The following is a 115,343-nucleotide window of genomic DNA, read 5'->3' as shown; positions in this document are numbered from 1 at the left end:
GGGGGGGGGGGGGGGGGGGGGGGGGGGGGGGGGGGGGGGGGGGGGGGGGGGTGTGTGTGCACAGGTATAATCCAAATGTGAATTTTTAGAAAAGGGCTCACTGCACACACTAAGGACTGCTTATTACACCCTTCTTCATGACCGGAGGGGGGGGGGGGGGGGGGGGGGGGGGGGGGGGCGATTGAGGTGTTCCTTTAATAAGGAAAATCCCAGCGATGCCGAGATTTTCCTCCTTTGACAACCACTACTAAACGCACTAGTAACAAACAAACCAATAGGTGCATTTATATTCAGCGATCCTGCGCATCCTTGGCATCCGCTGCCGCATTGCGCTCCGCAACACGCTTGCGCTGCTCATCGGTCAGTTCGACCTTGTTGGCCGTATCGCGCAGCATCATCAAACCGCCGACGATCGAGCCGATTGCAACGACCAGAATCAACCAGGCATACCAGGGCATGGGAATCTCCTTGAGTGCAGTTCGGTTGGCAGTTTTGCCAACCGATCCTGCTTACCACTTTGAGCGATTTATTTTCGCAGTGGTTCCATTCTATGCCTGATCTGCCGGTTGCACCTGCCGTCAGTCAAAGTCCGGTCAACATGGCGTCCGTGGGCGCATCCGCGCGCAGTTGCGCTGTCAGCATGAAGTACACGAATCCCACGGCCATGAAACCGAGGAAAATCAGCCCGATCAACGTGTTGAACCAGGCCATTGCCACCAGGCACACCACCGCCAGCACCAGGGCAATGATGGGCAGCAGGGGGTAGCAGGGAGCACGGAAGGTGCGCTCGAGGTTGGGTTCGGTTTTGCGCAGTTTGAACAGGCTGAGCATGCTCATGATGTACATGACGATGGCGCCGAACACGGCCATGGTGATCATCGCTGCCGTCAGTGTCATGCCACCGAGGTTGATCAGGCCGTCGCTGTAGATGGCGGCGATGCCGACCACGCCACCGGCGATGATTGCTCGGTGCGGCGTCTGGAAGCGCGACAGTTTGGCCAGGGATGCCGGCAGGTAACCGGCGCGGGCGAGGGCGAAGAACTGGCGCGAGTAGCCGAGGATGATCCCGTGGAAGCTCGCCACCAGGCCGAACAGGCCGATCCACACCAGCATGTGCAACCAGCCGGAGTTTTCGCCGACCACGGTTTTCATCGCCTGGGGCAGCGGGTCGTTGATGTTCGACAGGGTGCGCCAGTCGCCGACACCACCGGCGAAGAACATCACGCCCATTGCCAGTATCACCAGGGTCAGGATGCCGCTGATGTAGGCCTTGGGAATCGTGCGTTTCGGGTCCTTGGCTTCTTCGGCGGCCATGGCGGCGCCTTCGATGGCGAGGAAGAACCAGATCGCGAATGGAATCGCCGCGAACATGCCGGCTATCGCGGGGGCACCGAACACATCGGAACCGGCCCAGCCATTGAGGGCGAAGTTGCTGAAACTGAAGGCCGGTGCAACCACGCCCATGAACACCAGCAATTCAGCCACGGCGAGCACGCACACCACCAGTTCGAACGTGGCGGCGAGTTTGACCCCGAGAATGTTCAGGGTCATGAACACCAGGTAAGCGCCGACTGCGGCGTGTTTCGGATCGAGCGCCGGAAACTGCACGTTCAGGTAGGCGCCGATCGCCAACGCGATGGCCGGTGGCGCGAAGACAAATTCGATCAGCGTCGCCAGCCCGGCGATCAATCCACCTTTTTCACCAAAGGCGCGGCGGCTGTAGGCAAAGGTCCACCCGCGTGAGGAATTGCGGTGGTCAGCTCGGTGAAACTGAAGATGAAGCAGGTGTACATGGTGGCGACCATCAACGAGGTCACCAGGAAGCCGAGTGTGCCGGCCACGCCCCAGCCGTAACTCCAGCCGAAATACTCGCCGGAAATCACCAGCCCGACCGCGATGCCCCACAGGTGGAGCGTGCCCAGCGTGGGTTTGAGTTGTGTGTTCATGCGTTTCTCCCTGGACGGTTGGAAAGCTCTGGGGAGGGCGTGTGCAGTGGGCGTGCCATTTTGCGAAAGCGCGTCGTAAAGCGTGGAAAGCTGTCGTATCGGGGATGTTCGCTGCTGGATGTACTGTTTTTGTGCATCAGTTGGGGGCAGCGGTGACTGTGCCGGCCTCTTCGCGGGCAAGCCCGCTCCCACAGGGTTCTCTGATGATCACAAATCTTGAGTACACCTCGATACTTTGTGGGAGCGGCGGTGCGACGGTTCGACTTGCCCGCGAAGAGGCCCGTCCTGCCTCCACAGAGCCCACTCTTTACACTTTCTTTATGCCCCGCCACACCCCTCGATCTCGTTCCTTTACAGCCTCCCTCCTGACAATGACTGCACACGCGGCAATACGCCGTTACACGGAGAATTTCCATGAGCGTTCTGGACGGAGTGTCACTGCTGCTGGCAGTGGGGCTGTTCATTTATCTGTTGGTTGCGCTGTTGCGCGCGGACCGGAACTAGGAGCGGCTATGCACAGTTATGACTATTGGCTGATCCTGGCCTTCTTCGCCGTGGTGCTGATACCGGCACCGTTCCTGGGGCGTTTCTACTACAAGGTCATGGAAGGGCAGCGCACCTGGCTGACGCCGGTGCTGGGGCCGGTGGAACGCGGCTGTTATCGTGTGGCCGGGGTCGATCCGCATGCCGAACAGAGCTGGCAGAAGTACACCCTGGCCTTGCTCGCGTTCAATCTCGCGGGTTTTTTGCTGTTGTTCTTCATCCTGTTGTTTCAGGACCATTTGCCGTTGAACCCGCAGAATCTGCCGGGCCAGGAGTGGACGCTGGCGTTCAACACCGCCATCAGTTTCATGACCAACACCAACTGGCAGGCCTACAGCGGCGAGGCCTCGCTGAGCTACCTCAGCCAGATGGCCGGCCTCACCGTGCAGAACTTCGTCAGCGCCGCCACGGGCCTGGCGGTGCTGGTGGCGCTGTGTCGCGGGATTGGTCGCAAGTCCGCGCAGACCCTGGGCAACTTCTGGGTCGACATGACCCGCGCCACCCTCTACGGCCTGTTGCCGCTGTGCCTGCTGCTGGCGCTGTACCTAGTGTGGCAGGGCGTGCCGCAAACCTTCGCCCAGTACGTCAATGCCGTGACGATGCAAGGCGTGGATCAGGTCATCCCGCTTGGCCCGGCCGCCAGCCAGATTGCGATCAAGCAACTGGGCACCAACGGCGGGGGCTTCTTCGGTGTCAACTCGGCGCACCCGTTCGAGAATCCGACGGCGTGGAGCAACCTGTTCGAGGTTGCATCGATAATCCTGATCCCGGTGGCCCTGGTGTTCACCTTCGGCCACTACGTGAAGGACCTGCGCCAGAGTCGCGCGATCATTGCCTGCATGTTCGCGCTGTTCCTGATCGGTGGGGCGACGTCACTGTGGGCCGAGTACCAGCCTAACCCGACCCTGAACAACGTCGCCGTCGAACAGACCGCGCCGCTGGAGGGCAAGGAAGCGCGCTTCGGCACCACCGCCACCGTGCTCTGGTCGGTGACCACGACAGCCGCCTCCAACGGTTCCGTCAACGCCATGCATGACAGCCTCAACCCCCTGAGCGGCATGGTCGCGCTGGTCAACATGATGGTCGGCGAGGTGATCTTCGGCGGCGTCGGCGCCGGGCTCTACGGCATGTTGCTCAACGTGTTGATCGCGGTATTCCTCGCCGGCCTGATGATCGGCCGCACCCCCGAATACCTCGGTAAAAAGCTGCAAGCCAAGGAAGTGCAACTGCTGGTGGTGACGCTGCTGGTGATGCCGGTGGGCGTGCTGGTACTTGGCGCGATTGCCGCGACCCTGCCCGGGCCGGTGGCATCGGTGAGCAACCCCGGCGCGCATGGCTTCAGCCAGCTGCTTTACGCCTACACCTCGGCCAGCGCCAACAATGGCTCGGCGTTCGGCGGCTTTGGCGCCAACACCGCGTTCCACAACCTGATGCTGGGCCTGGGCATGTTGATCGGCCGCTTCGGTTACATCCTCCCGGTACTGGCCCTGGCTGGCAGCCTGGCGATGAAGAAAACCGCCCCGGTTGGGCAGAACAGCTTCCCGACCCACGGTGCGCTGTTCGTCACCCTGCTGACCGTGACCATTTTGCTGGTGGGCGGCCTGACCTTCCTGCCGACGCTGGCACTGGGTCCTATTGCTGAACATTTGAGTATGGGCTTCTAAGCCTCTCTATTTAGGAGCAGCATCATGAATATGCCTGCTGTAAAACCCGCCGCTGCCAAGGCGCCGGAACACGCAAAAACCGCGATCTCTGCGTTATGGCGCCCGGCGCTGATCCAGGCCTTCGTCAAGCTCGACCCTCGTCAGTTGCAGCGTGCACCGGTGATGTTGGTGGTCGAACTGACGGCGGTACTGGCCACCGTCCTGTGCTTCATCCCTGACAGCGCGGTGCCGACGTTCGTCGCCGCGCAGATCGCCCTGTGGCTGTGGTTCACCGTGCTTTTCGCCAACTTTGCCGAAGCGCTGGCCGAAGGTCGTGGCAAGGCTCGCGCCGACAGCCTCAAGGCCGGCAGCGAAGGCCTGAGTGCCCGGCGTAAAAACGCCACTGGCACGTTTGAAGTAGTCCCAGCCGCGCGATTGCGCAAAGGTGACGTGGTGCGGGTCGAGGCCGGGGAAATGATCCCCGGTGACGGCGAGGTCATCGAAGGCATTGCAGCGGTCAACGAAGCGGCGATTACCGGGGAGTCCGCGCCGGTCATCCGCGAGTCCGGCGGCGACCGTTCCGCTGTGACCGGCAACACGCGGCTGGTGTCCGACTGGCTGCTGGTGCGCATCACCGCCAACCCCGGCGAGTCGACACTGGACCGCATGATCGCGCTGGTCGAAGGCGCCAAGCGCCAGAAGACCCCGAACGAAGTGGCGCTCGACATCCTGCTGATCGGCTTGACCCTGATCTTCCTGCTAGTGGTCGTGACCCTGCAGCCGTTCGCCCACTTCGCCAACGGCAGCCTGCCGCTGGTGTTCCTGGTGGCGTTATTGGTCACGCTGATTCCGACCACCATCGGCGGCCTGCTGTCGGCCATCGGCATCGCCGGCATGGATCGCCTGGTGCGCCTGAATGTGATCGCCAAATCCGGTCGCGCCGTGGAAGCGGCGGGGGACGTGCATGTCCTGCTGCTGGACAAGACCGGCACCATCACTTTCGGCAACCGTCGTTGCGCGGCGATTTATGCAGCGCCTGGCGTGACCGCGAGGGATCTGGCTGAGGGCGCACTGTTTGCATCGCTGGCGGACGAGACGGCGGAAGGCAAATCCATCGTCGAATACCTACGCAATTTGCATCCACAGTCTGAACCGGCCCCCGAGGTACTGACCGTCGTGCCGTTCAGCGCCGAGACGCGCTTGTCCGGGGTCGATTATCAAGGGCACGTGTATCGCAAGGGCGCCGTGGATTCGCTGCTGACGTTCGTGGGTCAGAAACGCGCTGATCTGGCGCCAGCCCTGTCCCGTGAAATCGACAAGATCGCCCAAAGTGGCGGCACGCCTTTGCTCGTGTGTGTCGACGGCAAACTGCTCGGCGCCATCCACCTCAAGGACGTGGTCAAGCCCGGCATCCGTGAGCGTTTTGCCGAGCTGCGCAAATTGGGTATTCGCACCGTCATGGTGACTGGCGATAACCCATTGACCGCTGCGGCGATTGCGGCGGAAGCGGGTGTTGACGACGTGCTGGCCGAAGCCACGCCGGAGAAAAAACTGGCGCGCATTCGTCATGAGCAGAATGACGGTCGATTGGTGGCCATGTGCGGCGACGGCGCCAACGACGCACCGGCCCTGGCCCAGGCCGATGTCGGCATGGCGATGAATGACGGCACGCAAGCCGCGCGCGAGGCGGCGAACATGGTCGACCTCGACAGCGACCCGACCAAGTTGTTGGACGTGGTGCAGATCGGCAAGGAATTGCTGGTGACCCGTGGTGCGCTGACGACGTTTTCCATTGCCAACGACGTGGCCAAGTACTTCGCGATTCTGCCCGCGTTGTTCGCCTCGATCTACCCGCAACTGGGCGTGCTCAACATCATGCAGTTGAGCAGTCCGCAGAGCGCGATCCTGTCGGCCATCGTGTTCAACGCGTTGATCATCGTGGTGCTGATCCCACTGGCCCTGCGCGGCGTGCGGGTGCAGGCTGCAAACGCGGCGGCACTGCTGCGACGCAACCTGTTGATCTACGGCCTCGGCGGGATCCTGGTGCCGTTCGTGGGCATCAAGGCGATCGACATGTTGCTGACGGCGTTGCACCTGGTCTGACCAACTCCACCCCCCTGTAGGAGCGAGCTTGTCGAGGCGTCGAACCGTCGCGATGGTCGCCAACGATGACGCTGGCAGCCTGACACCCTGCGGTGTTTGAGACACCATCGCGAGCAAGCTCGCTCCTACAGGATACATTCGAGAGGGAATTAGAAATGTCCACAATGATACGTCCGGCCCTGAGCCTGCTGGTGTTGATGACACTGATCACCGGTGTCGCTTACCCCCTGGTCGTCACCGGTGTCGCCCAGATTGCATTCCCCATTCAGGCCAACGGCAGCCTGGTACACGACGCCGAAGGCAAGGTGCGCGGTTCGTCGCTGATTGCCCAGGATTTCGTCGGTGACGCCTGGTTCCATCCACGGCCTTCCGCCGGTGCCTTCGCCACGGTGTCGAGCAGCGCGAGCAACCTGTCGCCGAGCAACCCGGCACTGGCAACGCGGGTGATCGACGAGGCCGGTAAACAGTTGGTGCCAGGACAAGGTCCGGTGCCGCTGGCGCTGCTGACCACTTCGGGCAGCGGCCTCGATCCACACTTGCCACCGGCGGCGATTGCCTATCAACTGGCGCGTGTCGCGCAGGCGCGCAATCTGCCAGTGTCGACGTTGCAACAGTTGCTGGAGGCGCACATCGAGCAACCGTTGGTGGGGCCGCCGGTGGTGAATGTGTTGGCGCTGAATATGGCGTTGGAAAAACTTTAAATCTGTGTTGACGCCATCGCGGGCAAGCCCGCTCCCACAGGAGGCGGTGTCGTTCACAAATTTTGTGTTCAACACTCAACCTTGTGGGAGCGGGCTCGCTCGCGAAGGCGGCCTCAAAGACACCTCATCAACATCAGAAAAAACGAGACCCCAGCATGAGCAACTCCGGCCGCGCCGACGCCCTCTTAGCAGACCTGCCCCGCGACGGCCGTGGCCGGCTCAAGGTGTTCCTCGGCGCGGCACCCGGCGTGGGCAAGACCTACGCCATGCTGCAAGCGGCGCACACCCAATTGCGCCAGGGCGTGAAAGTCATTGCCGGCGTCGTCGAAACCCACGGTCGAGCCGAAACCGAAGCGCTGCTCGGCGGCCTGCCGCAGCAGCCGCTGGTGCGTTCGCAATACCGTGGCGTGATGCTCGAGGAAATGGACCTTGACGGCTTGCTCGCCGCCAGGCCGAAGTTAGTGCTGGTGGACGAACTCGCCCACAGCAACGCCCCGGGCAGTCGTCATGCCAAGCGCTGGCAAGACATCCAGGAACTGCTTGCCGCTGGCATCGACGTGTACACCACCGTCAACGTCCAGCACCTGGAAAGCCTCAACGACCAGGTGCGCGGTATCACCGGCGTGCAGGTTCGCGAGACCTTGCCCGACTGGGTGCTACAGGAGGCCTACGAGCTGCTGCTGATCGACTTGCCACCCCGGGAGTTGCTCGAGCGCCTGCGCGACGGCAAGGTCTATGTGCCGGAGCAGGCGAGGGCGGCTATCGACGCGTTCTTCACCCAGACCAACCTCACTGCCCTGCGTGAGATGGCGATGCAAACCGCAGCGGCCCAGGTCGATAATGACCTGACCCAGGGTTATCGCCAGCTCGGCCAGGCTGCGCCCACCGTGCGCGGTCGGCTGCTGGTGGGTGTCGACGGCGATGACCAGGCTGAGCGGCTGGTGCGCCATGCCAGCCGGGTGGCCCAGCGACGGCACCTGCCGTGGAGCCTGGTGCATGTGGACAATGGCCGGGTGGCCGACGAGCAATCGCGACTGCGCCTGCAAAGCGCCCAGCAACTGGCGGAGCGACTGGGCGGCGAAGTGGTGTTACTGCGCGCCGGTGAAGTGGCGAAAACCCTGATCCAGCATGCGGCCGAGCGGCGTGCCAGCCTGGTGCTGGTTGGCCAGTCCCGGCAGCGCTGGCGTCGGCGGGTGTTCGGTGGCGGCCTGGCATCGCGCTTGCTGCGCGATGCCCGTGGGCTGGAAATCAACGTCCTCGACAGCGACCACACACAGGATCAACCGCGCTTGCGGTCGCCGCGTTCGCTTGTCTGGTTCGACTATGCGCTGGCGGTGTTGGCGACGTTGCTGGCCAGTGCCCTGGCCTGGGCGGTGGCCAGTGTCCTGCCGTTGCCGAATATCTCGCTGGTGTTCCTCGCCGCGGTGCTGCTGGTGGCGGTGCGCAGCAGCCTGGGCCCGGCGCTGGTGTGTGCGGCGCTGTCGTTCCTGACCTATGATTTTTTGTTCATTCCGCCGAATTTCTCCTTGAGTATCCAGCGCGAAGAAGACGTGCTGACCTTGCTGTTTTTCCTGTTGATGGCAGCGCTCACCGGCAACCTCGCGGCGCGCCAGCGTCAACAATTGCAGGCGCTGCGCGACACCCAGGAAGAGACCAGCGAATTGCTCGACCTGTCGCGCAAGCTCACGGCCGCCACCGACCGCCAGGCCGTGGTCAGCGCCGCCGCGCAGCATCTCGACGGCTGGCGCGATGCGCAGGTGTGCCTGCTCAATCGCGATGGACCGGCTGCCTGGAAAGTCGAGACCGGCGGCCCGCTTGAATTCACCGAGGCCGAGCGTGCGGCTGCGGACTGGGCCTGGCAACACGACCAGCCCGCGGGCGCTGGCACCGGCACGTTGCCGTTCGGCCGTTGGTGGTGGTGGCCGTTGTCCGTGGACGATGGACCGCTGGCGCTGTTGGGTGTCTGCGCCAAGGAGGGCCAGACGCTGAGCGGGCAGCGCCGACGTCTGTTGACCGCCTTGAGCCAGCCACTGGCCCAGGCCTTGGCGCGTGCACAACTGGCACAAGACCTGGAGGCGGCGCGTCTTCACGGTGAAACCGAACAACTGCGCAGCGCCTTGCTCGCCTCGGTGTCCCACGATTTGCGGACGCCGCTGACCGCCATGCGCGGCAGTATCGACAGCTTGTTGGCGTTGGGCGAAGCAATCCCGCTCCAGGACCGTCGCGAACTGCTCGAAGGCACCCGCGATGAAGCCGAGCGCCTGGACCGTTACATCCAGAACCTGCTGGACATGACTCGTCTGGGCCACGGTGCGCTGAAGCTGGCACGGGACTGGGTGGCGCCGGCCGATATCGTCGGCAGTTCGCTGAGTCGCCTGCGGGCGGTACTGGCGCCACTTCAGGTGAGCGTCGATGTGCCGGCCCAGTTGCCGCTGCTGTACGTTCATGCGGCGCTGATCGAGCAGGCGCTGGTCAACGTGCTGGAAAACGCCGCACGTTTTCTCCCCTGCACGGTCGTCTGCAGGTGCAGGCGGGTGTGAAGGAAAACGAGCTGTTTTTCTCGGTCAGCGATGAAGGGCCGGGGATTCCCGAGGCTGAGCGGGCGAAGATTTTCGACATGTTCTACACCGCCGCGCGCGGGGATCGGGGCGGGCAGGGCACGGGCCTCGGGCTGGCGATCTGTCAGGGCATGGTCGGCGCCCATGGCGGGTACATCAGCGTTGGAGACGGCATCGAGGGGCGCGGTACTTGCATCGCCCTGCACCTGCCGTTGCAGGAGCAACCTGCCGACGAAGACGAGGGCTGAGCCTTGAATCCTCAAGCCAGAACCCGCAAGCCTGATACTCTTCGGATCTCCCCATGCCGCGACCGCCAACCATGAGCCAGACCACGACCATCCTGGTCATTGACGACGAACCGCAGATCCGTAAATTTCTTCGCATCAGCCTGGCTTCCCAGGGCTACAAGGTCCTGGAGGCCGGGACCGGCACCGAAGGCCTGGCGCAAGCGGCACTGAGTAAACCCGACTTGCTGGTGCTCGACCTCGGCCTGCCGGACATGGACGGCCAACAGGTACTGCGCGAGTTTCGTGAATGGTCGACGGTGCCAGTGCTGGTGTTGTCGGTGCGTGCCAGCGAAGGACAGAAGGTCGAGGCGCTGGATGGCGGCGCCAACGACTACGTGACCAAACCGTTCGGCATTCAGGAATTTCTAGCCCGGGTGCGTGCGTTGTTGCGTCAGGTGCCGGCGGGGGACGCTCAGCAGGCAGCACTGAGCTTCGGCCCGCTGACCGTGGACCTGGCCTATCGCCGGGTGTTGCTCGAGGGTGTGGAAGTGGCGTTAACCCGTAAGGAATACGCAGTGCTGGCGCAACTGGCGCGGCATCCCGGGCGAGTCATCACCCAGCAGCAGTTGCTCAAGGACATCTGGGGGCCGACCCATACCGAAGACAGTCATTACCTGCGGATCGTGGTCGGGCATCTACGCCAGAAACTGGCCGACGACCCGACCCGGCCGAGGTTTATCGTGACCGAGGCGGGCGTGGGTTATCGGTTGTTGGGGCAGGGGTAGTTTACAGTTTTGTATTGATTGCACTGGCGCTATCGCTCCCACATTGGTCCTGTGTACACAGTTCCCCTGTGGGAGCGGGCTTGCTCGCGAAGAGGCCGCGACAGCCACCCCAGAACCGTCAGGACTCGCGCTCACTCTCATACCGATCCAACGTGTCCCGTGCAATCTCCCGCCCCAGCGCGATCAACTCCGGTGCCTTGTAGAACTCGAAAAACCGGCACACCCGCTTCGGCACGTTGATCAGAATGTCGGGTGGATAACCGGCGATCTTGTACTGCGCCAGCGACGTCTGCATCACTTCGAAGCTCTGGTTGATAAGGTCCAGCAGGGACGCCGGCCCGACGTTATCGATGATGAACGAGCCGGTGGCCGATTTCGGTGCGCCATCGCGCTCCGGAGCGGCCGCCGGTTGCTGGGCTTCGGGTGCGGCGGATTCGATCCATGGATTGATCTCGGCGGCCTCGGCGATCAAGGCTTCTTTCTCGAGTTGCAGCAGCTTTTCCGCCTGCTTGCGCCGGAACGGCATTTTCGAACCCACCGAACTCATCAGGTTGTCGAAACGTGTGCGGAAGGCGGCGGGACGCTGGATCACCGGCAGTTTGTAGTGACCCTGGTTGGTCGAGTTGAGGTTCACCGCGATGATCAAGTCGCAATGGCTGGACACCACCGGCACGATCGGCAACGGGTTGAGAATGCCGCCATCCACCAGCATGCGGTTGCCCTGCATGACCGGGGTGAACAGGCTGGGAATGGCGGCCGAGGCGCGCATCGCCTGGTGCAGGCAACCTTCCTGGAACCAGATTTCCTGCTGGTTGGTCAGGTCGGCGGCCACTGCCGTGTAGGGAATGCGCAGGTCCTCGATATTGATCTCGCCGACGATCTTGCGGATCTGCCCGAAGACCTTTTCCCCGCGAATCGCGCCGAGGCGAAAACTGACATCCACCAGGCGCAACACATCCAGGTAGTCCAGGCTTTCGATCCAGTCGCGGTATTCATCCAGTTTGCCGGCGGAATAGATCCCGCCCACCACTGCCCCCATCGAGCATCCGGCGATACAGGCAATGTCATAGCCACGCCGTTCGATCTCCTCGATGACCCCGATGTGGGCGTAACCCCGCGCTCCCCCGGAGCCCAGTACCAGCGCGACGCGCTTTTTCATGAATCGCCCTCGTCTGTCCAGGCTCAACAATGCACCCATCAAGGGGGGCGCTTCAATCGCCGGAGTCGCTCCACCCCCTGAACGCGTCGTTTTTTCGACACTCGATGATGGCAGATGGTTATTCTTACCAACGCTAGAGTTTCAGCTGCAGGCCAAGGCACTTTTCACGTGTGGCAACGTCTTAGCAGCACGACTGTTTCCAATATCGAGGAGTAAATGATGAAAGCGTGGATCTGCGTGCCGATGATTGCCCTGGCACTCGCTGGTTGTGCCGGTAAAACCGCTTATCGTGAGAGCTGCGGGAGCCAGATCGATGCCGCGTGGCATGAGCTGGACCTGGCCAAGGCCGAAGGCTTTGCCGGTACGGTCAGTTACTCCAAGGCGCTGTCGCTGCTGACCGGGGCCAAGACCCAGCAGCAGTTCGAAGCCTACGAGGGCTGCACCAGCAAGGCGGAAAAGGCACGCTTCTACATTCGTGAGTCCCGCGCGGGCCGTTGAGGCATGATGCAGGATTGAGCCTGGGATGCAGGGAGTAAACGATGTCTGCTTTGGTTGATCGGTTGGTGGCCCATGTCCTGGGTATCGAGGTCCGCTTGTTGGCCTGTCAGGCGCGTTTACAGGCGCGCACTGACCCCGAGGCGCTTCACGATCTGCGCACCACGGTTCGCCGTTTGCGCAGTCTGCTGCGGCCGTTGCGCGGTTTGCCGGGGGTCGAGCAACTGGAAGAGGCGGCCTCCCGGGTCGGCCAACTGACCACACCACTGCGTGACCGCGAAGTGCTGGCGGCCTATCTGGTTGAGCACAACCAGCCCGAGGCGGCACGGCGGCGCATGGCGCAGATGGCCCAGGCGTATCCGGCGGTGGCGGCGAGCACCGAGCTCACGCAGTTACAGACTATCCTCGCTGCCTTCCCGCGTTTTCTGCGCGCAGCGCAACATCAGGGGTTACTCAAGGGGTTGCGCAGGCAGATCGAGAAACGCCTGGCCAAACAGTGGAAGATACTCGATGAGGCCCTGCACGATCCGGCGCATGATCGCCACCGCCTGCGCCTGCTGATCAAGCGCGTGCGCTACGGCATAGAAGCCTACCCGGAACTCGATCGCCTGCCGAAACCGGCCTTGCCCAGACTCAAGTCTGCACAGGGCGCCCTGGGTGACTGGCACGATGCCTGGCAATGGCTGGCCCGCGCCGAGGAAGAGGCCGATCTGCAACCGTGCGTGGCCGCGTGGAAAACCACCCTGGCCGAGGCCGAAGGCCGTGCCGACAAGGTGCTCGATAAACTCAGCAAGGCCTGCTTCAAATCCTGAGTCGAACACCGCCCCCACCTGTGGGAGCGGGCTTGCCCGCGATGAGGCCAGCACTTGCAACATCAATGTGACTGACCGATCGCTATCGTGGGCAAGTCGAATCGTCGCACCACCGCCCCCACAGGGGCGGGTTGCGCAGACAGATCGGCCCATCTGTCAGTGATTTTGTCCGGAATAAACCCTGTGCCAGCCCCCGGTGCTCGCTAATATCCCTCCATCCTTTTTCGGTTCCTGAGGTCCTCATGCGCTTTTCCGATCTGCTCGATGCCGTCCGCAGCCAGCCGTTGGAGCTATCTATCCCGGCCGAATGGGCGCAGGGCCGGGCCAGCTTCGGTGGGCTGGTGGCGGCGCTGCAATACGAAGCCATGCGTGCGAAGGTCCCCGCCGATCGTCCCGTGCGGTCGCTCGCGATCACCTTTGTCGGGCCCGTCGAGCCAGAAGTGCCGGTCCGTTTCGAAGTCGATGTGCTGCGCGAAGGCAAGGCCGTCAGCCAGGTACTGGGGAGGGTTGTGCAGAAGGACCAGGTCGTGACATTGATCCAGGGCAGCTTCGGCGCCTCGCGGCCGTCCGAGGTGGCGGTGGCCGCCACGTCTGCTCCATCGATGAAGCACTGGGACGAGTGCCAGGAGCTGCCTTACGTCAAGGGCGTGACCCCGGAGTTCATGCGCCATCTGGCGATGCGTTGGAGCGTGGGCGGTCTGCCGTTCAGTGGCAACAAATCCCGCGAGATGGGCGGCTGGGTGCGCTTGCGTGGGGACGTAAAGGAAGAGGCGGTGAGTGAGTCGCACATCCTGGCACTGGTCGATGCCTGGCCACCGTCGCTGTTGCCGCACCTGAACAAACCGGCGATGGGCAGCACGCTGACCTGGACCATCGAATTCGTCCAGCCGTTGCTCGAGCTGAGCACACTGGACTGGTGCAAATACCTGGTTGAAATCGAACATGCCGCTGACGGCTACGGTCACGCGGCGGCCAAACTCTGGAACGTGGACGGTCAGTTGATCGCCATGAGTCGGCAGACCGTGACGATTTTCGCCTGATCAGTTTCGACGGTGGCGTTCACGCCAGGCGCGCCACCAGCCACCGCTGAGTAAAAAACGCGGAAAGGTCAGGAACTGCTCGACCATTAAACGCGACACCGCGTCCTTACGATCACTGAATGGCTCGGAGGCTTGCGCCTCCAGACTGTGGCCGTGGCGTTGCAGGCCCAGGGCCGCCAGCAAGCCGATGACGCCAATCGCGAAATTCGCAAAGTTCAGGCTGAACACCCCGGACACCATCAGCAAAAATGCCACGATGAACAGCGGCACGGCAATCAGGTGCAGCACCAGGTTGGTCGGGTGCTGGTGGTTGCCCGGATACGCGCGCCATTGCCAGGCGGGGAGGTTGGGGTGACGTTTGCCCATGATGCCGATCCTTAATCCATGTTGAACATGATTGAAGAATAGGCGTGGGACGGGAGGGGAGCGAATCGAGGTTGGCTATTGGGGTGATAGGCGGTCATGTCTTGGATAGGTGTTGACCGGGTAGGCACCATCGCGAGCAAGCTCGCTCCTACAGGGAGGGCGGGTTCCACTGTAGGAGCGGGCTTGCCCGCGATGCGGTCTCAGAGCTTCAGCTGACCAATCGCCTTGCTCAACTCCCCAGCCAGCGCCGCCAGCTCATTACTGGTCGTCGCCGAATCCACCGTTTGCTGCACGGTATTCTCGGTCACATCACGAATACCCACCACCGCACGGTTCATCTCTTCGGCCACCTGGCTCTGCTGTTCCGCAGCCACGGCAATCTGCGTGTTGCTTTCACGCATTTGCGCGACGGCGCCGGTGATCTCCACAAGCGCGGCTCCGGCTTCCTGCGCCTGTTGCACGCAATCGTCGGCCTTGTACGAGCTTTCCTGCATGAAGTCCACGGCATCCCGAGTGCCGGCCTGTAGCGCCGAGACCATCAGCGTGATCTCGTCGGTGGAAATCTGCACGCGCTTGGCCAGGTTGCGCACTTCATCGGCCACCACGGCAAAGCCACGCCCCATTTCCCCGGCGCGGGCCGCTTCGATGGCCGCGTTCAATGCCAGCAGGTTGGTCTGCTCGGCGATGCTGTGGATCACGTTGACCACACCGTTGATCTTCTGGCTGTCCTCGGCCAGGCGCTGAATCATCTCGGCGGTCTGTTGCACGCCTGTGGACAACCCGGCAATCGACTTCTGCACACGAATCACCACTTCCTGGCCACTGCCGGCCAGGGTGTCGGCCGATTGCGAGAGGTCGCGGGTGGCGCCGGCGTGTTGGGCGATGTGGTGCACGGTGGCGGTCATTTCATTGATGGCCGTGGCCGCCTGGTCGGTTTCGCTTTGCTGGCCGAGCATGCCGTGTCGCACCTCGTTCATGCTCGAGGCCAGGCGCGCCGCGCCGACATCGAGCTGCCGAGCGGTGTTGGCCACGGTGTTGACCACCCGCTGATAACCGGCCTGCATCGCGTTGAATGCGCCGGCCATCTGGCCGACTTCGTCGGAGCACGCCAGCGGCACCCGTGCGGCTAGATCGCCGGTTTTCTCAACGTGCAGCATGACGTCTTTCAAGGTGTTGAGTTGGCTCAGCAGGAAGCGGATCAGCAACTGCGAGGCGCCAAGCATCGCCAGCATCAGGATGAACACCGCCACCGCGTAGTTGACGAAACGTTCGCCGAACACCTGGACCAGGCTCGGGCCGTGGGCGATCACGGCGACGCGCTGACCATCGGTGCGGGTCAACACCTCGGCACCCATCAACGGGTTCTCACCAAACAGCGGCATCGAATGGAATTCGACCCAGCCGTTGGCGTCCGTCAGTGCCTGGACGGGTTGCCCGTTCAACACAGGCGCCTGGCCACGGTTGAAGGTCAGCAGGTTGTCGTTCTTGGGCAACGCCTGCCCGGCCGGCCAGGCGGCGAGCAATCGCGCCTGGGCCTGGGCAGATGCCTGAGAAGCGTGGCTGCGGGCCTGCTGCTCGAGCTGTACGGCGTACAACACCAGCAACAATGTCGTGACGAAGGCGACCGCGTTGACCGCCCAAAATTTATATTTCAGCGAGATATTGCTAATCCAGGCACCCATGGAGGTTTTCTCTGATAGCGGAAACAGCATTGGCAAGGTGCCAGCATTGTGCCGCATACCGTGCCGTGGATGTTGATATGCGTCAACCTTCCCGTCGTCGCACCCGCCCAGCGATGAACGGCGTAATGCGCTATTCTTCGCGCCTTCAAAATTCCCTCGCTACAGGACATCGCCCCATGAAAGCCGCACTCGTCGAACTCATCAGCAAAATCAGCTCCGGGTGCATGGGCGAAGACGAAATTCTCAAGATCGCCGATGAGGCTGCGCAAGCCTACGCAGACCCCGGTGCTTTTCTGGCAGCCAATCCGGACATCAACTACGACGACACTTTCCCGATTCCATTGGGCGAGTGGGTCGCGGTCGGCAGCCTGCCGGAAACGGTGCTGTTCCAGGCTGACACTTACATGGACCTGTTTGCGCAGATCGTCGCTTCGTTCGGCCCGGACGTGGCGTTCAACATCAAGCCCAAGCAACTGGCGAAGACCGAGGCCTTGACCGCGCTCAATCGCATCCAGGTGCAGATGGGCAGCATGAACAAGGAAAATGGCGGTTACACACTGTTGAATTTCAGCCAGTTGCTCGACGACGAATTGCAGGTGGTGCTGGTCTACGGCAACGACGTCCCGCGTGTGCTTGAACTGTGCGCTCAAGTCGGCATCGCTGCTGCACCATCCCTCGAAGCATTAAAAGTGGCGATCCACGTTTAATCGAATAAAACGGAACCCTGGCAATGGCCGACTATTCTAAGAGGCACACCACTCTTAGTAGGGAGCGACACCATGGGTTCAACGTTCAATGGCGTGATTGGCCTGATCATTCTTGCCCTGGACATCTGGGCCATCATCAACGTGCTGAAAAGTGGCGCCAGCACCGGGATGAAAATCATCTGGGTGCTGCTGATCCTGCTCCTGCCGGTTCTGGGCCTGATCATCTGGGCCATCGCCGGACCGCGAGGTAATGTGCGGATCTGACACTATTCCCACGACACCACCGACCCTGTAGGAGCTGGCTTGCCAGCGATGGCAGCGGTGCGATCTGTCTGAATGACTTCAGTGAAGCCATCGCAGGCAAGCCAGCGCCTACAGAGGTTTGGTCCAGCCATCAACAGAGGTTCGACCTGTCATCTTGCGCAACGTAGAATGCGCGCCTTTCCATTACGGGCGGGTCACCGTCCGTTGCAACCCGCATTCCTCGGAGCACTTCCCATGACCACTATCCCGACAGGCGAGTACCTGGAAACCCTCTACGAAGGCTACGGCCAGCGTTTTCGCATGGAAAAACTGCTGCATGAAGTGCGCACCGAACACCAGCACCTGGTGATTTTCGAAAACCCGCGCATGGGCCGGGTCATGGCGCTGGACGGCGTCATCCAGACCACCGAAGCCGACGAGTTCATCTACCACGAAATGCTCACCCACGTGCCAATCCTGGCGCACGGTAACGCCAAGCGCGTGCTGATCATCGGCGGTGGCGACGGTGGCATGCTGCGTGAAGTGACCAAGCATCGCAGCGTCGAGCACATCACCATGGTCGAGATCGACGGCACCGTGGTGGACATGTGCAAGGAATTCCTGCCGAACCACTCCAAAGGTGCGTACGAGGACCCACGCCTGAACCTGGTAATCGACGACGGCATGCGTTTCGTCGCCACCACCACTGAAAAATTCGACGTGATCATCTCCGACTCCACCGACCCGATCGGCCCGGGCGAAGTGCTGTTCTCGGAAAACTTCTACCAGGCCTGCCATCGCTGCCTGAACGAAGGCGGCATCCTGGTAACCCAGAACGGCACGCCGTTCATGCAGATCGAAGAAGTCAAAACCACTGCCGGGCGCCTGCGCAGCCTGTTCCCGGACTGGCACTTCTACCAGGCCGCAGTGCCGACCTACATCGGCGGTTCGATGACCTTCGCCTGGGGCGCGACCAACACCGCGTACCGCAAACTGTCTCGCGAAACCCTGCAACAGCGCTTCGCCGGCAGCGGCATCGTCACCCGCTACTACAACCCGGAAATCCACCTGGGCGCTTTTGCCTTGCCACAGTACGTCCTGCAGGCCGTGAACAAGCCAAGCAACGACTAAAGGCTTAAACACCCCCTGTAGGAGCGAGCTTGAACTGGCCTAATGATTTTGGACACTTCAATCGGGCGCTATGATAGCGCCCAAATCTGAGGTGTTTGGATATGCGTAAATCCTATTCGAGTGAGTTCAAGCTCAAGGCTGCCAGCATGGTGTTGGATGAAGGTCAGCCGGTTACCGAAGTCTGTGCCAGCCTGGATATCGGCCCCACAGCCCTGCGCCGTTGGGTTGATCAAGTGCAAAAAGAGCGCTTGGGCTCGACTCCGGTGGGGGCCAAGGCGATTACCGCTGATCAACGAGAAATCCAGAGACTCAAAGCTCTACTCAGAGAGAAAGACCTGGATATCGAAATCCTAAAAAAGGCCAGTGCTCTCCTGCTTTTGGACGCCAAAGATCATTCACACTGATCGATGAGCTGGACGAGCAGTACGGCGTTAAAAAGTGTTGCCGGGCGTTTGGGGTCAACCGCAGTAGCTTTTACGCCTGGCGCAAGCGCCAAGGCAGAGCAAATCCTGAACGGGACAAGCTCAAAGCCGCGCTGGTCAGGCACCACAAGGCGTCCAGAGAGTCGGCCGGCGCACGTACTTTGTCCAAGGAGCTACAAGCCAAAGGGCATCGTATCGGGCGTTATATGGCTCGCAGTTTGATGCGCGAAGCTGGCATCGCTAGTCGTCAGCGCCGGCGCCATAAGTACAAGTCGCCGGGTGTGGAGGCCTTGGTGGCGCCGCACGTGCTCAAGCGAAAATTTGATGTGACGGCGGTTAATCAGGTGTGGTGTGGCGACGTGACATACATCAAGGTCGGCAAGCGGTGGATGTACTTCGCCGCCGTTTTGGATCTGTACGCTCGCAGGATCGTAGGGTGGTCGTTCTCGATGATTTCTGATGCCAACCTGACCTGCGAAGCGCTACGCATGGCGGTTGAGCTGCGCGGCCATCCCCAGGATGTGTTGTTTCATTCTGATCAAGGTTGCCAGTACACCAGCCATAAATTCCGAAATGCGCTTGTGAAACATCGGTTTAGGCAAAGTATGAGCCGTAAAGGCGAGTGCTGGGACAATGCCCCGATGGAGCGTTTCTTTGGTAGTTTGAAGTCCGAGTGGGTGCCTGAAACGGGCTACAAACTGGAGCATGAGGCCCGGGCAGATGTGCAGCGCTATGTCTCGCGCTACAACATCAGTAGGCCTCACAGCTATAACGACTACAGGTCGCCGGTCGTGAAGGAAAGGTTGGCGGCGTGAACCGTAATCAGTGTCCAAGATTACTTGACCAGTTCAGCTTGCTCGCGATAGCGGTAGACCAGTCGCCAGCTTTATATCTGGCACACCGCCATCGCGGGCAAGCCCGCTCCTACAGTGGAGTCCTGCTATTTATTTGTATCGGTGCATCGCAATCCATGTGAACGTTCCCCCAAGCCCAAAGTCCAGATAAATGTGAACCCACATACGGGTTTGTTCGAGGAGGCTTTGATGCAAAAGTGGAAAGTCACTTTCGTGGATGATCACGGCGAAACAGTCGATGAAGTCTTTGAGTGTGAGCAGTGCCCGGATAACGAGCAAGCCGCCAAACTCATCAAGGCTCGGCTCCTGCCAGTCGCCGCCGAACTGGATCTGAACGATCTGGAAGGGCGAACCAGCGACGCGAGTGTAAAAAGTCTCAAGATTCAGAACAGCATACAAATCCTCGGTATCTCCCCCGTCTGAAACACCTCACCGCACATCTGCTACAACCAGGCCTTGGCAGCTCGACTTGCAAGGGGCTAATCTGCAAGCGAGATCAGCGAATGGATCGCTAAGGTCTGGTCTTGTCAGCTACATGCTTGTTCCCATCGCAGTGCCCGCGTTGTTTGTGCGGGCGTAGGGAGTACGGAAAGTCTATCCATCGGTTTAAGGAGGACGTTTCATGAGCACAGAAGCCTATCAAGAAGACATCAGCAGCTCGGTGCTGCGCCGCATGAAAGAAGGCGGTTTCGATTTTTCACGGTTCCATCCCATCGAGTTCTACGCCATTTTCCCGGACGAGGAGCGGGCTCGCAGGGCGGCAGGGCATTACTGTGGTGAATCCTTGAATGCACAAGTCAGCGCGCGCGACGATGGCGCATGGTCTCTGGAACTGAGCAAAGTGATGTACGCCACCTACGACGGTATCGGCGACTTTGAGCAGGATTTCGAGGCCGTGGTCGAACCGCTCGGCGGCATCATCGAAGGATGGGGCGTCAAGCAGGAGGTGCGAGGGCGACTCGCCTGACAACCGCACTCAATAACGGCTGACCTTAGGGTTGGCCGTTTTCGTTTGAGCAGGGTGAAACCCGTCTTGGCAAAATCCTGAAACAAGAATGGATGACAAAAAAAAGCCGCCTGGAGAGGCGGCTAAAAGGGAAGTTCGGGGAGCAAATCCAGCGAATGGGTGGATTATCCGCATCGACAGCCGAGCAGTGAAATCAACTCTGGCTATGCTGCTGATAGACCGCAGCATTGCCTTGCAATGAAGCGGGGATGATCAGGTTGGAGCATTTGTCGCACAGGAATGGTGCGGCCAATGCAGTTTGAATATCCAACCGATTGATATTAAAGCGTTTATGCCGATGGCACGGGCCTTGCGAAGGCCTGTTAGTCCGGGTGACAAGGAGTACGGCATGATCCGCACCTATTACGATGAAATGTACGATGCCGGCGGCCAGGTTCGCCCGCATTACCGGGAATTTGCCCGTTGGCTGGCCGAAACGCCGGATGAGCTGCTGGCTCAGCGCCGTCGCGAAGCCGATCTGCTGTTCCATCGCGCCGGGATTACCTTCACGCTCTATGGGGACGAGCAGGGCACCGAGCGCCTGATTCCCTTCGACACCATCCCGCGCAGTATCCCCGCCAGTGAATGGCGGATTGTCGAGCGCGGTTGCATCCAGCGGGTCAAGGCGTTGAACATGTTCCTCGCCGACCTCTACCACGAGCAGCGCATCATCAAGGCCGGCATCATCCCGGCCGAGCAGGTGCTGGCCAACGAGCAATACCAGTTGGCGATGCAGGGGCTGGATCTGCACCGCGATATCTATTCGCACATCTCCGGCGTCGATCTTGTGCGCGATGGCGATGGCACGTACTACGTGCTCGAAGACAACTTGCGCACCCCCAGCGGTGTCAGCTACATGCTCGAAGATCGCAAGATGATGATGCGGCTGTTCCCCGAGTTGTTCTCGACCCAGCGCATCGCGCCGATCGACCACTACCCGAACCTGTTGCTCGACACCCTGAAAAGCTCCAGCCCGATCGACAACCCCAGCGTGGTGGTGCTGACGCCGGGGCGCTTCAACAGCGCGTTCTTCGAGCATGCATTCCTCGCCCGTGAAATGGGCGTCGAGCTGGTGGAAGGCGCCGACCTGTTCGTGCGCGATGACAAGGTGTTCATGCGCACCACGGACGGGCCGAAAGCCGTCGATGTGATCTACCGCCGGCTCGACGACGCATTCCTCGACCCGCTGGCGTTCAATCCGGATTCGATGCTCGGTGTTCCGGGGCTTTTGTCGTCCTACCGCTCAGGGAACGTGGTGCTGGCCAATGCCATCGGTACCGGCGTGGCAGACGACAAGTCGGTGTATCCGTTCGTCACCGACATGATCCGTTTTTACCTGGATGAAGAGCCGATCTTGAAGAACGTTCCTACATACCAGTGTCGTAATCCTTCCGAGCTTTCCCACGTCCTGGCCCATCTGCCGGACCTGGTGGTCAAGGAAACCCAGGGTTCCGGCGGTTACGGGATGCTGGTGGGGCCGGCCGCGACGACGGCGGAGATCGAGTCGTTCCGCGCGCGCATCAAGGCCAAGCCCCATGCTTATATCGCGCAACCGACGTTGTCTTTGTCGACCTGTCCGACCTTCGTCGAGAACGGCATAGCACCGCGGCATATCGACCTGCGCCCGTTTGTATTGTCAGGCCGCGAAACCCGGGTCGTGCCCGGTGGTTTGACCCGCGTTGCCCTGCGAGAAGGCTCCCTGGTGGTGAATTCCTCCCAGGGTGGCGGAACCAAGGACACCTGGGTGGTCGAGGATTGAAGGAAGCCTGCCATGTTAAGTAGAACTGCCTCGGATTTGTATTGGATGTCGCGTTACCTGGAGCGGGCGGAAAACCTCGCCCGGATGCTCGACATCAGTTATTCGCTGTCGCTGATGCCCCAGGACGGTCGTGGCGATGGTTTGCACGAACTGGCCATGCCGTTGCTGATCACCGGCACCCTGGACGATTACCTGGCGCGTCACGGCGAATTGCACGCCGAACGCCTGCTGCATTTCTTCGCACTGGACGCGGCCAACCCGGCGAGCATCTACAGCTGCCTCGGTGCCGCGCGGGCCAGCGCCCATGCGGTGCGTGGGCGGATTACTGCCGACATGTGGGAAAACATCAACGCCACCTGGCTGGAAATTCGCGGCATCGCCGAACAGGGTTTAAGTCGCTATGGCATGAGCCGTTTCTGCGAATGGATCAAGGAGCGTTCGCACCTGTTCCGTGGCGCGTCCTATGGCACGATCATGCGCAACGATGCATTCCGTTTCATTCGCCTGGGCACCTTTGTCGAACGGGCCGACAACACCTTGCGCCTGCTCGATGCCCGCTACGAAATGGCCGGCGACCAGGCCGAAGCGGTCAGCGACGGCACGGCTCACGCCTATTACCAGTGGAGTGCGTTGTTGCGCGCCTTGTCGTCGTTCGAGGCGTACACCGAAATCTACCGCGATGCGCCAGGTGCCCGGCAGGTCGCGGAACTGCTATTGCTGCGCGTCGACGTGCCGCGCTCCTTGCGGGCCTGCACCGAGGAAATCGACCAGATCCTTGCTCAGTTACCCGGTGCCAACGGCCGGCCTGCACAACGCCTCGCGGCGGAAATGGACGCCCGCCTGCGTTACACAGGCATCAATGAAATCCTCGAGGAAGGCCTGCACGCCTGGCTGACCGAATTCATCCCGCTGGTGCGCCAGTTGGGCAATGCCATACACAGTTCCTACCTGGAGGCGGCATGAGACTTTCCATTAGCCACGAGACCACCTATCACTATGAAGACCAGGTGCGCGCCAGCATCCAGTATCTGCGCCTGACGCCCCACGACAGCGAGCGCCAGCACGTGCTCAGCTGGCAACTGGACCTGCCGCGTCCGGTGCGTGCGCAGCTCGATCCGTTCGGCAACATCCTGCACGTGCTGACCATGGACGAGCCGCACGAAGCGATCATCATTGGCGCTCGGGGTCAGGTCGACATCGACGAACTGCGCGAAGCCGAGCACGAGAGCCAGTCGGCGCTGCCGTTCCTGCGGTTCACCCGATTGACCGAAGCCGACGAATCCTTGCGCGCATTTGCCGAAAAAACCTGCAAGACCCGCCGTGATCGCACGGCGCTGATCGACCTGATGCACGGCCTGAATGCGCACATGACGTACACGCCGGGCTCCACCGAGGTCGATACCAGCGCGTCCCAGGCGTTCGCCGGGCGTTCCGGTGTATGCCAGGACCACACCCACGCATTCCTGGCCTGCGCCCGCAGCCTGGGCGTTCCATCGCGTTATGTATCGGGCTATCTGTACAGCGAGAACTCAGAGCACCTGGCCAGCCATGCCTGGGCGGAAGCCTGGCTGGACGATGCCTGGTACAGCTTTGACGTGACCAATGAACTGGCCCGCCCCGAGCGTCATCTGAAGCTTGCGGTAGGCCTGGATTACCTGGACGCATGTCCGGTACGCGGAATGCGTCGGGGCGGGGGTTGCGAGCAGATGCACGCGAAAGTGCTGGTGTCGCCGACGCCGGTGATTTCGGCGGTGCAGCAATAAATTCAACGCCCCCCTACAGGGGGGCGGGTGCTGATCAGGGCTTAACCTTCCGCCCAGCCATGTGTTTCAAATACCCCACCAGCATCTCCAACTCCGCATCGGGCAACACCGCTGCCGCAAACCCGGGCATCTTCGCCTGCGGCCACTGCCGCAGGCTCTGCGGATCACGGATGTAGCGCTTGAGGAAGTCCGCCCCGAAATACTCGGTCGGGTTGAACGGGATATTCAGATCCGGGCCAAACTGTGCATCACCTTCGCCATTGAGGCGATGACACGCCAGGCAGTTTTTCTGGAACAGCGCAAAACCCTGGTTCACCGGATCGTCTGCCTTCAACTTTGGATCGGGTAACAGGGCCGGAAAACGCTCGGCCACCGGCGCCAGGCGCTTGATCGCCGCGACCTGGAACGGCCATTGTTCCGGGCTGATGTGCCCGGCCCTTGGATCGGTCCACACCAGATAAAACGGTCCCGCGCTCGGCTTGCCCGCTGACAGCGCCGGCCAGGGTTTGGCGGGGTCTTCAATCGCCAGCCAGGCCCGCGAGCCCTTGGTATCGAGCAACGGCGCAGCGGCCAGCTCGGCGGCGAACCCATCCAGCGCCACGGCTTGCAGGTGATCCTGTGGCGTGACGCCTGTGAGCAACGCGGCGAGAGGCACGGCGCGATAGTCCATGTCCTTTTTATAGGAAACGTCGTCCTTGATCGTGATGGTCTGGACCTGTGGATGCTTGAGCAAGTCTTCGGTTTGCCAGGTGCGGCTGGTTGCGCCCAGCTCCAGGTTCAGCTGTGCGGCATACAGGGGCGAACCCACCAACAGTGCCCCGATCAGAAAAAGCGTTTTCACATGTTCGCCGCCCATGTCGTGGAAGTGCCGCCAAGGGTGGCACAGCCATGCTGGCCCGGGTAGCGGGCCAGTCACATTTTTAACGAGGCGATAAAAACTGTGTCAGCCAATCACCTTGGTCAGGTTCGGCACGATCAACAACAGAGTAGTGGCGAAGAGAATGAGCCCGGCTTGACGAACTTTCGAATGTTTGAACATGGCTTGACCGCCTTTATTGTTATTTCCTGATGCCTGCCTGCATTTCTCCATGACGGCAGAGCGTTGCACTTCCTGTATGACGAGCGCTCGGCAAAACCCGACGACAACTTCGTACATGTTCACCTTAGGGCTCGTTGAGGCCCGCGTCAGCCGTGGCTTAGATCCATTTCATATGGTGCAGTCGAATAAAGCTTTAAAAACGGCATGAGGCCTATTGCCAGCTTCTTTGCCGGCCTTTTACTAGACGGCTCGGGATGCTGAGAGGCTTAATCCGGTAGCCGACTACCGTTCGTCTGAGCGTGTCCGTCAACCCGGCTGAGCATTGCGGTCATTGATTCGGCGCCGGCTCGGCCTATGGTGAAGGCTCGATGTTTTCACTGTCAGGTTCTGTCATGACCCAAGCTCTGATTTTCGACGCGTTACGCACGCCCCGTGGCAAAGGCAAGGCTGACGGAGCCTTGCACAGTGTCAAACCAGTGAATCTGGTGGCGGGATTGCTCACCGCCCTGCAACGACGCACTGAACTGGACACCCGTCAGGTGGATGACGTGGTCCTGGGCTGTGTGACGCCGGTGGGCGACCAGGGCGCCGACATCGCCAAGACGGCGGTGCAGGTGGCCGATTGGGACGTCAGCGTGGCGGGCGTGCAGATCAATCGCTTCTGCGCATCAGGGCTTGAGGCGGTCAACCTCGGGGCGATGAAAATACGCTCCGGTTTCGAGGATCTTGTGGTGGTCGGTGGCGTCGAGTCGATGTCCCGGGTACCTATGGGCAGCGACGGTGGCGCGTGGGCGCTGGACCCGGAAACCAACCTGCACAGCCATTTTACTCCGCAGGGCGTGGGCGCGGACCTGATCGCCACACTGGAAGGCTTCAGTCGCGAAGACGTCGATGCCTACGCGCTGCATTCCCAGCAGAAGGCCGCACGGGCCAGAGCCGACGGAGCGTTCAGCAAGTCACTGGTGCCGGTGCGCGACCAGAACGGCATCCTCCTGCTCGACGTTGATGAATTCATCCGCGCCGACTCCACCCTCGAAGGCCTGGGCAAACTCAAGCCGAGCTTCGAGATGATGGGCCAGATGGGTTTCGACGCCACCGCGCTGCGGGTCTACAGCCATGTGGAACGGATCAACCACGTGCACACGCCGGGCAACAGCTCCGGCATTGTCGACGGGGCAGCCTTGATGCTGATCGGCTCCGAAGCGAAGGGCCGCGAATTGGGCTTACAGCCACGGGCGCGGATTGTCGCCACGGCCGTCACCAGTACCGACCCGACCATCATGCTGACCGGCCCAGCGCCGGCGACGCGCAAGGCGTTGGCCAAGGCTGGGCTGCGGGTCGAGGACATCGACCTGTTCGAGGTCAACGAGGCCTTTGCCTCGGTGGTGCTGAAGTTCATCAAGGACATGGCCATCGATCCGGACAAGGTCAACGTCAACGGCGGCTCCATCGCCATGGGCCATCCGCTGGGTGCCACCGGTTGCGCGATCCTCGGCACCCTGCTCGACGAACTGGAAGCCCGAAGCCTGCGTTTTGGCCTCGCGACCCTGTGTGTCGGCGGCGGCATGGGCATTGCCACCATCATCGAACGCCTTTGAGCCTTCAAGGAAGCCTCTTCATGACGCAAGCCATTCGCTACGAACAAGGCCAGGACCGGATCGTCGTCCTGACCATCGACATGCCGGGCCAGACGGCCAACACCATGAACGCGGTGTATCGCGACGCCATGGCCGCCTGCGTCGCTCGCCTGGTGACGGAAAAAAACAACATTGCCGGCGTGATCATCACCTCGGCCAAGAAAACCTTCTTCGCCGGCGGCGACCTGAATGAGCTCATCAAGGTCGGCAAGCCCCAAGCCAAAGCCTTCTACGACATGGTGCTGACGCTCAAGAGCCAGTTGCGAACCCTGGAAACCCTGGGCAAACCGGTGGTCGCCGCGATCAACGGTGCGGCGCTTGGGGGCGGTTGGGAGATTTGCCTGGCCTGCCATCATCGAGTGGCGCTGGACAATTCGTCGGTACAACTCGGCTTGCCGGAAGTCACCCTGGGCTTGCTGCCGGGTGGCGGTGGGGTGGTGCGCATGGTGCGCATGCTCGGTCTGGAAAAAGCCTTGCCGTATCTGCTGGAAGGCAAGAAAGTCCGCCCCCAGCAAGCCTTGCAGGCGGGGTTGATCGATGAACTGGCGGCCGATGGTGATGAGTTGCTGGCCAAGGCGCGGGCCTGGATCCTGGCCAATCCGGTGGCAATACAGCGCTGGGATGTAAAGGGTTATCAGATTCCGGGCGGTACGCCATCGCACCCCAAAGTCGCGCAAATGCTGGCGATTGCGCCGTCGATCCTGCGCACCAAAACCCAGGGATGCCTCCCGGCGCCGGAGAAAATTCTGTGCGCTGCAGTGGAGGGTGCGCAGGTGGATTTCGACACCGCACACCTGATCGAAACCCGCTACTTCACCGAACTGACCACGGGCCAGATTTCGAAGAATCTGATTGGCACCTTCTGGTTCCAGCTCAACGAAATCAACGCCGGCGGCTCACGGCCCCAAGGGTTCGCACCGTACGTCACGCGTCGAGTCGGTGTGCTCGGGGCCGGCATGATGGGGGCGGGCATAGCCTTCGTCAGCGCCTCGGCGGGTATCGAAGTGGTGCTCAAGGACATCGATACGACGGCAGCCGAGAAGGGCAAGGCGCACTCTGCGGCATTGCTGGACAAGAAGGTCGCCCGTGGCCACATGACCTCCGAGCAGCGCGAAGCGATTCTGGCGCGTATCCATCCCACCGCAAGCGATGCAGACCTGGCCGGTTGCGACCTGATCATTGAAGCGGTGTTCGAAGATCGTGAGCTCAAAGCCAGGGTGTCATGCGCCGCCCAAAATATCGCCGGAGAGGATGCGGTGATCGCCTCCAACACGTCGACATTACCGATCACTGGCCTGGCTACGGCCGTGCCGCATCAGGGTAAATTCATCGGCCTGCATTTCTTCAGCCCTGTTGAGAAAATGCCGCTGGTGGAGATCATCAAGGGCGCAAACACCAGCGATGAAACCCTGGCTCGTGGTTTCGATTTCGTCCTGCAAATCAGGAAAACGCCGATTGTGGTCAACGACAGTCGCGGTTTCTTCACGTCGCGGGTGTTCGGTACCTTCACCAACGAAGGCATCGCCATGCTCGGCGAGGGTGTGAGCGCCGCGATGATCGAAACCGAGGCACGCAAGGCAGGCATGCCTATCGGGCCTCTGGCGATCTCTGACGAAGTTTCCCTCAGCCTGATGAGCCATATCCGTCAGCAAACTGCGAAAGACCTGAAAGCGGAAGGCAAGCAAATGGTCGAGCATCCAGCGTTTGCCGTCATCGATTTGTTGCTCAACGAGTACAAGCGGGCGGGCAAGGCCGCTGGCGGTGGTTTCTACGACTACCCGGCGGGTGGCCAGAAACACTTGTGGCCGGCGTTGAAAACCCGTTTCGAGAAAACCGACGGGCAGATTTCCCCGAAAGATATACGAGATCGCCTGCTGTTCGTGCAAGCCATCGAAACCGTACGTTGCGTGGAGGAGGGCGTATTGACCTCGACGGCGGACGCCAACATAGGTTCGATCTTCGGCATCGGTTTTGCGGCCTGGACCGGCGGAGCGTTGCAGTTCATCAATCAGTACGGCGTTAAGGACTTCGTCGCGCGCGCGCAGTATCTGGCCGAACAGTACGGCGAACGGTTTCTCCCGCCGGCCCTGTTGCTGGAAAAAGCGGCCAGGGAGGAAGTGTTTTAAGCGCGTTTTTGGGGACCAATGACGCAAGCCAGGGCTTGCCTGCCAACGTGTTTCGAGGCAGGCTCTGGTGTGTGCATTATTCCCATCACGTGTCAGGTATTTTTTATGTCGCTACGCATCTGCATTCTGGAAACCGACATCCTGCGTCCGGAACTGGTCGATCAATATCAGGGTTACGGGCAGATGTTCCAGCGTCTGTTTTCGCAGCAACCCATCGCGGCCGAATTCACCGTGTACAACGTGATGCAGGGCGATTATCCCCGTGATGACGAGACCTTCGATGCTTACCTCGTGACCGGCAGCAAAGCCGACTCCTTCGGCACCGATCCGTGGATTCAAACCCTCAAGGCCTATCTGCTGACCCGCTATGAACGTGGCGACAAGTTGCTCGGCGTGTGCTTCGGCCATCAATTGCTGGCGTTACTGCTGGGCGGCAAGAGCGAGCGCGCCACCCAGGGCTGGGGCGTTGGCACGCACAGCTACAAACTGGCAGCCAAGGCGCCGTGGATGAACCCGGTGCGCGAGGAGCTGACCTTGCTGATCAGCCACCAGGATCAGGTGACCACGCTACCGGAAAACGCCACGGTCATTGCTTCCAGCGATTTTTGCCCCTTTGCCGCCTACCACATCGATGACCAGGTGCTGTGCTTCCAGGGCCACCCGGAATTCATCCATGATTACTCGCGAGCCTTGCTGGATATTCGCCAGGAAGCGTTGGGCGAGCAAATTTACTCCAAGGGCATCAGCAGCCTTGAGCAGGAACATCACGGCACCACCGTGGCCGAATGGATGATGCGCTTCGTCGCGCACAAGCCACAGACTGTTTGAAACAGCATCGCGAGCAGGCTCGCTCCCACAGGGTCTGGCGTCTATCGCAGATCCAATGTGGGAGCGAGCGTTTTACAACCACCCCGACCTTTTGAAACTGCCCCAAAGCCCCGCACACCCCACCGCAATGAATCCCAACACCGTGAAATACCCGTAGTGCCACGTGAGCTCAGGCATGTTCTGGAAATTCATCCCGTAGATGCCGGCAATCGCGGTGGGGAACGCCAGGATCGCCGCCCATGCAGCAAACTTGCGCTGCACCACGCTCTGGCGTGACGCCTCCAGCAACACCCCGACCTCGATGGTCTGGCTGGCAATCTCCGCCAGTGTCGTCAGGTCTTCCATCTGGCGGGTCACATGGATTTGCACATCGCGAAAATACGGGCGCATGTTCTTGTCGATGAACGGGAAGCTGAGCTTCTGTAACTCCTCGCTGATTTCTACCATCGGCGCCGCATAACGGCGCAGGCGCACCACGTCCCGGCGCAGGCCATGCAGTCTCTGGATGTCGTGTTCATTCAAGGCGCTGCACAACACGTTGCGCTCCAGTTCGTCGATCTCGGCGTGAATGGCTTCGCCCACCGGCTGATAGTTTTCGATCACGAAGTCGAGGAGGGCATAGAGTACGAAGTCTTCTCCATGCTCGAGCAGCAGCGGACGCGCCTCACAACGCTGACGGACATGAGCGTAGGACGCCGAGTGACCATTGCGTGCAGTGATGATGTAGCCGTTGCCAGCGAAGATATGCGTCTCGATGAACTGCAATTTGCCGTCGTGACGGATCGGTGAGTAGGTGACGATGAACAGCGCATCACCGAACGTCTCCAGCTTCGGGCGGCTGTGTTTTTCCAGGGCATCTTCGATAGCCAGTTCGTGGAGGTTGAACTGGCGTTGCAGGTTGGCAAGCTCTTGCGCATCCGGCTCTTCGAGGCCGATCCAGACGAAGTGGTCAGGCTTGGCAGCCCAGGCGGCGCCTTCGTCGAGGGTGATATTGGTGACTTTTTTACCGGCGCTGTAAACCGCGGCAGCAACAACTCGACCCATGATTGAGTTTCACTTCTTCTTGGTGGGTGGTAACAGACAATCTTCAGCTTAGCCTTGTCTGTTGCTTGAGAGTCAGTGAAATCTGCGCAGTTCACCCGTCCTTCGCCGGCAAAAGAAAACCCGCACAAGGCGGGTTTGGTATTACGCGGCTTGCAGTTGCCGATCCATCGAGGCGATGCACTCACGCATCTGCTCGCGACACTGGGCGATCAGCTGCGGCATGTCGTCCAGGCTCAATCCTGCGGTCGGAATCGCTGGCAGCGAACGGATCAGAATTTTCCCACTGCGCCAGCGGTTCAATCGCATGTGCTTGACGTAAGTGCTGACACACACCGGCACGATCGGCACACCCGCGGCGATGGCCATCTGGAACGCGCCTTTCTTGAATGGCAGCAAATCCTCTCCAAGGTTGCGCGTGCCTTCCGGGAACACCCAGATCGACGTGTCCTCGTGCTGCAAGGTGTGTGTGGTGGTCAGCATCGAGCGGCGCGCCTTGTGCGCGTTGCCACGGTCGATCAGCACATTGCCTGCCAGCCAGAACAACTGGCCGAACAGCGGCACCCACTTCAGGCTTTTCTTGCCGATGCACACGGTACGGTGGGGCACCACGTTGCCGAATACGAACAAGTCATAGTTGGACTGGTGATTGGCGACGATCACGCAGCTCTGCGGTTTGTCCATCAAGGGACCGACGTCCGCCTTGACCCGCAAACGCAGAATGCACATCGCCGGCCAGGCATATAAACGTGCACAGAGTCGGCTGTTGTCCGGATTGAATGGCCGGCACAGCCCAAGAATCACGCCCAGTACACCGGCCAGAATAAAGTGCAGGCCCATCAACAACATACGAAACACGAACAGCATTTTGCAGGCCCCACCGGGACAAAAGGTGGCGCAGTGTACGGATGTGCACTGTTTTCGGCAATTACCCCGGTAGAGGTAGGAGATAGGCGATGTTTAAGTAAAAGTTTCCGACTACTTGGTCAGATGTGTTCTAGAGCGGTTGTAGGTCTTTTCCGATCACTGTTGTAAGAGCGAGCTTGCTCGCGATGAACGCGAGATCACCGCTGCGTTTCAGGCGTCTCGCGTTCGTAGGGGCATGGCCAGGGTATTTAAACCAAATGCTCCTGATCCATGATGATCGCGTTATCCAGCGTATCCAGCAGCGCCTTGCGCACTTTCAACTTGGTGTTTTTGTGCGCGCTCATGTTGATCTTCTTCAACTGGCGCGCCGCCGCCAACGCGGTTTCCTGCAGCGCTTCGGGCGCGACCACGACATCCAGGAATCCGGCATCCACCGCGCTTTGCGGGTTGAACATCTCACCATTGATCACCGAACGGTGAAACGCCGACTTGCGCAGGCGATCGCGGGCCAGCTCGATACCCGCGTGGTGCATGGTCATGCCGATCTGCACTTCGTTCAAACCGATGCTGAATGGACCGTCGACACCAATGCGGTAATCGGCCGACAACAACAGAAACGCCCCCTTGGCGACCGCGTGCCCAGGGCAGGCAACAATCACCGGGAACGGATGCGACAGCAGGCGCCGGGCCAGGGTCGAACCTGCGGTCACCAGCGACACGGCTTCTTTCGGCCCGGCGGTCATCACCTTCAAGTCGTACCCGCCCGACAGAATGCCCGGCGTGCCAGTAATGATCACCACCGCGCGATCAGTCACAGCCTGATCCAGCGCCGCATTGAATGCGGCAATCACGTCCGGGGAAATGGCATTGACCTTGCCGTTGCTCAAGGTCAGAGTCGCGATACCGTCTTCGAGGTGGTAGGAAATCAACTCACTCATGACGCTATTCCTTGTATGAAAGTTGAGGCAGACGTTACCCACCACCGTAAGCGAGGTAAAGCGCCGTGACTGACTCGCCAGTCACCGTTTTCAGCGGCCAGGCCCCGATGCAGCACGTCCACCGCGCATTGCCTTGCACAACGAAGCGGGAAGCCCAGCCGAAGATTGGCAGGTTTGCCATGCGCCAAAGCACGCGGAACGTCTAAATCGCTAACCGCATGAAAATTCTGCAAAAAAAAATTGCCATCGGAAATGCTTTCGACTACATTAGCGCGCCTCGACAGACAGAACATGTTTGAAGAGATACGGTGAAGTGTCCGAGTGGCTTAAGGAGCACGCCTGGAAAGTGTGTATACAAGAAATTGTATCGAGAGTTCGAATCTCTCCTTCACCGCCAAATTCGATGTAAACAGAACCCCTGATTTCGAAAGAAGTCAGGGGTTTTGTGTTTTCTTGGGGCTGATTTTTGAAGGGGCGTACCTGATCGTATTGATGTAGGACCTTCTGATAATGACGTAGGGCTTTTAACGTGTGTGTGGGACGTAAGGCTCCAACCCCTTGTTGTCAGAGGCTATTTCGGTAAACGGTGTAAAGTCAGCGGATTTGAGGAGGGCTGTTCATACAGGGCTTTTAGCGTCGAGAATGGTTCAGCGGATGGTGTTGATGACGCCGCCCTTCATAATCCCGGAATGGACGCAGGTACGTTATGCAGGAATTCACCCCCAAACAGGCAGAGCTGGAGAAGGTTCACGTGGAAATCGTCAAGCTGATTGCGGAGCAACGAAAGTTGAACGCTGAGGCCGGCAAGATGACCTGTGAAGTTTTCTGGTATCCGGTGACTGTCGCCATCGGTCTGATCGGCACGGTGGCCACCGTCACGACGTTGCTGCTCAAAGTCCTCTAGTTTTGCTGCCTGCCCTTCAACCAGGGCCATGAATAGGAAATTCCATGATCACCACCACGACCCACGCCATCGAAGGCCGACAAATCACGGCTTACCTGGACGTTGTCAGCGCCGAGTCGGTACAGGGGGTCAACGTTATCCGGGATATGTTCGCCGGGATGCGCGACTTCTTTGGGGGCGCTCCCAGACATTGGAACGTGCACTGAAGGAAGCTCGGATTCAAGCCACTGACGAGATCAAGGAGCGGGCCCGGGCACTTCAGGCCGATGCGGTGGTAGGGCTTGATTTCGAGATCAGCATGCCAGCCGGGAAGGGCGGGATGGTGGTGGTTTTTGTGACCGGGACAGCCGTCAAGCTGCGTTGACCGAATCAGGACAACACAGGCGCCAGAGCGCTCCATTCGTCGGGCATCGTGCCTCTGAATCACAAGTCCACTAATGACCGGCTAGTCTCAAATGCTTGGCGGTCGATAGGTTTCAGGCAATAGGGCTTGCCGATGTCGACCCCACTTTTGAAAGGGGTGCTGAAATGGCTGATCCGTATATCGAAGACGATGGTGCTGAGTTTCCAATCAACAACTGCGTGCAGTGCGGCCAGACCGAGTACATGGTGGGCTTCGGTGATGAAGAGGTCAGGCTCGACAAGATGAAGACCACGGTGCGCCTGGGCCCGAAAGCGAAATTCATGCCCAGGGTAGCGGCTCCGGCCAAGAGGGAGCAGGTCGTTCACGGACCCCGCCATTGAGCGATTTTTGCCGCGTTTAGAGGAGTGTTTATCGACGTATTTCTGCGTCCGATTTTTCACAAAGTTTTCACACTGCCTTTCGTAGGCTCAACTCATCCGTTAGAAAGCAACACCTGGCCCGTCTCCCCAGCGGGCTTTTTTTTGCCTGCCATAAAACCTTTTCCTTAAACGCTGTCCAACCGTCGCCAAAGGCGAGGTTGCGTTCGTGCGTCTGGACTTTCTCGCCGCTAAAGCATTCAATCTCGACCCTTTTTGATTTCCACCCTATTTTGAGGTTCTTGTCATGCGTTTAACTCTGCCAGCTCTGGTTCTGGGGCTTCTGGTCGCTCAAGGTGCGATGGCTGCTGGCGACGGCACTGCCGCGCTGGGTGGTGGTCTGGGCGGCGCGCTGGGTAACGTGGTCGGCCAAAGCATGGGCGGCAGCACCGGCGCAGCGATTGGTGCAGGTGTTGCGGGCGCCGCAGGCAGTGCCGTGGCCGCGCGCAAGGGCAGCCGCACCAAGGCTGCGATCGGCGGCGGCGTAGGTGCTGCCGGCGGCTCGGTGATCGGCAATAGCCTGGGCGGCAAGACCGGCTCCACCATCGGTGCGGGTCTGGGCGGCGCAATCGGCGGCGGCGTAGGCAGCAACCTGGGCAAGGGGCACAAGCGCCACTGATTCTGATCGCTCAAGAAAGCCCGGCTCGATGCCGGGCTTTTTCGTTCGTGCAGGTTGGAACGTTTGGCGCCAGGCTACCTCTCAACTGGTACACACCTGAATTGATGCGAGGTTGGTCATGACGCCCAAGACGCAAGGCAAGGAAGAGAAAGGTCCCAGCGGACTGCCTTTTATCAATGATCCGGGCAATGAAGATCCGGGGTCGTTGATGGATGATGCAACAGTCCCACTGATGGATGAGGATGACGACGAAGACACGCCGGAATATCCACTGCCTTCGCCCACCGATTCGCTGAAACGAGATCAGCGGCCGCCGGATGATGAGGATGAGCGCGGCGACAAACAATAAATCGCTTCACAGGCATTAATCGTTGGTGGCCTCTGTATCGAGCCAGCGTTCGAAAAATTGCTTCTGGAGATCGGGATTGTTCGTGAGATTTTTATCCTCGTAATCGAAAATATTCACGACATCACGTCTGGTTGCGTTTCGGCCCAGGGTCAGTTCGTAGGCTTTTACACCCTGTGTCATTTGTGACGACATGCTGGACGGATGGACATTGATTTTGGCGCCCTTGCATAAAAAGGTGACGTCTTGATGCTCTTTTCTTATCTGCCCCAGACACTGGTAAAAATCGTTACCTGCGTAAGACTGGCTATACCCATTGCCCATGACAAAGGTAATAGTCGTATTGTCCGAGTCACAGAGTAAGTCGGCTTGCTGGCGCTCGCCCTGTTTGATAATCGCTATCTCAACACGGTCCATTGCTATTTCCTGTTGGGGTTCAAGATAGTAGTGCCCGTGGCTTGGCCGTTCGCTTCAATGGAGGTTACTCCGAGAATATCCTCTTTCTTGACGCCCCCTTGGATGGCTACTTCTCGTTCACTGGAAAATTTATAACGCTTACCCAACTCTTTGACCAGATCTCGCCCCGGAATAGGCCGAAGGGTGTACAAGAAACCTTTTCGCATTCTGAATCTCGTTGCGAAATCAATCCCCACTTCTCGATCCGGGGTGGTACTTACGAAGTTACTTGGAGGATTGCTGCTGTCGTTCGAGTGAAGCAGCAAGTCATTGCTGGTACCTCTGGGCTTGAATCCTGTCTGAAAAATCTCATCCGGATCGCGCGGATCTCCACGGTATAGGTATTTTTCTTCGGGGTAGAGCAGGAGCATGACTTCCGCGTCTACGACGCTTACCCCTTCCGTTGGGTCCTCAGCCTCTGGTGTTGTTGAACATCTTCGCCTACCCGGACACCCATTCAACCCCAACGGATCCACCCACCCCGTCGGGCTCCGCGTATACCGATACTGATTCAGCCCGCCAGCCAACCTGCTCGGATCCGGTGTCAGGTACCGTCCGGTATCGGGCTGGTAATACCGGTGCCGGTTGTAATGCAGCCCGGTTTCAGCGTCGAAGTACTGGCCCTGGAAGCGCAGTGGCTGGTCGAGAACCTCATGGGTGTCGCGGGTGAGGCGGGTGAGGCGACCGTAGGCGGTGTAGCGGGCGGCCCAGATGATGTCGCCGCCGGAATCGGTAAGTTCCTGCGGGGTGCCCAGGTGGTCCAACTGGTAGTAAAACGGGCAAGTCTTGCCCGGTCCCTTGCCATTGAGCAGGGCCAGGGGGCGGAAACTGCCCGGTTCGTAAATATAACTGCGGTAGTGCTCGCGGCCGCTTTCGGCAACGAGGTGGTCGCCCTGCCAGAAAAACTCGGTCGTCTTGCCATCTACGGTTTTGCTGATACGTCGACCAAACGCATCGTAGCGGTATGTCGCCTGGCTGCCGTTGGCCAGGGTGGCGCCGATCAGCCGGTGCTGGCAGTCGTAGCGGTATTCGGTGACGAGCTTCTGACCTGCACCGCGACGTTCGCGAATGAGGTTGCCGAACGCGTCGTAGTCGTAATGCCGGTCTCCCTGCACCAGCAGGCGGTTGCCCTTTATCTTTGGTACGCCGGGACGGTCGTACATCATCAGGTTGCCAGCCGGGTCGTGGCCAAAGCGTTCCGGTTGCTGGTCACGAGCGTGACGTACCCCGATCAGACGATCGAGCGTGTCGTAGTCATAGCAGCGTTGGCCGTGGCGCGTGTCGCTGACCCGTTCGAGATTACCGGTGGCGGTGTAGGCATAATCTCGGCGATAAAGTAATTGCTGTTGCATTACAGCATGGGTTTTCAGGCGGCCCTGGTCGTCGAACTGGTACTCGCTGAGCAGCAAGCCCTGGCGGCGGGTCTGCTCATGACCGGCGAAAAATGTGTGCGTTGTCAGCCGCACGCCATTGAGGTCAATGGCTGTAAGCGTGCCGCCACGGGCGTGGTGATAGTCGAGCTTGCTGCCGTCCGGCAGGCGCAGTTGGTTGAGTTGTCCACAGGCATCGTAGCCATAACGTAACGTGCCCCAACCCTGGTGTTCGGTGACCAGCCGATCCTGTGGGTCATATTCGAATTCCAGCGGGTGGTCCTGACCATCATCGACGCTGACCAGCCGCCCGACGCTGTCGTAGCGGTATTGGACCTTGGCGCCATCTGGCAGCGTCTTGACCAGCAGGCGCCCGATCGAGTCGCGCTGGTAGGCGGTGATCAGCTTCGAGTCGTCGTCACCGAACTCGGTTTTCTCCATCAGATGCCCATTGAGGTCGTAGGCATACTTTGTACGCCGACCATCGAATGCGATTTCCTGACGGATCAGCCCGCCGGACGTGTGGTCCAGGCGATATTTTTCGCCGGATTCGTTTTCGATTTCCGTCAGCAGCAGGCGCGCGTTGTCGAAGCGATATCGCACCTGCGAGCCATCAGGATTGATCCGCAGGCTGACCAGGTGCAGGTCGTCGAGGTATTCGTAGCGAGTGACGCGGCCCAGCTCATTGCGTTCGGCGATGACCTTGCCATAGGCGTTGTAGCGGAAGGCGCGGCTAGTGCCTGTGGCCGACGTCTTTTGCAGCAGTCGCCCCACGGCGTCCCACGTGCAGTGGGTAATGACGCCGTGCTCATCCTGCCGGGTCGTGCACCGGCCTCGGACGTCGTAGGAAAAAATCCGTTGGCTACCATTTGGCAGCGTCTCTTCGGTCAGTTGTCCCAGGTCATTGCGGACGTAGACATGCCGGCTGTTATCCGGGTAGCAGGTCGAGAGCAGCCGGCCTTTGTCATCGAAGTAATGGCGAGTGACTTGCCCATCGGGGTCGGTCGCCTCGATAACGTCACCCTGGGCATTGCGCAGATACGTCCACTGCGCCTTGCCGCGGCATTTCGAGTGCAGGAAGCCGTTGCGATGCTCGTAGGATGTTGGCTCGCCTTCGGGCGGAATCAGGGCCTTCAATCGCCCGTTTTCGTCGTAGATATATCGAGTAGTCGCGTCCAGTGGATTCTTTTCGGCGACCAGGCGGCCTTTGTCGTCATACGCCTTAAGGTGCTCTGCGCCGTTCGGTTCGAGGCGACGGATCAGTCGAGCCTGTTCATCATGCTGGTAAAGCGTTTTGCTGCCATCGACGCGTTTGACCTGCACACCACCGTTGTCATCCCAGACATAGTTCGTGTCCATTTGCATGAACGACGCCCAGTGCCGTACGCAACGCACGGCCTTGCCGGACCTTTCCCACTCCCAGAAAAAACTCGCGCCACCGGCCAGTTGCCGCTGCAGGATGACGTGCTGATCGTCGTAGTCGTAGCGCTCGCTTTCACCGGCTGCATTGGTCGCCTCGATCAGCCGATGACAAGCGTCATAGCGGTAGAACACCAAGGTCTGCTCGGTGCGCCATGCATCCTCCGGCGTGGCGGCTGCCTGGTAGCTCTGGTACTCGACGGTGGCGAGGTGGCGTCGCTCATAACGCAAACACAGCGCCCGACCGGCACCGTTGTCGAGGCGCATGATCCTGTCGGATCGGTCGCGTTGGACCGTCAGACGATTGCCATAGGCATCGCTGATGGCGGTCAGGTGTCCCGCCCGGAAGTGGTAGAAACGGGTGGTCTCGCCCGCCTGGGAAATGACCAGCTCTTCGGGCTCATCCCCCAGATAAATCGCTGCCCGCGCCAGGCTGTTGTGAATGGCGGGGCGTGCGCTGGTGGCCAATGGAAAACGCGTGCGGCGGTTTTCGTGATCTATCCAGATGACGGTGTCGCCCTCGATTTCCAGCCGATGCGACAAGGAATGACTCCAGCCGAATCCCAGGCCGCTGTCCGTTTCGACCGCACTGGTGCGATAAACGCGGATGAACTCGAAAGGCAACAGCCCGTCCAGTGCACCATCGCTCAGGGTCAGCAGCTCTTCGCCAGTGACCATCGACACCGGACAGCCGTTGGTCGCGGTCTGATCCGCTGAGTCGACATTATCGCCATTGGGGTTTTTCGCCGGGGAAGGGGCGTCGTCGCGATGTTCCTGGCGGCTCAACCGGGTGCGGGCGTCTGACTTGGCGCGTGCGATGGCCAGCGGATTGCTGACCTGCGTGACTGCAGCCTCCGCGATCAGTGGTTCGACGTCCGGTTGCGCGGGGTCCATGGCGGCGACCGCGAGCAGGCCGATGGCGTTGTTCAAGGCCAGGACCTTGTCTGGTTTGGACATTCGCAGTGCCTCGCGCGGATCGAATTTCGGATCGCGAGACTTTGCTGGGGATCAGCAGGGAAAGAAGTCGGGAAAGTAGGCGATTTGTGTAGGGAAAATCGCTAATTCGCGGCCAGCGTCTTCATCCATCATTTTCCGGTGCGGGGAGATTGTCCGTTGATCTTTGTCGACCGCGCTCGCTATGCTGCTGAAACCTTTAATCCAATCCGCGATCCGGCTGCGTCCGGCTCGGTCGGGATTTCGTTAAAAACGGATCAGATGCGATGAATGCACCGCTGAAAGAGTTCCGCCCGATCAAAGCCGTGATTTTCGACATGGACGGCTTGCTGCTGGACACCGAGGGTATCTACACCGAAGTCACCTCGATCATTGCCGGGCGCTACGGTCGCACGTTCGACTGGAGCGTCAAGCAGAACATCATTGGCAGGGGCGCGGGGGATCTGGCGCGGTATGTGGTTCAGGCGCTGGATTTGCCGATCACCGCCGAGGAGTTCCTGGAGATCCGCGAGCCTTTGATGCGCGAACGGTTCCCGACGGCCCAGGCCATGCCCGGTGCCCAGGAACTGGTCCGGCACCTCAAGGCCAATAACGTCCCGATTGCCGTGGGCACCAGCTCGTCGCGTCAGTCGTTCGGCCAGAAAACGACCTTGCACCGCGACTGGTTCGGGCTGTTTGACTTCATCGTGACGGCGGATGACCCGGAAGTCGGTGCGGCCAAACCGGCGCCGGACATTTTTCTCACTGCTGCACGGCGCCTGGGCGTTGCGCCCGAGGACTGCCTGGTGTTCGAGGATTCGCCGTTCGGTGTCACGGCGGCGAAGGTGGCGGGCATGACGGCGATTGCGATCCCCGATGCCGCGATGGCTGACGAAAAATACGCACACGCCGATGGCATTATTCGTACGCTCAAGGCGTTCATGCCCAGTGATTACGGACTACCCGTACTGTAGGAGCGAGCATGTCGAGGCGTCGAACCGTCGCTCCTGCAAGGGATTGACAGGTCAGGCGCCAAAACCACCATCGATCGTCAGGCTCGCCCCGGTGATGTAACCGGCTTCAGGGCCGGCCAGGTAGGCGACGAAGCTGGCGATTTCTTCGGCGTGTCCGTAACGACCCACGGCCATCAACGGTATCAGGCTTTCGGCGAAGTCGCCGCTGGCCGGGTTCATGTCGGTGTCGACCGGGCCCGGTTGCACATTGTTGATGGTGATGCCGCGTGGGCCGAGGTCACGGGAGAGGCCTTTGGTCAGGCCGACCAGCGCCGCCTTGCTCATGGCGTACGGGCCACCACCGGCGAAGGGCATGCGATCGGCGTTGGTGCTGCCGATGTTGATCACGCGACCGCCTTCGGTCATGTGTTGGGCGGCGGCCTGGGTGGCGACGAATACGCTGCGCACGTTGATCGCCAGCGTCTGGTCGAAGTCCTCCAGTTTGAACTCTTCCAGAGGGGCCACGGCCAGCACGCCCGCGTTGTTGACCAGGATATCCAGGCGACCAAAGGTTTGGACGGTGGTGCTGACCGCGTTGCGAATCGCCTCGGCATCGCCGCTGTCGGCCTTGATGGCCAGCGCCTTGCCGCCGCTTGCGGTGATGCTGTTTTGCAGCTCTTCGGCTTTGGCTGTGGAACTGACGTAGGTGAAGGCGACGGTCGCGCCTTCAGCGGCCAGGCGCTTGACGATGGCGGCGCCGATACCGCGGGACCCGCCCTGGATCAAAGCCACCTTGCCGCTGAGGTTCTGAGTAGTCATGTCGATCTCCAAGTCCCGAGGCGAAATGTCTCGGCTGATGGAGCGTAGTATCGATGGCGCATTGCACACTGAGTAGCCAGCCAATGCGACGTTCTGTTTAAACCAGAAGTTTAAAATGTAGTACCTCTGTAGGAGCGAGCTTGCTCGCGATAGCGGTGTGTCAGTCGGCAAGGATGTTGATTGACACACCGCTATCGCGAGCAAGCTCGCTCCTACAGGGGAAAACTCACGCCTTGGATTTGCTGATGATGTTCCCAGCATGCAGCCCGCATTCTTTCTGCGTGGCTTCTTCCCACCACCAGCGACCTTCACGTTCGTGCTGGTTCGGCAGTACCGGCCGGGTGCAGGGTTCGCAGCCAATGCTGATGAATCCGCGCTCATGCAGGCTGTTGTAGGGCAGTTCGAGCATGCGGATGTAACCCCAGATTTCTTCGCTGGTCATTTGTGCCAGCGGGTTGAATTTGTACAGCGTGCGTTCCGGGGTGGAGAACGCGGTGTCGATTTCCATCACTGCCACTGCGCTGCGGGTGCCGGGGCTCTGGTCCCGACGTTGGCCGGTTGCCCATGCCTTGACGCCGGACAGCTTGCGACGCAGCGGTTCGATTTTGCGGATGCCGCAGCACTCGCCATGGCCATCCTTGTAAAAGCTGAACAGACCTTTTTCCTTCACGAAGGGTTCGAGTTTCGTGTAGTCCGGCGATACCAACTCGATGTCGATCTTGTAGTGCTCACGCACCTGGTCGATGAAACGATAGGTTTCAGGGTGCAGCCGTCCAGTGTCGAGGCTGAACACCTTCACGTTCTTGTTCAGTTTCCAGGCCATGTCCACCAGCACCACGTCTTCGGCGCCGCTGAAAGATATCCACAGGTCATCGCCGAATTCGGCGAAGGCGAGTTTCAGGATGTCCTGGGCGGATTTATTGGCATAAGTCGTGGCGAGTTCCACGACGTCGAACGTTGGGCTCATCAGGGCGGCTTCCTACAGGTCGGTGGCGCTGGGCGCTCTATATGGAGCTGATGGTAACAAAATCCTGCCGTGGCTGGCGCGGCCTGTGCGTTGCGCCGCTCCCTGTGAGCGGATAGAGTTCGGCGGGCTTTTTGCTCGCGCGGCTCAATAATCAATACAAATGGGGTGTCTTGTGGAAATTGCCTGTCTGGATCTTGAAGGTGTGCTGGTCCCGGAAATCTGGATCGCCTTTGCCGAAAAAACCGGGATTCAATCCCTCAGAGCCACCACCCGGGACATTCCCGACTACGACGTGTTGATGAAGCAGCGCCTGCGGATTCTCGACGAGCACGGCCTGAAACTGGCCGACATCCAGGAGGTGATCGCCACGCTCAAGCCGTTGGACGGCGCCGTCGAGTTCGTCAACTGGCTGCGCGAGCGCTTTCAGGTGGTGATCCTCTCGGACACCTTCTACGAATTCTCCCAACCGCTGATGCGCCAGCTGGGATTCCCCACGCTGCTCTGCCATCGTCTGATCACCGACGAAACCGGGCGGGTGACGAGCTATCAGTTGCGTCAGAAAGATCCCAAGCGCCAGTCAGTCCTGGCTTTCAAGAGCCTTTACTATCGGGTAATCGCAGCCGGGGATTCCTACAACGACACCACGATGCTGGGGGAGGCGGATGCGGGGATTTTGTTCCATGCGCCGGAGAATGTGATCCGCGAATTCCCGCAATTCCCGGCGGTGCACAGCTTCGAAGACCTCAAGCAGGAGTTCATCAAGGCGTCCAACCGCACGCTATCCCTGTAAACCGACCCCTGTAGGACCGCGCTTGCTCGCGATGGACGTATTAACACCACCGGGTGTCAGGTGCCCAGCGGTGTGACCACCACCATCGCGACGGTTCGACGACTCTACATGCTCGCTCCTACAGGTTCAGGTTCAGAGACCCTGCAGGGTGTCGAGTAGCACCTTCACCTTGGTGATCGATTCCTGGTACTCGGCCTGCCACTGCGAATCGGCAACGATCCCGCCGCCACCCCAGCAGCACACCTGTCCGTCCTTGACCAACAGACTGCGAATGGCGATGGAGCTGTCCATCTCGCCGCGCACGTCCAGGTACAGCAGCGAGCCGCAATACAAGCCGCGTCGCGTCGGCTCCAGCTCGTCGATGATCTGCATGGCGCGAATCTTCGGTGCTCCGGTGATCGACCCGCCCGGGAAGCTGCCGGCGATCAGGTCCAGAGCGTCACGACCATCCGCCAGCTCCCCGGTCACGCTGCTCACCAGGTGATGCACATTCGGATAACTTTCCAGGCTGAACAGCTCCGGCACGCGTACCGAGCCGACGCGGCATGTGCGGCCCAGGTCGTTGCGTAGCAGGTCGACGATCATCAGGTTTTCCGCCCGATCCTTGGGGCTGGCCAGGAGTTCGGCGGCGTTCGCGGCATCTTCGTCGGCATTCAGGCTACGAGGACGGGTGCCCTTGATCGGGCGGGTTTCGACGTGGCGCTCGCTGAGCTTGATGAAGCGCTCTGGCGACAGGCTGAGCACCGCGCCACCGTCGGGCAGGCTCTGGAAACCGGAAAACGGGGTAGGGCAGGCTGCCCGCAGCGCGCAGTAAGCGGCCCACGGATCACCCGCGCATTCGGCGCGAAAGCGCTGTGCGAAATTGACTTGATAGCAATCGCCCGCCTGGATGTATTGTTGGATGCGCTCCAGTGCCTGGCGATAATCGTCTGCGCTGAGATCGGGCTGCATGGGCGCGTTGAGCTTGAACGCCTCGACCGGATCAGCCAGCGGCTGGCTGAACAGCGCGATCAGGCGCTGGCGTTCGCTGTCGGCCAGTGTCGGATGGAACACCAGCTGGCTGGTCTCGCGCTGGTGGTCACTGATCAGTGCCCAGTCGTACAAGCCAAAACGTGCATCGGGCAGGTGCAGGTCATCGTGCGCCTGGCTCGGCAGGTGCTCCAGATGCCGACCGAAGTCGTAGCTCAGGTAGCCGATCAGGCCGCCTGCGAAGGGCAGGTCAAACGGGACGCTGGCTTCGCCCAGTCGTTGCAGATGAAGGCGCAGGCGTTGCAGGAAATCGCTGCCGCTGTCGTCGCGCGCGACCGTCAGTTGCTCCAGCGGCCAGGCGCTGAGCAGGTCGAAGCGTCCTCGCTCGGCACTGGGGCGGCCGCTGTCGAGCAGCACGGCGCCGGGGGCATGGCGAATCGCCGCGAAATACTCGGCGGGGTTGGCGCGATAGGGCAGCGGGTGTACGGAGCAGGTCAGCATGGACGGAGCTTAACCTTCGACCGGTGGAATATGCCCGAACATTTCCTGGACGAACGCCATGCGCTCCTCGACGGTCTCCGTCACACCACGGGCTTTCAGCTCCTCCAGCCGAGCCTCGACCGCATGGGTGCGCAATGTCAGGCCGCAGTCGTTGGCGATCTGGATGTTCAGCCCTGGCCGGGCATTGAGCTCCAGGATCAGCGGGCCTTTTTCCTGGTCCAGCACCATGTCGACACCGATGTAACCCAACCCGCACAGCTCGTAGCAGCCCGCTGCGAGCTTCATGAATCCGTCCCAGTAGGGCAGTTGCACGCCGTCGACCGCGTTGGTGGTGTCCGGGTGCTTGGTGATGATGTTGTTGAGCCAGGTACCGCGCAGGGTCAGGCCGGTGGCGAGGTCGACACCGACGCCGATGGCGCCCTGGTGCAGGTTGGCCTTGCCGCCTGACTGGCGGGTCGGCAAGCGCAACATCGCCATGACCGGGTAGCCCATCAGCACGATGATGCGGATGTCCGGCACGCCTTCGTAGCTGATGCTCTTGAAGATCTGGTCGGGCGTCACCCGGTACTCGATCAGCGCCCGGTCCCGGTGCCCGCCCAATGAATACAGACCGGTGAGGATGCTCGAGACATGGTGCTCGATTTCCTCATGGCTGATGATCTTGCCGGACACCGTGCGATAGCGGCCCTCGAACCGGTCGGCGATCACGATGATGCCGTCACCGCCCGCGCCCTGGGCCGGTTTGATCACGAAGTCGCTGCGCCCGCCGATGATCTCGTCGAGGTTATCGATTTCTTTCTCTGTGGAGATGATGCCGTACAGTTCCGGCACATGAATGCCGGCGGCGATCGCACGTTCCTTGGTGAGGATCTTGTCGTCCACAATCGGGTACAGGCTGCGCTTGTTGTACTTGAGCACGTAGTCTGCGTTGCGTCGATTGATCCCCATGATGCCCCGGGCTTCCAGGGCTTTCCAGGTCTTCCAGAAACCGAACATCAGGCGTCAGCCTTCTTCAGGAACGCCTTGAAGCGCACCAGTTCGGTGAGGCGGTAGCCGCGATAGCGACCCATGGCCAGCATGAAGCCCACCAGGATCAACAGGACGGCCGGGAAGGTGAACACGAAGTACACCAGCTCTGGCACGCTCATGATCAGGTGCGCCAGGGAGGCGGCGAACAGGGTGCCAATGGCCACCTTCATCGCATGGCCGGAGCCGCGTTCTTCCCAGGTGATCGACAGGCGTTCGATGGTCATGGTCAGGATTACCATCGGGAACAGCGCCACGGACAAGCCGCGCTCCAGGCCGAGTTTATGGCTGAACAGGCTGATCGCCGCGATCAGCACCACCACGAAGGTCAGCACCACCGACAGCCTCGGCAGCATTTGCAACTTCAAGTGCTCAAGGTAGGAGCGCAGCGACAGCCCCAACGCGGTGATCACGGTGAACAGCACGATACCGAAGCCCAACTGGGTTTCGCGGAAGGCCAGGGCGATCAGCACCGGGGTGAAGGTTCCCAGGGTCTGCAGGCCGATCAGGTTGCGCAGGATCAGGATCACCAGCACGCCGATCGGGATCATCACCATGATCATGAACGTCTGCTGGGTTTGCAGCGGCAGGCCGTACAGCGAGTATTCGAGGAAGTTGGCGTCGGTGTTTTCGTCGGTCAGCTTGGCCAGGCGAATGGCGTTCATTTCGCTGTTGTTCAAGCTGAAGGTCACGTTGGCTTTCTTGCCACCGTCGACGGTGATCAGGTTCTCGTCACCGGTCCACCACAGCAGGCGATCGGTGGGCAGGCCCTGCTCACCGGTTTCCGGGTTGAAGTACAACCAGTCGGTGCCGTTGAAGCTGCGCAACCACAATTCCGGTGTTTGTGGCTGGTCGGCCACTAGACGGATGGTGTGGACCTTTTCCACCGGCACGTGGGCGATGGACAGCACCAGTTCGACGATCCTGGCCTTGTGCCCGCTGGACGGATCGCCCGCCAGCAACAGTTTCACGTTGTCGTCGTTGAGATTGTTGACACGCTTGATCGCCTCGCCAATGAATGTCTCGACGTCGGCCGAGTGTTGGCGAATCGGTGCGAGCAGCGCCTCGGCAGCAATTTTCTCAGGGCCTTCTACCACGATGCTGTCGCGAAAGGTCGGGCCTTTGATCTTGGTTTTTTCGGCGCTGTAGCGCTTGGTCAGCACCAGGCGGTAATACAGGGTCTGATTGCCCTTGGCCCGACGTGCCGACCAGGTCACCTTACGGTTGCCATCGACGCGGTTCACCGCCACGCCGTAGTTATTGGAGATGAAGCTTTCATTGAGGCTGACGTAATCGCGGCTCAGTGGCGGCACGAACATCTGGATCTTGACCGGGTCCTTGGCGTTGGCGACGAACTCGACCTTGGCGTCGATGTTCCACAAGTCGTCGGTGGCGTCCTCGGTGACGGGAATGCCGAGCACGAAGATCTGGTAGGCCGTGACCGAAATGCCGAGTACCACCAGGATGGCGATCAGCATTTTCAGATGGAGGGTAAGAGCGCGCATTGGAATTACTCTGCGGTATGTACGTCGGTGGCGCAGGCGGGTTTGCCAGCGGCGTATTTAAGACTGGGGTCGACCAGTGCATCGAAGCGTTTGAGTGCTTCGGAGCCAATCAAAAGTGGGTATTGGAACGCACTTCGGTCGGTCAAGTTCACTTCGATACTGCGCAAGGCCGAACCCATGCAGATATCCAGCTCGATCACAGGACGGGCGGTGTATTTCTTGCCCTCCTCGGGATCATAGTCGCCGGCACGTCGTTTGATCTTGCTGACCCGGGCCAGCGGCCGTTCGATCGGATGCGAATGCGCGGTGTCGATGGCCAGATAGAAGCGCACCCAGGATTCGCCATTGCGTTTGAAGCGCTTGATGTCGCGGGCACTGAGGGAGGCGGTTTTTGCCCCGGTATCGAGTTTGGCCGCAACTTCCAGATTGATGCCGTCCAGCGAGGCGTACTCGTTGAGGCCGTACACGGTTTTTTCCCCTGCCGCGGCGACACCGGGCAGGCAGAGCAGATAAAGAAAGGTCGGGAAGGGCTTGAGTCTCATAAATCCTGGTGCACAGCGGTCCGTGTTTCGATTCGAGGCCCTGGCATCGCTGCGCAAGCTCCTTCGTATGCCTATCAACTGACGATAAGTTCAAATGCTATCGACAAATGCGGGCGGCATTCTAGCACGGTGCTCCTGTGGCGCCACCGCCGAGAGATGGCTATAAACAGAAGGGCTGCTTCGTTCTGGTGCAGACGGTTATTAGACGATTGTCGACAATTCCTTTTTATCCTTTGACTGTTACGCCTTGATTCGCTACTTTTTGGCGCATCAGCTTTCAAGGTGTCGACAATATGCTGGATCAACTCGATCCCCCCGTCATTGCTCAGGACGATTCGGAAACACTTTCCGAGAACGTCTTCCGGCGTATCCAGGCGGCCATCGTCAAGGGCGAGATCGCCCCGGGCAGCAAGATCTCCGAGCCGGAGCTTGCGCGTACCTATGGCATCAGCCGCGGCCCATTGCGCGAAGCAATCCACCGTCTGGAAGGCCAGCGCCTGCTCGTCCGTGTACCGCACGTCGGTGCGCGGGTGGTGTCGTTGAATCACGCCGAGCTGGTTGAACTCTACGAGATCCGCGAGTCCCTCGAAGGCATGGCCTGTCGCCTGGCCGCCGAGCGCATGACCGTGGAAGAAATCGACGAGCTGCGTCAGGTCCTGGAGACCCATGAACGCGATGCCGCGTTCCAGGCGGGGGTCGGTTACTACCAGCAGGAAGGCGATTTCGACTTCCATTACCGGATTATCCAGGGCAGCGGCAACCGCACCCTCACGCAAATGCTCTGCGGCGAGCTGTATCAATTGGTGCGCATGTACCGCATCCAGTTTTCCACCACACCCAATCGCCCGCACCAGGCCTTTGCCGAACACCACCGAATTCTCGATGCCATCGCCGACCGTGACGGTGAGCTGGCCGAGTTGTTGATGCGTCGTCACATCGGCGCTTCCAAACGCAACATCGCCCGTCATTACCAGGACGGCGCCAACCCGACAGCCAAACGAGGTGAGTCATGAGTTCCAACAAGAGCACTCCAGGCCAGCGTTTCCGCGATGCGGTCGCCAGCGAGCATCCATTGCAAGTGGTCGGCGCGATCAACGCCAACCACGCACTATTGGCCAAGCGTGCCGGTTTCAAAGCCATTTACCTGTCCGGTGGCGGCGTCGCTGCCGGCTCCCTCGGTGTGCCGGACCTGGGCATCACCGGCCTGGATGACGTGCTGACCGACGTACGTCGTATCACCGACGTCTGCGATTTGCCGCTGCTGGTGGACGTGGACACCGGTTTCGGTTCCTCGGCGTTCAACGTCGCACGCACCGTCAAGTCGATGATCAAGTTCGGCGCGGCAGCGATTCACATCGAAGACCAGGTCGGCGCCAAGCGTTGCGGCCACCGCCCTAACAAGGAAATCGTTTCGCAGCAGGAAATGGTCGACCGCATCAAGGCCGCCGTCGATGCCCGTACCGACGACAGCTTCGTGATCATGGCCCGTACCGATGCCCTGGCGGTGGAAGGGTTGGAATCCGCCCTTGATCGCGCTGCCGCCTGCATCGAGGCCGGCGCCGACATGGTGTTCCCGGAAGCCATCACCGAGCTGGACATGTACAAGTTGTTTGCGAGCCGCGTGAAAGCGCCGATCCTGGCCAACATCACCGAATTCGGCGCGACCCCGCTGTACACCACCGAGCAACTCGCGGCGGCGCAAGTGTCACTGGTGCTGTACCCGCTGTCGGCGTTCCGCGCCATGAACAAGGCGGCGGAAAACGTCTACACCGCCATTCGCCGTGACGGTACGCAACAGAACGTGATCGACACCATGCAGACCCGCATGGAGCTTTACGATCGCATCGATTACCACACCTTCGAGCAGAAGCTCGATGCGTTGTTTGCGTCCAAGAAGTAACGAGTACCCGTGACACTGCCTGAGCCTGTAGGAGCGAGCATGCTCGCGATGGTAGACGCCACACCGCTGGGTATCAGATCCCCTGCGTGATCGTTGACGTCCATCGCGAGCATGCTCGCTCCTACAGGGGGTAAGAAATATCTCTGACAAATTCAAGAAAACTGGAGACAGCAATGGCCGAAGCAAAAGTACTCAGTGGCGCCGGGCTCCGTGGCCAGGTGGCCGGGCAGACTGCATTGTCCACCGTGGGTCAATCGGGCGCAGGCCTGACGTATCGTGGTTATGACGTTCGCGACCTGGCGGCTGACGCACAGTTCGAGGAAGTCGCTTACCTGCTGCTGTACGGCGAACTGCCGAGCAAGGCGCAACTGGCGGCCTACATCACCAAGCTGAGCAAGCTGCGCGACCTGCCGCAAGCGCTCAAGGAAGTGCTCGAACGCATCCCGGCCGATGCCCATCCGATGGACGTGATGCGCACCGGTTGCTCGTTCCTGGGCAATATCGAGCCTGAAAACGACTTCTCCGAGCAGCGCGACAAGACCGATCGCCTGTTGGCCGCTTTCCCGGCGATCATGACCTATTGGTATCGCTTCAGCCACGAAGGCAAGCGCATCGATTGCGTGAGCGACGAGCCGTCCATTGGCGGTCACTTCTTGCACCTGTTGCATGGCAAGAAGCCAAGCGAGTTGCACGTGAAGGTGATGAACGTTTCGCTGATCCTCTACGCAGAGCACGAGTTCAACGCCTCGACGTTCACCGCGCGCGTCTGTGCGTCGACCCTGTCCGACCTGTTCTCCTGCATCACGGCAGCCATCGGTTCGCTGCGCGGCCCTTTGCACGGCGGCGCGAATGAAGCGGCGATGGAAATGATCGAGCGTTTCTCATCGCCGGAGGAGGCGATCCAGGGCACCCTCGGCATGCTCGAGCGCAAGGACAAGATCATGGGGTTCGGTCACGCGATCTATAAAGACAACGATCCGCGTAACGAAGTGATCAAGGGCTGGTCGAAAAAACTCGCAGACGAAGTGGGCGACAAGGTGCTGTTCCCGGTTTCCGAAGCCATCGACAAGACCATGTGGGAGCAGAAAAAACTGTTCCCCAACGCCGACTTCTACCATGCCTCGGCGTACCACTTCATGGGCATTCCGACCAAGTTGTTCACACCGATTTTCGTCTGCTCGCGCCTGACCGGCTGGGCCGCCCACGTGTACGAACAACGCGCCAACAACCGCATCATCCGCCCAAGTGCCGAATACACCGGCGTTGAACAGCGCAAGTTCGTGCCAATCGAACAACGCTGAATGGTGGGGGCTGGAACTGAACACGCCACCCCCTGTAGGAGCGAGCTTGCTCGCGATAGCGGTTGACCTGACACACCGCAATCGCGAGCAAGCTCGCTCCTACAGGGGAACGGCGCAACGCCCCGCCTTTTGTATTTACCGTGACCGAGTCCCGACTGATGAACACAGAATTCCGTAAACCGCTGCCCGGCAGCAACCTGGATTACTTCGATGTCCGCGCCGCGGTCGAGGCCATTGCGCCAGGCGCCTACGACACGCTGCCGTACACCTCCCGCGTGCTGGCGGAAAACCTGGTGCGTCGCTGCGACCCGGCCACGCTGACCGAATCCCTCAAACAATTCATCGAGCGCAAGCGCGACCTCGATTTCCCATGGTTCCCGGCCCGCGTGGTGTGCCACGACATTCTCGGCCAGACCGCTCTGGTGGACCTCGCCGGCCTGCGTGACGCCATCGCCCAGCAGGGCGGTGACCCGGCGCAGGTGAACCCGGTGGTGCCGACGCAATTGATCGTCGACCACTCCCTGGCCGTCGAACGTGGCGGTTTCGATCCCGAAGCGTTCGAGAAGAACCGCGCCATCGAAGACCGTCGCAACGAAGACCGTTTCCACTTCATCAACTGGACCAAGAAGGCGTTCAAAAACGTCGACGTGATTCCTCCGGGCAACGGCATCATGCACCAGATCAACCTGGAGAAAATGTCTCCGGTGATCCAGGTGCGCGATGGTGTAGCGTTCCCCGACACCTGCGTCGGCACCGATAGCCACACCCCGCACGTGGATGCGCTGGGCGTGATCGCCATCGGCGTCGGTGGCCTGGAAGCGGAAAGCGTGATGCTCGGCCGCGCGTCCTGGATGCGTCTACCGGAAAGCGTCGGCGTCGAGTTGACCGGCAAGCTGCAACCCGGCATCACCGCCACCGACATGGTGCTGGCGCTGACCGAGTTCCTGCGCAAGCAGAAGGTCGTGGGCGCATGGCTGGAGTTCTTTGGCGAAGGCGCGGCTGCGCTGACCCTCGGCGACCGCGCAACCATCTCCAACATGGCACCGGAATATGGCGCCACGGCGGCGATGTTCTACATCGACCAACAGACCATCGACTACCTCAAACTCACCGGCCGTGAAGACGAGCAGGTGCAGTTGGTCGAAAACTATGCCAAGCAGATCGGCCTGTGGGCCGATAGCCTCAAGGGCGCGCAGTACGAGCGTGGCTTGACGTTCGATTTGTCTTCGGTCGTGCGCAACATGGCTGGCCCGAGTAACCCGCACGCTCGCGTGGCCGTCTCGGACCTGGCAGCCAAGGGCATTGCCGGCCAGTGGGAAGACGTTCCGGGCCAGATGCCGGACGGCGCCGTGATCATCGCCGCGATCACCAGTTGCACCAACACCAGCAACCCACGCAACGTGATCGCTGCGGGCCTGCTGGCGCGCAACGCCAACAAGCTCGGCCTGACCCGCAAACCCTGGGTCAAGACGTCCCTGGCCCCCGGCTCGAAAACCGTGGCGCTGTACCTGGATGAGGCCGGCCTGACCGATGAACTGGAACAGCTCGGCTTCGGGGTGGTGGCGTTCGCCTGCACCACCTGCAACGGCATGTCCGGTGCACTTGACCCTGTCATCCAGCAGGAAATCATCGACCGCGACCTGTACGCCACCGCCGTATTGTCGGGTAACCGTAACTTCGACGGGCGAATTCACCCGTACGCCAAGCAGGCGTTCCTGGCTTCGCCGCCGCTGGTGGTCGCCTATGCCATCGCCGGGACCATCCGTTTCGACATCGAAAAAGACGTGCTGGGCCTGGATGCCGATGGCAAAGAGATCCGCCTGAAGGACATCTGGCCAAGCGACGCAGAAATCGAAGCAGTGGTTAAGGCTTCCGTGAAGCCCGAGCAGTTCCGCCAGGTCTACATCCCGATGTTTGCGATCCAGGAAGACACCGGCCCCAAAGTCACGCCGCTGTACGACTGGCGCGAGATGAGCACCTACATCCGCCGTCCGCCGTACTGGGAAGGCGCCCTGGCCGGGGCGCGTCCGCTCAAGGGCATGCGCCCGCTGGCGGTCCTGCCGGACAACATCACCACCGACCACCTGTCGCCGTCCAACGCCATCATGATGGACAGCGCCGCCGGCGAATACCTGGCGAAAATGGGCCTGCCGGAAGAGGATTTCAACTCCTACGCGACGCATCGCGGGGACCACCTGACCGCGCAACGCGCAACCTTCGCCAACCCGAAACTGTTCAACGAAATGGTCAAGGAAGACGGCAAGGTCAAGCAGGGCTCGCTGGCCCGCGTCGAGCCGGAAGGTCAGGTGATGCGCATGTGGGAAGCCATCGAGACCTACATGGATCGCAAGCAGCCGCTGATCATCATCGCCGGCGCTGACTACGGCCAGGGCTCGTCCCGCGACTGGGCGGCCAAGGGCGTGCGTTTGGCCGGTGTCGAAGCGATTGCCGCCGAAGGTTTCGAGCGCATCCACCGCACCAACCTGGTGGGCATGGGCGTGTTGCCACTGGAATTCAAGCCGGGCACCAATCGCAACACCCTGGCCATCGACGGGACCGAAGTCTATGACGTGATCGGCGAGCGCACCCCGCGGGCCGACCTGACGCTGGTGATCCATCGCAAGAACGGCGAGCGCGTCGAGGTGCCGGTGACCTGCCGCCTCGATACCGCTGAAGAGGTATCGATCTACGAAGCCGGCGGCGTGTTGCAACGCTTCGCCCAGGACTTCCTCGAAGAATCGGCAGTCGCTGTTTAAAACTCGGTGTGCAGACAGGGGGATTTCAAATCCCCCTGTCTGCTTCAAGTTCAGGAGTAAGGAACACCATGGCTGACGCAGCTGTTTTTCCGAAGCAAATCAAGATTCCGGCCACCTACATGCGTGGTGGCACCAGCAAGGGCGTATTTTTCAGCCTGCAGGATTTGCCTGAGGCGGCGCAGGTTCCAGGTCCCGCCCGAGACGCCCTGTTGCTTCGGGTCATCGGCAGCCCCGACCCGTATGACAAGCAGATCGACGGCATGGGCGGTGCAACCTCCAGCACCAGCAAAACGGTGATCCTGTCCAAAAGCATCAAGGCCGATCACGATGTCGACTACCTGTTCGGCCAAGTGTCCATCGACAAGCCCTTCGTCGACTGGAGCGGTAACTGCGGCAACTTGACGGCGGCAGTTGGATCGTTCGCCATCAGCAACGGCCTGGTGGATGCCAGCCGCATTCCGCACAACGGCGTGGCGGTGGTGCGCGTGTGGCAGGTCAACATCGGCAAGACCATCATCGCCCACGTACCGATCACCAACGGCGAGGTGCAGGAAACCGGCGATTTTGAACTCGATGGGGTGACCTTCCCCGCAGCGGAAGTGCAGGTCGAATTTCTTGACCCGGCGGCGGAAGAAGAGGGCGGGGGCGGTTCGATGTTCCCTACCGGCAACCTCGTCGATGACCTGGAAGTGCCGGGCGTTGGCACCTTCAAGGCGACCTTGATCAACGCGGGCATTCCGACGATTTTCGTTAACGCGGCAGACATTGGCTACACCGGTACCGAGTTGCAAGGCGCGATCAACGGGGACCCGAAAGCGTTGCAGATGTTCGAGACCATTCGTGCTTATGGCGCTTTGCGCATGGGCCTGATCGCCAACGTTGACGAGGCGGCCAAGCGTCAACACACACCGAAGGTGGCGTTTGTCGCCAAGCCTGCGGACTACGTGGCTTCCAGCGGCAAGGCAATTGCGGCCGGTGACGTCGATCTGCTCGTGCGGGCACTGTCCATGGGCAAGCTGCACCACGCGATGATGGGCACCGCTGCGGTGGCCATTGGTACGGCGGCGGCGATTTCCGGGACCCTGGTCAACCTCGCGGCGGGCGGCATCGAACGCAACGCAGTGCGCTTCGGCCATCCGTCCGGCACCTTGCGGGTGGGCGCCGAGGCGAGTCAGGTCAACGGTGAGTGGATCGTGAAAAAAGCCATCATGAGCCGCAGTGCGCGGGTGTTGATGGAAGGGTTTGTACGGGTGCCGGGGGATTGTTTCTAGCAGACATTGAACAACTGTGGGAGCGGGCTTGCCCGCGATGGCGGTGTGTCAATAACAGAAACTTCGACTGACACACCCAATCGCGAGCAAGTCGAATCGTCGCACCGCCGCTCCCACAGTTCTTGACCGAGTTTCATATTAGAAAAATGATTCAACCCACCGCGATCAACCCGAACCGAGGTCCCATCAACGAACCACTTCACGAGTGAATCGAACATGAGCGCCAACGTTGACCTGAACAATCGCCCGGACTATGACCAGGTCCTGCAGGACATTGCCGATTACGTCCTCAATTTCCAGATCCAGTCTGCCCAGGCCCTGGACACCGCCCGCAACTGCCTGATGGATACCCTGGGCTGTGGCCTGCTGGCGCTGCGTTTTCCCGAGTGCACCAAGCACCTGGGGCCGCTGGTCGAAGGCACGGTGGTGCCACACGGCGCACGGGTGCCCGGCACGTCGTTCCGGCTCGATCCGGTCAAGGCGGCGTGGGACATCGGTTGCATCGTGCGTTGGCTCGACTACAACGACACCTGGCTCGCCGCCGAATGGGGCCATCCGTCAGATAATCTCGGTGGCATTCTTGCGGTGGCCGACCACCTGTCGCAAAAACGCCTGGCCAACGGCGAAACGCCACTGACCGTTCGCACCGTGCTCGAAGCGATGATCATGGCCCACGAAATCCAGGGTGTACTCGCGCTGGAGAATTCCTTCAATCGTGTAGGTCTTGACCACGTCATTCTGGTCAAGGTCGCCTCGACGGCCGTCACCGCCAAACTGATGGGCGCCCATCGCGAGCAGTTGTTGTCCGCGCTGTCCCATGCCTTTGCCGACGGTCAAGCCCTGCGCACCTATCGACATGCGCCCAATGCCGGTTCGCGTAAGTCGTGGGCGGCAGGCGATGCGTCCAGCCGGGGCGTACGCCTGGCGGACATCGCGATGCGTGGCGAGATGGGTATTCCCGGTGTGCTGAGTGCCCGGCAGTGGGGCTTCTACGACGTGCTGTTCAGTCATACCAACAATGATTTGGCGCTCAAGCCCGGGGACAGGCGCGAATTCAGCCTGTCCCGGCAATACGGCAGCTACGTGATGGAAAACGTACTGTTCAAGATCAGCTTCCCTGCAGAGTTCCACGCGCAAACCGCCTGTGAAGCCGCCGTTATCTTGCACCCACAGGTGCGCAATCGCCTTCACGAGATCGACAGGATCGTCATTACCACCCACGAATCGGCGATTCGCATCATTTCCAAGGTCGGCCCGCTGGCCAATGCGGCGGATCGCGATCACTGCCTCCAGTACATGACCGCCGTGCCACTGGCTTTCGGCAATCTGGTGGCCGAGCAGTACGAGGATGATTTCCACAAGGCACACCCGATCATCGACGTGCTGCGCGAGAAAATGGTCATCGTCGAAGAACCGCGTTTCACGCGTGAATACCTGGAAGCGGACAAGCGTTCCATTGCCAACGCGGTGCAGGTGTTTTTCAAGGACGGTTCCAGCACCGAAAACGTGGTGGTGGAATACCCGATTGGCCATCGCCGTCGGCGTGCCGAGGGCATTCCCCTGCTGGAGGACAAGTTCAGGGCGAACCTGGCGACACGGTTTGCCGGGCAGCGTTGCGAGGAAATTTTTGCGTTGTGCAAGGACCAGGAGCGGCTTGAGATGACGCCGGTCAATCGGTTTGTGGATTTGTTTGTTATCTAGGGGGCGGCGTTATCGTTCGATCGCGAGCAAGCTCGCTCCTGCAGGGATCTGCGGTGTTCACAAATTACCTGTAGGAGCGAGCTTGCTCGCGATGACGGCAGATCAGACGCTAGAGAAGCTACTTGAACCGCCGCTCCACACCTTTCTCCACAAGAATCTTCGCCGAGATTTCTTCAACGGAAAAATGCGTGGAGTTGATGTGAGGAATGTTCTCGCGGCGAAACAGGTTTTCCACCTCGCGCACTTCGAACTCGCATTGTGCGTAGCTCGAATAGCGGCTGTTGGGCTTGCGCTCGTTGCGGATGGCCGTAAGACGGTCTGGATCGATGGTCAGGCCAAACAGCTTGTGCTGGTGCGAACGCAGGGCGCTTGGCAGGGTCAGGCGCTCCATGTCGTCTTCGGTCAGCGGGTAGTTGGCGGCGCGAATGCCGAATTGCATGGCCATGTACAGGCAGGTGGGCGTTTTGCCGCAGCGTGACACGCCCACCAGGATCAGGTCGGCCTTGTCGTAATAGTGCGTACGGGCGCCATCGTCGTTGTCGAGGGCGAAGTTAACGGCCTCGATGCGTTCCATATAATTGGAGTTGGTGCCGATGGAATGGGACTTGCCGACGGTGTAGGAAGAATGCTCTGTCAGTTCCTGTTCAAGCGGTGCCAGGAAGGTCGAGAAAATGTCGATCATGAAACCATTGGACGTTGCGAGAATCTCACGGATGTCCTGATTGACAATGGTGTCGAAGATGATCGGCCGGAAGCCGTCGGTTTCGGCGGCCTTGTTGATTTGTTGTACCATGGCCCGCGCTTTGTCCGCGCTGTCGATGTACGGGCGGGTGAATTTGCTGAAGGTAATGTTTTCGAACTGTGCCAGGAGGCTTTGACCCAAGGTTTCGGCGGTGATGCCGGTGCCATCGGAGATAAAGAAAGCAGATCGTTTCATTTGTACCTTGGCCCTTAAGCTAGTAGCGAAAACTGGATATGATAGGCGCGATTTGCCGGCCGCCAATGGCCCGCATTCTCACTTATTTTCCAGGTCCAGGCCATATAGCTGGCAAATGCTCCATTTAGAGCGCCGGTTTTGAGCTTTTCCAACACAGTTAGTGGAGAGATCACCTTGGTAGAGTACGTAGTTTCCCTCGATAAGCTCGGCAAACACGATGTTGAGCATGTGGGGGGCAAGAACGCATCCCTGGGCGAGATGATCAGTAACCTCGCAGGTGCCGGTGTATCGGTACCCGGTGGCTTCGCCACGACCGCCCAGGCTTATCGTGATTTCCTGGAACTGAGCGGCCTGAACCAGCAGATTCATGACGCCCTCGATGCCCTGGACGTCGACGACGTGAATGCCCTGGCCAAGACCGGCGCACAAATCCGCCAATGGATCATGGAAGCTGAGTTCCCCGAGAAACTGAACACCGAGATCCGCACCGCATTCGCCGCGCTGTCGGCCGGCAACCCTGACGTCGCTGTGGCCGTGCGCTCTTCCGCCACCGCGGAAGACTTGCCGGACGCTTCCTTCGCAGGTCAGCAGGAAACCTTCCTGAACATCCGTGGTGTCGAGAACGTCATTCGCGCCGCCAAGGAAGTGTTCGCTTCCCTCTTCAATGACCGTGCTATTTCCTACCGCGTGCACCAGGGCTTTGACCATAAACTGGTCGCCCTGTCGGCTGGCGTGCAGCGCATGGTCCGCTCCGAAACCGGCACCGCCGGCGTGATGTTCACCCTCGATACCGAATCGGGCTTCCGTGACGTGGTGTTCATCACCGGCGCCTACGGCCTGGGTGAAACTGTCGTACAAGGCGCGGTGAACCCGGATGAGTTCTACGTCCACAAGGACACCCTGACCGCGGGTCGCCCGGCGATCCTGCGCCGCAACCTGGGCAGCAAGGCCATCAAGATGATCTACGGCGACGAGGCCAAGGCCGGTCGTTCGGTCAAGACCGTCGATGTCGACAAGGCCGATCGCGCGCGTTTCTGCCTGACCGACGCTGAAGTCAGCGAGCTGGCCAAGCAAGCGATGATCATCGAGAAGCACTACCAGTGCCCGATGGACATCGAGTGGGCCAAGGACGGTGACGACGGCAAGCTGTACATCGTGCAAGCCCGTCCGGAAACCGTGAAGAGCCGCACCCAGGCCAACGTCATGGAACGTTACCTGTTGAAGGAAACCGGCACTGTGCTGGTCGAAGGTCGCGCCATTGGCCAGCGCATCGGCGCCGGCAAGGTCCGCATCATCAAGGACGTGTCCGAGATGGACAAGGTCCAGGTCGGTGACGTACTGGTTTCCGACATGACCGACCCGGACTGGGAACCGGTCATGAAGCGCGCCAGCGCCATCGTCACCAACCGTGGCGGCCGTACCTGTCACGCGGCGATCATCGCCCGTGAGCTGGGCATTCCGGCCGTGGTCGGTTGCGGTAACGCCACCGAGCTGTTGAAAGAAGGCCAGGGCGTCACCGTTTCCTGCGCCGAAGGCGACACCGGCTATATCTTCGAAGGTCAATTGGGCTTCGACATCAAGAAAAACTCCGTCGACGCCATGCCGGACCTGCCGTTCAAGATCATGATGAACGTCGGCAACCCGGATCGCGCCTTTGACTTCGCGCAGTTGCCGAACGCCGGTGTGGGCCTGGCCCGCCTGGAGTTCATCATCAACCGCATGATCGGCGTCCACCCCAAGGCGCTGCTGAACTATGACGGCCTGCCACAGGACATCAAGGACAGCGTCGACAAGCGCATTGCCGGCTACAACGACCCGGTCGGCTTCTACGTCGAGAAACTGGTCGAGGGCATCAGCACACTGGCTGCCGCGTTCTGGCCAAAAAAGGTCATCGTGCGCCTGTCGGACTTCAAGTCCAACGAATACGCCAACCTGATCGGCGGCAAGCTGTACGAGCCGGAAGAAGAAAACCCGATGCTGGGCTTCCGTGGCGCTTCGCGTTACATCAGCGAATCGTTCCGTGACTGCTTCGAGCTCGAATGCCGCGCACTCAAACGCGTGCGCAACGAGATGGGCCTGACCAACGTCGAAATCATGGTGCCGTTCGTCCGCACCCTGGGCGAAGCGAGCCAAGTGGTGGACCTGCTGGCCGAGAAAGGCCTGGTCCGTGGCGAAAACGGCCTGCGCGTCATCATGATGTGCGAGTTGCCGTCCAACGCGATCCTGGCCGAAGAGTTCCTTGAGTACTTCGACGGCTTCTCCATTGGTTCCAACGACCTGACCCAGCTCACCCTGGGACTGGACCGGGACTCCGGGATCATCGCGCACCTGTTCGACGAGCGTAACCCTGCGGTCAAGAAGCTGCTGGCCAACGCCATTGCCGCTTGCAACAAGGCCGGCAAATACATCGGCATCTGCGGCCAGGGCCCTTCGGACCACCCTGACCTGGCCAAATGGCTGATGGAACAGGGCATCGAGAGTGTCTCGCTGAACCCGGACTCCGTACTGGAAACCTGGTTCTTCCTGGCGGAAGGTCAAGCTTCGGCCTGACAAGCAACCCTGTACCTGTAGGAGCGAGTACGCTCGCGATGGACTCAAAAACACCGCGGGGCACCTGATGCCCCGCGTCATCGTTGGCGACCATCGCGAGCGTGCTCGCTCCTACAGACATCCAGATTCAATCAGGGCGGGCATCCACGGATGCCGCCCTTTTTTGTGCAAGAGCATCATGCAAAGCAGCAGCAATCTATTTCCTGTCGCCCTGATCAGCGCCGAACGGCGCGGTGATCTGAGCGAAGATGTCTATCGTTTGAAACCCGGCAACAGCCCCGACAGTACGGTCGAGTTGGCGGTCACGCGTCTGGGCATGGCTGACGAGTCGGTCGCGCGCGGTGTGCCGGTGATCCTGTTGCACGGCAGTTTTTCCAATCGCCGCTTCTGGTTCTCGCCCAAGGGTGTGGGGCTTGGGGCTCACCTGGCGCGTTTGGGGTTCGACGTGTGGGTCGCGGAAATGCGTGGCCATGGCTTGTCCCAGCGTAATCAGGACTACCGCAAGAACCGCGTCGCCGATTACGCCCGGTACGATCTGCCGGCCATTGGCGCGTTCGTGCGCGAGCAGAGCGGCCAGGTTCCGCACTGGATCGGTCACTCCCTGGGGGGCATTACTCTGGCGGCGGCACTGGGGGGCGAATACATCGGTGAGCCGGTCGTGGCCTCGGCGGCGTTCTTTGGCACGCAAGTGAGCCGCACTTACTGGCCACTGAAGATCCCGCCGGTGGAGTGGGGCGGGCGCTTCATTCTCAAACGTTTTGCCCAGCTGTCCGGTTCACGGCTCAAACGCGGCCCAGAGGACGAGCCCATTGGCCTGGCGCTGGAAAGCATGCGCTGGTACGGCTTGTTCGGGCGCTTTGGTGATCGTGACAAGGATTGGTGGGCCGGTTTGGCCAACGTGCAATTGCCGGTGCTGGCCGTGAGTGCGGCGGGCGATCACCAGGACCCGGAATGGGCGTGCCGCAAGCTGTTCGATCAGTTGGGGTCGGCGCAAAAGCAATTCATAAAACTGGGCCGCGAACAGGGTTTCGGCGGCAACTTCGGGCATGTGGAGATGCTCGTCAGCAAGGCGGCGCAGGCTGAGGTCTGGCCGTTGGTGGTGCGCTGGTTGAACGATCAACAGACGCCATTGTTGGGTGAAAAGCCGGATCTGGCGACGGCGGTCTGAGCCAGATGCTCTATTATGGGCATTTCGCTCTGCATGGCTTGCGGCTAAGATATGACGCATTGCGCTTTTTCGGTCACATTGCGACATCCTCGATTGTCTTCCTTTTTTCAGGAGTTTCTCGATGAATCATTACCTTACGCCTGACCTGTGCGACGCCTATCCAGAGCTGGTGCAGGTGCTGGAACCGATGTTTAGCAACTTCGGTGGCCGTGACTCTTTTGGCGGCGAAATCGTGACCATCAAGTGCTTCGAAGACAACTCGCTGGTCAAGGAGCAAGTCGAGCTCAAGGGCAATGGGAAGGTGCTGGTGGTCGATGGCGGCGGGTCCCTGCGTCGCGCCTTGCTGGGTGACATGCTGGCGGAGAAAGCGGCAAAAAACGGTTGGGAAGGGCTGGTCATCTACGGTTGCATCCGCGACGTCGATGTCATCGCGCAAACCGATCTGGGCGTCCAGGCCCTGGCCAGCCACCCGATGAAAACCGACAAGCGCGGTATCGGCGACCTCAATGTTGCAGTGACCTTCGCCGGTGTCACCTTCCACCCGGGCCACTACATTTATGCGGACAACAACGGTGTGATCATCTCGCCAAGTCCGTTGAAAATGCCTGAGTAAGCTTTAGCCGACCTTGAGAATGGAGTGCGGATGTTCGAGGAAGACAACGCGCAGTGGGGGCTGGTACATGCCCTGGTGCTGGATGGCAAAGGCGGTGCGCGTTCGATTGCCCGGACTGAGCTCGACGATTTGCAGTTGCAAGCGCATGAAAGCCTGTGGCTGCACTGGGATCGCAGCCACCCGCAAACCCAGACCTGGTTGCGTAAATCCAGCGGCCTGAGTGAGTTCAATTGTGATCTTCTGCTGGAAGAGAACACCCGACCGCGTCTTCTACAGCTAACTGACAGCGAGCTGCTGCTATTTTTGCGTGGGGTGAACCTCAATCCAGGTGCCGAGCCCGAAGACATGGTCTCGGTGCGGATCTTTGGTTCGGCGCGGCGGGTGATTTCCCTGCGGTTGCGGCCGCTGCGTGCTACTGATGAACTGTTGGTGCAGTTGGCGGATGGCAAGGGTCCGAAAACCACTTCTGAACTCATCCTTTATATGGCTCAGAACCTCACCAACAAAGTGCAGGATCTGGTCAGTTGCCTCTCGGAAGTGGTCGATGAGGAAGAAGAAAAACTGGATGCCGACGAACGGTATACACCGGAGCATGGCTCCATTTTGCAGATCCGTCGCAGGGCGGCCGGGCTCAAGCGTTTTCTGGCGCCGCAACGGGATATTTTTGGTCAACTGACACGGATAAAATTGCCCTGGTTCGTTGAGGACGATGGCGATTACTGGAACGAACTGAACAACAGCCTGACCCGTTATCTCGAAGAGCTGGAATTGACGCGAGAGCGCGTGGGGCTGGTCCTGGAGGCTGAAGACCGGCGTTTGAGCGTGCGCATGAACCGCACGATGTATCGCTTCGGGATCATCACCGGGATCTTTTTGCCGATGAGTTTTCTCACCGGTCTGCTGGGTATCAACGTGGGTGGCATTCCGTTTTCTGCCAGCCCCTACGGCTTCATGATTGCCTGTTTGTTGATGGTGTTGGTGGCGCTCGGCCAGTGGTGGTTATTTAGACGTTTGCGTTGGGTCTGACAATGCGCCATGTGACCTGTGCAAAATTGACCGCGTCTTTCACAGACATCACGAGAGGTGCGTATGCACGATCCGTTTGAACAGTCTTTGCGCGACATGCTGAACGCTTCACCGTCCACCCGTGACGACGATGCGTGCCTGGGCCGCGTCCTCAAAACCGCCAATCGCCAGGTCGGTGCCGGCGATCTGTTCAGTCTGCTGGGCCGCTGGCTGCCCGCGTTGATGATCGCCTTGAATAACGGATCGGCCCACGTCTCGCCGGTTTCCCGTCTGCATAAATCTACTGCCCGCACTGCTGATAAGGCTGATTGAATATGGAACTTGATCTCTGGACACAGAGCCTCGTCACTGCAATGACTGCGTTATGGACCAAGGTTGCAAACTTCATCCCGAACCTTTTCGGCGCATTGGTTGTGCTGCTGCTGGGTTTCGTCGTGGCGAAACTTCTGGACACTTTGCTGTCGAAGTTGCTCGCCAAGCTGGGCCTCGATCGCCTGATGGGCGGCACAGGCCTCACTAAGTTGATGTCCCGGGCCGGCCTGCAAGTGCCGATCTCAACCCTTATCGGCAAGATCGTCTATTGGTTCGTTCTGCTGATTTTCCTGGTTTCTGCAGCAGAATCCCTTGGGCTTGAGCGAGTTTCAGCTACGCTGGATATGTTGGCGCTGTATCTGCCGAAAGTTTTTGGCGCCGCGCTGGTGTTGCTGGTGGGTGTGTTGCTCGCGCAATTGGCCAATGGGCTGGTGCGCGGTGCTGCGGAAGGGGTAGGTCTGGATTACGCATCAGGCTTGGGGCGAATCGCCCAAGGCCTGGTCATTATCATCAGTATTTCGGTGGCGATCAGCCAGTTGGAGGTCAAGACTGACCTCCTGAACCATGTGATTGTCATCGTTTTGATTACCGTTGGTCTGGCGGTTGCGCTGGCCATGGGGTTGGGAAGCCGGGAAATTGCCGGTCAGATTCTTGCGGGAATCTATGTGCGTGAGTTGTATCAAGTTGGGCAACAAGTGCGTGTTGGCGAGGTCGAAGGCCAGATCGAGGAGATCGGCACGGTTAAAACCACATTGCTGACCGATGAGGGTGAGCTAGTCTCTCTCTCCAATCGGATTCTCCTGGAGCAGCATGTGAGTAGCCGCTAACCCGGCAAACCCTGCTAATGTATGCCGCCGCAAAATGCCCTGAAGGGCTGCGGTGGACATTGACCTGACTGTCGGCCTGACTTGTTTTGAATAACGCTCAACCGCTCTCCACGCGCTATGACCCCCGCGAGCTCTCTGATGAGGAGTTGGTCGCGCGCTCGCATACCGAGCTGTTTCACGTAACGCGCGCCTACGAAGAGTTGATGCGGCGTTACCAGCGAACATTATTTAACGTCTGTGCACGATATCTTGGGAACGATCGCGACGCAGACGATGTCTGTCAGGAAGTGATGTTGAAGGTGCTGTATGGGTTGAAGAATTTCGAGGGGAAATCGAAATTCAAGACATGGCTGTACAGCATCACGTACAACGAATGCATCACTCAGTATCGAAAGGAACGGCGAAAGCGTCGCTTGATGGACGCGTTGAGCCTGGACCCCCTCGAGGAAGCGTCTGAAGAAAAGACGCCTAAACCCGAGGAAAAGGGTGGGCTTGATCGCTGGTTGGTGCATGTGAACCCGATTGACCGGGAAATTCTGGTGCTACGATTTGTCGCAGAGCTGGAGTTTCAGGAGATCGCAGACATCATGCATATGGGCTTGAGTGCAACAAAAATGCGTTACAAACGTGCTCTAGATAAATTGCGTGAGAAATTTGCAGGTATTGCTGAAACTTAGTTCGGCGCAAATTATCTCTTACGTGTAGGCAAGTTCTGATAGAATTGCCGCCGAGTTGTCCCCCGGTTTGTGGGACTGATTCACTATCACCAGATGGGGATTTAACGGATGAAACTGAAAAACACCTTGGGCTTGGCCATTGGTTCTTTGATTGCGGCCACTTCGGTCGGCGCATTGGCACAGGGCCAAGGCGCAGTTGAAATCGAAGGTTTCGCGAAGAAAGAGTACTACGACAGCCAGCGCGACTTCAAAAACGACGGCAACCTCTTCGGTGGTTCGGTTGGTTACTTCCTGACCGACGACGTTGAACTGCGTCTGGGCTACGACGAAGTGCACAACGTGCGTAGCGATTCTGGCAAGAACATCAAGGGCTCCAACACTGCCCTGGACGCTCTGTACCACTTCAACAACCCAGGCGACATGCTGCGTCCGTACGTCTCCGCTGGTTTCTCGGACCAAAGCATCGGCCAGAACGATCGCGGTGGTCGTGACGGCTCCACCTTCGCCAACGTTGGCGGCGGTGCCAAGCTGTACTTCACTGACAACTTCTACGCCCGTGCTGGCGTTGAAGCTCAGTACAACATCGACAAAGGCGACACCGAGTGGGCTCCTAGCGTCGGTATCGGTGTGAACTTCGGTGGCGGCTCCAAGCCTGCTGCTGCTCCAGTTCCAGCACCTGCTGAAGTCTGCTCCGACAGCGACAACGATGGCGTGTGCGACAACGTCGACAAGTGCCCGGACACCCCAGCCAACGTTACCGTTGACGCTGATGGCTGCCCAGCAGTTGCTGAAGTCGTACGTGTTGAGCTGGACGTGAAATTCGACTTCGACAAGTCGGTCGTCAAGCCAAACAGCTACGGCGACATCAAGAACCTGGCTGACTTCATGAAGCAGTACCCAGCCACCACCACTACTGTTGAAGGTCACACTGACTCCGTCGGTCCTGACGCTTACAACCAGAAACTGTCCGAGCGTCGTGCAAACGCCGTTAAGCAAGTTCTGACCAACCAGTACGGTGTTGAGTCGTCCCGCGTTCAGTCCGTCGGCTACGGCGAATCCCGCCCAGTTGCTGACAACGCCACTGAAGCTGGTCGCGCTGTTAACCGTCGCGTAGAAGCGCAGGTTGAAGCTCAAGCTAAGTAATTAGCTCGCAGCTTGAAAAAAGCCCGGCTTAGGCCGGGCTTTTTTTTGCCTGTGATTTGACCACGTCACCCCATCATCGCGTCATTCGTTATCTGCAGGAGCGGGCTTGCCCGCGATGGTGTCAACGATGACGCTGGCTGTCTGAATGCCCGCAGTGTCCGGGCCTCCATCGCGAGCAAGGCTCGCTCCTACAGGGGAACGCGTTTTCTTGTGGGAACGGGCTTGCCCGCGATGGTCGTCAACGATGATGCTGGCTGTCCAAATGCCCGCGGTGCCTGGGCCTCCATCGCGAGCAAGGCTCGCTCCTACAGGGGAACGCGTTTTCTTGTAGGAGCGGGCTTGCCCGCGATGGTCGTCAACGATGACGCTGGCTGTCTGAATGCCCGCGGTGCCTGGGCGTTCATCGCGAGCAAGGCTCGCTCCTACAGGGGAACGCGTTTTCTTGTGGGCGCGGGCTTGCCCGCGATGGTCGTCAACGATGACGTGGGCTGTCTGAATGCCCGCGGTGTCCGGGTCTCCATCGCGAGCAAGGCTCGCTCCTACAGGGGAACGCGTTTTCTTGTGGGAGCGGGCTTGCCCGCGAAGGTCGTCAACGCTGACGCTGGCTGTCTGAATGCCCGCGGTGCCTGGGCCTCCATCGCGAGCAAGGCTCGCTCCTACAGGGGAACGCGTTTTCTTGTAGGAGCGGGCTTGCCCGCGATGGTCGTCAACGATGACGCTGGCTGTCTGAATGCCCGCGGTGTCCGGGCCTCCATCGCGAGCAAGGCTCGCTCCTACAGGACGGCGCCGATCAGACTGTAGGAGCGAGCATGCTCGCGAAGGTCGTCAACGATGACGCTGGCTGTCTGAATGCCCGCGGTGCCTGGGCGTTCATCGCGAGCGAGGCTCGCTCCTACAGGGGAAGGCGTTTTCTTGTGGGAGCGGGCTTGCCCGCGATGGTCGTCAACGATGACGCTGGCTGTCTGAATGCCCGCGGTGTCCGGGTCTCCATCGCGAGCAAGGCTCGCTCCCACAGGGCGGCGCCGATCAGACTGTAGGAGCGAGCATGCTCGCGATGGTCGTCAACGATGACGCTGGCTGTCTGAATGCCCGCGGTGTCCGGGTCTCCATCGCGAGCAAGGCTCGCTCCTACAGGATGGCGGTGACTGTCTGGATTTCTGCGCTGCAGGTATTGGCGATGCCGGCCACTGCACCGATGACCAGGATCGCCGGGCTTTTCAGTTCGAAGTCGCGGGCGTCTTCTTCCATGCGACTCAGATCGCTACGACATTCGCGCTGGTGGGGCAGGGAAGCGTTTTCGATCATCGCCACCGGTGTATCGGCCATCATCCCCCCGAGCAGCAGTTGCTCACGGATTTCGCTCAGTTTCGCCACGCCCATGTACACCACCAGGGTCGTGCCGCCCTGGGCCAGTGCCTTCCAGTTCAGGCTGCTGCCATCCTGGGTGTGGGCGGTCACCAGTGTCACGCCGCGGGCCACGCCTCGCAGGGTCAACGGGATGTCACACTGTGTCGCGCCTGCCAGCCCGGCTGTAATGCCATTCACCAAGTCGACCTCGACCCCACGCTCACGCAGCCACTGCGCCTCTTCGCCACCCCGGCCGAAAATGCACGGGTCGCCACCCTTGAGACGGACCACGCATTTACCCTGGCGGGCATAGCGCAGCATCAGTCGGTGGATGAAGGCCTGGGGCGTGGAGCGACAACCGCCACGTTTGCCCACGGGAATGATCCGTGCGCCTGGGCAATGTTCGAGCACCGCCTCGTTGACCAGGTCGTCGATCATCACCACATCCGCTTCGTTCAGTGCCCGAACAGCCTTGAGGGTCAACAATTCCGGGTCACCAGGACCTGCACCCACCAGCCAGACTTTCGCGTTCATAGTGTTTTCCTCACGAGGTGACGGCGACCGGCTGCGCAGTGGCCGCCAGCAAACGCTTGATTTCCGGGACGCAGGAACCGCATTGCGTGCCGCAACCCAGTTCCTGTTTCAAACCTTGCAGATCCAGGCCGCGGCGAATACCGGCGCAGACCGCGCCCTGGCTGACGTTTTTGCAGTTGCACAGTGTTTTGCTGCCGGCACTCGGTGTGCTGACGTTGCCAGGCGGTGCGCTCAGCGGTGCGAGCAGCCAGCGCCGTAACTGTTCGTCGACGCGGCCTTGCAGCCACAAATCCTGCAACCAGTGCTGGGCGAGGGTTTCGCCCGCCAGGCGAATCGCGGTGATACGACCGGCGTCGATGCGCACGCGTTTGCCGATGGAGCGCCGTGGATCGTCGTAGGCCAGCACCGGACCCTCGTCCAGACCCAGGCAGCGGTCGATGTCGCGCAGCAATTGCGTATCCGGCGGGGTGGCGTTGGCTGCGCGTATCAGCAGGGCAGGACGATCCCGCCCGGTCAGGCTGAGGCTGACGTAGGAAAACGCCTCACACAGCGGTCGTAGCGTCTCAAAATGGCGTTGAACATCGCCTTCGACCAAGGCGAAGAACGTCCACGGCAGGTTGACCGGGTCAAGCCGTACGCCGGTGTGTTTGAGTTCCGGTTGCTTCGACAACGGGTCGAACGCTGGTTGGGTAATGCCGTTGACGCCACCCTTGAGAAAGCGATCCCCCCAGTGCATGGGCAAGAACGCCTGGCCGGGGCGCACGCTGTCGTCGCCACCGACGGCGACGATGACTGCACCGCGACGGCTTTTCAGGCTGACCAGTTCACCGGCTTGCAGCCCATGGCGTTGAAGATCATCGGGATGCAGGCTCAACACTGCTTCACTGACATGCCCGAACAGTTGCGCGGCGGTGCCGGTGCGGCTCATGCCGTGCCATTGATCGCGCAGGCGCCCGGTGATCAGCGTCAGCGGGTAGTCGCTGTCGCGTTGCTCCCTGGCGGCGCAATAGGGATCGGCAATAAACCGCGCGCGGCCATTGGCGGTGGGGAATATCCCATCGGTGTACAGGCGTGTCGTACCCGCCGTTGCGCCGGCAGGGAAAGGCCACTGTTGCGGCCCGAGGCGGTCGATCAGGTCGTGGCTGATGCCGGACAGATCCAGATCCCGTCCACGGGTCAGTTGTTTGTACTCATCGAACAACTGCGCGGTCGATTCGAAGGCGAACAGGCTCGGTTGTCCCGGACGCAAATGTTTCTCCAGGCGTTGCGCAAAGTCCACGGTGATCGCCCAGTCGGAGCGCGCTTCACCCGGTGCGACAACGGCGCGGCGAACGTGGGAAATCCGCCGTTCCGAATTGGTCACCGAGCCTTCCTTCTCACCCCAGCTGGCGGCGGGTAACAACAGGTCGGCGAACCTGGCGGTTTCGGTGGTGTGAAAGGCTTCCTGCAACACCACGAACGGGCAGGCCTCCAGGGCTTCGCGCACGGCGTTCTGGTCCGGCATCGATTGCGCCGGGTTGGTGCAGGCGATCCACAGCGCCTTGATGGTGCCATTGCGCACTTGCTCGAACAGTTCGATGGCTGGCAAGCCGGTACTGTCCGGCAGTTGATCCACGCCCCAGTACGCTGCCACTTCGGCGCGATGCTCTGCATTGGCCGCTTCGCGATGGCCCGGCAGCAAGTTCGACAGACTGCCGGTTTCGCGGCCGCCCATGGCATTCGGCTGGCCGGTCAGGGAGAAAGGCCCGGCACCGGGACGACCGATTTGCCCTGTGGCCAGGTGCAGGTTGATCAGCGCACTGTTTTTCGCGCTGCCGGAGGTCGACTGGTTCAGGCCCATGCACCACAACGACAGGACGCTCGGCGAGGTGCCGATCCAGCGGGCGCATTGCTGCAGTTGTTCGATATCGATACCGCACAGCTGCGAGACCATCGGCGGGGTGTAGTCGCGCACCAGATCCTTGAGCTCGGCCAGGCCTTCGGTGTGCGCCTCGATGAAGTCGCGGTCAATCCAGCCTTCCCACAGCAGCAGGTACAAAATCCCATGGAACAAGGCGACATCGGTGCCCGGCAGAATCGCCAGGTGCAAGTCGGCCAGGTCACAGCTGTCCGTGCGACGAGGGTCGATGACGATGACTTTCATCTCAGGCCGACGGGATTTGGCCTCTTCCAGGCGGCGAAACAGTACCGGATGGGCGTAGGCCATGTTGCTGCCGACGATCATCACGCAGTCGCTCGACTCGAGGTCCTCGTAGCTGCACGGCGGCGCATCGGCCCCCAGGCTGCGCTTGTAGCCGACCACCGCCGATGACATGCACAGCCGCGAATTGCTGTCGATGTTGTTGGTGCCGACCAGCGCCCGCGCCAGTTTGTTGAAGCTGTAGTAATCCTCGGTCAGCAGTTGCCCGGAGATGTAGAACGCCACGCTGTCCGGACCATGTTCGGCAATGGTACTGGCGAACACGCTGGCGGCGTGATCGAGGGCGCGGTCCCAATCGGTACGGCTGCGGGCCAGGCCCTTGCCCAGGCGCAGTTGTGGATACAACGCACGCGCCGCGAGGTCGCCCGTCAGGTGCAGGGTCGAGCCTTTGCTGCACAGTTTGCCCAGGTTGGCCGGGTGCGCCGGATCGCCGCTGACGCCGAGGATGCGCTCGCCGTCATGCTCGATCAGCACGCCGCAGCCGACGCCGCAGTAGCAGCAGGTGGAGGCCGTGATCTGGCGGTTCATCAACTGGCTTCCCGCAAGTCATGCTGCATGGAATCGGCCCATTGAAGGGCGCCGAACATCAGCCGATCACGGATCTCGGCAATGTCGAGGTTCTGCCGAATCTGCTGAAAATACTCCCCGCCATCCACGGTGTCGCCATACAGGCAGGCGCCAACCAGCACGTCGTCCTTGATCACCAGTTTCTTGTAGATGCCGCTGATCGGATCGCTGAGGGTGATGGTTTCGGTGCCTTCGCCGCCCATGAAGTCGCCCGCGGAAAACAGGTCGATACCGGTGACTTTCAGTTTGGTCGACGTCACCGAGCCCTTGTAGGTGGCGAACCCCAGGCGAGCGAGGTGATTGGCGCAGACCTTGGCCTGTTCGAACAGTGGCGCGACCAGACCATAGGCGGTGCCACGGTGACTGGCGCATTCGCCGATCGCATACACCCGTGGGTCGTAGGTTTGCATCGTGTCGTTGACCAGGATGCCTCGGTGGCAGGGCAGCCCGGCTTTTTCCGCCAGCTCGGTCGCCGGACGAATGCCGGCCGCCATCACCACCAGGTCGGCGGGGATCGTATCGCCGTTGTGGAATTCCACTGAGCCGACCCGGCCGTTACCCGCATCGTGCAGCGCTTTGGTGTGTTCACACAGACGAAAATGCAGGCCACGCGCCTCCAGCGCGCTTTGCAGCATGCGACCGCTGACGCTGTCCAGTTGCCGCTCCAGCAGCCACTCGCCGTTATGCACCACTGTGACGTGCATGCCGCGCAGCATCAGACCGTTGGCCGCCTCCAGACCGAGGAGGCCGCCACCGATCACCACGGCGTGGCGGTGGGTTTTTGCGGTGTCGATCATCAAACGGGTGTCGGCGATGTCGCGGTAGCCGATGACACCGTGCAGGGTGTTGCCGGCTATAGGCAGGATGAAAGGGGTCGAGCCGGTGGCAATCAGCAGGCGGTCGTATTCGGCTTCGGTGCCGTCCTCGGCGATGACCCGGCGTTTGATCCGGTCTATCTGCACCACTTTGCGATTGAGCAGCAGCTTGATGCCGTTGTCCTGATACCAGTTCAGGTCGTTGAGCACGATGTCTTCGAAGGACTGCTCGCCCGCCAGTACCGGCGATAGCAGGATGCGGTTGTAGTTGGCATGGGGCTCAGCGCCGAAGACGGTGATGTCGTACAGCTCGTTACTCAGCTTGAGCAACTCTTCGAGGGTACGAACGCCGGCCATGCCGTTGCCGATCATCACCAGTTTGAGTTTTTTCATCAGCTTCTCCAGCGTGTTCGACAAATGGCGCGCAAACAAAAAAGGCATCCCCGCTGGTTATCCAGCGAGGACGCCTTTGTCCTGATCCCGTTCTCTCGGGAAGCCCAGCCGTCATCGTTGAAGGCTGGTCTTTATGTTTGATGGGAGAGGTAATGCAGCGGTTGTGCCAAGTTGGCGGGCGCCCGTATTTGTTGGGGCGGTGCATTGGTCTGGAAGGCAGGGGTGCACCGAATCGAAGCGGGTTGCCCACAAATGGAGCGGGTATTCAGCAGGTTTTGTGGTGAATGTTGCTCGCGATGGCCGCGACTCGGTTCAGCTGTGAAACAACAAAACCAGCAGCACCAGATTCCCCAACAGCGACACCAACCCCAAGGTGCGCCACACCTTCAGCGGTTCACGCTCCAGCAGCGGTCGAGGTCGCACACTCAGGCTGCGCCGTTCGCCCTGTTCCAGCACCAGCAGCCATTCTTCCGCCGTCTCGAAGCGCTGGCCGGGATCGGCGGCCACCGCACGCTCCAGGCTTTGTGCAATCCACTCCGGCAAGTCCGGCCGATAGCGACTGGCGCTGACCGGCGCGCCGAATCGTGGGCGCTGGAAGGCTTCGATTTCGCCGTAGGGAAAATGCCCGGTGAGCAGGAAATACAGGGTCACACCGACCGCATACAGATCCTGTTGCGCAGTGGGCGGGTCGCCGCGAAAGGCTTCCGGGGCGATATAACTCGGCGTGCCGGGCAACGTCGAGGGCTGATCTTCCGACAGGCCGGGGCAGTAGGCGAGGCCGAAATCCAGCAGGCGCAATTCGCCATCGTCCCCCAGCAGCAGGTTTTCCGGTTTGATGTCGCGGTGCAGGATCTGACGACGATGCAGCATGCCGACCGCCCGCAGCAGGCGCTCCGCCAGGTCCAGCCATTGCCCCAGCGCCATCGTGATGTTGTGTTGCGCCAGTTGCGCCAGGGTCGAGCCGGCGTACTCGCGCATCGCGTAGTACAGGTGCTGGCGTTGGCCGCCGGCATGCACTTCGGGGAAATGTCGCCCGGCGACCCGCTTGAGAAACCACTCCTCTGAGAGCAGTGCCTGCCCGGCAAGATGATCGTCGCGCAGGGCTCCGGGCAAGGTTTTCAACAGCCAGGGTTGTTGCTGGGCGTCGTGTACGCGATACAACAGCGATTGCTGGCTGTGTCCGACGATCCCCTGGACCTGCCAGCCCTCGAAAGACTGGCCCGGCTTCAGTGCGGGCGGAAGGGGCCATTGCTGCAAGTGAATCAACGCGTCGCCGATGCTGGTTTCGCCCAGGGCGTCGACCCGGACCAGCAGTGCACTGGCATTGTCCTGGCTGCCGGCCAGGTGCGCGGCGTTGACCAGGGTTTGCGCGGCGCTGTGCAGGTCCGGTTGATCGCGCAGGATCGCCGCAATGGCGGTATCACCCAACACGGCCCAGATGCCGTCGCTCAGTAGCACGAAACTCTCGTCGACACGCAACTCGCCGTCGAGAAAATCCAGCACCAGGTGTTGATCCAGGCCCAAGGCACGCTTGAGCACATGCTGCATGCCAGGCTGGTCCCAGACATGGTCTTCGCTGATGCGTTGCAACTGGTTGGCATGCCAGCGATAAACCCGGCAGTCACCGACATGAGCCAACGTGAACCGCCGGCCGCGCATCACCAACGCGCTGACCGTGGTCAGCAGCGGTTGCCCGCCACCGTTGGCCTGCAACCAGCGATTCTGTGCCAGCAGCAGGCGGTCCAACGCTTGGGCGACACCCCAGGTTTCCGGGGTGGCGTAATAGTCCAGGGCCAGCGCCTGCAAGGTCGAGCGGGCGGCGAGCCCGCCATCGGCGCACTGGCTGACGCCGTCGGCGATGGCGAACAGGTAGCCCTTGCTCGCCGCCAGTGCCGGCGCCGGTGTGACCAGGCGCAGGGCGTCCTGGTTTTCTTCGCGGGGACCCGTGGCGCTGGCTTCGGCGAAACTCAGTTGCAGGCTCATTCAGCCCTCACACCCGCGCGGCGGTGACGGCAGCCGAGCCCCAGGTGGTTCTCCAGCGACGCTTGACCGCGTGCAGGCCGAACCAGGCGAGCACGCCCAGGCTGGCGAATAACCACAAGGCCAGTTGGTAGCTGCCGGTGCTCTGCTTGATTGCACCCATCCCGGCCGCAAGGGCGAAACCGCCGATGCCACCGGCCATGCCGATCAAGCCGGTCATCACGCCGATCTCGCGACGAAAACGCTGTGGCACCAGTTGGAACACGGCGCCATTACCCGCACCCAAACCGAGCATGGTGCACACGAAAAGCGCCAGTGCCGCGTAGGAACTGGGCAGGTTGAAGCCCACGGCCGCGATGCAGATGGCTGCGACGGTGTACATGCCCAACAGGGTGCGAATGCCGCCAAAGCGGTCGGCCAATGCACCGCCCAACGGACGCATCAGGCTGCCGCCAAACACGCAGGCGGCGGTGTAGTAACCGGCAGTCACCGGGCTCAGGCCGTATTGATCGTTAAAGTAGCCGGGCAGCGCGCTGGCCAGGCCAATGAAGCCGCCGAAGGTCACACAGTAGAAAAACATGAACCACCAGCTGTCACGATCGCCCAGGGCCTTGAAGTAGTCGGCCATGGACTTGGCTTTGGGCCGTTCCGGGGCGTTTTTCGCCAGGCAGGCAAACACGATCAGGGTCAACACCAGTGGGATCACGGCGAAGCCGAACACGTTGCTCCAGCCAAACGCGGCCGCCAGCACCGGGGCGATCAACGCCGCCAGTACGGTGCCCGAGTTACCGGCCCCGGCGATGCCCATGGCCTTGCCCTGGTGCTGCGGCGGATACCACTGTGACGCCAGCGGCAGTGCCACGGCGAAAGAGGCGCCGGCCATGCCGAGGAACAGACCCAGCACCAGCGCCTGCTCGTAGCTGTGGATCCCGAGTTTCCAGGCGCCGAACAGGGCGCAGATGACGATGACCTGGCCGATGATCCCGGCGGTTTTGGGGGACAGGCGATCGGCGAGCATGCCCATGATGAAGCGCAGTACGGCGCCAGCCAGGATCGGCGTGGCCACGACCATGCCGCGTTGTTGAGTGGTCAGGTGCAGGTCGCCGGCGATTTGCACGGCCAAGGGGCCGAGCAGGTACCAGACCATGAAGCTCAGGTCGAAATAGAGGAAGGCCGCGAACAGGGTCGGGGTATGGCCGGATTTCCAAAAGCTTGAATTCATCGCGCACCTCAGCTGTGAGTCGTCTTGAGAAGGAGTCATGAGCTTGCAGGTGGGGGGCCGCAACGGCCGCTCCACCGGCCCCGAGCTGTGGGGCCAAAACAAAAAAAACGCCGCCACCTGATGGGCCATGGGCCTATCGGGTGAGCGACGTCTTTGTCGTAGGTGGGGCAACCGCCGTTGGTTACCTGTGGAGGAATGCTTTGCCAGATCTGTGCCAACAGGTGAGACCGTGTGACGGCCAATCGCGAGCAAGCCCGCTTCCACAAAGGATTGCGGTCCCTGTAGGAGCGAGCTTGCTCGCGATGGCGTCCTTCAACCCAACAGTTCACTCATGGCAATGATCTGCTCCGCCACCTGAATCAACTTCTGCTGCCGGCTCATCGCCTGGCGACGCATCAGGGTGTAGGCCTCTTCCTCGTTGCAGTCTTTCATCTTCATCAGCAGCCCCTTGGCCAGCTCGATGCGCTTGCGCTCGGCCAGTTGCAGGTCGCGTGCATGGAGCTGGGCGCGCAGGGCCTGGTCGCTTTCGAAGCGGGCCATGGCGACGTCGAGAATGGGTTGCAAGCGTTGTGCGTGGATGCCTTCGACGATGTAGGCACTGACCCCGGACTTGATCGCCTGGCGCATCACATCAGGGTCATGTTCGTCGGTGAACATCACGATCGGGCGTGGCTGGTCTCGGCTGACCAGCACCACTTGCTCCATCACATCGCGGCTCGGTGACTCGGTATCGATCAGGATCACGTCCGGACGCACCGTTTCGACGCGGGCAGGCAGGTCGATGGTCAGGCCGGATTCGTCGATCACTTCGAAGCCGGCTTCGGTCAGCGCCGCTTTGAGCCGGCCGACTTTTTTCGCGGTGTCATTGATCAGCAGGATACGCAACATGTTCGCAGTCTCCTGTCAGCGGCTGGCGAGTAGGGGCGAGCTGTCGCTCATGGCGTGCAGCTTGAAACTGCGGGCATAACCGGCCGGATCCGAGCCGTCCCAGGTCTTGCCATCAATCAATTGGCTGCTGCGCATTTCCCGGCTCGACGAGGCGATACCGACGGCGCTGGCGGCCGCTTTATACAAGTCCAATTGCTGCACCTGCCGGGCCACCGCGAGGTAGTCCGGATCGTCGCGCAGCAAACCCCAGCGCCGGAACTGAGTCATGAACCACATGCCATCCGACAGATACGGCAGGTTGACCTCCCCATCGTCGTGGAAACGCAGGGCGTGCGGGTCCTGCCAGCGATTGCCGAGACCGTCGTCGTAATCGCCGAGCAACCGGGGCTCGATGCAATCGAGCGGCGCGTCCAGGTACTCAGGCGCGCTCAACAATTGCGCGGTACTGCGGCGGTTCTCGGTACTGTCTTCGATAAAACGGCTGGCTTGCAGGATTGCCATCACCAGCGCACGTGCGGTGTTGGGGTATTGCTCGATAAAGGCGCGCGTGCAGCCGAGGACTTTCTCCGGATGATCGGGCCAAATGGTCTGGGAGGTCGCCAGGGTGAAGCCGAGGTTCTGTTTCACCGCGCTGGCGGCCCAGGGCTCGCCGACGCAGAAACCGTCGATACGCCCCGCTTGCAGGTGCGCAACCATTTGGGGCGGAGGCACCACCACACTGTCTACATCATGCAATGGATGAATGCCCTGGCTCGCCAGCCAGTAATACAACCACATGGCGTGGGTACCGGTGGGGAAGGTCTGGGCGAAGGTGAGCTTTGGGCGACTTTGGTGCACGTGGCGGTCCAGTGCTTCAGGACCGGTCACTCCTAGCGTTTGTAAACCGTGGGACAGGTTGATGCTCTGGCCGTTCTGGTTCAGGCCCATGAGCACCGCCATGTCGGTGGCCGCCACGCCGCCGATACCCAGGTGCACCGCGTAAACCAGGCCATACAGACTGTGGGCGGCATCCAGTTCGCCACTGACCAGTTTGTCCCGCAGGTTGGCCCATGATGACTGGCGCTTGAGGTTCAAGGTCAACCCGTAGGGCTGGGCGAAACCCTGCGTGGCCGCCACCACGACCGAGGCACAGTCGCTCAGGGCCATGAAACCGAGGTTGATTTCGGTCTTTTCCGGGGCATCGCTGCCATTGACCCAGGCCAACGGGCCGGCTGATGGTTCGTTCATCGCGTCTTCACCTTGCAAAAAAAAGCGTCGCCCCGCGTCCTCGCATGCGCAAGGCCGGGTGACGACGCCGTTGTCCGTGCACTCATCCCGCCGTTGACATGAGTGCTGATACCCGGTGGGTGCAAGGCATATGCCAGAGCGGCTTTCATCAGGTTTTCATCAGGACTTGCAGGGCGCGGTCTTTCATCCTGCCGAACCTTGATCGCCAGGCTGAACAGAAAATGGGCGTGCACACTGAACCTCTTTGCCTCACACATCCTGCCCCTGGTCGCTGCGGCGAATGGGTGATGCATTTGCGCATCAGCGAATCGGGCCTGTGTCTGGGGGCGGCGTCACACTGTCGGCTGCCCGGCGGTTGGGAAGGGTTGGTCGCGGCCAGCGAACCGTTGCACATGCACGGTGGCGGCGTGCAGGTGCTACCGCTGACGCCGGCATTGCTGGTGAAGTTGCAGGTGTTTCTCGACGTGAGCGACGTGCTGATCGACCCACAACCGCGCCCCGGCACATGGGCGATGTTGCCAGTCGGGTTGGACACCGTGCGGTCGGAGCGTGGGTTGGAGCAGTGGTACATCGCCCAGGCCCTGGGTGGCGGTCCGGCATTCCAGGCGTTTGCGCAGGTGCTGCGACATACCGAGAGTTACGGGCTCGTGCGATTCCTGCTGGAGCAGGGCACCCGCAGCGAAAAGCTCATCGAACTGGCACGGCGATACGGCGTGTCGGTGTCGCACTTTCGGCGCCTGTGCCGCCAGGCATTGGGCAGCGCGGCCAAACCTGCGTTGCGTGGCTGGCGCACGGGCAGGGCGCTGTTGAACATGAGTCTGCAAGACAATTCGCTGACAGATGTTGCGCTGGACCTGGGCTATGCCTCGTCTTCGCATTTCTCCCGGGAAATCCGCGAATTGGTGGGTTTCTCCCCCAGCAGCCTGTGCGACATCACGTATCTGCCGGGGAAGTGAGGGAATGAGCCATCGATTGATTTTCCTGTTGGCCATCTGTTTGCACAGCGTATGGCTCCTGACGCCGCCCAGCGTGCAGGCCAGTGTTTACGAAGCGCGCGAGCAGAGTGTGCGCACCTTTTTCAGCGAGTTGTCCGGGCCGCTCGGCAAGCCGGTCGTCGTCAGCAAGAGCGCGGCGGCCAAGCGGATCTCGGGAACCTTCGATCTGCGCGAACCGCAGCAGGTCTTTGAGCGTGTCAGCAGGCAGATGGGGCTGATCTGGTACAGCGAGGGCCAGGCCATTTATCTGTACGACGCCGGCGAATTCAAAAGCTCGATGATGGCACTGCAAACACTGACCGTGGCAAAACTGCAGGCGTTCCTCGAGCGCTCCGGGTTGTACGACCGGCGCTATCCGTTGCGCCACGACGGGCTGCGCACCTTCCATGTCTCCGGACCGCCGATGTACGTCGATCTGGTGATACAAGCGGCCGGGATGATGGACAACCAGCGCTCGGAGCTGATGCTGGGCAAGCAGCAGATTGGCGTGATCCAGGTGCGCAACACCTTCGTCGGCAACCGCCAATACGATCTGCGCGACGACAAGATCACGATCCCTGGCCTTGCGACGGTGATCGAAGACTTGCTGCGAGGCGAGCGCAATGGTGTCGAAGCGACCGTGGCGCAGGCCTCGGTGGAACCACCGGCACAGATGCCGACATTTCCGCTGGCTGGCCTGGCGAACACGCTTTCGGACCAGGACCCGTCTGCACCGCGCATCCTCACGCGAGACATGGCCGCCGGCAACATCCGGGTGGTGGCCTATCCCGACACCAACAGCCTGCTGGTCAAGGGGCTGCCGGAGCAGGTGCGTTTCATCGAGAACCTGGTGACGGCGCTCGACACGCCCAAGCGCCACGTCGAGCTGTCGCTGTGGATCATCGACCTGCACAAGGACGAACTCAATCAGTTGGGGATCAACTGGCAAGGAGGGACGAAGGTGGGTGGGAAGCTCGGTGTATCGCTCAATACCGGCTCGACCACCACCCTCAATGGCGCGTCATTCGTCGCGCGGATCCTGGCGCTGGAGCGTACCGACCGGGCGAATGTGGTGTCGCGACCGATGATCCTGACGCAAGAAAACGTCCCGGCGATTTTCGACAACAATCGCACTTTTTATGCGCCGCTGGTGGGCGAGCGCAGCGTCGACCTGCAACACGTGACCTACGGCACGCTCGTGAATGTCTTGCCGCGCTTTGCCCAGACCGACGAAATTGAAATGTCGCTGACCATCGAGGACGGCAACCAGATCGACAATCCGGCCCAGGGCGAGCAACCGAGTGCATTGCCGACGGTGGGTCGCACCCGCATCAGTACCGTGGCGCGGGTGCCTCCGGGCAAGAGCTTGCTGGTGGGGGGCTTCACCCGGGATGACCACAGCGAGCAAATCGGCCGGATCCCGGTGCTCGGCTCGATTCCGTGGATCGGTCGGCTGTTCAGTTATCGGCAAAGTCGTTCAGCCAACACGGTGCGTGTGTTTCTGATTCAGCCCAGGGAAATTCGTGATGCGCTGGAGCCGCAGGTCACAGAGCCCGCTGCGCAATTGCTGACCCCGCAACAGCACGAACGTGTAAGGCGAAGCTACCTGCGGGGGGACGACCGGTGATCCCGTCCCCGATTTCCAGCGGCAGGCGTGCAGCCCAGGCGCGGCTCAACAGCGAGAAGGCGGGTGAGTACCCACCGCCACAGGCCGTCCAAAGTGAGGCCGACGACGTTGCGGTCACGCTAAGCCAGCGCCTGGTGCAGGCCAGTGATGAAATGTCCGCTGCGCTCACCCAGTTTCGGGTACGGCGACATTTCGAATTGAAGTCCGAGGGTGTGCCGGACAACTTTGAGCGGGTGCTGGAAGACGACGTTCTACCCAAGGTGCAGCAACTGCTCAGGCTGGCGCCGCTTGCCGACTCACCGGTTGCCGGGCTGCTGAGTATGGCTCGCAAGCTGTTCGCCGATGACAGTGATCTGGTGTGGGTGTTGCGTGAGTTGTTGCGCCGCAAGGCGCTGGACACTCTCAGTCGGCAACGACTCGAAATCCTGTTGCAGGCGGTGGTCGCCCAGGCATGTCCCAAACGCGTCAGCGCGGGGATCAACGCCGCACTCAAGGCCCGACTGTTCGGTGCCAGCATGTCCGTGCGGGCCGCATTGTTGCGAGAAACCTACCGGGATTTTCTCGAATCCGATGACGGACCGGTCGGCTGTTATCAGGACTGGATTGCGCTCTACGGATGGAGTCAACGCAGGCACGTGCTGGCCTTCATCGAGGCAGCGCTGCTCACCGACATCAGCGCCCAGGACCCGAGTTGTTCACGCCTGGAATTTGGCCAACTACTGACCCGACTCATGGGGCTCAAGTGCCTGCGTTCAGCCGAAATACTGTTTATCGATGGTGTGCTCGGCGATCCGGCGCTGTGCCGGCACAACGCGGACGAAGGCGACTGGCTGGTGTTCCTGCTCGGGCTGTTGACCTGTCCGGATGAGCTCGACGCGTGGCTGTTCGGCGTCCTCGGTGAGTCGGTGCGCTTGAGTGCCCATCCTGAGCGGTCGGCGCTGGTGCAGACGGTACGACGCCTGAGCCTGCAATTGCCGTTGGCGTTGTTTGCCGACGAACAGGCGCTGCAGCGTCTGGCACTGCAATTTGTGCATCTGGCCACCATTGCCTTCGGTCACGAAGGCCTGGCCTTGAGACGATCTGGTGGTGACGCGTGACCCGCCTGCTCAATGTGTTTTTAAGCAACGTCGGCGCACGACCGGAACTGCTGATCCTGAGCCTCATGGTGATGATCATCGCGATGCTGATCATTCCCTTGCCGACGGTGCTGGTGGATTTTCTGATCGGCCTGAACATCGTCATTTCGCTGTTGGTGTTCATGGGCTCGTTCTACATCGAGCGCATCCTCGCTTACTCGACTTTTCCTGCGTTATTGCTACTGACCACGCTGTTTCGCCTGGCGCTGTCGATCAGCACGAGCCGCCTGATCCTCAGCCAGGCCGATGCCGGCGAGATCATTGCCTCATTCGGCGAATTCGTGATTGGCGAGAGCCTGGTGGTGGGCTTCGTGATCTTTTCCATCGTCACCATTGTCCAGTTCATCGTGATCACCAAAGGTTCGGAGCGGGTCGCCGAAGTGGCGGCTCGGTTCTCCCTGGACGGGATGCCGGGCAAGCAGATGAGCATCGACGGCGATCTCAAGGCCGGTGCACTCAGCGCCGAGGAAGCCCGGGAAAAACGCAGCGTGCTGGAGCGTGAAAGCCAGTTGTACGGCTCCTTTGACGGTGCAATGAAATTCATCAAGGGCGATGCGATTGCCGGCATCGTCATCATCTTCGTCAACTTCATCGGCGGCATGGCCATCGGGGTCGGGCAATTGGGCATGGACATGTCCACCGCCCTGTCGACCTACACCCTGTTGACCATCGGCGATGGCCTGGTCGCGCAGATTCCCGCGCTGCTGATCGCCATTGGGGCCGGGTTCATCGTCACCCGCGTCAACGGCGACGACAGCAACCTGGGGCGCAACATGCTCACGCAGACCCTGGGCAACCCGTTCGTGCTGGGGGTGACGGCGCTGCTGGCATTGGGAGTAGGCCTGCTGCCGGGTTTTCCGTTGTTGACCTTTGTGCCCATCGCCGCGTTGTTGGCCTCGGTGGTGTATTGGCGCCAACGGCGGGGCACCGGGCAGGCGGGCCCGCATGCCCCGGCCAGCGAGCCGGATGCGCTGAGTCCAGGTCCGGGGTTACTCGATGACATCGACCACATCGCGACCCAAACCATTGCCCTGATGCTGTTGGTGCCCACCGCCCAACTGGGCGGTTTGATCAAGGCCCGTTGGGCTGCGCGTTTTCGCAGCCAGTTTTTCGTCGACTACGGCCTGCGCATTCCCGAACCGCTGCTGCGTGGCAACGACGGCCTGCCGGCGCATCAGGTGGCGGTGCTGATCAACGAAGTGCGTGCCGAGCAGTTCGATATCCATTTCGATCACTGGCGCCTGCTCGACTACTCGCCGGATCTGGAACCGCTGGGGTTCTCCCTGGTGCGCGGCAAGGACAGCAATCGCCAGGGCGGCGTGTGGGTCAATGCTGTCGACAGGGAGCAGGTCCTGCAACTGGGCTATCAACTGCGGGCGGCCGATGAAGAATGTTATCGCTGCCTGGTGACCTTGCTGGCACGGCATATCCAGGAGTTTTTTGGCGTCCAGGAAACCAAGCAATTGCTCGATGAAGCGGAAAGCCGTTACCCCGACCTGCTCAAGGAGGTGTATCGCCACGTCACGGTGCAGAAGGTCGCTGAAGTGCTGCAACGGCTGGTCGGTGAGCGTATTTCCGTTCGCAACCTCAAGCTGATCCTTGAGTCGCTGGCCTATTGGGCCTCGCGGGAAAAGGACGTGCTGGCCCTGGTCGAACACATTCGCGGGACGATGGCGCGCTACATCAGCAACAAATTCGCCCAGGGCAATGACCTGCGGGTTTTGCTGTTGTCGCCGGAGTTCGAAGACGTGGTGCGACGGGGCATCCGGCAGACGTCGGGTGGCAGTTTCATCAACCTGGAACCGGCCGAGGCCGAGGATCTGATGGACCGCCTGGGTGTCGGCCTGGACAACCTGCACATTGCGCACAAGGACATGGTGCTGCTGTGTTCGGTCGATGTGCGGCGCTACCTCAAGAAGCTCATTGAAGGGCGCTTCCGTGAACTGGACGTGATGTCGTACGGCGAAGTGTCCGAGACCGTTTCAGTCAATGTCCTCAAGACGATTTGAACGCCCGATGAACGACCTCCTGACCCCCCTGCAATTGGAACGGCGCGCGGCGCACCCGATGCGTTTGCGCGGCCCCTTGCTCGAAGCGGCACTGGACAATGTCGTGGTGGGTGAAATCTGCGAAGTACGCGCTCACTGGCGCTCGCCGCAGGTGGCGGCGCGGGCGCAGGTGATCGGTTTCCAACCCGACGCGGTGGTGCTCAGCCTGCTGGGCGACGGCCGGGGGTTGTCCAGGGCGTCCATGATCGTGCCCACGGGCGCGACTTTGCGCCTCAACTGCAGCGAGGCGCTGCTGGGCAGTGTGGTCGATCCCCAGGGGCAGATTGTTGAGCGACTGGCACCGCCGGGCGCCAACGCACCTCAGGCGTATCCGGTGGATGCCAATCCTCCGGCGTATTACCAGCGGCGGTCGGTGACACAGGCGCTGAGCACCGGTATCCGGGTCATCGATGGCCTGCTGACCTGCGGGGTCGGGCAGCGCATCGGTCTGTTCGCCTCGGCGGGGTCGGGCAAGACCACCTTGATCAACATGCTGATCAGTCACAGCGATGCCGACGTTTTTGTCATCGGCCTGGTCGGTGAGCGTGGGCGTGAAGTGACCGAATTCATCGAGAGCCTGCGCCAGTCGCCCCGACGAGCACAGTGCGTGGTGGTGTTCGCGACTTCGGATTACTCCTCGGTGGATCGCTGCAATAGCGCGTTGCTGGCCACGACCATCGCCGAGTATTTCCGCGATCAAGGCCGGCATGTGCTGTTGTTGATGGACTCGCTGACCCGCTACGCCAGGGCGCGTCGCGACCTGGCCCTGGCGGCTGGCGAGGCGCCGGCCCGTCGGGGTTATCCCGCGTCGGTGTTCGACGCCTTGCCGCGATTACTGGAACGCCCGGGCGTCACTGCCAGCGGCAGCATCACGGCCTGGTACACGGTGCTGTTGGAAAGTGACGACGAACCGGACCCGATTGCCGAAGAGATCCGCTCGATTCTCGACGGCCATCTCGAGCTCAGCCGCGCGCTCGCCGCCAAAGGGCATTACCCGGCGATCGATGTCTTGCGCAGCGTCAGCCGAGTGGCCACCCAAGTGACCTGCGTGCAGACGCAGCAATTGGCCGCGTCGGTGCGCGATGACCTGGCTCGCCTGGAGCAATTGCAGATCTTCCTCGACATGGGCGAGTACACCGCGGGTGTCGATGCCGCCAACGACCAGGCATTGCAACGCCGCGAGGCCCTGACCTGTTGGCTGCGTCAACCGACGGCCGAACATTGTCCCCCGGACGAAACCCTGCGGAGCCTCGATGAACTCTTTGCCTGACCGACAGCGCCTGTTGTCCCTGCGCCAAATGCGCCAGCTACGTGCGCAACGGGCGCTGCACCTGACTCACCAGCGGTTGCAGCCACTGCTGCGTGAACTCTCGGCATTCGACGGCCAGGAGGCCTCGTTGCGCAATCTGCTGGCCAGCCATCGCGCCAGCGATTGCACCCTGGATTGCAGGCAGCTGTTGGCGTTGTTACGTACCCAGGCAGTGATCCGACGACAGATTGATCTGCTGCGCCTGGAGCGCGATCACGTCGCCCGGCAGTGCAGGCAACTGGAGCAGTTGCTGCACCAGCAACGGCAGCAGTTGGGTGATGCGCGGCGTCAGTGCGAGACGTGCGCGCGGTCTGTGCTGCAAATGGCACGTACGCAATGGCTGGAGCGATTGCGCCGAGAAGAACGAGACAGCGAAGAATGATGGGAGCAGGGCGATGAACGACGTTTCCTCGGTTACACCGGCGGCGGCACCGAGTGGTTTGCCCGATCACGAAGTGGTCGCCCATGGGCCGTCGGTTTTGCGCGTACCGGCTCAACCGGATGAACTGCCGCAAGGCGTGCTGGATTTGCTGGCGATGCTGGTGGTGCAGCCCCCATCCAATGGTGGTGCTGTCCAAACGCGGGCCCTTGCGGGGGAAAAGCGCCCTGAGCGTGCAGCGCAGCGACGACTCGACTTACCCGTGAAGGCGCCCGTGCAGCCAACGACCCCCTCCCTGAGTGTGACGCCAAACATCGTCGATACCTTGGCCGACGCGCCTGGCCCTCTGCCCATCGAGCAAGCGGTTGATGTCCCGGTGATTCCCTCTGTCGACGAGGCCGAAGTCTCCATCAACCTATACGGCACACGCCCCGTACATTCGGGCCAGCCGCTCTTGCTCCCGACCACTCCGACACCAACCCCAAAACCCTTCCTCGAGATGAAGAGTGAAACGCCGGTGGCACCTTACCCAGGTCTGTTGCAGGTGCCCTTCAACAAAGGTGTGGTCAGCGGGCAGGTGACGGTCACTCGAGAATCCGAGGAGCCGGCGCGCACGCTGCTGCTCACTCCGAGCAACGGCCAGGTGTTCGACCACCTCAAGGCACCGTTCGAACACCTGCGCGATCCCGGTTGGCGGTTGGTGGATCAGCGGGGTGAGCAACCGCGTCAGGATACCCGGCAGGCACGGGAAGACGAACCGCAAGAGTCTCCTGAATGAGTTTGTTGCAGTTGCGCCGGGTAGAGGCCGTGACGCACGCCCGCGTAAAAGCGGTGCAGGGCTGGCGCCAGGCTGGTCAGGGGGCGGGGCTGGGCCGGCTGGCGCCACAAACGACTTACCTCGGGTTTTGCGCTGGCGACTGGCGTGGCCTGGTCAGCCCCCACGAGTGGCTCCAGCACACGCTGCCGCAACTGCACGCCTGGATGCCCGGGGAAGGTTCGGCCACGAGCATCGCGCACCTTTTCCAGTCCGTGCCGCAACCGTTGCTGCCGCAGGTGCAGGCATTGCGTTACCAGGCACTGACCGAGATTGAACTGGTCACTGGGCAGGCCCTGCCGGGCGACGACTTGCCATGGCTCGACACGCCGCGCGGACGAGTGTGGGTGACGCAGCTGCCGACGCGGCGACCGGTCAGTGAACAGCCGTCATCGACGCGCGGGTTGCAGGATTTGCCACTGCATCTGCAGTGGCTGCTGGGTATCAGTTACCTCACTCATGGCAGTTTGGCGAGGCTGGGGCAGGGCGATGTCCTGCGTATCGAGCATCGGACCGACCGCTGTCTGCTGGACAGTCGTTGCATTGGCGTTTTCACGTTCACTGAAGAGGGGCTACACATGCAAGCAACGGTCGCCGACCAGCCCATCGCCGCGCCGGACGAACTGACGACTCTGCCAGTGCGCCTTGAATTCCTGCTCGCCTCCCAGCCGACTGATCTGGGCACGCTGGCGCGGATATTGGATGGACAACTCATCGCGTTGCCGAGCGATGCTGCCCGTCACATCGAGATACGCGCCAATGGCAAATCCGTTGCCCGTGGCGAGCTGGTGCAACTGGACGACGGGTTGGGGATCGAGGTGCTCCAGGTGTACGCGGCAGAGCAGTCACGATGAACGATGTCTCGCTGATTGCACTGCTGGCATTCGCTTCGCTGCTGCCTTTCCTGGTGGCGGCGGGCACCTGCTACATCAAGTTTTCCATCGTGTTTGTCATCGTGCGCAACGCCTTGGGTTTGCAGCAGGTGCCGTCGAATATGACCCTCAATGCGATCGCCTTGATGCTGGCGATTTTCGTCATGACGCCGGTCATGAAACAGGGCTATCGCTATTACAAGGAAGAGGCGGTCGCCTTTACCGACATCGAGTCGGTGGTCGATTTTGCCGAGAACGGCCTCGGTGGCTACAAGGATTACCTGCGCAAGTACACCGACCCTGAACTGGCACTGTTCTTCGAGCGCGCGCAAGCGGTGCAGAGCGATGACGAGAGCAGCGTGGCCGACGATGAGGCGCTTGCGCCCTCGCTGTTCGCCTTGTTGCCGGCCTACGCGCTGAGTGAAATCAAAAGCGCGTTCAAGATCGGTTTTTACCTGTACCTGCCTTTCGTGATCGTTGACCTGGTGATTTCCAGCATCCTGCTCGCGCTGGGCATGATGATGATGAGCCCGGTGATCATTTCGGTGCCGATCAAACTGGTGTTGTTCGTTGCACTCGATGGCTGGGCGCTGCTGTCGACCGGCTTGGTCAGGCAATACCTGACCCTGCTGGCCTAGGGGCGCCTGTGAACGATCTGGTGTATGCCGGCAATAAAACCCTGTACCTGATTTTGCTGATGGTGGCCTGGCCGATCATCGTCGCCACGGTGGTCGGCCTGGTGGTTGGCCTGGTCCAGACGGTGACTCAGTTGCAGGAGCAGACGCTGCCTTTCGGTTTCAAGCTGCTGGCGGTGGCGGCGTGCCTGTTTCTGCTGTCGGGATGGTATGGCGAAACCCTGCTCGATTTCAGCCGTGAAGTCATCCGCCTGGCGTTGGCTTAGCGGGATGTCGGTGACGCTGTTCTTCGATCTGTACGCCTGGTTTGCTGGCGCGCTCGTGGGATTCGCGCGGCTGGTGCCGATGTTTTTCATGCTGCCGTTTCTCAGCAGTGGCGTGCTGACCGGAGCACCCCGGCAGGCGGTGATCCTGCTGGTGGCGGCCGGGTTCTGGGGATATATAGGCGAGCCGCTGCCGCGTCTCGACAGCCTGGCGTTTCTCGGCTTGCTGCTGCGCGAAGCCGGGATTGGTGTGTTGCTCGGGTGCCTGTTGTGCTGGCCTTTCTGGGTCCTGCACGCCATGGGCAACCTGATTGATAACCAGCGCGGGGCTTTGCTCAGCAGTACCGTCGACCCCGCCAACGGCGTGGATACCTCGGAGCTGGCGAACTTTCTGCAACTGTTTGCCGCCGTGGTGTATCTCGAAGGCGGTGGTCTGCTGTTGATGCTCGAGACCGTCGGCCATAGCTATCGCCTGTGTGCACCGGTCACCTCCTGCGCCGTGAACGTGCAGGCGCTGTATGGCCTGCTCGATGCGCTGATGGACAAAATGTTGGTCATCAGCGCGCCGGTGGTGGCCACCTTGTTGATCAGTGAAGCGCTGCTGGGTCTCCTTTCGCGGTATGCACCGCAGATGAACGCGTTTTCAGTGTCGCTGACCATCAAGAGCCTGGTGGCACTGGCGGTGCTGATGGCGTATTTCGGCGTGCACTTGCCCGATGAAGTCCTGCGCATGGCACCCAGTTTGCCAATGCTCGAACGGCACCTGACTGTCGACGGGGAGGCGGGCAATGTCCTCCAGCGCTTCGAAGACTGAGAAACCCACCGCCAAGCGCCTGCGTGATGCTTCGCGCAAAGGGCAGACGTTCAAGGCGCGGGATCTGGTGGTCACCTGCCTGACGCTTTGCGGCATCGCCTACATGGTGTTCAACAGTTCGCTGCTGGACCTGATGGAAGGCTATCGACGCATCATCGCCTCGGGTTTTAACGCCGACCTGCAGCAGTATTCGGCGACACTGGTCGTGGTGGGGCTCAAGGTGCTGATGCCGCTCCTGGTGGTGTGCGCCCTGACCAGCGCCATTCCGGCATTGCTGCAAAGCGGCTTCGCCATGGCCAGCGAAGCCCTGAAGCTGAACTTCGGCGCGTTGAACCCGATCAATGGCCTGAAAAAACTGTTCAGCCTGCGCACGCTCAAGGACACGGTCAAAGCGCTGTTGTACCTGGGCAGTTTTGCCCTGGCCCTGTGGATTGTCTGGATCACCCAGCGCAAATTGCTGTTTGCCCAGCTGTTTGCCCGCACCCGGGATCTGTTTGCGATCTGGGGCCACTTGCTGCTGGTGCTGGTGTTGGCGTTTCTGCTCTGCGTGCTGTTGATCGTGGTGCTCGATGCGCTGAGTGAATACTGGCTGTTCATGCGCGATCAGAAGATGGACAAGGACGCCGTCAAGCGTGAACACAAGGAGCTGGACGGCGACCCGCAGATCAAGGGGCGCCGCCGCGACCTGCACCTGGAGTTGTTGTCCGAGCAGGTCAAATCCGATGTGCGCAGCTCACGGATGATCATCGCCAACCCCACTCACATCGCCATCGGCGTGTATTTCCGGCCGGAAATCACCGTACTGCCTTTCATCTCCCTGATGGAAACCAACCAACGCGCCCTGGCCGTCCGGGCATATGCCAACAAAGTCGGCGTCCCGGTCATCAACGACCCCGCCCTGGCCCGGCGCATCTACAAGACCCACCAGCGCTACAGCTTTCTCCAGGTGCAGGAGGTCGAGGAAGTGCTGCGCCTGTTGATCTGGCTGGAACAAGTCGAGCAGGCCTGACGCATTCCCGTAGGCGCTGCCGGTCGAGGCTCGATGGCTCGCGAGGCTTGCATGAGCGCTATTTGGCAGCGCTGCCTCGTGATGCTTTGGCTCAATGCAGTGGCCAGTAGCGCTGGCAATTTTTCAGGAGTGTGGCCGATGAGTCGCGACAAGCAACAACACGAACAGGTCGCCATGGACGTCGTCGATGCCGTCCTGGGTGGGGCGACATTGAAGGAGGTGCAGGGACTTCGCGACGAACACATGGACGGCCTGTATGGCTTCGCCTTCAAGTTCTATGAACAGGGGCGGCTGGACGATGCCGAGAAGTTTTTCCACTTCCTGTGCATCTACGACTTTTACAACAGCCATTACTGGATGGGTTTGGCGGCGGTGCATCAGCTCAAGCACAACCACCAGAAAGCGATCGACCTGTACGCCATCGCGTTCGCCCAGGGCCGCAACGACTATCGACCGATGTTCTACACCGGTCAGTGCCAGCTCGCCCTGGGCAAGATTGGCAAGGCCAGGTCGTGTTTCCAGTACGTGCTTGAACAGGCCACGCAAGAGGACTTGCGCCAACAGGCCCAGGTGTACCTCGACACGCTGGCCCCCATCGAAGAGAACTGAACATGAGCGAAATCAACAGCACATTCATTCCGGTTTTTACGCCAGTTCCTGGCCGTTCCGAACGCTTGGACGACAAGCCTACGAAGCTGGACGCCGTGAATTACCACAAGGCAGGCCAGGAAGCGCTGGGGGACCTGATGTCGGTTCAATACGACGCGGGTGCGCGAACGCCCGTCGAGGTCATCGGCCGGCCGCAATTGCACCCGCCCCTGGCCCGCGACAATAGCAAGGCATCGCAGGGTGATCTGTTCACGTTGCTCATGGCGATGATCAGCGAGCTGCTCGGCGAGGTCGATGTCAACAAGCTGAAAAACCGGTTGACGATGTTGCAAAGCCTGGCGAGCGCGAGGCAACAGGGCCACGAAAAACTGGCGGCCAAATACACGTCGGCGGTGGCTGCGATGGAAGCGGCGGAAGGCGCCGTGGACCTCGGTCGACAACAGTTGGAACCTTTGCATGAGCGCGTTCAACACCTGCAGCGGCAATTGGCTGAAAGCGAGACCCGCCTGGCAGGGCTGACGCCCGGCTCTTCGGAACAGGTGAACGAAGCGGCTGTTCGCGACCGTGTTAAAACCGAACTGGCCAAGGCCACCCGGGTGGTCGAGAAAGCCACCGATGCCCAACTGAAACTGATCGAGACCGCCAATGCCGCCGCCCGGTCCCTGCTGGTCGTGGCTCGTCAGGTGGAGCAGGTGGGCGTGATTGGCCCGTCGATCAGCCAAGCCGATGAAAAAGCGCTCAACGCCAATGCCCTGGCCTTGCTCAACCGGTTGAAGATCATCGAACTGCTGGGGGACGCCGCGCAGAACAAGGAAGAACTCAACCAGGCGTTGTTGCTGGAACTGCAGGCCCGGTTGCAGGAAAAAATGAAGGTTGAGTCGGAAAAATACCTGGAAGAAGTCCGTAAAGCCGAAGCATTGCAGAAGACCATGGGCTGTGTCGGCAAGATCGTCGGCGCCCTGGTGTCCATCGCCAGCATTGTCGCGGGCGTCCTGACGGTCAACCCGGTGCTGATTGCCGTAGGCGTGATCGGTGCCGCCATCATGATTGCCGAAGAGGTGGTCAAGCAAGCCACCGGAACGTCGTTCATGGGCGAAGTGATGAAGCCGCTGACGGCGGTGATGCAGGAAGCCGTGAAGCTGTTTACCGAGCTGTACACAAAGACGTTGATGGCCTTGGGTGTCGATGAAAAAACGGCGAAGGACATCGGCCAGATCGCCGGCATGATCGCAGGCATCGCCGCCACACTCGCCGCAATCGTTCTCACGGCCATGGTCGGAATCAAGGTGATTGGCCCGATGCTTGGCGCCATCGCGTCGAAAATCGGTGCGGTGGTGGCGCAAGCCGCACCGGCCGCGGTGCAGGCCACCAGGCAACTGGCGTCCTCGCTCGGCAATACCCTGACCCAGATGCTCAGCCAACTGCGCCATTTCGTCAGCAACGGTGCGGACCCGGTGACGTTGGCCCGTTACGCGGCCAGGGTCGAAATCGCCCAGGCTGTCACCGAGTTTGCGGGCGTCGGTGCGCAGGGAGCGCTGGGTGTCCAGAGCGGTGCGCATCAAGCCCAGGCCGCCCGGCACCTGGCGGATGTGCGGGTGCGCACGGCCATCAACGAGCAAATTACGGGCTATCTGACGCAGGTAGTCGAGGATTATGGCAAGGCGATGCAGGACCGCAGCCGACAGATCGAGCAAGTCCTTGCCGACCAGCAACGCAGCCATGCGGTCAGTCTGAGCATGGCCCGCAACGTCTGAATTCACGGATAGAAGGAGTTTTCCATGATCATCAATACCAGCACTGCAGCCCCAATCCTGTCACCCGTCACGGCGATCACGGACAAAGTACGGTTCTCGCCCAATGACTCGGACCTCCAGCGGGTGGTCGGGCAGGGACAGGTTTTGCAAGCGTTGTCGGACACTTCGCCAGAGGAACTGGCACGCGCCATCAACGGCTATCGACCCAACGAGTCCGATCAGCGTGATTGGCTCGCCGCCACGCTGGCGGCAGGCGATGAAGTGCGCAACGATCTGATCTTCGACCCCGGCGCCTGGGAGAAGCACGCCAACGTGCTGGTGGCCGCGATCATTGCGTTGAATGTCGCACGGGTGGCCAACGCCCAGCTCAGAGGGCATTTCAGCGTGATGGCCTCTGACGCCGCCAAGTCCCAGGGCGCGGCGATTGTCGAGTCGGGCAAGGCCGCGATGTACAGCGCCATCACGGCCGCAGTGGTTTCGGGGGCCATCGCCGGTTTTGCACTGCTCAAGAACTTTCAGGGGCAGGGACTCAAGCAGGCAGACGTTGATCTGCACAAGCGCAATTCGCTGGATGCTGGCACCCTGGAACGTGACTTGCAGCAGGCGCGCACTCGCGATGACTGGAACCCGGACACCCCTTACAAGGTGACCACTTTCGATGATTTTGCCCGCCTGAAAACCGTCGATTTCAAACCCCAGGGCTCGACGTTGAGCGCTCAGGAGCAAGCCTGGTTCAACCGTGAAATCATCAAGGCGCAGAACGTCGGGCGAACGTCCGACTGGCTGAGCCAGGCGAGCGGAAAAGGCATTGAAAAGCGCCTGGAAATCGGCCGTGCGCTCAACGCGATGTCGATGAGCCTGAGCCAGGTGGTAACGAGCATGGTGCGCATGGGCGAGCACGCCGCGCGGGAGAAGGAGGTCCTGCAACAAAGTGCACAGAGCGTGCAAAAAGGCCTGGGCGATGAAGTCGCGCAAAAGGACTCGGCGGATGCCGCGTTGTTGCAAAAACTCATGGAAATAGCCATGCAGTTGTTTCAGTCACGGATAGACGTGATCAGCAAATTGGCCTGATCGGAGAACTGCATGAACATTGTCGACTTCATAGCGCCCCAGAATCGCCAGACCGTAGATTCCCACCAAGTCGCCGACATCCCCCAGCCGTCCGAATTACCCGCAGCAGCGAAGGTTGACCCACCTCTGGCCCAGCTGTTGGAACAAGCGAGCAAAGGGGTCAATCGCCAACTTGGCAACCTGCTGAGGGTCCAGCCACCCGCTGAAAAGCTGACGAGTCTGTTGTTGACAGGCGCTACTGCGCAAGCCGACATCACCGCGTTTAGTGAGCAGCTCGAGGGTCAACGCATTCGCGGCCAAATCTGGGCGCAGCAAGTGGACCGGACGGGTACGCTGATGGCGCATGTGCAGCAAACCCTGCCCGAGGCAGAGCAGGACCGTCTCATTGCCGCTCAACAGCATGTGTGGGCCGAACTGGACGACAAGGCTGCACTGCCTGGGAACATTGCCGACGCCTTGGATCGGCGTGATGCCCCGCCTGGTGATTTCTTCGGCAAACTGCGCGAACTGATTGAGCTGATCAAGAACAGCTACCTCGCCGTCTATCAACACATCATCGATGGCTTCACCCGGTTCTTCGGCGACTTCAACCAGGCGATCACCGCCAAGCTGAAGGACTGGATCGAAGGTGTGAAGGACGGCAAGGAGGTCAAGCTGGATGTGGGGCAGCTTGCAGCAGCGTTGCGCACACTGGTGCGCAAATATTCGCCACCCAATCCCGCCGCCATATTGTTCCCGGCTCCGGGGATGAGCAACGGCGCGAGCAGGGCAGAGGCACAAAAGTGGCTGGCGGCGCTGGGCCTGCCGGCCGAAAGCCTCAGGAAAAACACCAACGGCACCTACAGCGTGGTCATGGACCTCAGCCCCTTGAACACCATGATCAGCCAACTGCCGACGGGGGCCAGTGTCACCTGGGATTCCGCCCGGTTCCAGTCCTGGCAAACCGGCTTCAACGCCCAGGAGGAGCGACTGAAGAACATGCTGCAATCCTTCACCCAGAAATACTCCAACGCCAATGCCTACCACGATAACTTCAACAAGATCCTGTCTTCGCACCTGAGTCAGTATGCGGAGATGCTCAGGGCGATGCTCAACATCTGACAGGCACGGTATTTTTACGGTTTTGTCCTACGGCAACAGTCGACTTTCCTTTCGCGCAGATGTGATATCGCCCTGCGGAATCATCGCACTCAACTTCCTATAGTCACGCAGCTTGTCATCTTGAGCCCGCTCTACGGCGGGCTCGATTGCGTTTCAGTACCTTCCTGTAGAGAAGTTTTCCAATATGGACAGTGCAACTGATGAAAAGCCGGGCCGGTCATTTGTGTTTGACCGCTGGCTACTGCAAAGCGACGGAACGCTGATGCGAGATGGACACGGAGTCCATGTACCCCCCAAAGAACTGAGTGTGTTGCGCTTGCTGCTGGCATCGGCGGGCAAGGTGATCACCAAGGATCATCTGCTCGACTGTGCATGGCCGGCGATCGATGCCGGCGAGGAATCGTTGACCCGCTGCATTTACGCCTTGCGCAAGCTGCTCAGGGACAACAAGGATTACATTGCAACGGTATACGGCAAGGGTTATCGGTTCACTTGCCCGGTGGTGGCACTAAGGGTTAACGAACAGACAGCGGCCAAGGTCTCGTCCTTGGCTGTCCTGCCGTTTCGCGGTGTGAGTCAATCGCTGGCGCTGGATTGGCAGGACGCAATGATCCGCCAGTTGACCACGGCATTCGGCGAGGCGCTTCACGTCGTTCCATCAAGCTTGATGGTCGCCTATGACCCGCCTGTCGACACGCGGGGTATGGTCGAGGAACTGATGGCGGACTTTTACCTGACAGGGCGGCATGTGCAGCGTGAGGGTGGACAACAGTGGTCGACCGAGTTGATACGCGGCAGCGATCATGCGCTGTTGCATGCACAGGCGCTGCCCGGGGAGAGCCTGGAAGAGGCGCTTGGCGAATTGACCCGTCTGGTTGCCCAGCGTTTGCCGGGCCTGCGCCCCTGTGCCAATACGTGCTCGTCCTACCCGGCCGTAGTGGCTTACCTCAACGGGTTATGCAACGTTCAGCAACACACCCCGCAAAGCCTGCGCGAAGCACTGGTTCAGTTCCGTCATGGCCTGCAGCTGGATGAGCGTTACGCCCCCGCCTGGTGTGGCCTGGTCGATGTCTGGCTGGGGCAGGCGATGCTGGGATTGTGCGATCAGGACGACGCCATTGACCTGGCACAGTCGGCGGTCGCCAGAGCTCTGACGCTGGACCCCGGCAGCACATCAGCCATCGCACGGCTTGCCTTGCTCACCAGCTTGCGTGGTTGCGAGGAAGCGGCGCAGGTGCTGTTCCGACGTTGCCTGCTGGCCGCCGACCAGGCCGACGTGCATTTCCTGCATGGGTGGCATCTCTGGTTCTGGCAACGTAATGGGCAGGCAATCCAGAGCCTCGACAGGTGCTTGCACCATGATCCCCATTGCGTACGGGCAAAGTTGCTGCGAGCGCGCATCGCCCAGGCCGGTGAGCCCGGGCAAATCATCGGCGTCGTCTCGGCGGGTCATCCGGCGGTTTTGCCGAGTCGCCCCAGCGCTCTGTTCAATTCTGATGAGGGTAGGACCGTCACCGCATAATTGGGTCAGGAACCGCACGTGCAGGGCCTCTAGCATGGGGGTACTTTCACTGCCCGGAACCTGATTGGTGACACAGACCTCAGCCTCCCCTCAACAGCCCTGTGTCCTGCGGATCCTGAACGGTCCGCTCCAGGGCTGCGAGTTTCCCCTGGCGGCGCCGCGCACCTTGTTCATCGTCGCGCCGCTTGATCTGTTAGGCACGCAAGCCCAGGCCGTGAGTGTTCCCGAGGACGCGATATTTGTTCCCCTGGAGCAGGGCGGTTGCAACTTTGAAGTGGTGTTGAGTGAGCATGCGCCGAACGGCGTGACCCTGCACATTCTCGGCGACTGCGCGCAAACCCGGCATTGCCCCTTTCAGCAAGCCACCCGGATTGGTGGTTTGCAGATGGTCGTGCTCGAGGCAGGACAGGTTTGGGCACTGCAGGTGGTGGGCGGGCAGCCGGGGCTTTCGACGAATGCGCCTGATCGTCACTGGCCGCCAGCCCGGTTGGCGAAATGGGTGGCGGCGGGGCTGGGGGCTGCACTGCTGATGGCGTCGTCGGGCTTCTGGTCGATGTCTGGCCCGGCGCCACAAACCCAGGTGCGCAGCCTGATTATGGGCGCCGACATCGAGGTCGTGCTGGGGCGAGACCAAAAGGTGTACGTGTTTGTCGCCTCCGAGCGCGATGCCGGTTGGAGCCGGCAAGTGTTGATGCGCAACACGGCGTTGACCAGTCAGGTACTGGTGGTTGAACAGGAGCGCCGTCGCCTGGAGCGCCTGCTGGTCGACCACGATCCACAATTGGCCTGGCACGCGCTTGACCTCAGGGACCCGGCGAAACCCCGGCTGCTGCTCAGTGCGCAGCGCAGTCTGCTCACCCCCGAACGCCAGGCGCAACTGCTCGACGTGTTGCTCAAGGCGGCTCCCTATGCCCGGGAAGTGGTGGTGCAGGTACAGGATGACAAGCTGCTTGCCGACTTGGCCGAACAGGGCTTGCTCCGTCTGGCACTGGCCTTCAGGCGGGTCGGGAATGCCGACAGTGTGACCTTCGCCATCGGCGGGGATTTGCAGGACGCCGATCTGGCGGCCGCTCGGCAGTACGTCGATGCGTTTCATCGACAGTGGGGTGATCGCTACGTGCATTTCGCTGTCGAGCTCAAGGATGACGTGCTCAAGGGCAAGTCATTTCAAAGTGGCCCACAGGGCTACATCAAGACGACGACGTCGTCCTGGTTTTTTCCCAATTGAATCTGGAGGTGACCTATGTCTGGCGTAGGGAGTGCGGTGAGTTTTGTCGATGATTTTCTCGGTCAACAAGCGGCAGCGTTCGAAGTCGGCGCGAGCAAGCTCAAAACGGAGCTGGACAAGGCGTTGGCTGATCTCGGGAACGATGCGTCCGATCCCGGGAAGCTGGCGGCCTACCAGGCAGCCTTCTCGTCCTACACGGTGTTCCGCAATGCCCAGACCACCACGGTCAAGGGCTTCAAGGACATCGACATGGCGATCATCCAGGCGGCCCGCTGATTGTTTTTCCACGGGTCATCGTCCCCTGGCGATGGCCATTTTCACGAGTGCACGGCATGACTGTTCAGAGCATTTCTCCACCGCTGTTCGAGCCTGCGGCCTTCACGCAATTGCGCAGCCCGCAGGAAGGTTCGGTGGTTTCACTCGAGCATCGTCTGATCGAAGCGTTCGCAGGTGGAGCGGTGGACAGCGTGCGGGAGGTGGCGGCAATCGAGCACCTGTCACAACGTCCCGATATCACCAGCCCCGAAGCGCTGTCGCAATTGCAGGAGCGGATGGGGCAATACAATGTCGACATCAATCTCCTCAATACGTTGGTCCGCAAGGCGGTGGGCACCGCTGAAACATTGTTGCGCGCATCATGAGGGCGAGTGTGTGTTTGTTGGTGGTGTGCCTCGCACTGGCGGGATGTCGCCATCCGAGTCTGCTGGAAGGGCTGGACCAGCAGCAAGCCAATGAAGTGTTGGCGCTGTTGCAACGCAACAACATCGCGGCGAACAAAGTCGACGCCGGTAAAGCCGGTTATGCGGTGAAGATCGATCAGGCGGATTTTTCCGCCGCCGTCGATTTGCTCAACCTCTATTCGTTGCCCTCCCGGCCTCGGCTGCAAGTGGCCGATATGTTTCCCGGCGATGCGTTGGTGGCGTCCCCCAGAGCAGAAAAAGCCAGGCTGTATTCGGCATTGGAGCAGCGCCTGGAACAATCGATCGCCGTTCTTGAGGGTGTGGTCTCGGCACGGGTGCACATCAGTTACGACCTGGATGCCGGGGAGGGCGGACGCAAGGTCGCACCCATTCACCTGGCGGCCTTGGCCGTGCATGAGCGAGATGTCGAGCCGCAGTTGCTGATCAGCGACATCAAGCGCTTTCTGAAGAACAGTTTTGCTGGCGTCGACTACGAGAACATCTCGGTGGTGCTGTCGGCACGTTCGCCCACGCAACACGTCGCACCTTCGGTGGTTGCGGCGCCGCAGGATGCGCGCTGGATCTGGATGCCATTGCTTGTGCTGTTGGCCGGTGGCGCTGGGCTCGGTTACCGACTGTCCAAAAGAGGATGGCGCGATGTCGTGCGCTGAGCGCTTGCGGCGAATTCTCGACGAACCGCTGGATTATCTGCACCCGCAGCGGCTGCAATTGCCGGCCGGGTTCAATCATGCAGAGGCGCGACACGCACTCAACCAGATCCTGCTTGAAGGGATGGACTCAACCGAGGCATCGACTTCGATGCCACTCACTGCCGTGGCGCAGTTGTGGATTCGGACGTGGCGGCAGTTGCCCTACATCGCTTGCCTGATAGGGGCCTGGCGTCTGTTTCCGCAACTGGTCCGGGACAAGGTTTTGCAACAGTTGCCAGCGCCAGTGCGCCACTTTGCCGGTTGTCGGCCTGGTCCTCGCGTTCGCCTGCCGTTCGAGCGCTCTTGCGCGGTGCTGAATCAGGTGGAAGCGGCGGGTTTCAACGCGCTGGTGGGGTTGTCCGGGTTCATCCCGCCGCCGTTGTTCCAGCGGCTGCCCTTGCAGTTTTCTCCCTCGGTTGTCGATCAGCATGCGCAGTGGCCCGACGCAGCTGCCGATACAACGCTTTTTTTCCTGGCGGTGCAGCATGCTCGACTCTATCCGAACCCTGAGTGATATGCCGGCATCGAGCGACGCGCGGGTCGCCCGTGAAGACCTCGTCGCGGCGCGTCAGCGACGGGCCTTGCAAATCCAGGCGCAGCGGCGTGCGCGAGCGTGTGTCGAGCAGGCTCGTGGCGAGGCTGAAGATATTCGCGCCCAGGCGTTCAGCGAAGGCTATGCCAGTGGCATCGTTCGCGCCGCGCAGGACCTGGCAAACGGCTTGCTCGGATCGCGGGCGCTCGGCTTGCAACTGCGCGAGGACCTGGCGCGCGTTGCACGCGAGTTACTGCGCGATGTACTGGTCCGCGGCGAGTGGCTGGACGAGATGCTCGAGCGTTGGCTGGCCGAGCAGTCCGATACCCGGGTGCCCTTGCAGGTGTTGTTGCCTGAACGCTGCAAGTCTCAAGGCCCTGCCTTGCGCGAGCGATTGCAGGCGCTGTGGTCCGGCGCGCTGGTTTTCGATTATCGGCCCGAGGAGCGCTACGTGTTTCGCCTGGCTGACCAGTTACTTGAATTTGATCTCAACGCCGTTTGCCAGCGCCTGGAACCCCTGCTGATGGCGCGGCTGACCCACCTGCCCGAGTCGGTGCGACGCCTGGATGCAGCTTCCATCGATCTGTTGCAGGACCTCTGTTTCGGGTTCTGCGCGCAGGTGCGCCATGAAGATTGAGCCCACCTATCACACGCCCAGGTCGGTGACCGCGGTCGAGTCCCTCGAGTCGCGGCTCATGACTGCACTAGGCAAGCCTGCAGGGGCGCCCCTGGACAAGTCGCCGGCCGGTTTCGAAGAACTGTATCGGCGCCTGTCAGCGATGGAGGGGCGGGGCGAAAAGTCTCATTACGTTTTTCTCCAGTCGCTGCGTGACGAAGAGGGCACCACACGGCTGTACCCCAACGCCCAGGCGTTGTTGACGGTCACGCAGCAGTTGCTGGTTCGCCTGAAAGAGGATGGGTTGGAGCAGTCGCAACTCTACAAGGAAATCAAAGGTGCCAATGGACGGGCCTTCAACATGAAACTGGCCGTGCTGAACTACATGCGTGATGTGTTTCAGCCGATGGACGACGATGCCAGGGAGAGCAATTAATGGAAACCAACGTACTAGGCACTTTGCCCCCCGTCAGCAGCGCACGCCACAGAGTCGCGAGGCACTTCCCCGCCTCTGCTGGGGGCGCTGGCGCTCCATCCCTCTGAACTTGCATCGCAACTTCCGCCGGATCTTCAATCGAAGCGATTTGCGGCGAGTCTGAGGCAGATGGGCGCCGCCGCTGCAAGGGAGTTCGAGGCGATTGACTTAGGTCACATCGACGCCCAGGTCGCACAAGACATCGAAGACTTCGTCAGGAATGGCCAGCGCTCTGGAGGCTCCGATCTCGAGTCGGTGTTCGTTCAGGCGCAGCGGCTGACCACCGAGCAGACCCCGGTCGGGCGCATGAATGCCCTGTTCGAAGCCGCCAAGGATTTGCTGGCAGCGGCCAAGGGGCCGGCACTCAATCTGGCCCACGTCGCCGGGCGGACCGGATTGATCGTCGGGCTGACGAAAATGCTCAATTACGTCGTGCGTGATTACGTCGACGATGCCATGAAAATGGGTAACACACCCGACGCGGTCAAGGCCTGGTGGGTGTCAGCGCTGGCAATGATTGGCCCGGCACTGATCCTGGTCGGGGCGGTTCGAAACGGACTGAACGGCACGGGAAGCGTTTCTTCGAACCTCTGGCGTTTGCTCACGGCAAGCTTGACGGTGGGAGGGCTTATCGCGTCGCGCCTGACAGGCAAGGCTAGCGAGACGCTGCCGGCGATGGTGGGGGCGACGTTGTACTCGGTGCTCAGGGACCTGCTCAACACGCTGTTTCCACTCAAGGACAATGCGGCCGCCCCCAGCGGGATGAACACCGGGGCGACGGCGGTCATCTACGGTGTGTCCCAATACATTCTGGCGCAGGTGGGACAACTGATCCCGACGGTTAATGGCAGTGGATTGATGCCCAATCTGATCCGCACCAGCCTGGACAGCTTTGGCCTGGTCCTGGATGACGTCGTCTACATGCTGTTCAGAAGCTGTGACTGGCTGACGGGCGCGTCGATGCCGGAACCACCGGTTGCCGGTTATGAACAGGAGCGAGACAGAACGCTCAAGGTGCTCGCAAGCGCTCAGGTACCTGACCGGCATCAGTGCGCCAATACGGCGTTCAACATTGGCGGGCAGCGGATGGCGGTTGCGCATGCGTTCACACTGATACTGCCGGCGATGTTTTCCATTTTGCAGACGTCAGAGGTCGAAGATCCGCAGGGCCTGTTGAACCTGTTCATCGGATTCATGTCGGCCGCTATCTACCTTCCTTTGGTTTTCGGCGCCCTGATGCGCACCGACCGTTCCTACACGCTGAGCGAAACCCCGACGGCGTGAGCCCGAGCAAAGCAGTCGCCTGTCTGCGCCGTGCCGGCTATAATCGCCGGCACTTTTCGCCGCCCTGAGTTCAAGCCGCCCATGTACAGCCTGGCCCGTCAACTGTTGTTCAAACTGTCTCCGGAAACCTCCCACGATCTGTCCCTCGACCTGATCGGCGCGGGCGGGCGTTTGGGCCTCAATGGCTTGCTGTGCAAAAAGCCTGCAAACGTGCCGGTGAACGTCATTGGCCTGGAGTTCCCCAACCCGGTCGGCCTGGCCGCCGGTCTGGACAAGAATGGCGCGGCCATCGATGGGTTCTCCCAGTTGGGCTTCGGTTTCGTCGAAATTGGCACCATCACCCCGCGTGCGCAACCCGGTAACCCAAAACCGCGAATTTTCCGCCTGCCCGAAGCCGAGGCGATCATCAATCGCATGGGCTTCAACAACCAGGGCGTCGATCACCTGCTGGCGCGTGTGCAGGCGGCAAAATACAAGGGCGTGCTGGGCATCAACATCGGCAAGAATTTTGACACCCCGGTGGAACGCGCCGTCGACGATTACCTGATTTGCCTGGACAAGGTCTACGCCCACGCCAGCTACGTCACGGTCAACGTCAGCTCGCCCAACACACCGGGCCTGCGCAGCCTGCAATTTGGCGATTCGCTCAAACAACTGCTGGCCGACCTGGCCGAGCGCCGGGCGGAACTGGCGCTGCGTCACGGCAAGCACGTGCCGCTGGCGATCAAGATCGCACCGGACATGTCGGACGAAGAAACCGTTCAGGTGGCGCAAGCCCTGATCGAAACCGGGATGGACGCGGTGATCGCCACCAACACCACCTTGAGTCGTGTTGGCGTCGAAGGTATGGAACACGGTGACGAGGCGGGCGGCTTGTCCGGCGCGCCGGTGCGGGACAAGAGCACCCACACCGTCAAAGTGCTGGCCGCCGAACTGGCGGGTCGTTTGCCGATCATCGCCGTGGGCGGCATCACCGAAGGCAAGCACGCCGCCGAGAAAATCGCCGCCGGCGCGAGCCTGGTGCAGATCTACTCCGGCTTCATCTACAAGGGCCCGGCGTTGATCCGCGAGTCGGTGGATGCGATTGCTGCGTTGCGCTGACCAGTTACCCCTGGAGTAGCGAGCCTTGCTCGCGATGGTGGCCCAGGCACCGCGGGGCATCAGACAGCCCGCGTTATCGTTGACGACCATCGCGACGGTTCGACGCCTCGACGAGCCCGCTCCTACAGTAAGGGGGGCAGGCATAAAAAAGGGCTCCTCGAAGGAGCCCCTGGGCCGAAGCCCGCCGCCCGGATGGGGCGTGCGTGGTAAGTCGAAACGTAATCAGGTTGTCGTGTCGGAATTAAGTGCCCTGTGTCAGCCGACGGCGTGAAGTTCGTTGAGTCTGTGGATACCCGCAGTGCCGGTCATACCGTCCCAGTTGTCGCCGCGTCCTTCTCGCCAGCCGTTGATCCAGGCTTGGCGTACTGACGGTAGAGTAAAAGGGCAAAGCTCACGGGATTTGCCACCTACGCCATATTGATATCCGCGCAAAAATGCTCTTTCCAACGGATCACGCTTAAGTCTTCTCATAGGGTGTAGCCCTCACTTGTTGACTGTTTTTATCGCGTTGACCTCAATCGAGGTCTGGCAGAAATTTCTGCCGTTGGTGGCTCGCTGCCGGCGTGGCGAGCCAAGGTGTTGACGTCAGTTGTGGCGTCAACCTGTGTTGAGTTCTAACCAATACGTCACATCGAGGGAATGATCGTTTTGTCATAAGGACGTAACGATAAAGATGCTAAGGCCATAAGTAACTCAATGTTTGTTGGGTCTTTATCGGTCAAACCCCTGTATGATCGGCCCCCCACGAGATGATGACGGTAATCCTCCAGTGAGAATGGCTCGTGTTAAATCGCGCGTCATGCGACGAAGGGTCGCGTTATGACATTTTGTTGCATCAACTTTTTTATCTGTCCGTGCATCTAAGCTCTTCTAACCCGAGCAGCACGGGTGGGTCGGCACACCTTCGTGCCACGCGGGCGCTCTCTGAGAAAAGCGCCTGATTGAAAACCGGTCCGGCAACGCGTTGTCGGTCCACTCTGCCAAAGGCTCTGAATCACCATGTCCGATCGTTTCGAACTCTTCCTCACTTGCCCCAAAGGCCTTGAAGGCCTGCTCATCGAGGAAGCCGTCGGGCTTGGCCTTGAAGAAGCTCGCGAACACACCTCGGCCGTGCGCGGCATGGCCACGATGGAAGCGGCCTATCGCCTGTGCCTGTGGTCGCGCCTGGCAAACCGGGTGCTGCTGGTGCTCAAGCGTTTCCCGATGAAAGATGCCGAGGACCTGTATCACGGCGTACTCGACATCGAGTGGCAAGACCACATGCTCAGCGATGGCACCCTGGCAGTGGAATTCAGCGGCCACGGTTCGGGGATCGACAACACCCACTTCGGCGCCTTGAAGGTCAAGGACGCCATCGTCGACAAATTACGCACCCCGCAAGGTGATCGTCCGTCCATCGACAAACTCAACCCGGACCTGCGCGTTCACCTGCGCCTGGACCGTGGCGAAGCGATCCTTTCCCTCGACCTCTCCGGCCACAGCCTGCACCAGCGCGGTTATCGCCTGCAGCAGGGCGCGGCACCGCTGAAGGAAAACCTGGCGGCGGCGATCCTGATCCGTTCCGGCTGGCCGCGTATCGCGGCCGAAGGCGGCGCGCTGGCCGACCCGATGTGCGGTGTCGGTACGTTCCTCGTTGAAGCAGCGATGATCGCCGCCGACATGGCACCGAACCTGCGTCGTGAACAGTGGGGCTTCACCGCCTGGCTCGGCCACGTGCCGGCGCTGTGGAAAAAACTCCATGAAGAAGCGGTTGAACGTGCCGCCGCTGGCCTGGCCAAACCGCCGCTGTGGATTCGCGGTTACGAAGCCGACCCGCGCCTGATTCAACCGGGGCGCAACAACGTCGAGCGTGCGGGCCTGAGCGAGTGGATCAAGATCTACCAGGGCGAAGTCGCGACGTTTGAGCCACGTCCTGACCAGAACCAGAAAGGCCTGGTGATCTGTAACCCTCCGTACGGTGAGCGTTTGGGTGACGAGGCGAGCCTGCTCTATCTCTACCAGAACCTCGGCGAACGTCTGCGCCAAGCATGCCTGAATTGGGAAGCCGCGGTGTTCACCGGCGCCCCGGATCTGGGCAAGCGCATGGGTATCCGCAGCCACAAACAGTATTCGTTCTGGAACGGCGCCTTACCGTGCAAGCTGCTCTTGATCAAGGTCACGCCTGACCAGTTCGTCACCGGCGAGCGTCGCACGCCCGAGCAGCGTCAGGTCGAGCGTGAGCAGGCAGCTTACGATCAAACCCCGGACGTGCCGCAAGAACGCCAGTACAACAAGAATGGCAACCCGATCAAACCGGCGCCGGTGGTGATCGAGCAACCGCGCTTGAGCGAAGGCGGGCAGATGTTCGCCAACCGACTGCAGAAAAATCTCAAGGCGCTGGGCAAGTGGGTCAAGCGTGAAGGCATCGACTGCTATCGTGTCTACGATGCCGACATGCCGGAATACTCCATGGCCATCGACCTGTACCAGGATTGGGTGCATGTGCAGGAATATGCCGCGCCGAAGTCCATTGACCCGGAAAAAGCCTCGGCACGCATGTTTGACGCGTTGGCGGCTATTCCGCAGGCGCTGAACATCGACAAGAGCCGCGTGGTGGTCAAGCGTCGCGAACGCCAGAGCGGTACGAAGCAGTACGAGCGCCAGGCGGCGCAGGGCAAGTTCGTCGAGGTCAACGAGGGCGGCATCAAGCTGCTGGTGAATCTTACCGACTACCTCGACACCGGGCTGTTCCTCGACCACCGTCCAATGCGCATGCGCATTCAGAAAGAGGCCGCCGGCAAACGCTTCCTCAATCTGTTCTGCTACACCGCGACCGCCAGCGTGCACGCGGCCAAGGGCGGAGCGCGCAGCACCACGAGTGTCGACCTGTCGAAAACTTACCTGGACTGGGCGCGTCGTAATCTGTCGCTGAACGGTTTCTCCGACAAGAACCGCCTGGAGCAGGGTGATGTGATGGCCTGGCTTGAATCCAGCCGTGACGAGTACGACCTGATCTTCATCGACCCGCCGACCTTCTCCAACTCCAAGCGCATGGAAGGTGTGTTCGACGTGCAGCGTGACCAGGTGCAACTGATCGACCTGGCGATGGCCCGTCTGGCGCCCGGTGGCGTGCTGTACTTCTCCAACAACTTCCGCAAGTTCGAGCTGGAGCCCAACCTCAGCGAGCGTTATGCCGTCGAGGAAATCACGGCACAGACCCTCGACCCGGATTTTGGCCGTAATGCGAAGATTCACCGGGCGTGGAAGATCACGCTGCGTTGATGCTGATGCTCCTGTAGGAGCGAGCATGCTCGCGATGGATTCAAAAACACCGCTGGGTGTCAGGCGCCCCGCGTTATCGTTGACGACCATCGCGAGCATGCTCGCTCCTACAGGGGAACTGAGTTTCACCCATCGGCGAGTACTGGCCAAATTGATGGCTAATAGCTATAACTCAAGACATGGCCAATGCGCATTTCCAGCACCTGGCGTTTTGAGTGGCCTTTATGTCGTTGTACTCCGTGCGCCCCAAGATACTGGGTTTTATCAGTGAAGACGCTTCGGCCTGGATGGTCGCGCTGCTGGTATTGATTGTCGGCGCGGTCCTTACGGGCCTGCTGGCCTGGTCGACCCTCAACCTCTTTCAGCAGCAACTGCGGCAACGTTTCCAACTGCTGGCCAGTGAACGTTACAGCCGCATCACCGAACGTTTCGAAGACCAGGAGCAACGCCTTGATGGGCTCCGCCGGTTTTTCATCAATTCCGATGCGGTCCAGCGCGAGGAATTCAATGGCTACACCAAACCCCTGCTGCGCCGCACCCAGGCTTATTCGTTTGCGCTGCGGGTCAGTGGTCCCGAGCGCGCCGAGTTCGAGCGCCGGGTACGCGCCGAGGGCTATGCCGATTTCACCATTCGCGAACTGAACGCCGACGGGCAACTGCAACTGGCGGCTGAGCGCGATGAGTATGTGCCGGTGCTCTACAGCGAAACCCAAAGCAAACTCGGCGCGCCGCTGGGTTACGACCTGCTGGCACAACCGCTGCGCCGCGACACCCTTGAACGGGCGGACCGGCACGGGCAGATGGCCGTTTCGCAACCGATGCATCTGGTCAGCATTGACCCAGCCTACGCACGGGGCGTGCTACTGGTGGCGCCGGTCATCCTGCGCAACAGCAGTCCCGACAGCAAACCCTTCGGCTATGTGATGGCGGTGATCAGCATGCGCCAGTTGCTGGCTGAGGACCTGCCGGAAGCCAGCCGCGATTACCTGTCGGTCCGCATCCTCGATCTGTCTGTCGGCGATCAGCATGAAGTGCTTTACGAATCCCCCAGCGGCCCCGCCGACAGCGAACTGGCGGCAACCCGGGAATTGCGGATCGCTGACCACGAGTATCAGGTCGACATCCAGCCCAGCGAGGCCTTCCTGCGGGCCAACCATTCCTCGGTGAACAGTCTGGTGATCCTTGGGGGCCTGCTCAGCCTGTTGCTCAGTGCGTTGCTTTATGTGCTGGTGAGCCAGCGTCAACGGGCGTTGAAAATGGTCGAACAGCGCACTCAGGAGTTGCGTGACCGCGAGCAGGAGCTGCGCGGTACTCACGGCCAATTGCGTGGCGTGTTGGACGCCGCGACCCAGGTGGCGATCATCGCCACGGATTTGCGCGGTGTCATCAGCACGTTCAATGCCGGGGCGGAGCAGATGCTTGGCTACTCCAGCCTCGGCGTGGTGGGGCACATGACCCTGGAAAATCTCCTGCTGCCCCGGGAGCTCGAAGCGCGCTCGGCGGAGTTGAGCGCACGGTACGGCAAACCGATCCCGACGTGCCAGGCGATGCTGGTCGAAGGTGGCGAGCAGGGCGGGCACGAGGCGCGGGAGTGGACCCTGGTGCGCAGCGATGGTAGCCATCTGACGGTGAACATGCTGGCTACGCCGGTGCTCGACGAACAAGGGCTGTGGGTCGGGCACCTGGCAATCTGCATCGACGTCACCGAGCGCAAGCGCGTGCATGAGGCCCTGGCGGCACGGGATCTGCTATTGAAGAAACTGAGCGCTCACCTGCCCGGCGGCATCTATCAGTTCAAAATGGAGTTCGACGGACGCTTCAGCGTGATCTACGCCAGTGACGGCATCCGCGAGATCTACGAATTGGACCCGGAGGTGTTGCTGCTCAACGCCGAATCGATCTTCACCCGAATTCATCCCCAGGACATCTCACGGGTCCGCGCCTCGATCCGTGCGTCGGCGGACACGCTCAGCCCTTGGCGCGAGGAATACCGCGTGCTGCTGCCCACCAGCGGCCTGCGCTGGGTGCGTGGCGAGGCGACGCCGGAGGAGCTGCCCGGTGGCGGCGTGCTCTGGCACGGCTACATCTCGGACATCTCGGACCTGAAGCGGGTCGAGGAAGAACTCAGGGCGCTGTCGGTGACCGACGCCCTGACCGGCATTCACAACCGTCGTTACTTCCAGGAGCGCCTGACCACCGAAATGGCTCGGGTCGAGCGGGGCGGCGGCGAGTTGTCGGTGATCATGCTGGACATCGATCACTTCAAGCGCATCAACGACCAGCACGGCCATGCTGTGGGTGACCGGGTGTTGCAGGCGGTCTGCGAGCGCATCGGTCACCGGCTGCGGCGCACCGACGTGTTCTGTCGCCTGGGCGGCGAGGAATTCATGGTGCTGTGCCCCGACATCGACGGCGAGAAGGCCCATCTGTTGGCGTTGGAGCTGTGGCAGGGGCTGCGCAGTACGCCGATCGACGAAGTCGGGACCGTCACGGCCAGTTTCGGCATTGCCAGCTGGCGGGTGGGCGAGGGCGCGGACGCGCTCTTGCTGCGCGCCGACTCGGGGGTGTACGCGGCGAAGCAGGCCGGCAGAGATCGGGTGGAGGGCGAGATCAACTAGGTTGCCGCCGTTCCTGTAGGCGCGAGCTTGCTCGCGATGGCGTTGTGTCAGTCATGGAGATGTCGAATGACTGACCGCAATCGCGAGCAAGCTCGCTCCTACAGGTTCGGTGGTGTTTTTGCGGGCGCGAGCATCGGCTGGGCGCCGGTTACAACACCGACGCCGTCTCAGGCAATTTCGGCTGGCGATACAGGTCCAGCAGCACCTGATCCAATACCGACGAAGCGCCGAACGGGGCCTTGTCGTTGAGGATCGCCACCACCGCCCAGGTATTGCCGTTGACGTCGCGGCTGAAGCCGGAAATCGCGCGTACGGTGTTCAGGGTGCCGGTCTTGACGTGGGCTTCACCGCGCATCGCCGTGGTTTTCAGGCGTTTGCGCATGGTGCCGTCAGTGCCGGCAATCGGCATCGAGCTGATGAACTCGGCGGCGTATGGGCTATGCCAGGCCGCTTGCAGCATCGCGGCCATTTCCCGAGCGCTGACACGCTCGGCGCGCGACAGGCCGGAACCGTTTTCCATCACCAGGTGTGGCGCGGTGATGCCTTTCTTCGCCAGCCACTGACGCACCACGCGCTGGGCAGCCCTGGCGTCGTCGCCGTCGGCCTCGGTGCGGAACTTCTGCCCCAGGCTCAGGAACAGTTGCTGGGCCATGGTGTTGTTACTGTATTTGTTGATGTCGCGGATGATTTCCGCCAGGTCCGGGGAAAATGCCCGGGCGATGACCTTGGCGTCTTTAGGCGTGGCGGCCAGCACATCCTTGCCCTGGATGCTGCCTCCCAGTTCCTTCCAGATCGCCCGCACGGCACCGGCGGTGTAGGTCGCGTGATCGAGCAGCGACAGGTAGGTCTGCGAGCTGCAGCCGTCGCCCAATTGACCGCCGACGGTCACGGTCACTGAACCGTCAGGCTGCGTCACGGGGTTGTAGCGCACGCCGCCTGTGCATTGCTTGGAGTTGAGCGCCTTGACCTGATTTTCGATGCGGATGCTGGCAATCGGTGGTTCCACCGACACCAGCACGCGGCCGTTGTCATTACGGGCCACGAAACGCAGAGCCTTGAGGTTGACCAGCAGCGAATCGGGCTTGACCAGGAACGGTTTATTCTCGTCATTGCCGTCATCGTTGAACTCGGGCAACTGTGGTTGCACGAAGAAGCCGCGATCCAGCACCAGGTTGCCGGTTACTTGGGTCACACCGTTGGCGCGCAGGTCGCGCATCAGCAGCCACAGTTTTTCCATGTTCAGCTTCGGATCACCGCCACCCTTGAGGTAGAGGTTGCCGTTGAGGATGCCGCCACTCAGGGTGCCGTCGGTGTAGAACTCGGTTTTCCACTGGTGGTTCGGGCCGAGCATTTCCAGGGCGGCGTAGGTGGTCACAAGCTTCATGGTCGAAGCCGGGTTGACCGAGACGTCGGCATTGAAAATGGTCGGGGTGCCTGGGCCGGTGAGCGGGATCATCACCAGCGACAGGGCGTTGTCTGGCAGCTTGCTGGCCTTCAGGGCCTTTTCGACGTTGGGGGTCAGCGCGGTATTGATGGCGGCGGCAGAAGCGGGGAGGGCCAGGGGGAGAAGAAGGCTGGCCAGTAACAATGGACGCAAAGATTTGATCATGTGAAATAAAACCCTACAGCCGAGGGGAAAAATACGAGGGCATGAAAATAAAGTCCCTCAGTGACATTAAAGTGTCCGCATTATGCCCCAAGGTGTAGCGGCTTGTGCCGTGCGCAGGTGCCCTGATCCGCTATTTTTTTACCGGCGGTCACTGCTCTCGCCCAGAGAACCGGGCAATTGCCTGCTTAAACTGGTAAAGTGCCGGCCGTTAATACTTTTGAGGATTGTTCCAATGGCGACTAACCGTTCCCAGCGTCTGCGCAAAAAACTGTGCGTCGATGAATTTCAAGAGCTGGGTTTCGAACTGAACCTGGAGTTCAAGGAAGATTTGGCTGATGAAGCCATCGACGCCTTCCTCGACGCGTTCCTCAAAGAAGCCATGGAAGCCAACGGTCTGGGCTACGTGGGCGGCGACGACTTCGGTCTGGTTTGCCTGCAGAAGCGTGGCTCGGTATCCGAAGAGCAGCGCGCTGCCGTTGAAGCCTGGCTCAAAGGCCGCAGCGAACTGACCGAAGTGACTGTCAGCCCGTTGATCGATGTCTGGTACCCGGAAAAGCCAATCAATAAGGCTTGATGGCAGCGGCAAGCTGCAAGCGGCAAGCGGCAAGCTGATTCGGCTTGTAGCTAGTAGCTAGTAGCTAGTAGCTAGTAGCTTGTAGCTTGCAGCTTAAAGCTGCTTTTTCCAGTTAAGAATCACCAGCGTCACCACCCCCGCAATAATTCCCCAGAACGCCGAACCGATGGAAAACAGCGTCATGCCCGACGCCGTGACCATGAAGGTGATCAGCGCCGCTTCCCGCTCCTTCGCTTCGCTCATGGCGATGCTCAGGCCATTGATGATCGAACCGAACAACGCCAGTGCGGCAATCGACAGCACCAGTTCCTTGGGCAACGCGGCAAACAGCGCCGCCAGCGTCGCGCCGAAGACCCCGGCGATGCCGTAGAAAATCCCGCACCAGACGGCCGCCGTGTAACGTTTGTGGCGATCTTCGTGGGCATGGGGCCCGGTACAGATGGCTGCGCTGATGGCGGCCAGGTTGATGCCGTGGGAACCGAACGGTGCCAGCAGCAGCGAGGCGATGCCCGTGGTCGTGATCAACGGTGAAGCCGGGACCTGGTAACCGTCGGCGCGCAGTACGGCGATGCCCGGCATGTTCTGCGAGGTCATGGCGACCACGAACAGCGGGATACCGATGCTGATGGTCGCGGCCAGGGAAAAGTGCGGTGTGGTCCAGACGGGTGTCGCCACTTCCAGATGAAACGCGCTGAAATCCAGCAGCCCCATCAGCCCGGACAATGCGGTGCCGATCAGCAGCGCGGCCAGTACGGCGTAGCGCGGTGACAGGCGCTTGACCACCAGGTAGGAGAAAAACATCCCCAGTACCAGGGCGGTTCGATGCTGGGCAGCGACGAAGATTTCGCTGCCGATCTTGAACAGAATCCCCGCCAGCAAGGCTGCCGCCAATGACGCCGGGATCTTCTTCACCAGGCGTTCGAAGCTGCCGGTCAGGCCGCAGATGGTCACCAGCACCGCACAGGTCATATAGGCGCCGATGGCCTCGCCATAGCTGACCCCGCCGAGGCTGGTGATCAGCAGTGCCGCGCCCGGGGTCGACCAGGCGATGGTGATGGGGGTGCGATAACGCAGGGACAGGCCGATGGAGCAGACCGCCATCCCGATGGAGATCGCCCAGATCCACGAGGAAATCTGCCCGCTGGTCAGCCCGGCCGCTTGCCCGGCCTGGAACATCAGCACCAACGAACTGGTGTAGCCGGTCATCATCGCGATGAAACCGGCGACGATGGCCGACGGTGACGTATCGGCCAAGGGGCGCAGCGGCGTGTGTATAGCGTCGTTCATGACGGCGGTGTTCCTGATCTTGATGAATTTCCCGCCCGTCCACTGTCCCCTGTAGGCGCGAGCATGCTCGCTCCTACAGGGGAGCAGGGGCGGGGGAGGCTGAGCGGGGTTTAAAGACTAAACTCAAATGTAAGCAGGCATTGCCATACAGCCGGTGCGACAAACAGCCGTACAGTCGTGTTGCCACCATCCATTGTGTACAATCGCCGTGTTTTTTACGCGATACTTGCCAGCGACCCGCTGTGTCGTATTACAGTCAAGGTCAATTCGCCGCCGTTCTCCCGACCCGAGTGCCCATGAACGAACAGTTGCAACCCCTCAAGAAACAACCGCGAGCAGGCAAAGCCGGCCGCAGCGGAACCCAGGACGATATTGTCTACGCGCATATTTTCGAGGCCATCCTTGAACAGCGCCTGGCGCCCGGCACCAAGTTGAGCGAAGAAGCGCTGGGGGAAATTTTCGGGGTCAGTCGCACCATCATCCGCCGTGCGCTGTCGCGTCTGGCGCATGAGGGGGTTGTGCTGTTGCGACCGAATCGTGGCGCCGTGGTGGCAAGCCCGAGTGTTGAAGAAGCGCGGCAGGTGTTCTTCGCCCGGCGTCTGGTCGAACGTGCAATCACCGAATTGGCTGTGCAACATGCCAATGCCGAAGAGCTCGCCGAGTTGCGCCAAATGGTCAACGACGAACGCGACAGCTTTTCCCGTGGCGATCGGGGTGCTGGCATTCGTTTGTCGGGCGAGTTCCACCTCAAGCTCGCCGAGGCGGCGAAGAATGCCCCATTGATCAGCTTCCAGCGCAGCCTGGTGTCCCAAACCTCGCTGATCATCGCCCAGTATGAAAGCGGCAACCGTTCCCACTGTTCCTACGATGAACACACACAACTGATCGATGCCATCGAAGCGCGTGACACCGAGCGGGCGGTGGATTTGATGATGCACCACATGAATCACATCGACAGCAAGCTCAACCTCGACGAGGAGAGTGCTTCGGACGATCTGCATGCGGTGTTCTCGCATCTGTTGCAGACCAAGAAGGCGGGGCGGTCGCCGGCCAAGATCTGATCTGGCACCGCGTCGCTTTCATCGCGGGCAAGCCCGCTCCTACAGAGCATTGTGAGCACCTGTAGGAGCGGGCTTGCCCGCGATGACGGCCTGACGGACACAAAAAATCCCCCGGACTGAAAAAAGGTAGCGGGGGATTTTTTATGCTTGAAAAACCTTACCGCTGATGCACCAGATTCCCCGCCGCATACGTCTGCGCCACCGTACGGTCATCCCCCAGCGTCATCAGCACAAACAACGTCTCGGCAATGTTCTTCGCCTGCTGCAAGCGGTAGGCGAGTAGCGGGGTGGCGTTGTAATCGAGGACCAGGAAGTCGGCGTCGCTGCCCGGTTGCAGGTTACCGATGCGGTCCTCGAGGCGCAGTGCGCGGGCGCCGCCGAGGGTCGCCAGGTACAGCGACTTGAACGGGCTCAGGCGTGCGCCCTGCAATTGCATGACCTTGTATGCCTCATTCAGGGTTTGCAGCAGCGAGAAACTGGTGCCGCCGCCAACGTCCGTGCCCAGGCCCACATTCACTTTATGTTTCTCGGCCATTGGCAGGTTGAACAGGCCGCTGCCGAGGAAGAAGTTCGAGGTCGGGCAGAACGCAATCGCCGAACCGGTTTGCGCCAGGCGCGCACATTCGTCGTCGCACAGGTGCACGCCGTGGGCGAACACCGAGCGCTCGCCCAGCAACTGATAGTGGTCGTAGACGTCGAGGTAGCCCTTGCGCTCCGGGAACAGCGCTTTGACCCACTCGACTTCCTTGAGGTTTTCACTGATGTGGGTCTGCATGTACAGGCCCGGGTACTCGCTGAGCAACTGACCAGCAAGGGTCAGTTGCTCCGGGGTGCTGGTCGGCGCGAAGCGGGGGGTCACCGCATAGTGCAGGCGACCCTTGCCGTGCCAGCGTTCGATCAGCGCCTTGCTTTCGACGTAGCTGGATTCGGCGGTGTCAGTCAGGTAGTCCGGGGCGTTGCGGTCCATCATCACCTTGCCGGCGATCATGCGCAGGTCCAGGCGCTCGGCGACCTCGAAGAACGAACTCACCGACTGTGGGTGCACGCTACCAAATACCAGCGCGGTGGTGGTGCCGTTGCGCAGCAGTTCCTTGACGAAGATGTCGGCGACCTGGTCAGCGTGGGCCTTGTCAGCGAACTGGCTTTCGCAGGGGAAGGTGTAGGTGTTGAGCCAGTCCAGCAGTTGCTCGCCGTAGGCGCCGACCATGCCGGTTTGCGGCAGGTGGATATGGGTGTCGATGAAACCCGGGGTGATCAGCGCATCCTGGTAATGGTTGATCTCGATATCGGTCGGCAGGGTCGGCAGCAGTTCGCTGGCGTGGCCGAGGGCGGTGATCTGGCCGTTATCGACCACCAGCAAGCCGTCCTCGAAATACTCATAGGACGCTTCGATCCCCACTTCGGCGGGGTCGGCGATGCTGTGCAGGATGGCGGCGCGGTAGGCTTTGCGAGTCAGAGGCATAAGGTTCTCAGTTCGAGGCTTTAAGTTGTGCGGTTTGACTGCGGCGCGACACCGGCAGCAGCTTGGCGATCGGTTCGGCACTGGATGTTTGCTGCCCGAAGTTCGCGTTATAGGTGGCGATGATTTCGCCGGCGATGGAGACAGCGATTTCCACCGGCAATTTGCCCTTGACCTCGCCGATGCCCATCGGGCAGCGCATGCGTTGCAGGACGGCGGCGTCGAAACCCCGGTCGCGCAGGCGGTGTTCGAACTTCACCCGTTTGGTCTTCGAACCGATCAGGCCGAAGTAGGTGAAGTCATTGCGCTTGAGGATTGCCGCCGTGAGTTCCAGGTCGAGTGAGTGGTTGTGGGTCATGACGATGCAGTAGCTGCCGGCGGGCAGGTCGTCGATTTCATCCACGGGCTCTTCGCTGACGATCTTGCGCACGCCGTGGGGGATCTGCTCCGGGAACTCGTCTTCCCGCGAGTCGATCCAGCGCACCCGGCAAGGCAGGCTGGCCAGCAGCGGCACAAGCGCTCGGCCGACATGCCCGGCGCCGAACACGGCGATCTGCGCCTGGACCTGGCCCATTGGTTCGAACAGCAGCACGGTGACGCCACCGCAGCACTGGCCAAGGCTGGCCCCCAGGCTGAAACGCTCCAGGTGGGTGTTTTGTTTGCCACTGGCGAGCATCTCGCGGGCGATGTGCATGGCCTTGTATTCCAGGTGTCCGCCACCGATGGTGTCGAACGCATGGCGGGCGCTGATGACCATCTTCGAGCCAGCATTGCGCGGCGTCGAGCCCTGCTCTTCGATGATGGTCACCAGCACGCAGGGTTCGCCGCGGTTTTGCAGGTCGGCGAGGGCGTCGATCCAGTTGTACATGTTTCACCCCTACAACATCGTTGTTTGTTCGGGCCTCATCGCGGGCAAGCCCGCTCCTACAGAGATCCATGGTGCGCAGAAGATCCCTGTAGGAGCTGGCTTGCCAGCGATGGGGTCACCTCGGTCTCAGAGCGAAGCCATCTCGGTTTCAGTCTCGTCAGCCTTGACCGCCTTCAACTGCCGCATCTGCTCGCAGCCCCACAACACCCGCTCCGGCGTCGCCGGCGCATCGATCTTCGGTTGATGTTTGTAATCACCGAGGCTCGCCACCGCATCCTTGATCGCGCACCATGCAGCGATGCCGAGCATGAACGGTGGTTCCCCCACGGCCTTGGAGTGGAACACCGTGTCTTCGGGGTTCTTGCGGTTTTCCACCAGCTTCACTCGCAGGTCCAGCGGCATGTCCGCCACGGCCGGGATCTTGTAGCTGGCCGGGCCGTTGGTCATCAGCTTGCCCTTGTTGTTCCACACCAGCTCTTCCATGGTCAGCCAGCCCATGCCCTGGATGAAGCCGCCCTCGACCTGGCCGATGTCGATGGCCGGGTTCAGCGAGGCGCCGACGTCGTGGAGGATGTCGGTTCGCAGCATCTTGTATTCGCCGGTCAGGGTGTCGACCAGCACTTCGCAGCACGCCGCACCGAAGGCGAAGTAGTAGAACGGCCGGCCACGCGCCTGGCTGCGGTCGTAGTAGATTTTCGGGGTCTTGTAGAAACCGGTGCTCGACAGCGACACCTGGGCGAAGTACGCCTGCTGGATCAACGCCTCGAAGGTGAGGATGTGATCGCGAACCCGCACGTGACCGTTGTGAAAGACCACATCTTCTTCGCTGACCTTGTAGTGTCGCGCGGCGAATTCCACCAGGCGCTGCTTGATCGTTTCGGCCGCATTCTGTGCCGCCTTGCCGTTGAGGTCGGCGCCACTGGACGCAGCGGTCGGCGAGGTGTTCGGTACTTTGTCGGTGTTGGTGGCGGTGATCTGCACGCGGTCCATTTCCACCTGGAAGACTTCGGCCACCACCTGCGCGACCTTGGTGTTCAAGCCCTGGCCCATCTCGGTGCCGCCGTGATTCAGATGGATGCTGCCGTCGGTGTACACGTGCACCAGGGCGCCTGCCTGGTTGAGGAAACTGGCGGTGAAGGAAATGCCGAATTTTACCGGGGTCAGCGCCAGGCCTTTTTTCAGGATCGGGCTGTTGGCGTTGTAACGGCGGATCGCTTCGCGGCGCTCGGCGTACTGGCTGCTTTCTTCCAGTTCGGCGGTCATTTCCTCGAGCATGTTGTGCTCGACGGTCTGGTAGTAATGGGTGACGTTGCGCTCGGTCTTACCGTAATAGTTGGCCTTGCGTACGGCCAGTGGGTCGAGGCCGAG

Annotated in this window: 101 protein-coding genes, 1 tRNA gene and 4 pseudogenes (1 of these 106 only partly in view); 74 read left to right on the top strand and 32 right to left on the bottom strand. The window is 60.8% G+C overall.

The window, feature by feature from the left end; genetic code table 11:
* Window positions 1-290: 290 nt before the first annotated feature.
* Window positions 291-458, bottom strand: coding sequence for a DUF2897 family protein (locus AB4N33_RS13395; RefSeq protein ID WP_460117011.1), 168 nt, complete (start codon window positions 456-458; stop codon window positions 291-293).
* Window positions 459-582: 124 nt separating this feature from the next.
* Window positions 583-1,946: pseudogene (gene eat / locus AB4N33_RS13390) on the bottom strand (ethanolamine permease).
* A 414-nt stretch (window positions 1,947-2,360) separates the two neighbouring features.
* Between eat and kdpF the strand changes: the two are divergent.
* The 6 genes and pseudogenes from kdpF to AB4N33_RS13360 all read left to right on the top strand — a co-directional run bounded on the left by kdpF (window position 2,361) and on the right by AB4N33_RS13360 (window position 10,506).
* On the top strand, window positions 2,361-2,450 hold the full coding sequence (kdpF, locus tag AB4N33_RS13385; RefSeq protein ID WP_007899818.1) for a K(+)-transporting ATPase subunit F: 90 nt from the start codon (window positions 2,361-2,363) through the stop codon (window positions 2,448-2,450).
* Between the two features lie 8 nt (window positions 2,451-2,458).
* The gene (kdpA, locus tag AB4N33_RS13380) at window positions 2,459-4,153 is read left to right on the top strand and encodes a potassium-transporting ATPase subunit KdpA (protein WP_476457521.1); all 1,695 of its coding nucleotides are present in this window, start codon (window positions 2,459-2,461) and stop codon (window positions 4,151-4,153) included.
* 24 nt (window positions 4,154-4,177) lie between these two features.
* Window positions 4,178-6,235, top strand: a complete 2,058-nt coding sequence (gene kdpB, locus AB4N33_RS13375) for a potassium-transporting ATPase subunit KdpB (protein WP_476457520.1) — start codon at window positions 4,178-4,180, stop codon at window positions 6,233-6,235.
* Window positions 6,236-6,390: 155 nt separating this feature from the next.
* Entirely contained in the window at window positions 6,391-6,936 is a 546-nt protein-coding gene (gene kdpC, locus AB4N33_RS13370) for a potassium-transporting ATPase subunit KdpC (RefSeq protein ID WP_460117008.1), read from the top strand.
* Between the two features lie 155 nt (window positions 6,937-7,091).
* Window positions 7,092-9,742 (top strand): annotated as a pseudogene (locus tag AB4N33_RS13365) (DUF4118 domain-containing protein).
* A gap of 71 nt (window positions 9,743-9,813) precedes the next feature.
* Window positions 9,814-10,506: a response regulator gene (locus AB4N33_RS13360; RefSeq protein WP_460142156.1), complete on the top strand. Its 693-nt coding sequence runs from the start codon at window positions 9,814-9,816 to the stop codon at window positions 10,504-10,506.
* A 118-nt stretch (window positions 10,507-10,624) separates the two neighbouring features.
* On the opposite strand, the gene AB4N33_RS13355 is transcribed toward AB4N33_RS13360, so the two are convergent.
* Window positions 10,625-11,665 carry a patatin-like phospholipase family protein gene (locus AB4N33_RS13355; protein WP_460117006.1) on the bottom strand — a complete coding sequence of 347 codons (1,041 nt, stop codon included), beginning with the start codon at window positions 11,663-11,665 and terminating at the stop codon, window positions 10,625-10,627.
* 219 nt (window positions 11,666-11,884) lie between these two features.
* Here AB4N33_RS13355 and AB4N33_RS13350 point away from each other — a divergent pair, with 219 nt between their 5' ends.
* From AB4N33_RS13350 to AB4N33_RS13340, 3 genes are all read left to right on the top strand, one after another.
* Window positions 11,885-12,163, top strand: a complete 279-nt coding sequence (locus AB4N33_RS13350) for a hypothetical protein (protein ID WP_368553346.1) — start codon at window positions 11,885-11,887, stop codon at window positions 12,161-12,163.
* A 41-nt stretch (window positions 12,164-12,204) separates the two neighbouring features.
* Window positions 12,205-12,972, top strand: coding sequence for a CHAD domain-containing protein (locus tag AB4N33_RS13345; RefSeq protein WP_460139892.1), 768 nt, complete (start codon window positions 12,205-12,207; stop codon window positions 12,970-12,972).
* A gap of 242 nt (window positions 12,973-13,214) precedes the next feature.
* Complete coding sequence (locus tag AB4N33_RS13340; RefSeq protein WP_476457519.1) at window positions 13,215-14,012, top strand: acyl-CoA thioesterase; 798 nt, start codon at window positions 13,215-13,217, stop codon at window positions 14,010-14,012.
* On the opposite strand, the gene AB4N33_RS13335 is transcribed toward AB4N33_RS13340, so the two are convergent.
* Window positions 14,013-14,378, bottom strand: a complete 366-nt coding sequence (locus AB4N33_RS13335; RefSeq protein ID WP_460117003.1) for a terminase — start codon at window positions 14,376-14,378, stop codon at window positions 14,013-14,015.
* 200 nt (window positions 14,379-14,578) lie between these two features.
* Complete coding sequence (locus AB4N33_RS13330) at window positions 14,579-16,060, bottom strand: methyl-accepting chemotaxis protein (RefSeq protein WP_460117002.1); 1,482 nt, start codon at window positions 16,058-16,060, stop codon at window positions 14,579-14,581.
* 176 nt (window positions 16,061-16,236) lie between these two features.
* On the opposite strand from AB4N33_RS13330, the gene AB4N33_RS13325 reads away from it, so the two are divergent.
* The 9 genes from AB4N33_RS13325 to AB4N33_RS13285 all read left to right on the top strand — a co-directional run bounded on the left by AB4N33_RS13325 (window position 16,237) and on the right by AB4N33_RS13285 (window position 23,945).
* Entirely contained in the window at window positions 16,237-16,767 is a 531-nt protein-coding gene (locus AB4N33_RS13325) for a hypothetical protein (protein WP_476457518.1), read from the top strand.
* A 72-nt stretch (window positions 16,768-16,839) separates the two neighbouring features.
* Window positions 16,840-17,031 (top strand): PLDc N-terminal domain-containing protein, encoded by a 192-nt coding sequence (locus AB4N33_RS13320; RefSeq protein ID WP_476457517.1) that lies wholly within the window; start codon window positions 16,840-16,842, stop codon window positions 17,029-17,031.
* Between the two features lie 234 nt (window positions 17,032-17,265).
* Entirely contained in the window at window positions 17,266-18,141 is an 876-nt protein-coding gene (gene speE / locus AB4N33_RS13315; protein WP_460117000.1) for a polyamine aminopropyltransferase, read from the top strand.
* Window positions 18,142-18,242: 101 nt separating this feature from the next.
* A protein-coding gene (locus AB4N33_RS13310; protein WP_476457516.1) for an IS3 family transposase occupies window positions 18,243-19,378 on the top strand; the annotation gives its coding sequence in 2 pieces (ribosomal slippage) (window positions 18,243-18,492 and window positions 18,492-19,378; 1,137 coding nt in all).
* 228 nt (window positions 19,379-19,606) lie between these two features.
* On the top strand, window positions 19,607-19,840 hold the full coding sequence (locus AB4N33_RS13305) for a hypothetical protein (RefSeq protein WP_460116999.1): 234 nt from the start codon (window positions 19,607-19,609) through the stop codon (window positions 19,838-19,840).
* 199 nt (window positions 19,841-20,039) lie between these two features.
* Window positions 20,040-20,384 (top strand): ribonuclease E inhibitor RraB, encoded by a 345-nt coding sequence (locus AB4N33_RS13300; RefSeq protein WP_192301951.1) that lies wholly within the window; start codon window positions 20,040-20,042, stop codon window positions 20,382-20,384.
* Between the two features lie 388 nt (window positions 20,385-20,772).
* A complete protein-coding gene (locus AB4N33_RS13295) occupies window positions 20,773-22,182 on the top strand; it encodes a circularly permuted type 2 ATP-grasp protein (RefSeq protein WP_476457515.1) in 1,410 nt (469 codons plus the stop codon).
* 12 nt (window positions 22,183-22,194) lie between these two features.
* Window positions 22,195-23,145 (top strand): alpha-E domain-containing protein, encoded by a 951-nt coding sequence (locus tag AB4N33_RS13290; RefSeq protein WP_460116997.1) that lies wholly within the window; start codon window positions 22,195-22,197, stop codon window positions 23,143-23,145.
* A complete protein-coding gene (locus AB4N33_RS13285; protein WP_460139888.1) occupies window positions 23,142-23,945 on the top strand; it encodes a transglutaminase family protein in 804 nt (267 codons plus the stop codon). The genes AB4N33_RS13290 and AB4N33_RS13285 overlap by 4 nt, the downstream gene beginning before the upstream one ends.
* Before the next feature lie 34 nt (window positions 23,946-23,979).
* On the opposite strand, the gene AB4N33_RS13280 is transcribed toward AB4N33_RS13285, so the two are convergent.
* Entirely contained in the window at window positions 23,980-24,801 is an 822-nt protein-coding gene (locus AB4N33_RS13280) for a c-type cytochrome (protein WP_476457514.1), read from the bottom strand.
* Window positions 24,802-24,888: 87 nt separating this feature from the next.
* Window positions 24,889-25,107: a hypothetical protein gene (locus AB4N33_RS13275; RefSeq protein WP_476458859.1), complete on the bottom strand. Its 219-nt coding sequence runs from the start codon at window positions 25,105-25,107 to the stop codon at window positions 24,889-24,891.
* 269 nt (window positions 25,108-25,376) lie between these two features.
* Between AB4N33_RS13275 and AB4N33_RS13270 the strand changes: the two genes are divergently transcribed.
* The 3 genes from AB4N33_RS13270 to AB4N33_RS13260 all read left to right on the top strand — a co-directional run bounded on the left by AB4N33_RS13270 (window position 25,377) and on the right by AB4N33_RS13260 (window position 29,575).
* Window positions 25,377-26,582, top strand: a complete 1,206-nt coding sequence (locus tag AB4N33_RS13270; protein ID WP_476457513.1) for an acetyl-CoA C-acetyltransferase — start codon at window positions 25,377-25,379, stop codon at window positions 26,580-26,582.
* A gap of 20 nt (window positions 26,583-26,602) precedes the next feature.
* Window positions 26,603-28,747 (top strand): 3-hydroxyacyl-CoA dehydrogenase NAD-binding domain-containing protein, encoded by a 2,145-nt coding sequence (locus AB4N33_RS13265; RefSeq protein ID WP_476457512.1) that lies wholly within the window; start codon window positions 26,603-26,605, stop codon window positions 28,745-28,747.
* Window positions 28,748-28,852: 105 nt separating this feature from the next.
* Window positions 28,853-29,575 (top strand): amidotransferase, encoded by a 723-nt coding sequence (locus AB4N33_RS13260; protein WP_476457511.1) that lies wholly within the window; start codon window positions 28,853-28,855, stop codon window positions 29,573-29,575.
* 72 nt (window positions 29,576-29,647) lie between these two features.
* Here the strand turns inward: AB4N33_RS13260 and AB4N33_RS13255 are convergent, their stop codons facing one another.
* From AB4N33_RS13255 to AB4N33_RS13245, 3 genes are all read right to left on the bottom strand, one after another.
* Entirely contained in the window at window positions 29,648-30,619 is a 972-nt protein-coding gene (locus AB4N33_RS13255; protein ID WP_460116991.1) for a magnesium and cobalt transport protein CorA, read from the bottom strand.
* A 141-nt stretch (window positions 30,620-30,760) separates the two neighbouring features.
* The gene (locus AB4N33_RS13250) at window positions 30,761-31,483 is read right to left on the bottom strand and encodes a 1-acylglycerol-3-phosphate O-acyltransferase (protein ID WP_476457510.1); all 723 of its coding nucleotides are present in this window, start codon (window positions 31,481-31,483) and stop codon (window positions 30,761-30,763) included.
* A 248-nt stretch (window positions 31,484-31,731) separates the two neighbouring features.
* The gene (locus AB4N33_RS13245; protein WP_460116989.1) at window positions 31,732-32,421 is read right to left on the bottom strand and encodes a crotonase/enoyl-CoA hydratase family protein; all 690 of its coding nucleotides are present in this window, start codon (window positions 32,419-32,421) and stop codon (window positions 31,732-31,734) included.
* A 307-nt stretch (window positions 32,422-32,728) separates the two neighbouring features.
* Between AB4N33_RS13245 and AB4N33_RS13240 the strand changes: the two genes are divergently transcribed.
* From AB4N33_RS13240 to AB4N33_RS13215, 6 genes and pseudogenes are all read left to right on the top strand, one after another.
* A tRNA-Ser gene (locus tag AB4N33_RS13240) sits at window positions 32,729-32,818 on the top strand.
* Between the two features lie 309 nt (window positions 32,819-33,127).
* Window positions 33,128-33,325, top strand: a complete 198-nt coding sequence (locus AB4N33_RS13235; protein WP_460116988.1) for a hypothetical protein — start codon at window positions 33,128-33,130, stop codon at window positions 33,323-33,325.
* A 44-nt stretch (window positions 33,326-33,369) separates the two neighbouring features.
* Window positions 33,370-33,689 (top strand): annotated as a pseudogene (locus AB4N33_RS13230) (YbjQ family protein).
* Window positions 33,690-33,853: 164 nt separating this feature from the next.
* A complete protein-coding gene (locus AB4N33_RS13225) occupies window positions 33,854-34,069 on the top strand; it encodes a glycosyltransferase family protein (RefSeq protein ID WP_460116986.1) in 216 nt (71 codons plus the stop codon).
* Between the two features lie 283 nt (window positions 34,070-34,352).
* Entirely contained in the window at window positions 34,353-34,724 is a 372-nt protein-coding gene (locus tag AB4N33_RS13220; RefSeq protein WP_192301938.1) for a bacteriocin, read from the top strand.
* 118 nt (window positions 34,725-34,842) lie between these two features.
* Window positions 34,843-35,073 carry a hypothetical protein gene (locus tag AB4N33_RS13215; protein WP_460116985.1) on the top strand — a complete coding sequence of 77 codons (231 nt, stop codon included), beginning with the start codon at window positions 34,843-34,845 and terminating at the stop codon, window positions 35,071-35,073.
* 15 nt (window positions 35,074-35,088) lie between these two features.
* Here the strand turns inward: AB4N33_RS13215 and AB4N33_RS13210 are convergent, their stop codons facing one another.
* Complete coding sequence (locus tag AB4N33_RS13210) at window positions 35,089-35,487, bottom strand: hypothetical protein (RefSeq protein ID WP_460116984.1); 399 nt, start codon at window positions 35,485-35,487, stop codon at window positions 35,089-35,091.
* 2 nt (window positions 35,488-35,489) lie between these two features.
* Complete coding sequence (locus AB4N33_RS13205) at window positions 35,490-39,272, bottom strand: RHS repeat-associated core domain-containing protein (RefSeq protein WP_476457509.1); 3,783 nt, start codon at window positions 39,270-39,272, stop codon at window positions 35,490-35,492.
* Between the two features lie 263 nt (window positions 39,273-39,535).
* On the opposite strand from AB4N33_RS13205, the gene AB4N33_RS13200 reads away from it, so the two are divergent.
* Complete coding sequence (locus tag AB4N33_RS13200) at window positions 39,536-40,222, top strand: HAD-IA family hydrolase (RefSeq protein ID WP_460116982.1); 687 nt, start codon at window positions 39,536-39,538, stop codon at window positions 40,220-40,222.
* 51 nt (window positions 40,223-40,273) lie between these two features.
* Here AB4N33_RS13200 and AB4N33_RS13195 read toward each other — a convergent pair whose 3' ends face one another.
* Both AB4N33_RS13195 and AB4N33_RS13190 read right to left on the bottom strand, forming a co-directional pair.
* The gene (locus tag AB4N33_RS13195; protein WP_476457508.1) at window positions 40,274-41,020 is read right to left on the bottom strand and encodes a 3-oxoacyl-ACP reductase family protein; all 747 of its coding nucleotides are present in this window, start codon (window positions 41,018-41,020) and stop codon (window positions 40,274-40,276) included.
* 226 nt (window positions 41,021-41,246) lie between these two features.
* Complete coding sequence (locus AB4N33_RS13190) at window positions 41,247-41,987, bottom strand: phosphoadenylyl-sulfate reductase (protein WP_007971943.1); 741 nt, start codon at window positions 41,985-41,987, stop codon at window positions 41,247-41,249.
* A 172-nt stretch (window positions 41,988-42,159) separates the two neighbouring features.
* Between AB4N33_RS13190 and thrH the strand changes: the two genes are divergently transcribed.
* Window positions 42,160-42,777: a bifunctional phosphoserine phosphatase/homoserine phosphotransferase ThrH gene (thrH, locus tag AB4N33_RS13185; RefSeq protein WP_460116980.1), complete on the top strand. Its 618-nt coding sequence runs from the start codon at window positions 42,160-42,162 to the stop codon at window positions 42,775-42,777.
* Between the two features lie 132 nt (window positions 42,778-42,909).
* On the opposite strand, the gene pabB is transcribed toward thrH, so the two are convergent.
* The 4 genes from pabB to rloA are packed head-to-tail and all read right to left on the bottom strand — an operon-like array spanning window position 42,910 to window position 47,320.
* On the bottom strand, window positions 42,910-44,247 hold the full coding sequence (gene pabB / locus AB4N33_RS13180) for an aminodeoxychorismate synthase component I (RefSeq protein ID WP_476457507.1): 1,338 nt from the start codon (window positions 44,245-44,247) through the stop codon (window positions 42,910-42,912).
* A gap of 9 nt (window positions 44,248-44,256) precedes the next feature.
* Window positions 44,257-45,243 (bottom strand): alpha-L-glutamate ligase-like protein, encoded by a 987-nt coding sequence (locus tag AB4N33_RS13175; RefSeq protein ID WP_460116978.1) that lies wholly within the window; start codon window positions 45,241-45,243, stop codon window positions 44,257-44,259.
* A complete protein-coding gene (gene rloB, locus AB4N33_RS13170; protein WP_460116977.1) occupies window positions 45,243-46,778 on the bottom strand; it encodes an osmotic stress tolerance membrane protein RloB in 1,536 nt (511 codons plus the stop codon). The genes AB4N33_RS13175 and rloB overlap by 1 nt, the downstream gene beginning before the upstream one ends.
* A 5-nt stretch (window positions 46,779-46,783) precedes the next feature.
* On the bottom strand, window positions 46,784-47,320 hold the full coding sequence (gene rloA / locus AB4N33_RS13165; protein ID WP_460116976.1) for a retropepsin-like aspartic peptidase RloA: 537 nt from the start codon (window positions 47,318-47,320) through the stop codon (window positions 46,784-46,786).
* Window positions 47,321-47,616: 296 nt separating this feature from the next.
* Between rloA and AB4N33_RS13160 the strand changes: the two genes are divergently transcribed.
* From AB4N33_RS13160 to prpD, 6 genes are all read left to right on the top strand, one after another.
* The gene (locus AB4N33_RS13160; protein WP_460126779.1) at window positions 47,617-48,333 is read left to right on the top strand and encodes a GntR family transcriptional regulator; all 717 of its coding nucleotides are present in this window, start codon (window positions 47,617-47,619) and stop codon (window positions 48,331-48,333) included.
* Window positions 48,330-49,220: a methylisocitrate lyase gene (prpB, locus tag AB4N33_RS13155; RefSeq protein WP_460116975.1), complete on the top strand. Its 891-nt coding sequence runs from the start codon at window positions 48,330-48,332 to the stop codon at window positions 49,218-49,220. Before AB4N33_RS13160 ends, prpB begins: the two co-directional genes overlap by 4 nt.
* Window positions 49,221-49,393: 173 nt before the next feature.
* On the top strand, window positions 49,394-50,521 hold the full coding sequence (prpC, locus tag AB4N33_RS13150) for a bifunctional 2-methylcitrate synthase/citrate synthase (protein ID WP_460116974.1): 1,128 nt from the start codon (window positions 49,394-49,396) through the stop codon (window positions 50,519-50,521).
* Window positions 50,522-50,679: 158 nt separating this feature from the next.
* The gene (gene acnD, locus AB4N33_RS13145) at window positions 50,680-53,277 is read left to right on the top strand and encodes a Fe/S-dependent 2-methylisocitrate dehydratase AcnD (RefSeq protein ID WP_476457506.1); all 2,598 of its coding nucleotides are present in this window, start codon (window positions 50,680-50,682) and stop codon (window positions 53,275-53,277) included.
* A gap of 68 nt (window positions 53,278-53,345) precedes the next feature.
* On the top strand, window positions 53,346-54,548 hold the full coding sequence (gene prpF / locus AB4N33_RS13140) for a 2-methylaconitate cis-trans isomerase PrpF (protein WP_476457505.1): 1,203 nt from the start codon (window positions 53,346-53,348) through the stop codon (window positions 54,546-54,548).
* Between the two features lie 216 nt (window positions 54,549-54,764).
* On the top strand, window positions 54,765-56,249 hold the full coding sequence (gene prpD / locus AB4N33_RS13135) for a 2-methylcitrate dehydratase (RefSeq protein ID WP_476457504.1): 1,485 nt from the start codon (window positions 54,765-54,767) through the stop codon (window positions 56,247-56,249).
* A 118-nt stretch (window positions 56,250-56,367) separates the two neighbouring features.
* Here prpD and ppsR read toward each other — a convergent pair whose 3' ends face one another.
* Window positions 56,368-57,186 (bottom strand): posphoenolpyruvate synthetase regulatory kinase/phosphorylase PpsR, encoded by an 819-nt coding sequence (ppsR, locus tag AB4N33_RS13130; protein ID WP_460116970.1) that lies wholly within the window; start codon window positions 57,184-57,186, stop codon window positions 56,368-56,370.
* A 174-nt stretch (window positions 57,187-57,360) separates the two neighbouring features.
* Between ppsR and ppsA the strand changes: the two genes are divergently transcribed.
* The 9 genes from ppsA (at window position 57,361) to AB4N33_RS13085 (ending at window position 66,303) form a co-directional block, all read left to right on the top strand.
* A complete protein-coding gene (ppsA, locus tag AB4N33_RS13125) occupies window positions 57,361-59,736 on the top strand; it encodes a phosphoenolpyruvate synthase (RefSeq protein ID WP_460116969.1) in 2,376 nt (791 codons plus the stop codon).
* Between the two features lie 178 nt (window positions 59,737-59,914).
* On the top strand, window positions 59,915-60,904 hold the full coding sequence (locus tag AB4N33_RS13120; protein ID WP_476457503.1) for an alpha/beta fold hydrolase: 990 nt from the start codon (window positions 59,915-59,917) through the stop codon (window positions 60,902-60,904).
* Between the two features lie 121 nt (window positions 60,905-61,025).
* Complete coding sequence (rraA, locus tag AB4N33_RS13115) at window positions 61,026-61,517, top strand: ribonuclease E activity regulator RraA (protein WP_046027054.1); 492 nt, start codon at window positions 61,026-61,028, stop codon at window positions 61,515-61,517.
* 30 nt (window positions 61,518-61,547) lie between these two features.
* Complete coding sequence (locus tag AB4N33_RS13110) at window positions 61,548-62,543, top strand: zinc transporter ZntB (protein ID WP_460139874.1); 996 nt, start codon at window positions 61,548-61,550, stop codon at window positions 62,541-62,543.
* 63 nt (window positions 62,544-62,606) lie between these two features.
* Complete coding sequence (locus AB4N33_RS13105; protein ID WP_460116965.1) at window positions 62,607-62,855, top strand: CrfX protein; 249 nt, start codon at window positions 62,607-62,609, stop codon at window positions 62,853-62,855.
* 2 nt (window positions 62,856-62,857) lie between these two features.
* Window positions 62,858-63,682, top strand: a complete 825-nt coding sequence (locus AB4N33_RS13100) for a mechanosensitive ion channel family protein (RefSeq protein ID WP_007916401.1) — start codon at window positions 62,858-62,860, stop codon at window positions 63,680-63,682.
* A gap of 86 nt (window positions 63,683-63,768) precedes the next feature.
* Window positions 63,769-64,359, top strand: a complete 591-nt coding sequence (gene sigX, locus AB4N33_RS13095) for an RNA polymerase sigma factor SigX (protein WP_460116964.1) — start codon at window positions 63,769-63,771, stop codon at window positions 64,357-64,359.
* 108 nt (window positions 64,360-64,467) lie between these two features.
* The gene (locus AB4N33_RS13090) at window positions 64,468-65,502 is read left to right on the top strand and encodes an OmpA family protein (RefSeq protein ID WP_460116963.1); all 1,035 of its coding nucleotides are present in this window, start codon (window positions 64,468-64,470) and stop codon (window positions 65,500-65,502) included.
* A gap of 339 nt (window positions 65,503-65,841) precedes the next feature.
* Complete coding sequence (locus AB4N33_RS13085) at window positions 65,842-66,303, top strand: hypothetical protein (RefSeq protein WP_476457502.1); 462 nt, start codon at window positions 65,842-65,844, stop codon at window positions 66,301-66,303.
* Window positions 66,304-66,630: 327 nt separating this feature from the next.
* Here AB4N33_RS13085 and cobA read toward each other — a convergent pair whose 3' ends face one another.
* From cobA to AB4N33_RS13050, 7 genes and pseudogenes are all read right to left on the bottom strand, one after another.
* Window positions 66,631-67,383 (bottom strand): uroporphyrinogen-III C-methyltransferase, encoded by a 753-nt coding sequence (cobA, locus tag AB4N33_RS13080; protein ID WP_476457501.1) that lies wholly within the window; start codon window positions 67,381-67,383, stop codon window positions 66,631-66,633.
* A 10-nt stretch (window positions 67,384-67,393) separates the two neighbouring features.
* On the bottom strand, window positions 67,394-70,111 hold the full coding sequence (locus AB4N33_RS13075) for a nitrate reductase (RefSeq protein WP_476457500.1): 2,718 nt from the start codon (window positions 70,109-70,111) through the stop codon (window positions 67,394-67,396).
* A 50-nt stretch (window positions 70,112-70,161) separates the two neighbouring features.
* Window positions 70,162-71,358, bottom strand: a pseudogene (locus AB4N33_RS13070) (NAD(P)/FAD-dependent oxidoreductase); the annotation flags it as partial.
* Between the two features lie 312 nt (window positions 71,359-71,670).
* Entirely contained in the window at window positions 71,671-73,341 is a 1,671-nt protein-coding gene (locus AB4N33_RS13065) for a bifunctional protein-serine/threonine kinase/phosphatase (protein ID WP_476457499.1), read from the bottom strand.
* Window positions 73,342-73,348: 7 nt separating this feature from the next.
* Window positions 73,349-74,560, bottom strand: coding sequence for a nitrate/nitrite transporter (locus AB4N33_RS13060; protein ID WP_460116959.1), 1,212 nt, complete (start codon window positions 74,558-74,560; stop codon window positions 73,349-73,351).
* 312 nt (window positions 74,561-74,872) lie between these two features.
* Window positions 74,873-75,448, bottom strand: a complete 576-nt coding sequence (locus AB4N33_RS13055; protein ID WP_084318725.1) for an ANTAR domain-containing response regulator — start codon at window positions 75,446-75,448, stop codon at window positions 74,873-74,875.
* A 15-nt stretch (window positions 75,449-75,463) separates the two neighbouring features.
* Complete coding sequence (locus tag AB4N33_RS13050; RefSeq protein ID WP_476457498.1) at window positions 75,464-76,675, bottom strand: CmpA/NrtA family ABC transporter substrate-binding protein; 1,212 nt, start codon at window positions 76,673-76,675, stop codon at window positions 75,464-75,466.
* Between the two features lie 287 nt (window positions 76,676-76,962).
* Here AB4N33_RS13050 and AB4N33_RS13045 point away from each other — a divergent pair, with 287 nt between their 5' ends.
* The 26 genes from AB4N33_RS13045 (at window position 76,963) to AB4N33_RS12920 (ending at window position 101,238) form a co-directional block, all read left to right on the top strand.
* Complete coding sequence (locus AB4N33_RS13045; RefSeq protein WP_460139869.1) at window positions 76,963-77,631, top strand: helix-turn-helix domain-containing protein; 669 nt, start codon at window positions 76,963-76,965, stop codon at window positions 77,629-77,631.
* 4 nt (window positions 77,632-77,635) lie between these two features.
* Window positions 77,636-79,276 carry a type III secretion system outer membrane ring subunit SctC gene (sctC, locus tag AB4N33_RS13040; RefSeq protein WP_476457497.1) on the top strand — a complete coding sequence of 547 codons (1,641 nt, stop codon included), beginning with the start codon at window positions 77,636-77,638 and terminating at the stop codon, window positions 79,274-79,276.
* Entirely contained in the window at window positions 79,273-80,373 is a 1,101-nt protein-coding gene (gene sctW, locus AB4N33_RS13035) for a type III secretion system gatekeeper subunit SctW (protein WP_476457496.1), read from the top strand. Before sctC ends, sctW begins: the two co-directional genes overlap by 4 nt.
* 5 nt (window positions 80,374-80,378) lie before the next feature.
* Window positions 80,379-82,421: an EscV/YscV/HrcV family type III secretion system export apparatus protein gene (locus tag AB4N33_RS13030; RefSeq protein ID WP_476458819.1), complete on the top strand. Its 2,043-nt coding sequence runs from the start codon at window positions 80,379-80,381 to the stop codon at window positions 82,419-82,421.
* A 7-nt stretch (window positions 82,422-82,428) separates the two neighbouring features.
* Window positions 82,429-83,730 carry a type III secretion system ATPase SctN gene (gene sctN, locus AB4N33_RS13025; RefSeq protein WP_476457495.1) on the top strand — a complete coding sequence of 434 codons (1,302 nt, stop codon included), beginning with the start codon at window positions 82,429-82,431 and terminating at the stop codon, window positions 83,728-83,730.
* Window positions 83,714-84,151 (top strand): type III secretion protein, encoded by a 438-nt coding sequence (locus AB4N33_RS13020; RefSeq protein WP_476457494.1) that lies wholly within the window; start codon window positions 83,714-83,716, stop codon window positions 84,149-84,151. Before sctN ends, AB4N33_RS13020 begins: the two co-directional genes overlap by 17 nt.
* A 13-nt stretch (window positions 84,152-84,164) precedes the next feature.
* Window positions 84,165-84,926 carry a hypothetical protein gene (locus AB4N33_RS13015; RefSeq protein WP_476457493.1) on the top strand — a complete coding sequence of 254 codons (762 nt, stop codon included), beginning with the start codon at window positions 84,165-84,167 and terminating at the stop codon, window positions 84,924-84,926.
* Complete coding sequence (locus AB4N33_RS13010; RefSeq protein WP_476457492.1) at window positions 84,923-85,816, top strand: FliM/FliN family flagellar motor switch protein; 894 nt, start codon at window positions 84,923-84,925, stop codon at window positions 85,814-85,816. The genes AB4N33_RS13015 and AB4N33_RS13010 overlap by 4 nt, the downstream gene beginning before the upstream one ends.
* Entirely contained in the window at window positions 85,813-86,472 is a 660-nt protein-coding gene (locus tag AB4N33_RS13005) for an EscR/YscR/HrcR family type III secretion system export apparatus protein (protein WP_460116950.1), read from the top strand. The genes AB4N33_RS13010 and AB4N33_RS13005 overlap by 4 nt, the downstream gene beginning before the upstream one ends.
* 8 nt (window positions 86,473-86,480) lie before the next feature.
* Window positions 86,481-86,735 (top strand): EscS/YscS/HrcS family type III secretion system export apparatus protein, encoded by a 255-nt coding sequence (locus AB4N33_RS13000; protein ID WP_460116949.1) that lies wholly within the window; start codon window positions 86,481-86,483, stop codon window positions 86,733-86,735.
* Window positions 86,736-86,739: 4 nt separating this feature from the next.
* Complete coding sequence (gene sctT / locus AB4N33_RS12995) at window positions 86,740-87,546, top strand: type III secretion system export apparatus subunit SctT (RefSeq protein WP_476458818.1); 807 nt, start codon at window positions 86,740-86,742, stop codon at window positions 87,544-87,546.
* Window positions 87,521-88,555, top strand: coding sequence for an EscU/YscU/HrcU family type III secretion system export apparatus switch protein (locus tag AB4N33_RS12990; protein WP_476457491.1), 1,035 nt, complete (start codon window positions 87,521-87,523; stop codon window positions 88,553-88,555). Before sctT ends, AB4N33_RS12990 begins: the two co-directional genes overlap by 26 nt.
* A 138-nt stretch (window positions 88,556-88,693) precedes the next feature.
* Window positions 88,694-89,164 carry a type III secretion system translocator chaperone SicA gene (sicA, locus tag AB4N33_RS12985; RefSeq protein ID WP_460116947.1) on the top strand — a complete coding sequence of 157 codons (471 nt, stop codon included), beginning with the start codon at window positions 88,694-88,696 and terminating at the stop codon, window positions 89,162-89,164.
* Between the two features lie 2 nt (window positions 89,165-89,166).
* Window positions 89,167-90,918, top strand: a complete 1,752-nt coding sequence (gene sctE / locus AB4N33_RS12980) for a type III secretion system translocon subunit SseC family protein (protein ID WP_476457490.1) — start codon at window positions 89,167-89,169, stop codon at window positions 90,916-90,918.
* Window positions 90,919-90,942: 24 nt separating this feature from the next.
* Complete coding sequence (locus AB4N33_RS12975; protein ID WP_476457489.1) at window positions 90,943-91,989, top strand: cell invasion protein; 1,047 nt, start codon at window positions 90,943-90,945, stop codon at window positions 91,987-91,989.
* Between the two features lie 12 nt (window positions 91,990-92,001).
* Complete coding sequence (locus tag AB4N33_RS12970) at window positions 92,002-93,090, top strand: IpaD/SipD/SspD family type III secretion system needle tip protein (protein ID WP_476457488.1); 1,089 nt, start codon at window positions 92,002-92,004, stop codon at window positions 93,088-93,090.
* 184 nt (window positions 93,091-93,274) lie between these two features.
* Complete coding sequence (locus tag AB4N33_RS12965) at window positions 93,275-94,612, top strand: winged helix-turn-helix domain-containing protein (protein WP_476457487.1); 1,338 nt, start codon at window positions 93,275-93,277, stop codon at window positions 94,610-94,612.
* A 67-nt stretch (window positions 94,613-94,679) separates the two neighbouring features.
* Window positions 94,680-95,840 (top strand): PrgH/EprH family type III secretion apparatus protein, encoded by a 1,161-nt coding sequence (locus AB4N33_RS12960; RefSeq protein ID WP_476457486.1) that lies wholly within the window; start codon window positions 94,680-94,682, stop codon window positions 95,838-95,840.
* Window positions 95,841-95,855: 15 nt separating this feature from the next.
* Window positions 95,856-96,116 (top strand): type III secretion system needle filament subunit SctF, encoded by a 261-nt coding sequence (sctF, locus tag AB4N33_RS12955; RefSeq protein ID WP_460116941.1) that lies wholly within the window; start codon window positions 95,856-95,858, stop codon window positions 96,114-96,116.
* Between the two features lie 56 nt (window positions 96,117-96,172).
* Complete coding sequence (gene sctI, locus AB4N33_RS12950; RefSeq protein WP_476457485.1) at window positions 96,173-96,481, top strand: type III secretion system inner rod subunit SctI; 309 nt, start codon at window positions 96,173-96,175, stop codon at window positions 96,479-96,481.
* Complete coding sequence (locus tag AB4N33_RS12945; protein WP_476457484.1) at window positions 96,478-97,191, top strand: EscJ/YscJ/HrcJ family type III secretion inner membrane ring protein; 714 nt, start codon at window positions 96,478-96,480, stop codon at window positions 97,189-97,191. The genes sctI and AB4N33_RS12945 overlap by 4 nt, the downstream gene beginning before the upstream one ends.
* Window positions 97,178-97,744 carry a secretion system protein gene (locus AB4N33_RS12940; RefSeq protein ID WP_476457483.1) on the top strand — a complete coding sequence of 189 codons (567 nt, stop codon included), beginning with the start codon at window positions 97,178-97,180 and terminating at the stop codon, window positions 97,742-97,744. Before AB4N33_RS12945 ends, AB4N33_RS12940 begins: the two co-directional genes overlap by 14 nt.
* On the top strand, window positions 97,716-98,399 hold the full coding sequence (locus tag AB4N33_RS12935) for an oxygen-regulated invasion protein OrgB (RefSeq protein WP_476457482.1): 684 nt from the start codon (window positions 97,716-97,718) through the stop codon (window positions 98,397-98,399). Before AB4N33_RS12940 ends, AB4N33_RS12935 begins: the two co-directional genes overlap by 29 nt.
* Complete coding sequence (locus AB4N33_RS12930) at window positions 98,389-98,814, top strand: hypothetical protein (protein ID WP_476457481.1); 426 nt, start codon at window positions 98,389-98,391, stop codon at window positions 98,812-98,814. Before AB4N33_RS12935 ends, AB4N33_RS12930 begins: the two co-directional genes overlap by 11 nt.
* A 168-nt stretch (window positions 98,815-98,982) precedes the next feature.
* Window positions 98,983-100,137, top strand: coding sequence for a hypothetical protein (locus tag AB4N33_RS12925; protein WP_476457480.1), 1,155 nt, complete (start codon window positions 98,983-98,985; stop codon window positions 100,135-100,137).
* Window positions 100,138-100,218: 81 nt separating this feature from the next.
* Window positions 100,219-101,238, top strand: a complete 1,020-nt coding sequence (locus AB4N33_RS12920; protein WP_476458817.1) for a quinone-dependent dihydroorotate dehydrogenase — start codon at window positions 100,219-100,221, stop codon at window positions 101,236-101,238.
* Between the two features lie 255 nt (window positions 101,239-101,493).
* Here AB4N33_RS12920 and rmf read toward each other — a convergent pair whose 3' ends face one another.
* Window positions 101,494-101,709, bottom strand: coding sequence for a ribosome modulation factor (gene rmf / locus AB4N33_RS12915; RefSeq protein WP_003223300.1), 216 nt, complete (start codon window positions 101,707-101,709; stop codon window positions 101,494-101,496).
* A 528-nt stretch (window positions 101,710-102,237) separates the two neighbouring features.
* On the opposite strand from rmf, the gene rlmKL reads away from it, so the two are divergent.
* Entirely contained in the window at window positions 102,238-104,499 is a 2,262-nt protein-coding gene (rlmKL, locus tag AB4N33_RS12910; protein ID WP_476457479.1) for a bifunctional 23S rRNA (guanine(2069)-N(7))-methyltransferase RlmK/23S rRNA (guanine(2445)-N(2))-methyltransferase RlmL, read from the top strand.
* Window positions 104,500-104,723: 224 nt separating this feature from the next.
* Window positions 104,724-107,117, top strand: a complete 2,394-nt coding sequence (locus AB4N33_RS12905) for a sensor domain-containing diguanylate cyclase (protein ID WP_476457478.1) — start codon at window positions 104,724-104,726, stop codon at window positions 107,115-107,117.
* A gap of 148 nt (window positions 107,118-107,265) precedes the next feature.
* On the opposite strand, the gene dacB is transcribed toward AB4N33_RS12905, so the two are convergent.
* Window positions 107,266-108,726, bottom strand: a complete 1,461-nt coding sequence (dacB, locus tag AB4N33_RS12900; protein WP_460116932.1) for a D-alanyl-D-alanine carboxypeptidase/D-alanyl-D-alanine endopeptidase — start codon at window positions 108,724-108,726, stop codon at window positions 107,266-107,268.
* A 232-nt stretch (window positions 108,727-108,958) separates the two neighbouring features.
* Here dacB and AB4N33_RS12895 point away from each other — a divergent pair, with 232 nt between their 5' ends.
* Window positions 108,959-109,300, top strand: coding sequence for a YggL family protein (locus AB4N33_RS12895; protein ID WP_460116931.1), 342 nt, complete (start codon window positions 108,959-108,961; stop codon window positions 109,298-109,300).
* A 93-nt stretch (window positions 109,301-109,393) separates the two neighbouring features.
* Here AB4N33_RS12895 and AB4N33_RS12890 read toward each other — a convergent pair whose 3' ends face one another.
* Window positions 109,394-110,587: a benzoate/H(+) symporter BenE family transporter gene (locus AB4N33_RS12890; protein WP_460116930.1), complete on the bottom strand. Its 1,194-nt coding sequence runs from the start codon at window positions 110,585-110,587 to the stop codon at window positions 109,394-109,396.
* A 296-nt stretch (window positions 110,588-110,883) separates the two neighbouring features.
* Here AB4N33_RS12890 and AB4N33_RS12885 point away from each other — a divergent pair, with 296 nt between their 5' ends.
* On the top strand, window positions 110,884-111,648 hold the full coding sequence (locus tag AB4N33_RS12885; protein ID WP_460116929.1) for a GntR family transcriptional regulator: 765 nt from the start codon (window positions 110,884-110,886) through the stop codon (window positions 111,646-111,648).
* Between the two features lie 157 nt (window positions 111,649-111,805).
* Here the strand turns inward: AB4N33_RS12885 and guaD are convergent, their stop codons facing one another.
* From guaD to xdhB, 3 genes are all read right to left on the bottom strand, one after another.
* Window positions 111,806-113,110 carry a guanine deaminase gene (guaD, locus tag AB4N33_RS12880; protein WP_476457477.1) on the bottom strand — a complete coding sequence of 435 codons (1,305 nt, stop codon included), beginning with the start codon at window positions 113,108-113,110 and terminating at the stop codon, window positions 111,806-111,808.
* A gap of 7 nt (window positions 113,111-113,117) precedes the next feature.
* On the bottom strand, window positions 113,118-113,975 hold the full coding sequence (xdhC, locus tag AB4N33_RS12875) for a xanthine dehydrogenase accessory protein XdhC (protein WP_476457476.1): 858 nt from the start codon (window positions 113,973-113,975) through the stop codon (window positions 113,118-113,120).
* A gap of 126 nt (window positions 113,976-114,101) precedes the next feature.
* Window positions 114,102-115,343: the 3' portion of a xanthine dehydrogenase molybdopterin binding subunit gene (xdhB, locus tag AB4N33_RS12870; RefSeq protein ID WP_460116926.1), read on the bottom strand. Its footprint extends 1,158 nt past the window's final position; only the last 1,242 of its 2,400 coding nucleotides appear in the window; the start codon falls outside the window, past its right edge; its stop codon occupies window positions 114,102-114,104.

The organism is Pseudomonas sp. S1_E05 (assembly GCF_056337105.1).
This window is presented reverse-complemented; position numbering and strand designations above follow the sequence as displayed.

Coding starts and splice junctions, on each gene's coding strand:
- AB4N33_RS13395 (WP_460117011.1), bottom strand. CDS start 458: ATGCCCTGGTATGCCTGGTTGATTCTGGTCGTTGCAATCGGCTCGATC.
- kdpF (WP_007899818.1), top strand. CDS start 2,361: ATGAGCGTTCTGGACGGAGTGTCACTGCTGCTGGCAGTGGGGCTGTTC.
- kdpA (WP_476457521.1), top strand. CDS start 2,459: ATGCACAGTTATGACTATTGGCTGATCCTGGCCTTCTTCGCCGTGGTG.
- kdpB (WP_476457520.1), top strand. CDS start 4,178: ATGAATATGCCTGCTGTAAAACCCGCCGCTGCCAAGGCGCCGGAACAC.
- kdpC (WP_460117008.1), top strand. CDS start 6,391: ATGTCCACAATGATACGTCCGGCCCTGAGCCTGCTGGTGTTGATGACA.
- AB4N33_RS13360 (WP_460142156.1), top strand. CDS start 9,814: ATGAGCCAGACCACGACCATCCTGGTCATTGACGACGAACCGCAGATC.
- AB4N33_RS13355 (WP_460117006.1), bottom strand. CDS start 11,665: ATGAAAAAGCGCGTCGCGCTGGTACTGGGCTCCGGGGGAGCGCGGGGT.
- AB4N33_RS13350 (WP_368553346.1), top strand. CDS start 11,885: ATGAAAGCGTGGATCTGCGTGCCGATGATTGCCCTGGCACTCGCTGGT.
- AB4N33_RS13345 (WP_460139892.1), top strand. CDS start 12,205: ATGTCTGCTTTGGTTGATCGGTTGGTGGCCCATGTCCTGGGTATCGAG.
- AB4N33_RS13340 (WP_476457519.1), top strand. CDS start 13,215: ATGCGCTTTTCCGATCTGCTCGATGCCGTCCGCAGCCAGCCGTTGGAG.
- AB4N33_RS13335 (WP_460117003.1), bottom strand. CDS start 14,378: ATGGGCAAACGTCACCCCAACCTCCCCGCCTGGCAATGGCGCGCGTAT.
- AB4N33_RS13330 (WP_460117002.1), bottom strand. CDS start 16,060: ATGGGTGCCTGGATTAGCAATATCTCGCTGAAATATAAATTTTGGGCG.
- AB4N33_RS13325 (WP_476457518.1), top strand. CDS start 16,237: ATGAAAGCCGCACTCGTCGAACTCATCAGCAAAATCAGCTCCGGGTGC.
- AB4N33_RS13320 (WP_476457517.1), top strand. CDS start 16,840: ATGGGTTCAACGTTCAATGGCGTGATTGGCCTGATCATTCTTGCCCTG.
- speE (WP_460117000.1), top strand. CDS start 17,266: ATGACCACTATCCCGACAGGCGAGTACCTGGAAACCCTCTACGAAGGC.
- AB4N33_RS13305 (WP_460116999.1), top strand. CDS start 19,607: ATGCAAAAGTGGAAAGTCACTTTCGTGGATGATCACGGCGAAACAGTC.
- AB4N33_RS13300 (WP_192301951.1), top strand. CDS start 20,040: ATGAGCACAGAAGCCTATCAAGAAGACATCAGCAGCTCGGTGCTGCGC.
- AB4N33_RS13295 (WP_476457515.1), top strand. CDS start 20,773: ATGATCCGCACCTATTACGATGAAATGTACGATGCCGGCGGCCAGGTT.
- AB4N33_RS13290 (WP_460116997.1), top strand. CDS start 22,195: ATGTTAAGTAGAACTGCCTCGGATTTGTATTGGATGTCGCGTTACCTG.
- AB4N33_RS13285 (WP_460139888.1), top strand. CDS start 23,142: ATGAGACTTTCCATTAGCCACGAGACCACCTATCACTATGAAGACCAG.
- AB4N33_RS13280 (WP_476457514.1), bottom strand. CDS start 24,801: ATGGGCGGCGAACATGTGAAAACGCTTTTTCTGATCGGGGCACTGTTG.
- AB4N33_RS13270 (WP_476457513.1), top strand. CDS start 25,377: ATGACCCAAGCTCTGATTTTCGACGCGTTACGCACGCCCCGTGGCAAA.
- AB4N33_RS13265 (WP_476457512.1), top strand. CDS start 26,603: ATGACGCAAGCCATTCGCTACGAACAAGGCCAGGACCGGATCGTCGTC.
- AB4N33_RS13260 (WP_476457511.1), top strand. CDS start 28,853: ATGTCGCTACGCATCTGCATTCTGGAAACCGACATCCTGCGTCCGGAA.
- AB4N33_RS13255 (WP_460116991.1), bottom strand. CDS start 30,619: ATGGGTCGAGTTGTTGCTGCCGCGGTTTACAGCGCCGGTAAAAAAGTC.
- AB4N33_RS13250 (WP_476457510.1), bottom strand. CDS start 31,483: ATGCTGTTCGTGTTTCGTATGTTGTTGATGGGCCTGCACTTTATTCTG.
- AB4N33_RS13245 (WP_460116989.1), bottom strand. CDS start 32,421: ATGAGTGAGTTGATTTCCTACCACCTCGAAGACGGTATCGCGACTCTG.
- AB4N33_RS13235 (WP_460116988.1), top strand. CDS start 33,128: ATGCAGGAATTCACCCCCAAACAGGCAGAGCTGGAGAAGGTTCACGTG.
- AB4N33_RS13225 (WP_460116986.1), top strand. CDS start 33,854: ATGGCTGATCCGTATATCGAAGACGATGGTGCTGAGTTTCCAATCAAC.
- AB4N33_RS13220 (WP_192301938.1), top strand. CDS start 34,353: ATGCGTTTAACTCTGCCAGCTCTGGTTCTGGGGCTTCTGGTCGCTCAA.
- AB4N33_RS13215 (WP_460116985.1), top strand. CDS start 34,843: ATGACGCCCAAGACGCAAGGCAAGGAAGAGAAAGGTCCCAGCGGACTG.
- AB4N33_RS13210 (WP_460116984.1), bottom strand. CDS start 35,487: ATGGACCGTGTTGAGATAGCGATTATCAAACAGGGCGAGCGCCAGCAA.
- AB4N33_RS13205 (WP_476457509.1), bottom strand. CDS start 39,272: ATGTCCAAACCAGACAAGGTCCTGGCCTTGAACAACGCCATCGGCCTG.
- AB4N33_RS13200 (WP_460116982.1), top strand. CDS start 39,536: ATGAATGCACCGCTGAAAGAGTTCCGCCCGATCAAAGCCGTGATTTTC.
- AB4N33_RS13195 (WP_476457508.1), bottom strand. CDS start 41,020: ATGACTACTCAGAACCTCAGCGGCAAGGTGGCTTTGATCCAGGGCGGG.
- AB4N33_RS13190 (WP_007971943.1), bottom strand. CDS start 41,987: ATGAGCCCAACGTTCGACGTCGTGGAACTCGCCACGACTTATGCCAAT.
- pabB (WP_476457507.1), bottom strand. CDS start 44,247: ATGCTGACCTGCTCCGTACACCCGCTGCCCTATCGCGCCAACCCCGCC.
- AB4N33_RS13175 (WP_460116978.1), bottom strand. CDS start 45,243: ATGTTCGGTTTCTGGAAGACCTGGAAAGCCCTGGAAGCCCGGGGCATC.
- rloB (WP_460116977.1), bottom strand. CDS start 46,778: ATGCGCGCTCTTACCCTCCATCTGAAAATGCTGATCGCCATCCTGGTG.
- rloA (WP_460116976.1), bottom strand. CDS start 47,320: ATGAGACTCAAGCCCTTCCCGACCTTTCTTTATCTGCTCTGCCTGCCC.
- prpB (WP_460116975.1), top strand. CDS start 48,330: ATGAGTTCCAACAAGAGCACTCCAGGCCAGCGTTTCCGCGATGCGGTC.
- prpC (WP_460116974.1), top strand. CDS start 49,394: ATGGCCGAAGCAAAAGTACTCAGTGGCGCCGGGCTCCGTGGCCAGGTG.
- acnD (WP_476457506.1), top strand. CDS start 50,680: ATGAACACAGAATTCCGTAAACCGCTGCCCGGCAGCAACCTGGATTAC.
- prpF (WP_476457505.1), top strand. CDS start 53,346: ATGGCTGACGCAGCTGTTTTTCCGAAGCAAATCAAGATTCCGGCCACC.
- prpD (WP_476457504.1), top strand. CDS start 54,765: ATGAGCGCCAACGTTGACCTGAACAATCGCCCGGACTATGACCAGGTC.
- ppsR (WP_460116970.1), bottom strand. CDS start 57,186: ATGAAACGATCTGCTTTCTTTATCTCCGATGGCACCGGCATCACCGCC.
- AB4N33_RS13120 (WP_476457503.1), top strand. CDS start 59,915: ATGCAAAGCAGCAGCAATCTATTTCCTGTCGCCCTGATCAGCGCCGAA.
- rraA (WP_046027054.1), top strand. CDS start 61,026: ATGAATCATTACCTTACGCCTGACCTGTGCGACGCCTATCCAGAGCTG.
- AB4N33_RS13110 (WP_460139874.1), top strand. CDS start 61,548: ATGTTCGAGGAAGACAACGCGCAGTGGGGGCTGGTACATGCCCTGGTG.
- AB4N33_RS13105 (WP_460116965.1), top strand. CDS start 62,607: ATGCACGATCCGTTTGAACAGTCTTTGCGCGACATGCTGAACGCTTCA.
- AB4N33_RS13100 (WP_007916401.1), top strand. CDS start 62,858: ATGGAACTTGATCTCTGGACACAGAGCCTCGTCACTGCAATGACTGCG.
- AB4N33_RS13090 (WP_460116963.1), top strand. CDS start 64,468: ATGAAACTGAAAAACACCTTGGGCTTGGCCATTGGTTCTTTGATTGCG.
- cobA (WP_476457501.1), bottom strand. CDS start 67,383: ATGAACGCGAAAGTCTGGCTGGTGGGTGCAGGTCCTGGTGACCCGGAA.
- AB4N33_RS13075 (WP_476457500.1), bottom strand. CDS start 70,111: ATGAACCGCCAGATCACGGCCTCCACCTGCTGCTACTGCGGCGTCGGC.
- AB4N33_RS13065 (WP_476457499.1), bottom strand. CDS start 73,341: ATGAGCCTGCAACTGAGTTTCGCCGAAGCCAGCGCCACGGGTCCCCGC.
- AB4N33_RS13060 (WP_460116959.1), bottom strand. CDS start 74,560: ATGAATTCAAGCTTTTGGAAATCCGGCCATACCCCGACCCTGTTCGCG.
- AB4N33_RS13055 (WP_084318725.1), bottom strand. CDS start 75,448: ATGTTGCGTATCCTGCTGATCAATGACACCGCGAAAAAAGTCGGCCGG.
- AB4N33_RS13050 (WP_476457498.1), bottom strand. CDS start 76,675: ATGAACGAACCATCAGCCGGCCCGTTGGCCTGGGTCAATGGCAGCGAT.
- AB4N33_RS13045 (WP_460139869.1), top strand. CDS start 76,963: ATGCATTTGCGCATCAGCGAATCGGGCCTGTGTCTGGGGGCGGCGTCA.
- sctC (WP_476457497.1), top strand. CDS start 77,636: ATGAGCCATCGATTGATTTTCCTGTTGGCCATCTGTTTGCACAGCGTA.
- sctN (WP_476457495.1), top strand. CDS start 82,429: ATGAACGACCTCCTGACCCCCCTGCAATTGGAACGGCGCGCGGCGCAC.
- AB4N33_RS13020 (WP_476457494.1), top strand. CDS start 83,714: ATGAACTCTTTGCCTGACCGACAGCGCCTGTTGTCCCTGCGCCAAATG.
- AB4N33_RS13015 (WP_476457493.1), top strand. CDS start 84,165: ATGAACGACGTTTCCTCGGTTACACCGGCGGCGGCACCGAGTGGTTTG.
- AB4N33_RS13010 (WP_476457492.1), top strand. CDS start 84,923: ATGAGTTTGTTGCAGTTGCGCCGGGTAGAGGCCGTGACGCACGCCCGC.
- AB4N33_RS13005 (WP_460116950.1), top strand. CDS start 85,813: ATGAACGATGTCTCGCTGATTGCACTGCTGGCATTCGCTTCGCTGCTG.
- sctT (WP_476458818.1), top strand. CDS start 86,740: ATGTCGGTGACGCTGTTCTTCGATCTGTACGCCTGGTTTGCTGGCGCG.
- AB4N33_RS12990 (WP_476457491.1), top strand. CDS start 87,521: ATGTCCTCCAGCGCTTCGAAGACTGAGAAACCCACCGCCAAGCGCCTG.
- sicA (WP_460116947.1), top strand. CDS start 88,694: ATGAGTCGCGACAAGCAACAACACGAACAGGTCGCCATGGACGTCGTC.
- sctE (WP_476457490.1), top strand. CDS start 89,167: ATGAGCGAAATCAACAGCACATTCATTCCGGTTTTTACGCCAGTTCCT.
- AB4N33_RS12975 (WP_476457489.1), top strand. CDS start 90,943: ATGATCATCAATACCAGCACTGCAGCCCCAATCCTGTCACCCGTCACG.
- AB4N33_RS12970 (WP_476457488.1), top strand. CDS start 92,002: ATGAACATTGTCGACTTCATAGCGCCCCAGAATCGCCAGACCGTAGAT.
- AB4N33_RS12965 (WP_476457487.1), top strand. CDS start 93,275: ATGGACAGTGCAACTGATGAAAAGCCGGGCCGGTCATTTGTGTTTGAC.
- sctF (WP_460116941.1), top strand. CDS start 95,856: ATGTCTGGCGTAGGGAGTGCGGTGAGTTTTGTCGATGATTTTCTCGGT.
- sctI (WP_476457485.1), top strand. CDS start 96,173: ATGACTGTTCAGAGCATTTCTCCACCGCTGTTCGAGCCTGCGGCCTTC.
- AB4N33_RS12945 (WP_476457484.1), top strand. CDS start 96,478: ATGAGGGCGAGTGTGTGTTTGTTGGTGGTGTGCCTCGCACTGGCGGGA.
- AB4N33_RS12940 (WP_476457483.1), top strand. CDS start 97,178: ATGTCGTGCGCTGAGCGCTTGCGGCGAATTCTCGACGAACCGCTGGAT.
- AB4N33_RS12935 (WP_476457482.1), top strand. CDS start 97,716: ATGCTCGACTCTATCCGAACCCTGAGTGATATGCCGGCATCGAGCGAC.
- AB4N33_RS12930 (WP_476457481.1), top strand. CDS start 98,389: ATGAAGATTGAGCCCACCTATCACACGCCCAGGTCGGTGACCGCGGTC.
- AB4N33_RS12925 (WP_476457480.1), top strand. CDS start 98,983: ATGGGCGCCGCCGCTGCAAGGGAGTTCGAGGCGATTGACTTAGGTCAC.
- AB4N33_RS12920 (WP_476458817.1), top strand. CDS start 100,219: ATGTACAGCCTGGCCCGTCAACTGTTGTTCAAACTGTCTCCGGAAACC.
- rmf (WP_003223300.1), bottom strand. CDS start 101,709: ATGAGAAGACTTAAGCGTGATCCGTTGGAAAGAGCATTTTTGCGCGGA.
- rlmKL (WP_476457479.1), top strand. CDS start 102,238: ATGTCCGATCGTTTCGAACTCTTCCTCACTTGCCCCAAAGGCCTTGAA.
- AB4N33_RS12905 (WP_476457478.1), top strand. CDS start 104,724: ATGTCGTTGTACTCCGTGCGCCCCAAGATACTGGGTTTTATCAGTGAA.
- dacB (WP_460116932.1), bottom strand. CDS start 108,726: ATGATCAAATCTTTGCGTCCATTGTTACTGGCCAGCCTTCTTCTCCCC.
- AB4N33_RS12895 (WP_460116931.1), top strand. CDS start 108,959: ATGGCGACTAACCGTTCCCAGCGTCTGCGCAAAAAACTGTGCGTCGAT.
- AB4N33_RS12890 (WP_460116930.1), bottom strand. CDS start 110,587: ATGAACGACGCTATACACACGCCGCTGCGCCCCTTGGCCGATACGTCA.
- AB4N33_RS12885 (WP_460116929.1), top strand. CDS start 110,884: ATGAACGAACAGTTGCAACCCCTCAAGAAACAACCGCGAGCAGGCAAA.
- guaD (WP_476457477.1), bottom strand. CDS start 113,110: ATGCCTCTGACTCGCAAAGCCTACCGCGCCGCCATCCTGCACAGCATC.
- xdhC (WP_476457476.1), bottom strand. CDS start 113,975: ATGTACAACTGGATCGACGCCCTCGCCGACCTGCAAAACCGCGGCGAA.